110 protein-coding genes and 2 riboswitches (1 of these 112 running past the window's edge) are annotated in these 115,343 nt (G+C 44.5%); of the genes, 52 read left to right on the top strand and 58 right to left on the bottom strand.

Translation table 11 applies throughout. The features are described 5' to 3' along the window. A protein-coding gene (locus IRQ95_RS11305; RefSeq protein WP_194437030.1) for a hypothetical protein crosses the window boundary here: on the top strand, nucleotides 1-448 show its 3' end. Its footprint begins 3,143 nt before the window's first position; the window shows 448 of its 3,591 coding nt (coding positions 3,144-3,591); the start codon falls outside the window, past its left edge; its stop codon occupies nucleotides 446-448. A 127-nt stretch (nucleotides 449-575) separates the two neighbouring features. Here IRQ95_RS11305 and IRQ95_RS11300 read toward each other — a convergent pair whose 3' ends face one another. From IRQ95_RS11300 to IRQ95_RS11260, 9 genes are all read right to left on the bottom strand, one after another. After that, nucleotides 576-971, bottom strand: coding sequence for a GNAT family N-acetyltransferase (locus IRQ95_RS11300; RefSeq protein ID WP_194437029.1), 396 nt, complete (start codon nucleotides 969-971; stop codon nucleotides 576-578). Between the two features lie 225 nt (nucleotides 972-1,196). Beyond that, a complete protein-coding gene (locus tag IRQ95_RS11295; protein ID WP_228481382.1) occupies nucleotides 1,197-1,796 on the bottom strand; it encodes a GNAT family N-acetyltransferase in 600 nt (199 codons plus the stop codon). A 107-nt stretch (nucleotides 1,797-1,903) separates the two neighbouring features. Further along, a complete protein-coding gene (locus tag IRQ95_RS11290) occupies nucleotides 1,904-2,737 on the bottom strand; it encodes an AraC family transcriptional regulator (protein WP_194437028.1) in 834 nt (277 codons plus the stop codon). Nucleotides 2,738-2,740: 3 nt separating this feature from the next. Beyond that, nucleotides 2,741-3,679: a LysR substrate-binding domain-containing protein gene (locus IRQ95_RS11285; protein ID WP_194437027.1), complete on the bottom strand. Its 939-nt coding sequence runs from the start codon at nucleotides 3,677-3,679 to the stop codon at nucleotides 2,741-2,743. Between the two features lie 96 nt (nucleotides 3,680-3,775). Continuing rightward, nucleotides 3,776-4,099: a hypothetical protein gene (locus tag IRQ95_RS11280; protein WP_194437026.1), complete on the bottom strand. Its 324-nt coding sequence runs from the start codon at nucleotides 4,097-4,099 to the stop codon at nucleotides 3,776-3,778. Next, a complete protein-coding gene (locus IRQ95_RS11275; protein WP_194437025.1) occupies nucleotides 4,089-4,592 on the bottom strand; it encodes a DMT family transporter in 504 nt (167 codons plus the stop codon). The genes IRQ95_RS11280 and IRQ95_RS11275 overlap by 11 nt, the downstream gene beginning before the upstream one ends. Next, a complete protein-coding gene (locus IRQ95_RS11270) occupies nucleotides 4,589-5,029 on the bottom strand; it encodes a DMT family transporter (protein ID WP_194437024.1) in 441 nt (146 codons plus the stop codon). Before IRQ95_RS11270 ends, IRQ95_RS11275 begins: the two co-directional genes overlap by 4 nt. Continuing rightward, complete coding sequence (locus tag IRQ95_RS11265) at nucleotides 5,026-5,541, bottom strand: VOC family protein (protein ID WP_194437023.1); 516 nt, start codon at nucleotides 5,539-5,541, stop codon at nucleotides 5,026-5,028. Before IRQ95_RS11265 ends, IRQ95_RS11270 begins: the two co-directional genes overlap by 4 nt. Continuing rightward, nucleotides 5,541-5,900, bottom strand: coding sequence for a carboxymuconolactone decarboxylase family protein (locus tag IRQ95_RS11260; protein WP_194437022.1), 360 nt, complete (start codon nucleotides 5,898-5,900; stop codon nucleotides 5,541-5,543). The genes IRQ95_RS11265 and IRQ95_RS11260 overlap by 1 nt, the downstream gene beginning before the upstream one ends. Before the next feature lie 232 nt (nucleotides 5,901-6,132). Continuing rightward, nucleotides 6,133-6,273, top strand: a riboswitch (FMN riboswitch). 108 nt (nucleotides 6,274-6,381) lie between these two features. On the opposite strand from IRQ95_RS11260, the gene ribB reads away from it, so the two are divergent. Further along, the gene (gene ribB, locus IRQ95_RS11255) at nucleotides 6,382-7,038 is read left to right on the top strand and encodes a 3,4-dihydroxy-2-butanone-4-phosphate synthase (RefSeq protein ID WP_194437021.1); all 657 of its coding nucleotides are present in this window, start codon (nucleotides 6,382-6,384) and stop codon (nucleotides 7,036-7,038) included. A gap of 83 nt (nucleotides 7,039-7,121) precedes the next feature. Here the strand turns inward: ribB and IRQ95_RS11250 are convergent, their stop codons facing one another. Both IRQ95_RS11250 and IRQ95_RS11245 read right to left on the bottom strand, forming a co-directional pair. Then, nucleotides 7,122-7,553, bottom strand: a complete 432-nt coding sequence (locus IRQ95_RS11250; RefSeq protein ID WP_194437020.1) for a hypothetical protein — start codon at nucleotides 7,551-7,553, stop codon at nucleotides 7,122-7,124. Between the two features lie 1,463 nt (nucleotides 7,554-9,016). After that, nucleotides 9,017-10,273, bottom strand: a complete 1,257-nt coding sequence (locus IRQ95_RS11245; RefSeq protein ID WP_194437019.1) for an adenylosuccinate synthetase — start codon at nucleotides 10,271-10,273, stop codon at nucleotides 9,017-9,019. A 145-nt stretch (nucleotides 10,274-10,418) separates the two neighbouring features. Here IRQ95_RS11245 and IRQ95_RS11240 point away from each other — a divergent pair, with 145 nt between their 5' ends. Further along, entirely contained in the window at nucleotides 10,419-11,306 is an 888-nt protein-coding gene (locus IRQ95_RS11240) for a LysR family transcriptional regulator (protein ID WP_194437018.1), read from the top strand. 99 nt (nucleotides 11,307-11,405) lie between these two features. On the opposite strand, the gene fucP is transcribed toward IRQ95_RS11240, so the two are convergent. Further along, nucleotides 11,406-12,740 (bottom strand): L-fucose:H+ symporter permease, encoded by a 1,335-nt coding sequence (gene fucP / locus IRQ95_RS11235; protein ID WP_194437017.1) that lies wholly within the window; start codon nucleotides 12,738-12,740, stop codon nucleotides 11,406-11,408. A gap of 351 nt (nucleotides 12,741-13,091) precedes the next feature. Here fucP and IRQ95_RS11230 point away from each other — a divergent pair, with 351 nt between their 5' ends. From IRQ95_RS11230 to IRQ95_RS11210, 5 genes are all read left to right on the top strand, one after another. Beyond that, entirely contained in the window at nucleotides 13,092-14,075 is a 984-nt protein-coding gene (locus IRQ95_RS11230) for an aldo/keto reductase (protein ID WP_194437016.1), read from the top strand. Nucleotides 14,076-14,328: 253 nt separating this feature from the next. Continuing rightward, nucleotides 14,329-15,039 (top strand): deoxyribose-phosphate aldolase, encoded by a 711-nt coding sequence (gene deoC, locus IRQ95_RS11225; protein WP_194437015.1) that lies wholly within the window; start codon nucleotides 14,329-14,331, stop codon nucleotides 15,037-15,039. A 50-nt stretch (nucleotides 15,040-15,089) separates the two neighbouring features. Further along, the gene (locus IRQ95_RS11220) at nucleotides 15,090-16,583 is read left to right on the top strand and encodes a xylulokinase (RefSeq protein ID WP_194437014.1); all 1,494 of its coding nucleotides are present in this window, start codon (nucleotides 15,090-15,092) and stop codon (nucleotides 16,581-16,583) included. Between the two features lie 19 nt (nucleotides 16,584-16,602). Next, nucleotides 16,603-16,998 carry a VOC family protein gene (locus IRQ95_RS11215; RefSeq protein ID WP_194437013.1) on the top strand — a complete coding sequence of 132 codons (396 nt, stop codon included), beginning with the start codon at nucleotides 16,603-16,605 and terminating at the stop codon, nucleotides 16,996-16,998. Nucleotides 16,999-17,037: 39 nt separating this feature from the next. Then, complete coding sequence (locus IRQ95_RS11210; protein ID WP_194437012.1) at nucleotides 17,038-17,787, top strand: DeoR/GlpR family DNA-binding transcription regulator; 750 nt, start codon at nucleotides 17,038-17,040, stop codon at nucleotides 17,785-17,787. A gap of 80 nt (nucleotides 17,788-17,867) precedes the next feature. Here the strand turns inward: IRQ95_RS11210 and IRQ95_RS11205 are convergent, their stop codons facing one another. Further along, nucleotides 17,868-18,599 (bottom strand): nucleoside phosphorylase, encoded by a 732-nt coding sequence (locus IRQ95_RS11205; RefSeq protein ID WP_194437011.1) that lies wholly within the window; start codon nucleotides 18,597-18,599, stop codon nucleotides 17,868-17,870. A gap of 326 nt (nucleotides 18,600-18,925) precedes the next feature. On the opposite strand from IRQ95_RS11205, the gene IRQ95_RS11200 reads away from it, so the two are divergent. After that, nucleotides 18,926-19,606 carry a Crp/Fnr family transcriptional regulator gene (locus IRQ95_RS11200; RefSeq protein WP_194437010.1) on the top strand — a complete coding sequence of 227 codons (681 nt, stop codon included), beginning with the start codon at nucleotides 18,926-18,928 and terminating at the stop codon, nucleotides 19,604-19,606. A gap of 129 nt (nucleotides 19,607-19,735) precedes the next feature. On the opposite strand, the gene IRQ95_RS11195 is transcribed toward IRQ95_RS11200, so the two are convergent. The 6 genes from IRQ95_RS11195 to IRQ95_RS11170 all read right to left on the bottom strand — a co-directional run bounded on the left by IRQ95_RS11195 (nucleotide 19,736) and on the right by IRQ95_RS11170 (nucleotide 24,156). Beyond that, nucleotides 19,736-20,941, bottom strand: a complete 1,206-nt coding sequence (locus tag IRQ95_RS11195) for a NupC/NupG family nucleoside CNT transporter (protein ID WP_194437009.1) — start codon at nucleotides 20,939-20,941, stop codon at nucleotides 19,736-19,738. Between the two features lie 6 nt (nucleotides 20,942-20,947). Further along, complete coding sequence (locus tag IRQ95_RS11190) at nucleotides 20,948-21,502, bottom strand: NAD(P)H-dependent oxidoreductase (RefSeq protein ID WP_194437008.1); 555 nt, start codon at nucleotides 21,500-21,502, stop codon at nucleotides 20,948-20,950. A gap of 231 nt (nucleotides 21,503-21,733) precedes the next feature. After that, nucleotides 21,734-22,024, bottom strand: a complete 291-nt coding sequence (locus tag IRQ95_RS11185; RefSeq protein WP_194437007.1) for a hypothetical protein — start codon at nucleotides 22,022-22,024, stop codon at nucleotides 21,734-21,736. A gap of 203 nt (nucleotides 22,025-22,227) precedes the next feature. Further along, nucleotides 22,228-22,497, bottom strand: coding sequence for a DksA/TraR family C4-type zinc finger protein (locus IRQ95_RS11180; protein ID WP_194437006.1), 270 nt, complete (start codon nucleotides 22,495-22,497; stop codon nucleotides 22,228-22,230). A gap of 123 nt (nucleotides 22,498-22,620) precedes the next feature. Next, nucleotides 22,621-23,373 carry a phosphatase PAP2 family protein gene (locus IRQ95_RS11175; protein WP_194437005.1) on the bottom strand — a complete coding sequence of 251 codons (753 nt, stop codon included), beginning with the start codon at nucleotides 23,371-23,373 and terminating at the stop codon, nucleotides 22,621-22,623. A gap of 279 nt (nucleotides 23,374-23,652) precedes the next feature. Further along, entirely contained in the window at nucleotides 23,653-24,156 is a 504-nt protein-coding gene (locus IRQ95_RS11170) for a lactoylglutathione lyase family protein (protein WP_194437037.1), read from the bottom strand. A 125-nt stretch (nucleotides 24,157-24,281) separates the two neighbouring features. Between IRQ95_RS11170 and IRQ95_RS11165 the strand changes: the two genes are divergently transcribed. Beyond that, nucleotides 24,282-25,172 (top strand): LysR family transcriptional regulator, encoded by an 891-nt coding sequence (locus tag IRQ95_RS11165; protein WP_194437004.1) that lies wholly within the window; start codon nucleotides 24,282-24,284, stop codon nucleotides 25,170-25,172. Nucleotides 25,173-25,236: 64 nt separating this feature from the next. On the opposite strand, the gene IRQ95_RS11160 is transcribed toward IRQ95_RS11165, so the two are convergent. The 4 genes from IRQ95_RS11160 to IRQ95_RS11145 all read right to left on the bottom strand — a co-directional run bounded on the left by IRQ95_RS11160 (nucleotide 25,237) and on the right by IRQ95_RS11145 (nucleotide 29,770). After that, nucleotides 25,237-25,389: a hypothetical protein gene (locus tag IRQ95_RS11160; RefSeq protein WP_194437003.1), complete on the bottom strand. Its 153-nt coding sequence runs from the start codon at nucleotides 25,387-25,389 to the stop codon at nucleotides 25,237-25,239. A gap of 753 nt (nucleotides 25,390-26,142) precedes the next feature. Then, nucleotides 26,143-26,976 (bottom strand): arginase family protein, encoded by an 834-nt coding sequence (locus IRQ95_RS11155; protein WP_194437002.1) that lies wholly within the window; start codon nucleotides 26,974-26,976, stop codon nucleotides 26,143-26,145. A gap of 5 nt (nucleotides 26,977-26,981) precedes the next feature. Further along, nucleotides 26,982-27,707, bottom strand: coding sequence for an IclR family transcriptional regulator (locus IRQ95_RS11150; RefSeq protein WP_164675310.1), 726 nt, complete (start codon nucleotides 27,705-27,707; stop codon nucleotides 26,982-26,984). 386 nt (nucleotides 27,708-28,093) lie between these two features. After that, entirely contained in the window at nucleotides 28,094-29,770 is a 1,677-nt protein-coding gene (locus tag IRQ95_RS11145; RefSeq protein WP_194437001.1) for a flagellar assembly protein A, read from the bottom strand. Between the two features lie 399 nt (nucleotides 29,771-30,169). On the opposite strand from IRQ95_RS11145, the gene IRQ95_RS11140 reads away from it, so the two are divergent. Beyond that, entirely contained in the window at nucleotides 30,170-33,445 is a 3,276-nt protein-coding gene (locus IRQ95_RS11140; protein ID WP_228481380.1) for a mechanosensitive ion channel domain-containing protein, read from the top strand. Nucleotides 33,446-33,528: 83 nt separating this feature from the next. On the opposite strand, the gene IRQ95_RS11135 is transcribed toward IRQ95_RS11140, so the two are convergent. The 3 genes from IRQ95_RS11135 to IRQ95_RS11125 all read right to left on the bottom strand — a co-directional run bounded on the left by IRQ95_RS11135 (nucleotide 33,529) and on the right by IRQ95_RS11125 (nucleotide 35,987). Continuing rightward, nucleotides 33,529-34,575 carry an alcohol dehydrogenase family protein gene (locus IRQ95_RS11135; RefSeq protein WP_194436999.1) on the bottom strand — a complete coding sequence of 349 codons (1,047 nt, stop codon included), beginning with the start codon at nucleotides 34,573-34,575 and terminating at the stop codon, nucleotides 33,529-33,531. Continuing rightward, on the bottom strand, nucleotides 34,575-35,096 hold the full coding sequence (locus IRQ95_RS11130; RefSeq protein WP_194436998.1) for a TetR/AcrR family transcriptional regulator: 522 nt from the start codon (nucleotides 35,094-35,096) through the stop codon (nucleotides 34,575-34,577). The genes IRQ95_RS11135 and IRQ95_RS11130 overlap by 1 nt, the downstream gene beginning before the upstream one ends. 309 nt (nucleotides 35,097-35,405) lie before the next feature. After that, nucleotides 35,406-35,987, bottom strand: a complete 582-nt coding sequence (locus tag IRQ95_RS11125) for a TetR/AcrR family transcriptional regulator (RefSeq protein ID WP_194436997.1) — start codon at nucleotides 35,985-35,987, stop codon at nucleotides 35,406-35,408. A 121-nt stretch (nucleotides 35,988-36,108) separates the two neighbouring features. On the opposite strand from IRQ95_RS11125, the gene IRQ95_RS11120 reads away from it, so the two are divergent. Next, nucleotides 36,109-36,990, top strand: a complete 882-nt coding sequence (locus tag IRQ95_RS11120; protein WP_194436996.1) for a DMT family transporter — start codon at nucleotides 36,109-36,111, stop codon at nucleotides 36,988-36,990. A 4-nt stretch (nucleotides 36,991-36,994) separates the two neighbouring features. Next, entirely contained in the window at nucleotides 36,995-37,393 is a 399-nt protein-coding gene (locus IRQ95_RS11115) for an SAM-dependent methyltransferase (RefSeq protein ID WP_194436995.1), read from the top strand. 131 nt (nucleotides 37,394-37,524) lie between these two features. On the opposite strand, the gene IRQ95_RS11110 is transcribed toward IRQ95_RS11115, so the two are convergent. Together IRQ95_RS11110 and IRQ95_RS11105 are read right to left on the bottom strand one after the other, a co-directional pair. Continuing rightward, nucleotides 37,525-38,736, bottom strand: coding sequence for an acetyl-CoA C-acetyltransferase (locus IRQ95_RS11110; RefSeq protein WP_194436994.1), 1,212 nt, complete (start codon nucleotides 38,734-38,736; stop codon nucleotides 37,525-37,527). Between the two features lie 12 nt (nucleotides 38,737-38,748). Beyond that, entirely contained in the window at nucleotides 38,749-39,483 is a 735-nt protein-coding gene (locus IRQ95_RS11105) for a beta-ketoacyl-ACP reductase (RefSeq protein ID WP_194436993.1), read from the bottom strand. A gap of 304 nt (nucleotides 39,484-39,787) precedes the next feature. On the opposite strand from IRQ95_RS11105, the gene IRQ95_RS11100 reads away from it, so the two are divergent. The 7 genes from IRQ95_RS11100 to IRQ95_RS11070 all read left to right on the top strand — a co-directional run bounded on the left by IRQ95_RS11100 (nucleotide 39,788) and on the right by IRQ95_RS11070 (nucleotide 47,907). After that, nucleotides 39,788-40,696 carry a LysR family transcriptional regulator gene (locus tag IRQ95_RS11100; protein ID WP_123783499.1) on the top strand — a complete coding sequence of 303 codons (909 nt, stop codon included), beginning with the start codon at nucleotides 39,788-39,790 and terminating at the stop codon, nucleotides 40,694-40,696. 189 nt (nucleotides 40,697-40,885) lie between these two features. Next, a complete protein-coding gene (locus tag IRQ95_RS11095; RefSeq protein WP_194436992.1) occupies nucleotides 40,886-42,502 on the top strand; it encodes an acyl CoA:acetate/3-ketoacid CoA transferase in 1,617 nt (538 codons plus the stop codon). A gap of 88 nt (nucleotides 42,503-42,590) precedes the next feature. Beyond that, nucleotides 42,591-43,007, top strand: coding sequence for a MaoC family dehydratase (locus tag IRQ95_RS11090; protein ID WP_194436991.1), 417 nt, complete (start codon nucleotides 42,591-42,593; stop codon nucleotides 43,005-43,007). Nucleotides 43,008-43,023: 16 nt separating this feature from the next. Next, nucleotides 43,024-44,220, top strand: coding sequence for an enoyl-ACP reductase FabV (gene fabV, locus IRQ95_RS11085; protein ID WP_194436990.1), 1,197 nt, complete (start codon nucleotides 43,024-43,026; stop codon nucleotides 44,218-44,220). A 200-nt stretch (nucleotides 44,221-44,420) separates the two neighbouring features. After that, a complete protein-coding gene (locus IRQ95_RS11080) occupies nucleotides 44,421-45,620 on the top strand; it encodes an MFS transporter (protein ID WP_194436989.1) in 1,200 nt (399 codons plus the stop codon). 9 nt (nucleotides 45,621-45,629) lie between these two features. Beyond that, nucleotides 45,630-46,565: an alpha/beta hydrolase gene (locus IRQ95_RS11075; protein WP_194436988.1), complete on the top strand. Its 936-nt coding sequence runs from the start codon at nucleotides 45,630-45,632 to the stop codon at nucleotides 46,563-46,565. 79 nt (nucleotides 46,566-46,644) lie between these two features. After that, nucleotides 46,645-47,907 carry a hypothetical protein gene (locus tag IRQ95_RS11070; protein WP_194436987.1) on the top strand — a complete coding sequence of 421 codons (1,263 nt, stop codon included), beginning with the start codon at nucleotides 46,645-46,647 and terminating at the stop codon, nucleotides 47,905-47,907. Between the two features lie 112 nt (nucleotides 47,908-48,019). Here the strand turns inward: IRQ95_RS11070 and IRQ95_RS11065 are convergent, their stop codons facing one another. After that, entirely contained in the window at nucleotides 48,020-49,207 is a 1,188-nt protein-coding gene (locus tag IRQ95_RS11065) for a multidrug effflux MFS transporter (protein ID WP_228481379.1), read from the bottom strand. A gap of 9 nt (nucleotides 49,208-49,216) precedes the next feature. Continuing rightward, nucleotides 49,217-49,894 (bottom strand): glutaredoxin 2, encoded by a 678-nt coding sequence (grxB, locus tag IRQ95_RS11060; protein WP_194436986.1) that lies wholly within the window; start codon nucleotides 49,892-49,894, stop codon nucleotides 49,217-49,219. A gap of 132 nt (nucleotides 49,895-50,026) precedes the next feature. Between grxB and IRQ95_RS11055 the strand changes: the two genes are divergently transcribed. Next, a complete protein-coding gene (locus tag IRQ95_RS11055) occupies nucleotides 50,027-50,932 on the top strand; it encodes a LysR family transcriptional regulator (RefSeq protein WP_194436985.1) in 906 nt (301 codons plus the stop codon). Nucleotides 50,933-50,956: 24 nt separating this feature from the next. On the opposite strand, the gene IRQ95_RS11050 is transcribed toward IRQ95_RS11055, so the two are convergent. Continuing rightward, nucleotides 50,957-51,496, bottom strand: coding sequence for a dihydrofolate reductase family protein (locus IRQ95_RS11050; RefSeq protein WP_194436984.1), 540 nt, complete (start codon nucleotides 51,494-51,496; stop codon nucleotides 50,957-50,959). Nucleotides 51,497-51,584: 88 nt separating this feature from the next. On the opposite strand from IRQ95_RS11050, the gene IRQ95_RS11045 reads away from it, so the two are divergent. Next, nucleotides 51,585-52,151 carry a TetR/AcrR family transcriptional regulator gene (locus IRQ95_RS11045; RefSeq protein ID WP_194436983.1) on the top strand — a complete coding sequence of 189 codons (567 nt, stop codon included), beginning with the start codon at nucleotides 51,585-51,587 and terminating at the stop codon, nucleotides 52,149-52,151. Nucleotides 52,152-52,228: 77 nt separating this feature from the next. Here the strand turns inward: IRQ95_RS11045 and IRQ95_RS11040 are convergent, their stop codons facing one another. After that, on the bottom strand, nucleotides 52,229-52,654 hold the full coding sequence (locus IRQ95_RS11040; RefSeq protein ID WP_194436982.1) for a MarR family winged helix-turn-helix transcriptional regulator: 426 nt from the start codon (nucleotides 52,652-52,654) through the stop codon (nucleotides 52,229-52,231). Nucleotides 52,655-52,810: 156 nt separating this feature from the next. On the opposite strand from IRQ95_RS11040, the gene IRQ95_RS11035 reads away from it, so the two are divergent. Further along, nucleotides 52,811-53,131, top strand: coding sequence for a DUF3861 domain-containing protein (locus IRQ95_RS11035; protein WP_194436981.1), 321 nt, complete (start codon nucleotides 52,811-52,813; stop codon nucleotides 53,129-53,131). A gap of 32 nt (nucleotides 53,132-53,163) precedes the next feature. Here the strand turns inward: IRQ95_RS11035 and IRQ95_RS11030 are convergent, their stop codons facing one another. From IRQ95_RS11030 to IRQ95_RS11000, 7 genes are all read right to left on the bottom strand, one after another. After that, nucleotides 53,164-53,460, bottom strand: a complete 297-nt coding sequence (locus IRQ95_RS11030) for an antibiotic biosynthesis monooxygenase family protein (protein WP_194436980.1) — start codon at nucleotides 53,458-53,460, stop codon at nucleotides 53,164-53,166. 176 nt (nucleotides 53,461-53,636) lie between these two features. Further along, nucleotides 53,637-54,176, bottom strand: coding sequence for a GNAT family N-acetyltransferase (locus IRQ95_RS11025; RefSeq protein ID WP_194436979.1), 540 nt, complete (start codon nucleotides 54,174-54,176; stop codon nucleotides 53,637-53,639). A gap of 232 nt (nucleotides 54,177-54,408) precedes the next feature. Then, the gene (locus tag IRQ95_RS11020; RefSeq protein WP_194436978.1) at nucleotides 54,409-56,106 is read right to left on the bottom strand and encodes an ATP-binding SpoIIE family protein phosphatase; all 1,698 of its coding nucleotides are present in this window, start codon (nucleotides 56,104-56,106) and stop codon (nucleotides 54,409-54,411) included. A gap of 9 nt (nucleotides 56,107-56,115) precedes the next feature. Next, the gene (locus IRQ95_RS11015; RefSeq protein WP_194436977.1) at nucleotides 56,116-56,415 is read right to left on the bottom strand and encodes an STAS domain-containing protein; all 300 of its coding nucleotides are present in this window, start codon (nucleotides 56,413-56,415) and stop codon (nucleotides 56,116-56,118) included. Nucleotides 56,416-56,858: 443 nt separating this feature from the next. Further along, on the bottom strand, nucleotides 56,859-58,865 hold the full coding sequence (locus IRQ95_RS11010) for a tRNA(Met) cytidine acetyltransferase TmcA (protein WP_194436976.1): 2,007 nt from the start codon (nucleotides 58,863-58,865) through the stop codon (nucleotides 56,859-56,861). Nucleotides 58,866-59,048: 183 nt separating this feature from the next. After that, on the bottom strand, nucleotides 59,049-60,020 hold the full coding sequence (locus IRQ95_RS11005) for a ParB/RepB/Spo0J family partition protein (RefSeq protein WP_194436975.1): 972 nt from the start codon (nucleotides 60,018-60,020) through the stop codon (nucleotides 59,049-59,051). 6 nt (nucleotides 60,021-60,026) lie between these two features. After that, a complete protein-coding gene (locus tag IRQ95_RS11000; protein ID WP_194436974.1) occupies nucleotides 60,027-61,244 on the bottom strand; it encodes a ParA family protein in 1,218 nt (405 codons plus the stop codon). Between the two features lie 1,253 nt (nucleotides 61,245-62,497). On the opposite strand from IRQ95_RS11000, the gene IRQ95_RS10995 reads away from it, so the two are divergent. After that, a complete protein-coding gene (locus tag IRQ95_RS10995) occupies nucleotides 62,498-64,468 on the top strand; it encodes a replication initiator protein RctB domain-containing protein (protein ID WP_194436973.1) in 1,971 nt (656 codons plus the stop codon). A 247-nt stretch (nucleotides 64,469-64,715) separates the two neighbouring features. Here the strand turns inward: IRQ95_RS10995 and thiE are convergent, their stop codons facing one another. From thiE to IRQ95_RS10945, 10 genes are all read right to left on the bottom strand, one after another. Beyond that, entirely contained in the window at nucleotides 64,716-65,327 is a 612-nt protein-coding gene (gene thiE, locus IRQ95_RS10990; protein WP_194436972.1) for a thiamine phosphate synthase, read from the bottom strand. A gap of 55 nt (nucleotides 65,328-65,382) precedes the next feature. Beyond that, nucleotides 65,383-66,183 (bottom strand): hydroxyethylthiazole kinase, encoded by an 801-nt coding sequence (gene thiM / locus IRQ95_RS10985; RefSeq protein ID WP_194436971.1) that lies wholly within the window; start codon nucleotides 66,181-66,183, stop codon nucleotides 65,383-65,385. Nucleotides 66,184-66,192: 9 nt separating this feature from the next. After that, the gene (gene tenA / locus IRQ95_RS10980) at nucleotides 66,193-66,864 is read right to left on the bottom strand and encodes a thiaminase II (RefSeq protein WP_194436970.1); all 672 of its coding nucleotides are present in this window, start codon (nucleotides 66,862-66,864) and stop codon (nucleotides 66,193-66,195) included. A gap of 16 nt (nucleotides 66,865-66,880) precedes the next feature. Beyond that, the gene (locus IRQ95_RS10975) at nucleotides 66,881-67,834 is read right to left on the bottom strand and encodes an ABC transporter substrate-binding protein (protein WP_194436969.1); all 954 of its coding nucleotides are present in this window, start codon (nucleotides 67,832-67,834) and stop codon (nucleotides 66,881-66,883) included. Nucleotides 67,835-67,855: 21 nt separating this feature from the next. Continuing rightward, nucleotides 67,856-68,656, bottom strand: a complete 801-nt coding sequence (locus tag IRQ95_RS10970) for an ABC transporter permease (RefSeq protein ID WP_194436968.1) — start codon at nucleotides 68,654-68,656, stop codon at nucleotides 67,856-67,858. Further along, nucleotides 68,649-69,395, bottom strand: a complete 747-nt coding sequence (locus IRQ95_RS10965) for an ABC transporter ATP-binding protein (protein ID WP_194436967.1) — start codon at nucleotides 69,393-69,395, stop codon at nucleotides 68,649-68,651. Before IRQ95_RS10965 ends, IRQ95_RS10970 begins: the two co-directional genes overlap by 8 nt. Nucleotides 69,396-69,400: 5 nt before the next feature. Beyond that, a complete protein-coding gene (gene thiD / locus IRQ95_RS10960) occupies nucleotides 69,401-70,252 on the bottom strand; it encodes a bifunctional hydroxymethylpyrimidine kinase/phosphomethylpyrimidine kinase (protein WP_194436966.1) in 852 nt (283 codons plus the stop codon). Between the two features lie 98 nt (nucleotides 70,253-70,350). Then, a riboswitch (TPP riboswitch) is annotated at nucleotides 70,351-70,460 on the bottom strand. 254 nt (nucleotides 70,461-70,714) lie between these two features. Next, nucleotides 70,715-71,188 carry a transcriptional regulator gene (locus tag IRQ95_RS10955; RefSeq protein WP_194436965.1) on the bottom strand — a complete coding sequence of 158 codons (474 nt, stop codon included), beginning with the start codon at nucleotides 71,186-71,188 and terminating at the stop codon, nucleotides 70,715-70,717. Next, nucleotides 71,185-72,117, bottom strand: a complete 933-nt coding sequence (locus IRQ95_RS10950) for an ATP-binding cassette domain-containing protein (protein WP_194436964.1) — start codon at nucleotides 72,115-72,117, stop codon at nucleotides 71,185-71,187. The genes IRQ95_RS10955 and IRQ95_RS10950 overlap by 4 nt, the downstream gene beginning before the upstream one ends. Next, nucleotides 72,114-72,962, bottom strand: a complete 849-nt coding sequence (locus IRQ95_RS10945; RefSeq protein ID WP_194436963.1) for an ABC transporter ATP-binding protein — start codon at nucleotides 72,960-72,962, stop codon at nucleotides 72,114-72,116. Before IRQ95_RS10945 ends, IRQ95_RS10950 begins: the two co-directional genes overlap by 4 nt. A gap of 371 nt (nucleotides 72,963-73,333) precedes the next feature. On the opposite strand from IRQ95_RS10945, the gene IRQ95_RS10940 reads away from it, so the two are divergent. The 3 genes from IRQ95_RS10940 (at nucleotide 73,334) to IRQ95_RS10930 (ending at nucleotide 74,703) form a co-directional block, all read left to right on the top strand. Continuing rightward, nucleotides 73,334-73,531 (top strand): PA3496 family putative envelope integrity protein, encoded by a 198-nt coding sequence (locus IRQ95_RS10940; RefSeq protein WP_075648073.1) that lies wholly within the window; start codon nucleotides 73,334-73,336, stop codon nucleotides 73,529-73,531. A 144-nt stretch (nucleotides 73,532-73,675) separates the two neighbouring features. Continuing rightward, nucleotides 73,676-73,885, top strand: a complete 210-nt coding sequence (locus tag IRQ95_RS10935) for a DUF3283 family protein (RefSeq protein WP_194436962.1) — start codon at nucleotides 73,676-73,678, stop codon at nucleotides 73,883-73,885. Nucleotides 73,886-73,986: 101 nt separating this feature from the next. After that, entirely contained in the window at nucleotides 73,987-74,703 is a 717-nt protein-coding gene (locus IRQ95_RS10930; RefSeq protein ID WP_194436961.1) for a YebC/PmpR family DNA-binding transcriptional regulator, read from the top strand. A gap of 63 nt (nucleotides 74,704-74,766) precedes the next feature. Here the strand turns inward: IRQ95_RS10930 and IRQ95_RS10925 are convergent, their stop codons facing one another. The 3 genes from IRQ95_RS10925 to IRQ95_RS10915 form a co-directional block, all read right to left on the bottom strand. Continuing rightward, nucleotides 74,767-75,777: a DUF2955 domain-containing protein gene (locus tag IRQ95_RS10925; RefSeq protein WP_194436960.1), complete on the bottom strand. Its 1,011-nt coding sequence runs from the start codon at nucleotides 75,775-75,777 to the stop codon at nucleotides 74,767-74,769. A gap of 22 nt (nucleotides 75,778-75,799) precedes the next feature. Continuing rightward, entirely contained in the window at nucleotides 75,800-76,861 is a 1,062-nt protein-coding gene (locus IRQ95_RS10920) for an HlyD family secretion protein (protein WP_194436959.1), read from the bottom strand. A 70-nt stretch (nucleotides 76,862-76,931) separates the two neighbouring features. Further along, nucleotides 76,932-77,147, bottom strand: a complete 216-nt coding sequence (locus tag IRQ95_RS10915) for a DUF2798 domain-containing protein (protein WP_194436958.1) — start codon at nucleotides 77,145-77,147, stop codon at nucleotides 76,932-76,934. 83 nt (nucleotides 77,148-77,230) lie between these two features. Here IRQ95_RS10915 and IRQ95_RS10910 point away from each other — a divergent pair, with 83 nt between their 5' ends. Beyond that, the gene (locus IRQ95_RS10910) at nucleotides 77,231-78,121 is read left to right on the top strand and encodes a LysR family transcriptional regulator (RefSeq protein WP_194436957.1); all 891 of its coding nucleotides are present in this window, start codon (nucleotides 77,231-77,233) and stop codon (nucleotides 78,119-78,121) included. Between the two features lie 239 nt (nucleotides 78,122-78,360). Then, nucleotides 78,361-78,948 carry a copper resistance protein NlpE gene (locus tag IRQ95_RS10905; RefSeq protein WP_194436956.1) on the top strand — a complete coding sequence of 196 codons (588 nt, stop codon included), beginning with the start codon at nucleotides 78,361-78,363 and terminating at the stop codon, nucleotides 78,946-78,948. A 75-nt stretch (nucleotides 78,949-79,023) separates the two neighbouring features. Here the strand turns inward: IRQ95_RS10905 and IRQ95_RS10900 are convergent, their stop codons facing one another. Together IRQ95_RS10900 and IRQ95_RS10895 are read right to left on the bottom strand one after the other, a co-directional pair. Next, the gene (locus tag IRQ95_RS10900) at nucleotides 79,024-80,685 is read right to left on the bottom strand and encodes a methyl-accepting chemotaxis protein (RefSeq protein WP_194436955.1); all 1,662 of its coding nucleotides are present in this window, start codon (nucleotides 80,683-80,685) and stop codon (nucleotides 79,024-79,026) included. 207 nt (nucleotides 80,686-80,892) lie between these two features. Further along, nucleotides 80,893-81,678 carry a DUF4344 domain-containing metallopeptidase gene (locus IRQ95_RS10895; protein WP_194436954.1) on the bottom strand — a complete coding sequence of 262 codons (786 nt, stop codon included), beginning with the start codon at nucleotides 81,676-81,678 and terminating at the stop codon, nucleotides 80,893-80,895. Nucleotides 81,679-81,848: 170 nt separating this feature from the next. On the opposite strand from IRQ95_RS10895, the gene IRQ95_RS10890 reads away from it, so the two are divergent. Beyond that, complete coding sequence (locus IRQ95_RS10890; RefSeq protein WP_194437035.1) at nucleotides 81,849-82,205, top strand: YibL family ribosome-associated protein; 357 nt, start codon at nucleotides 81,849-81,851, stop codon at nucleotides 82,203-82,205. Between the two features lie 64 nt (nucleotides 82,206-82,269). Here the strand turns inward: IRQ95_RS10890 and IRQ95_RS10885 are convergent, their stop codons facing one another. Further along, nucleotides 82,270-82,953, bottom strand: a complete 684-nt coding sequence (locus IRQ95_RS10885; protein WP_228481378.1) for a helix-turn-helix transcriptional regulator — start codon at nucleotides 82,951-82,953, stop codon at nucleotides 82,270-82,272. Between the two features lie 508 nt (nucleotides 82,954-83,461). On the opposite strand from IRQ95_RS10885, the gene IRQ95_RS10880 reads away from it, so the two are divergent. The 4 genes from IRQ95_RS10880 to IRQ95_RS10865 are packed head-to-tail and all read left to right on the top strand — an operon-like array spanning nucleotide 83,462 to nucleotide 86,012. Continuing rightward, entirely contained in the window at nucleotides 83,462-84,373 is a 912-nt protein-coding gene (locus tag IRQ95_RS10880) for a hypothetical protein (protein WP_194436953.1), read from the top strand. 14 nt (nucleotides 84,374-84,387) lie between these two features. Then, nucleotides 84,388-84,738: a carbon storage regulator gene (locus tag IRQ95_RS10875; protein ID WP_194436952.1), complete on the top strand. Its 351-nt coding sequence runs from the start codon at nucleotides 84,388-84,390 to the stop codon at nucleotides 84,736-84,738. A gap of 1 nt (nucleotide 84,739) precedes the next feature. Then, nucleotides 84,740-85,417 (top strand): C39 family peptidase, encoded by a 678-nt coding sequence (locus tag IRQ95_RS10870; protein WP_228481377.1) that lies wholly within the window; start codon nucleotides 84,740-84,742, stop codon nucleotides 85,415-85,417. A gap of 1 nt (nucleotide 85,418) precedes the next feature. Continuing rightward, on the top strand, nucleotides 85,419-86,012 hold the full coding sequence (locus IRQ95_RS10865) for a hypothetical protein (RefSeq protein WP_194436951.1): 594 nt from the start codon (nucleotides 85,419-85,421) through the stop codon (nucleotides 86,010-86,012). 62 nt (nucleotides 86,013-86,074) lie between these two features. Here IRQ95_RS10865 and IRQ95_RS10860 read toward each other — a convergent pair whose 3' ends face one another. Then, complete coding sequence (locus IRQ95_RS10860; RefSeq protein ID WP_194436950.1) at nucleotides 86,075-87,064, bottom strand: transporter; 990 nt, start codon at nucleotides 87,062-87,064, stop codon at nucleotides 86,075-86,077. A gap of 278 nt (nucleotides 87,065-87,342) precedes the next feature. Then, nucleotides 87,343-88,506, bottom strand: coding sequence for an amino acid permease (locus IRQ95_RS10855; RefSeq protein WP_194437032.1), 1,164 nt, complete (start codon nucleotides 88,504-88,506; stop codon nucleotides 87,343-87,345). 466 nt (nucleotides 88,507-88,972) lie between these two features. Here IRQ95_RS10855 and katE2 point away from each other — a divergent pair, with 466 nt between their 5' ends. Then, entirely contained in the window at nucleotides 88,973-90,406 is a 1,434-nt protein-coding gene (gene katE2 / locus IRQ95_RS10850; protein ID WP_194436949.1) for a catalase KatE2, read from the top strand. Between the two features lie 54 nt (nucleotides 90,407-90,460). Here the strand turns inward: katE2 and IRQ95_RS10845 are convergent, their stop codons facing one another. Next, nucleotides 90,461-91,351, bottom strand: a complete 891-nt coding sequence (locus IRQ95_RS10845; protein ID WP_194436948.1) for a LysR family transcriptional regulator — start codon at nucleotides 91,349-91,351, stop codon at nucleotides 90,461-90,463. A gap of 140 nt (nucleotides 91,352-91,491) precedes the next feature. Here IRQ95_RS10845 and IRQ95_RS10840 point away from each other — a divergent pair, with 140 nt between their 5' ends. The 17 genes from IRQ95_RS10840 (at nucleotide 91,492) to IRQ95_RS10760 (ending at nucleotide 115,169) form a co-directional block, all read left to right on the top strand. After that, nucleotides 91,492-91,794 carry a monooxygenase gene (locus IRQ95_RS10840; protein WP_228481383.1) on the top strand — a complete coding sequence of 101 codons (303 nt, stop codon included), beginning with the start codon at nucleotides 91,492-91,494 and terminating at the stop codon, nucleotides 91,792-91,794. Between the two features lie 57 nt (nucleotides 91,795-91,851). After that, a complete protein-coding gene (locus IRQ95_RS10835; RefSeq protein ID WP_194436946.1) occupies nucleotides 91,852-92,223 on the top strand; it encodes a hypothetical protein in 372 nt (123 codons plus the stop codon). A gap of 597 nt (nucleotides 92,224-92,820) precedes the next feature. Further along, complete coding sequence (locus IRQ95_RS10830) at nucleotides 92,821-93,525, top strand: GntR family transcriptional regulator (protein ID WP_194436945.1); 705 nt, start codon at nucleotides 92,821-92,823, stop codon at nucleotides 93,523-93,525. A gap of 29 nt (nucleotides 93,526-93,554) precedes the next feature. After that, nucleotides 93,555-94,451 carry a methylisocitrate lyase gene (prpB, locus tag IRQ95_RS10825; RefSeq protein WP_194436944.1) on the top strand — a complete coding sequence of 299 codons (897 nt, stop codon included), beginning with the start codon at nucleotides 93,555-93,557 and terminating at the stop codon, nucleotides 94,449-94,451. 136 nt (nucleotides 94,452-94,587) lie between these two features. Then, nucleotides 94,588-95,715 carry a bifunctional 2-methylcitrate synthase/citrate synthase gene (prpC, locus tag IRQ95_RS10820; RefSeq protein WP_075648051.1) on the top strand — a complete coding sequence of 376 codons (1,128 nt, stop codon included), beginning with the start codon at nucleotides 94,588-94,590 and terminating at the stop codon, nucleotides 95,713-95,715. A gap of 132 nt (nucleotides 95,716-95,847) precedes the next feature. After that, nucleotides 95,848-98,445, top strand: a complete 2,598-nt coding sequence (gene acnD / locus IRQ95_RS10815) for a Fe/S-dependent 2-methylisocitrate dehydratase AcnD (RefSeq protein WP_194436943.1) — start codon at nucleotides 95,848-95,850, stop codon at nucleotides 98,443-98,445. Between the two features lie 9 nt (nucleotides 98,446-98,454). Then, nucleotides 98,455-99,639: a 2-methylaconitate cis-trans isomerase PrpF gene (gene prpF / locus IRQ95_RS10810; protein ID WP_194436942.1), complete on the top strand. Its 1,185-nt coding sequence runs from the start codon at nucleotides 98,455-98,457 to the stop codon at nucleotides 99,637-99,639. A gap of 201 nt (nucleotides 99,640-99,840) precedes the next feature. Beyond that, nucleotides 99,841-101,718, top strand: coding sequence for a propionyl-CoA synthetase (locus IRQ95_RS10805; RefSeq protein WP_194436941.1), 1,878 nt, complete (start codon nucleotides 99,841-99,843; stop codon nucleotides 101,716-101,718). A gap of 390 nt (nucleotides 101,719-102,108) precedes the next feature. Beyond that, nucleotides 102,109-102,804 (top strand): FadR/GntR family transcriptional regulator, encoded by a 696-nt coding sequence (locus IRQ95_RS10800; protein WP_194436940.1) that lies wholly within the window; start codon nucleotides 102,109-102,111, stop codon nucleotides 102,802-102,804. A gap of 50 nt (nucleotides 102,805-102,854) precedes the next feature. Beyond that, the gene (locus tag IRQ95_RS10795) at nucleotides 102,855-103,823 is read left to right on the top strand and encodes a C4-dicarboxylate TRAP transporter substrate-binding protein (RefSeq protein WP_194436939.1); all 969 of its coding nucleotides are present in this window, start codon (nucleotides 102,855-102,857) and stop codon (nucleotides 103,821-103,823) included. A 24-nt stretch (nucleotides 103,824-103,847) separates the two neighbouring features. Further along, nucleotides 103,848-104,498, top strand: coding sequence for a TRAP transporter small permease (locus IRQ95_RS10790; RefSeq protein ID WP_194436938.1), 651 nt, complete (start codon nucleotides 103,848-103,850; stop codon nucleotides 104,496-104,498). Next, a complete protein-coding gene (locus IRQ95_RS10785; RefSeq protein WP_228481376.1) occupies nucleotides 104,491-105,804 on the top strand; it encodes a TRAP transporter large permease in 1,314 nt (437 codons plus the stop codon). The genes IRQ95_RS10790 and IRQ95_RS10785 overlap by 8 nt, the downstream gene beginning before the upstream one ends. Before the next feature lie 79 nt (nucleotides 105,805-105,883). Next, entirely contained in the window at nucleotides 105,884-107,098 is a 1,215-nt protein-coding gene (gene manD / locus IRQ95_RS10780; protein WP_194436937.1) for a D-mannonate dehydratase ManD, read from the top strand. Nucleotides 107,099-107,161: 63 nt separating this feature from the next. Continuing rightward, entirely contained in the window at nucleotides 107,162-108,634 is a 1,473-nt protein-coding gene (locus IRQ95_RS10775; RefSeq protein WP_194436936.1) for a mannitol dehydrogenase family protein, read from the top strand. Nucleotides 108,635-108,638: 4 nt separating this feature from the next. After that, complete coding sequence (gene uxaC / locus IRQ95_RS10770) at nucleotides 108,639-110,045, top strand: glucuronate isomerase (RefSeq protein ID WP_194436935.1); 1,407 nt, start codon at nucleotides 108,639-108,641, stop codon at nucleotides 110,043-110,045. An 816-nt stretch (nucleotides 110,046-110,861) separates the two neighbouring features. Continuing rightward, complete coding sequence (locus tag IRQ95_RS10765) at nucleotides 110,862-112,007, top strand: efflux RND transporter periplasmic adaptor subunit (RefSeq protein ID WP_194436934.1); 1,146 nt, start codon at nucleotides 110,862-110,864, stop codon at nucleotides 112,005-112,007. 12 nt (nucleotides 112,008-112,019) lie between these two features. Beyond that, the gene (locus IRQ95_RS10760; protein WP_194436933.1) at nucleotides 112,020-115,169 is read left to right on the top strand and encodes an efflux RND transporter permease subunit; all 3,150 of its coding nucleotides are present in this window, start codon (nucleotides 112,020-112,022) and stop codon (nucleotides 115,167-115,169) included. Nucleotides 115,170-115,343: the final 174 nt, after the last annotated feature.

The raw sequence follows: 115,343 nt of genomic DNA, 5'->3' as shown, positions 1-115,343 counted from the left end.
GGCTAAACTGCTATTTAACCACGATTATCGCGGCTTTAAATTCATCGAGCGACAACACGAGAAAGCTTGGCTAATCCATCAACTTGCCGAAGGTGAGATTGATTTCGATAGCTATTTGGAGCAAGAGCGTGAAGAAGACGTCTCGGAAGAAGGCATGCTGTTTTTACTTAACTGGATGCGGCAATTGGAGATCGATGCTGCGCACATGACTTTATTCTGCATCAAGCATGCGGAATTTGAAGCCTGTGGCGAGTTTATTCAAGTCCATGCTCGTGGGCAATATGGTGATTTTGAACACACGCTAAACTACCTGCACGCAGGCAGACGCGCACAACTGCCAGAAATCTTAAGCCAAGCAGATGATGCGACGCAGTTGATGGAACCGCTCACCAAAGATCGTTCACGCGTAGTCAAAGAAGCGTTAGCTAAGTGCGTACTGTTAGCCTAAGCCCTCAACCCTAACCTTGCGAAATAATAAAACCCCCTTGGAATACCAAAGGGGTTTTTAATTGCATTTCGTTAATTACACCAAGTCACGCAAGTAACCAACACACGCTTCTTTGGCATAACGAGGCTTACTCTAAGGTCTTTCTCAAACCAATACGGCTATGACCTGCAGGGAAGTTGTCAAAAGTCGTGAACTCTTCAAAGCCAAGGCGTTTATAGAATACCGGGGCTTGCCAGCTTTGGGTCCATAGCCATAAACCAGACAGGTTGTGCGCGATAGCATGCTGTTCTGCTTGCTGCATCAATTGACTGCCCATGCCAGTGCCTCGACAACTTTCATCCACCCAAAGTTCACTAATGTAGAGCCAATCCCAAAGCAAGTCAGCGGTGAGCGCAGCGACTAATTTGCCCTGCTCATTTTTCACCGTCCAATTGAAATGTTGTTTATCGTAAGTCGGTGCTGCTAAGTTTTGACTGTGCGCTTCAAGACCTGTCGTCAGTTCTAAATGGGTTTGTGCATCCATTGCGCCAGTAGCGAATTCAATCTTAGATTGCGCAAGAAAAATCGCTTAGAACTAGGCGCAGATTGCCGCTAACTAGTTATTCTAATTACAAAATCTGCAACAACGTTATCAGCGATTTTAATCAGCAAGAATGATCAAAGACTTATGCTGATTGGTATTAGCAAGGAGCTCGTATTTTAACTCAATCTTAGAACTGCGAAACGACAATTGATCGTAGGTATGCGTCTAAATTTGACTAAACTCTGCTTGAGTCATTCCGTAATACAACTTGTCATCAAACCCATGCTGCGTTTTGTAGTAATCCTGTTGACGACCTTCTTGTTTAAAGCCACATTTCTCAAGCGTCTTGTATGATCCTACATTGGCAGCGTAACAATCAGCTGAAATCTTATGTGCACCTAACTGGTTAAAACCAATTTCCGTCATCAGTTGGCAAGCACGAGTCGCAATGCCTTGTCCCCAAGCGTGGAAAGGCAATTGATACCCAACTTCATAGTTACCCGCAAGAAACATCACTGCTGTCACCGCAGTCATGCCCATATACCTGCCCTCTAGATCGCGCATGACAAATACCAACGAGTCACCCCATTCACCTGTCGAGATTGCTTGCTGAGTGCTTTCAATCAGAGGGTTAAAGTATCCCTCATATAAGCTATTGTCAGCAGGTGCAAAATAGAGATATGGGTTTACTCGGTCATCGTTTAACATCTCGATGATCTCGGCTAAGTCTGACGGCTTAATAAGCTCAATCGTCAATGTTTCACTGAGGGCGACAGCTTTGCCTTGTTTAAGCTCTAAAAAATTGATTTTCTTTTGATTAGTCATTATTACCTTTCCTAGCGCTCATTTTATTGCGCCTTGTTCTGCACCAATAGTAACAAAGCCTTTGGGCGACAAATTGGATTTTTGCGACAACTTTTCACATCACGTGACTATTCAAAATCTCCGTAGATATCGATGGTTAAATCCCGCTTCTTAAGGTATTTCGAGGGTGTTTTACCCAATTGCTGCTTCAGAGTACGAATCAAATGAGATTGATCACTAAAACCAAATTGCTGGGAAAACTCAGTCCAATCAATGTCTCTCTGTTGCCGATAAATAGATAGAATCATCAGCTCTAAACGCATCATCTGTAGATACTGTTTCACGCTCAAACCCACCACAAGCTTAAAGCTACGCTCAAGGGTTCGACGCGAACAAGCGCATTCGTTAGCCAACCATGCCACATCCACCCCATCGGGCGATTCTATGTGGTGCTCAATCAAAGCCACTGCTTTCTGTACCAGTAAAAATGCCTTATCTGGGTTTGGAGAAATCGAGAGCGAGTCAAAATGCTGCTTTACCGTATTGAGTAACTGCGTCGCATCGTCTGAAGATTGCCAAAGTACTCGCTGAAATTGTTTATCAAACAGCGATGTTAGCCAATCAAACCATTGGCACTGATTGATGTGTTGCACAGCTTCTTGATTCAAACAATAAAGCGCTTCAGGGCGAAACGTAATGCCGATACGTTTTAGTGGAGGGTGATCATCCAGCAATAGCAGTTTATCGGTCGCAGTCAGCAGATGATTTCCTCGCCCCGAGAGTATCAACTCACCATTGTCGTAGCTGTAAGCCTGCATCTCAGGCGTAAACAACAAGTGCGCACGCATATTAGGAATCAAGTATGGTTTAGGCTCTATCACCTCACCATCCTCGACTTCCAAGTACCACACTTGATGGATAAGCCATTCATAGCCCGGTAAAGGCTGCTTCCACGCTTTCATAAATTAAACAATATCCCAGTAGCAAAGCTCTTTATTGCGTGGATGTGCAAACTTCTCAGCCAAAAAGTCAATGACAACCCTAACCTTGGCGGCAAGTTTATCAGTATCAAGATATAGCGCGCTTATCACTTGTTGTTCATAACTGGTAGAGACTTGGTAGTCACTCATCACTACAACCAACTTACCCGTTTTAAGCTCATCACCTATTAACCAAGTAGGAAACACCACCAGCCCTGAACCACCAACCGCGGCAGACACCAGCGTTTCTGCATTGTTGCTATAAAGCGAACCAGAAACTTCAAACGATTCTAATTGTTCTTTACCAATAAACCAGCGCTGCAATCCATTGGTTCCTTTGAACACCAAGCAGTTATGCTGCTTTAATTCTTCTGCTGTTGCAGGAACACCATAAGCCTTTAAATATCCCGCACTGGCTGCCATCACATAACGTTGCTTACCTAAACGCTTCATGCGTAATGATGAATCTTGCGGGACGCCGATTCGAATCATCAGGTCAATGCCATCAGCGGCGGGGTCAATAATAGCATCTGTTTGCTGAATCTCGATCTTAAGCAATGGATATTGTTCCAACAATTCGGAGAGATAAGGCGCTATATGCTGACGGCCGAAAGCGACCGGAGCACTTATTTTGACTGTCCCTCGGGGGGTGTCCGCTCGCTGTTCAATACGCTCAACGACCAACTCATATTGTTCAATAATTTCCGCGCAATGTTTACTAAACGCCGCACCCTCATCAGTCAACGATAATGAGCGGGTGTGTCGGTGCAACAATTTGGTGCCCACCTTCTCTTCTAATTGCGACATTTTTCGTGAGACTGAAGAAGGTGTCATATCTTGACGACGAGCAACCTCAGAAAAACTCCCCAATTGAGTGGTCAACAAAAAAAGTTTTATTTCCAGCAAAGACACATCATAGTTCACAGCTGTTCTCCTCGGTCAATTCACTAAGCCTACTGTCGAAACATAAAAAAAGGCAAGCTAATAAATAGCTTGCCTATAACGTGTTTATGTAAGGGATTAAGCCGCAATAATATTTTCGGTCACTATAAAATGCGCGTCTTCAGTAAACGCTTGAAATTGAGCGACAATATTTTGCATTTCAGTGGTCCCAATATCGACAAGAAAATCTTGCTCTGAGTTGATTTGAATCACCTCAAAATATTGCCATGGCGATGACTTATCGGAACCAAACATACTGATTCCCTTAAACACATCAAAAGCTTTGACGCTGCTAAGTCCACGTACTGTTGGTAAATCTGCGTTTCTAGCCCATTCAAGGTAATCACCTTCATGAGTTGTCGACTTTAAGTTAAAAAAAACGATCAGTGTTTTAGCTGACATTAGATATTTCCTTTTGATGAATATCTTGTTGTGAGTTAAGTGAAGCTTGACTGTTTTGGTGATTGGCACAATAGATACAGATCAGCGCCAAACCGATCGAAATCATTGCAGACACTCGCCAATAGTTAAGCTCAATAGGGTCATTCCCCAGCCAACCTTGAGTATCTATGACCAAACTCATAACCATTTGACCAAAAATAGTTGCGATAGTGGCTATCGCGACTCCCACTTTTGGCACCGCTGCAACCATGACAATCATGTAGACAATGCCAAACAAAGCCCCTGACAATTGCCACTTTGGTACGGTCAACAATGTCGCTTGATAAGTGGGCTCAAAAAAGAAGATCAGCAGAGTAGTCACCACAGTACCGATAGAAAATGTCAGTAGTGAGCTTTCAATAATGCCAACCTTCGCACCCAAACGACCATTGATCGCAGCTTGAGAACTTAGTGCCATTCCGGCGGCAATAGTGAGTAAAATAATCAATGTCATGCGGCCCCCAAATAGACAAAACACAAAGCTAAGAAAATAAATCCAAGACCCATAGTACGTAACGGGTTGCTTTTCTGCTTGGGCATACCGAACCACCCAAAATAGTCAATGGCAAAACTCTTTGTCACTTGTCCAAACAGGATACAAATCATTGTCATTGCGACACCAAGAATTGGCGTAGCCATGGTCAGAACCACAACATAAAGAGGACCTAATAATCCACCAACCAATTGCCATTTAGGAATCGTGTTCCAGTCATTAAACTTACCATTAGGAGTGAAATGACGAATCAGCCAAAGTAACGCAGTGCCAACCGCAAAAATACTTAATGTGGCCCATAGATGGCCAACTTGTTCGCCAAGAGGCCCAAGCAAACCAGCTTCGAATGAGAGCCCCATTCCAGCCACAATAATTAGCGCAATAAAAACAATATTCATCTTGGATCAAACAACGCTACAGATGATTGGTTCGCATATGCTTTACCATTAGGGTATGAAACCAACTCTAACTGCATTCCCCAAGGAGCCATAAAATACACCCATGATTCTCCGGCTGAAGGGCCATCGGTCATAACAGTTGGCTCACCCAATACTTGGATATTGTGTTGAGTCAGGTAGGCCACTGCCACATCAATGTCTTCGACATAAAATGCAAGGTGGTGTCCGCCTATATCAGCGTTATTGGGCGTTACTGTTTGGCGCTCAACAGTATCTGCATATTCAAAAATTTCTAAGTTAATACCTTTAGCGTTCAATACAGCTATCTTATTGATAACTGATCGAGGATTAACATTAAGGTGATCCGCCATCCAGCCATCTTCAGCGGAAAATGGACCAAATTCGTAAGCTAACTCGAAATCAAAGTGCTCACGGAAAAATTCAATCGCCTCAGCCAAATCTGGCACCGTAAAACCAATATGATCCGGCTTTGATAGTCCTGGAATAGCCATTAATTATCTCCTCGTTCATGACGAATTTTGTTCAATGCACCCATCGCTGTTGCACCCTTATTGAAGCCTGTGTATACCGAGGTAAAAACAATCAATTCTTCAATTTCAGCGTATGTTGTACCTTGTTTAATCGCCATATCGATATGCGCGGCAAATGGGCTACCTTCACCAGCAACATTCAAAGCCATTTGATCAAGGGCAAGTGTGATTAGTGCTTTCGTTTTTTGGTCAATTAACGGCATACCCCAGGCTTCACCTGCTACACGGACGGTCATGTCTCCCCATACTGGATTAATCGACTTAAGCCCCTCAATCAATGCATGATCATCAAGCACTGCGTTGTGATATTGACTAGTCATAGTTCGAAACTCCCATTAGTCATAATGTTACGCCTTAGCGAATGGGGGGCATTATAGGCCGCGCATCATTTTGAAAAACTAGCAAGTCGGAACAGCACTTATGCTGTTTTTGCACAAATCAAATCGCTATTATTTGTGTTTCTCACCGCTCTTTTCTCACTTTTTCTTTCCATCACAACCCTTTCTGTAATACCCTTTAACCGCCTAATCTATTGGGCAAACAAATTAAAACTGTAATTCTCAGGGCAGGGTGAAAGTCCCTACCGGCGGTATATCTTTTTAGATGAGCCCGCGAGCGCTCGATTCGTCGAGGTCAGCAGATCTGGTGAGATGCCAGAGCCGACGGTTATAGTCCGGATGAGAGAGAATGAGTAACACACCAGATCAAAGGCAGATTTTGCCTGCCGTGAGCTGGTGCATTTTGCATTGTGTTCTATCCCTCCCAATGAGCCCTGATTCTGGTAATGAATAGGAGTTAACCATGAATCAGACATCACTACTTGCCGAATTTGGCGACCCAATCACACGTGTAACCAACGCTATCGAAGCGCTTAAAAACGGCCAAGGCGTTATGCTGCTAGACGATGAAGATCGTGAAAACGAAGGCGATATCATCTATTCAGCTGAGCATCTAACGGCTGCGCAAATGGCACTGATGATTCGCGAATGTAGCGGCATTGTGTGCCTATGTTTGACCGAAGAGCATGCTAACCAACTTGAGCTACCACCAATGGTAGAAAATAACGACAGCGCTAACCAAACGGCGTTTACGGTATCCATTGAGGCAAAAGAAGGGGTAACAACCGGTGTGTCAGCGCAAGATCGCGTGACCACAGTAAAAACGGCTGTTGCTGCGAATGCCAAACCAAGCGATCTCGCTCGTCCTGGCCATGTATTCCCACTGCGCGCTCGTGCTGGCGGCGTTTTAACTCGTCGTGGTCATACTGAAGGCACCATTGATTTAGTAACACTAGCAGGGTTGCAACCTGCCGGTTTGTTGTGTGAACTGACTAATCCAGACGGCACAATGGCAAAAACACCTGAGATTGTAACGTTTGCAAAAGCGCACAATATGCCAGTATTGACGATTGAAGATATCGTCCAGTACCGCACGCAAAGTATGCAGAAAAGTGCTTAGTTGAGTACGCAGAAATCATTAGGGCGTCCCATTAACTGGGATGCCCTGTTATGCGTTTCTATCAGTAAAAGGTAAGCCGTGACCTACTTAACGGTAAAGTATTGTCTGGTCACCACACCCCATTTCTCATCCTGATACTGATCTTCGCTCCATTCTCCTTGAATACAGCCAGCTAGCGCGTAGTCACCCACTACATCGCGCCAAAACTTCACAGCATGATCAGCACCTTTTACCTGCTTGATCTCCCAAGATCCTCGCAAGTTATCGAACATTTTCGAGATAAACTGTTTACCGACTTTATTCTTACGGAAATACGGCACCACATAGAAATCACAGATATCGAACTGCTGTGGCGCTTTTTCAGCAATTGAGGTCAAAGCTGCAGGTACACCATCAATATAAAGCAAATAACCAGTGACGTTGTCACCTAGTTGAGGGTAGATTTCAAACAGACCATTTTCATCGGGTTTATCATCAATAATTCGAGAAAACTCGGCAGCGTAACCTTGATACAAGTTGGCAAAAACGTGCGCATTTGCTGATTAAAATCGCTGATAACGTTGTTGCAGATTTTGTAATTAGAATAACTAGTTAGCGGCAATCTGCGCCTAGTTCTAAGCGATTTTCCTTGCGCAATTTTCTGACCACTTACTTATCCTGATTGGTATTAGCCGCACAATTGGAAAAGTTTTAATAGAAAATTTTAAAAAATAATACTAGTAATTCAGTTTAAAAGGTGTATATTGCGCTCTTGCTCTGACAATCGAATTGTTAAAGTATAGTAAGTCTTCCAGTGACATCCCTAGCAAGATTCTCCCTGTAATACCCTCAAATCTATATTGAAGAATGAATTCCAAGTTCAGTGCATTAAGAGAAATTCCGAAACAATAGTGTGTTTTTTTGCAGTAACTTCTTGATAGCATGAAATGATATCAATAACGTTTATCAGCCAATGACTATTGTTTGCGAAGGTTAGAAGGTCTAATGAGAGACCAAGAGCATCTTTTACCTCACAACGACTAACGTGCAAAGTAACAGATACTGACGATGCGCCCCCTAATGACGTCGAAGGGGCAATACAACCTTCCCTAATTTCTTATATACCAAAACCTAGTTGCAGCCTTGTGCTTAGCACTCGTTGCTTTGGCGCTGTCGATCTGTTTCCTCGCAGTATATCTGTGCTGGGAAGCTATTGCTTGCCGTTCGCAAAACTGTAATCAAGCGTTGCTAAGGTATAACTCTAGCCCTTAAAAACTCAGACTAGCGCTGTTTAACACCGTTATTAGTACGAGTCGAAAAGGGAAATTTAAACTTCCACAAATAGGTAAATAATATGGCTCGTTCTATCGGTCGAAAAAGATTTTGGTTCCAACAAAAACGTGATAATTCAACATTTAAAAAATAGGTACGCTATTGCTAATTACATTTAATATATTCAAAAACAAAACAACTTGGAGTGCGAACATTCATCAACTTAATAGTGACATTTTAAAGCGTCTTGTGCTGGCAAATAGTCCTTTAAGTGAATTAGATTTAGACTTCTCTTTCTGTGAAGAAACATCGATGGGCAGTATTACTGGCAAAGATAATTCTCAGGTAGGTGAGTTCATTGTATTTTTTTGATGATTTTGAAGCTTACGCTTCATTCGTCACCCCATTCTTCAGACAATCCTCTCGTCTGTCGAATCGCAGCGACAACAACAGCTGAACAAATGCTTTTCTAGAATAGAAAGTGCACTCAGAGAACAAGGGCAAAGCCAAACGCTTTAACCGCTATAAATGAGAAAGACACAGCGCCACCTGTGGATTTATATGGCTTAGCCCTTACCCTTAACTCTCAACCACCCAGTGTTAAAACTGAATGAGTCCGATCAGTTAAGAAATACAAAGCAAGTATTTCAGTTTTTTAAATCCCAAATAGAAAGAAAGCCAACCTTCCATGGTCAGCCTTCCTATTCTGTGTAATTTAAATCACTGATTATCGAACGATCATTTGCTCACGACCAGGACCAACTGAAACCATCTTCACTGGTACGCCCATTAGCTCTTCAATACGCAATACGTATTTTTGCGCCGCTAGTGGCAGCTCTTCAAACTGACGACAACCTGTGATGTCTTCGCTCCAGCTTTCCATCTTCTCATAGATTGGTGCGAGTGCAGCCGTTTGTGGCCAAATTGGGTTCTCGCTGTGCTCACCTTCGTAGCCAACACAAATCTTCAGATCTTTCAGACCAGTTAGGCAGTCAACTTTAGTTAGCGTGATTTCCGTTGCCGCTTGTAGCTCAACACCGTTCTTAGTTGCAACTGCATCGAAGTAACCCATATCACGAGGACGACCAGTAGTTGCACCAAACTCGCCTGCTAGTTCACGGAATGCATCTTGCTCTTCCATCGCTGTAATTAGCGTGCCCGTACCAACCGATGAGCTGAATGCCTTCGCGACTGCAATAACACGTTCAGGGCGAAGTGCTGGTAGACCACTACCAATACCTGCGTACATAGAAACTACGTTAGAAGAAGTCGTCCATGGGTACTCACCGTACACAAGATCACGGCCCGCACCTAGCTGAGCTTCAAATAGCAGTGTTTGTTGATTTGCTTGTAGCTCTTTTAGAGGAAGCGTTACGTTGCAGATCGCATCACGCCAAGGCGCTGATACTTCGAGTAGCCAATCCGCCATCTCTTGTGCAGTTTGCTCAAATTCAAATGTTGGGTATAACGCACGCAGTTGCGGCAGTTTCCAGTCCATCCAGAATTTGATGCGCTCAACCAACACTTCAGGCTGTTTTAGCCAGCCAACCAGAATGCCTTTCTTCATTACACGGTCACCGTACGCAGGTGCAATACCTTGGCGCGTTGAACCGTACGCTTTGTCGCCTAAGCGCACTTCTTCTAGCGTATCTTCTAGAGCGTGTAGAGGCAGACATAGCGTTGCGCGGTCAGAAATACAAAGTTTTACTTTTACGCCTGACTCTTCCACTTCAGCAATCTCTTGCGATAGTGATGCTGGACTAATTACCATGCCTGGGCCAAGAACTGCGATACAGTCTGGGTTAAATACGCCGCTTGGTAGTTGGTGTAGTTTGAATGTACCAAAGTCATTTACAACAGTGTGACCTGCGTTATTACCACCTTGGAAACGGATACTTGCTGATGCTTGGTCTGCCAAATAATCAACGATTCGACCTTTACCTTCATCACCCCAGTTTGCACCAACAACAACAATAGACGACATAATTAACTCTCCTCAAAAGCGATGGACTTATCCTAAACATCCGCTCAAAATAAGAAAAATTAATAATCGTTATAACCCTAATAAGGATTCCATATGGGATTATAATGATTTTTGCGATCGGCATAGAACCCTAACGAGGACAATTATGATAGACCTCAACTGGCTCAATACCTTTGTTGTTTTGGCTCGTTTGGAGCACTTTGGCAAGACCGCCAATGAACTGCATATGACGCAGCCCAATGTGAGTCTGCACATCAAACAGCTTGAACAAGCCACTCGAGTTAAACTGATTGAACGCAATCCATTTCGCCTCACTCAAGCGGGAGAGCGACTGCTAAAAAGTGCCAAAAGCACCCTGATGGAGCTGCAAGTTTGCCAAGCAGATATCAATGCTATCAATGATTTAGACCAAGGTACCTTGACCATCGCCGCAAGCGATATCATCTCGCGCTTACTGCTTATCTCACCTTTCCAGTCGTTCAAAAAACAGTTCCCTGGGATTGATCTATCGCTGCTTAATACCACCTCTTCACAAGCGGCAGAATTGGTTAAAAGTGCCAAAGCGGATCTCGGCTTTGTGATGGCGCAAAAAGAGAGCCAACCACTGCATTTCACTGAGTTACAACAAGTAAAGTGGTGCGCGTTAGGGGATGGGCTGCAAGCGTGGCAGCAAGGCCAGTGGGACAATATGCAAGAAGAACCGACGCTGATCTTACTTGGTCATGATACTCGCACCCGCGACCTACTTGATATCGCTCTGCCTACGCTTAATTTGCCTAAATATCGCGTGATGGAAGTCGGCAGTGTCGATGCGCAAATTGACTGGGCAGAAGCGGGATTTGGCGTTGCCATCGTGCCAGAGTTTTCCCTGCATCCTAAACTCAATTTAAAAACTGCGATTACGCCTTTGCCTGAGTTTCCTACCACCAGCCTAGGTTACATAGTGCGGCAAAATCAGGTGCTTTCTCGCGCGATTAAACAGCTATTAAATTGGGTAAATGAAGAGATTGTGCGCTCGCACTCACGTCAATAATGTTGGCAGAAATAAGAGATAAAAAACAGCAACTCAATAGAGTTGCTGTTTGATAATGCTAGTTACCTAACTATTCGCTACCTAGCTATTAGCCCCAAGCTATAATCCACGCTTATTGCAGTACATGCCGTAGTAGCCGATATAAGCAAAGCATAGTGCCGGAAGTAAGAATGCTAACTGCATATTGCCACCTAGCGCATCAGACATCATCCCCATTAGAGGTGGAACCACTGCACCACCACCGATAGTCATAACCACCAATGAACCAGCGAAAGATGTATCTTTACCTAGACCTTTAATACACAAGCCATAAGTAGTTGGGAACATTGGCGACATAAACAAGTTAGATGCAATCACCGCAAACAGAGACAATTCCGATGGATTGAGTGCCGCGAAGGTAATTAACGCAAAGTTAATTACACCATAAATACCAAGTAGTTTTGATGGCTCAATACGTTTCATCATCGCAGTTGCAATCGCTTTACCTACCGCGTAAATCACTAGGCCAGCCATAAGATAGTTTGCCGCAGTGTGCTCTGTTAAACCTTGGTAAATCATCTGAGCAAAGCGAATCGTGAAAGACCAAATACCCACTTGTGCTCCCACATAAAGAAACTGAGTCATCAATCCTTTACGGAAGTGCGGGATCTGTAACAGGCGTCCAATCGCCGCTTTAACGTCAACTTTTTCTTCTACTTGAGTTTCTTGTGGTCGACAAGCTGGAAATTTAACGAAAGCAAAGATCGCCGCCAACACGAGTAGAAAAACACCCATGTAAATGTATGGAGAGACAACCTGCCCTACCATTTCCGCACGAATGATGTCCGCGGCCTCTGGAGCCATCGCTAATAGCTCTTCGTGAGATGCGTCTCCCTTACTGAATACCAGTTGTTGGCCGATGAATATACCTAGAAAAACACCAACAGAGTTAAACACTTGCGAAAAATTGAGTCGTTGAGTTGAGGTGTCAATATTCCCCATCAACGTAGAGTAGGTATTACAAGATGTCTCTAGAAATGCTAGCCCGGAAGATATAACCAACAAACAACCAAGGAACGCAGCATAAGTCATCATGTTTGCTGCAGGGATAAACATAAAGCAGCCCAGAGCATATAAACTTAAACCTACGACAATTGCTGTTTTGTACGAGTATTTTTTTACCACCGCTGCTGCTGGCAACGCAAAGGCAAAATAACCAAAGAAAAATACTGACTGGACCAATGCAGATTGCGTATCTGACAGCTCAAACCCCTTACGGAATTGGGGAATCAAAACGTCATTCAAACTTGCTGCAATCCCCCAAACGGAAAAGACTAAGCAAACTAAAATGAATTTTACCCAAGGTGTTTTCGGTAAGTAACAGCTCGTATCTAGCTCGGCTGCGACGTTTTCCACTCCATTAGCGTCAGTGTTATTTATTGAAACAGAAGCCATATTCAACCCTTATTTATGAATTAATTTTTTATGATTCTTGAACAAGGAGGCCCGCAAAGAAACTCAGGTCAATGTTGAACGTGACCCGTTTCATCCAAATGCAAAGCAAAAAAAATCAAACGTGATCTTGCACACGTCAATTTTGCATTTTCTTTCTCTAATAGGAAAAAAGTCGCACTAAAAGGCACTAATTTCGAAAAAAAGAGAAAACAAAGTGATAAGCATCACCTTATTTATTCATGCTAAATCCGGCTTGTGATTGACGTCAATTTGTCCATTTCACCCCATTTTTATTTATGAGCAAGAGACTTAACTTCTCTACTAACTTAAATAATGACCTTGGTGAAAACGATGAAATACAAAAACATAAAAGATCTTAAAGCCTCTGCTATGGGGTTTGGCTGCTGGGCAATTGGAGGCACTTGGAACAATGTAACCGAAGAACAATCGATAAGAACCATCAAAGAAGCAATAAACGTAGGCATCAACTTTTTCGATATTGCTCCTATTTATGGCTTTGGTAATGCTGAAAAAGTGCTTGGTAAAGCGATTCAAAGTGAGCAAAGAGATAAGATTATTATCGCGACTAAATGTGGCCTACTCTGGGATGACAACGATCTGTCCAAAAAGCCGCAAAATAACCTCAGTGCACAAAGCATTATTAAAGAAGTTGAAGATTCTCTAAGCCGATTAGGCACTGATTATGTCGATCTCTATCAAGTACACTGGCCAGATCCTACAACCCCGATTGAAGAAACGGCTTTGGCACTGCTGGAGCTAAAGAAATCAGGGAAAATTCGTCACATCGGTGTCTCTAACTATTCGTTAGATATGACGCGAGAAATGCAGCAGTATGTTGAAATAGCGACATTCCAGGGCCTATATAACTTACTAGAACAGAACCCTCGTCACTATCACAATATCCCTCTCGAGTACCGAGCTCGCGATGAAGCGCTACCATTTTGTCATCAACACGACATTAAGTACCTACCTTACTCACCTTTGATGCAAGGCTTACTCATTGGATCGCTCAAACGAGAAGGAAACTGGGACAGCAATGACTCACGCGCAGCAAACCCAAAACTAAATGGGATTGGATTTGAGCCCTACTTCAATTGCGTTGAAGAATTGAAAGTACTGGCTAACGAAGCCAATATTCCACTGGCACACCTCGCCTTACATTGGTTGGTGGGGCAGCAAGAGATAGGTTCAATTATCGCGGGAGCACATACAGAACAACAAGTAAAAGACAATGCCGATTTTTTAAATTCTCCTTGCTCTAAAGAAATCCTATCTCAAGCAGAGGCCATCGTTAAAAAATGGAATCTTGAATAACACTCTCATCCGACAAGGCCGCTATTTAAGCGGCCTTTCTTTTCGTTTGGCTGCTATTTTTTGCCATTTCGTTTGCGAATCAAACAAAAACAAATTTAATTACGCAATTTTGAGTGACACAAATCACTAAAAACCTTACTTCAATCACTGTTTTTACGCGGCTATCACGAAGAATATTTTCGTCAGTTTTCACACCAGAACACATGTTTTCTAATGGTTCCATCAGTTAATTGAACATAACAGGAAAATTCCAATGAACAACGTTTGTCGTAACCTAGCAAGAATGATTGACCTAAGCGCAGTGCAAGCACAAAGCACCAAAGCGGACATTATTGAATGCGCCGAGCTTGCTAAAAAATACAACATCATATCTCTACATGTGTTGCCGAACTGGGTTCCAATGCTGCGTGAAGAGCTAGTAGGTTACCCAGAAGTTTTAATCGGAGCGCCAATTGGTTACCCATCAGGCGGTGTTGCAACAAGTACAAAAATCGCAGAAATTCATCAAACGATTGCGAATGGCGCAAGTGAAATTGATATGGTGTGCAATGTCGGCCGTGTTCTTTCAGGGGACTATGACTACGTAGAGCAAGAGCTAAACGCAGCAGTGAAAGCGGCTTACCCGACACCAATCAAAACAATTCTTGAAACTCACTATCTAAACGAAGAGCAAATTCGTAAAGTATCTGAAATTGCTGTCAATGCTGGTATGGCATGGGTTAAGACCGCTACTGGTTGGACGGCAACAGGGGCAACAGTAGAAAACTGTGCAATGATCGTCGATCAAATAAATGGTCGAGCAACGCAAGTAAAAGCTTCCGGTGGTATTCGCTCGCTTGAACTTGTACAACAACTTTACGCGGTCGGAGTGCGACGCTTTGGCCTTAGCCTAAAAACAGCTAAAGAGGTTTTAGAGCAACTTGAAGCAAACCCTGAGCTATTCCCAGAGTTAGATTACCAATAACAAATAAGGGTGCGAGCAATCGCACCTTTTCATAATTAAGGTAGGTCAATATGAAAGATATCGTTCTAGCGATAGATGTCGGCACTGGAAGTGTTCGCGCTGCACTAGTCGAACAAAACGGGCATATCATCGATATCGTCCAAAAAGAGCACGACCAAATTACCCCACATATCGGCTGGTCAGAACAAAGCCCATCCTCTTGGTGGTTTGGTGCGAAAAGCTGTACTAGCGAATTATTAACGAAACATTCTGATAAGCTCTCCCGTATCGCCTCTGTGGCAACATGCGGGCAGATGCATGGCACAGTGTTAATCAACCAAGAAGGTGAACTCGCAATCGACAGCGCCATTCTTTGGAATGACAAGCGTACCGAAAGCATTGTCCAAGAATTCAAAGAGCGCACTCAACCAGACGAATTGGCAAAAATCGTCAACAATCCGCCGACCACGGCTTGGTCTGGATTTAAATTGATGTGGGTGAAAGAAAATTTACCGGATGTTTGGGCGAACATATACAAAGTCGTCATGCCAAAAGACTTTATTAACTTTAAACTTAGCAGCAGCTTAACCACAGACTATAGTGAAGCGTCATGTTTCTACTTAATGGATCATGCAACGCGCAACTACAATGACTCTGTACTTGAGTTAATGGGAATACCTCGTGACATTCTGCCCTCTGTTCACTTGGCATCAGACGTTATCGGTTATGTCACTGACGATGCATCTAAAGAGACTTTAATTCCCGAAGGCACGCCCGTTGTAGCTGGTACCTCTGACTTTGCTGCAACACTGTTGGGCTCTGGTGTTTATAAAGTCGGCCAAGCATCAGACAGTACAGGAACCTCAACGCTCATTACTGTAGTGACAGATAACCCATCGGAAAACTTACTGCTAAACAACCTTCACTTAGCTAACCCTGCGTGGGGAATGTTCAGTATTCTTGATGCCGGTGGCGATGCGATGCGATGGGCTCGCTTGGCTTTACAAGATAACACTATCTCTTACGCTGAACTTGTTGAATTAGCAAAACAATCACCAGTAGGTGCAAACTCATTGATATTTCTGCCTTACTTGACAGGTGAACGCAACTCAAACAAAACCAACTCTCGAGCACAGTTCTTCGGTCTTGCACGCAAACATAGAGCGAAAGATCTATACCGAGCGGTAATGGAAGGTGTCGCTTTTGCGGCTAAGCGCAATATTGATTTGATGGACAGCAAAATCGATTACTTCATTGCATCTGGTGGTGGAGCCAAAGATGACTTCTGGCTTGAGATTAAAGCATCTATTTACAACAAACCCATCATTAAGACTACCGCGGATGAAAATGGCGTTCTGGGCTGCGCAATGATCGGAGGCGTTGGCGTCGGTCTCTACGATTCCATCGAACAGGCTGTAGAAACTACCGTTCGATTTGAACGAGAAATATTGCCAAATCCCGAATGGGTTCAATTCTATGCCAAAGAGTATGAACTGTTTAATGCCCTCTATGACAGTTCACAGTGCTTCTATGATGCACTCGACAATTTAGATGCTATCGCATAACAGAATATGGAGCACAACTATGCAGCTAACCGATTTTTCAGGACATATTGGTATTCCCGTTTCAAATATCGCAACCAGCGAGACATTTTATCGCGAGGTTGGTTTTGAGGTTATCGAACGTCATAGCTTAGATTCGGGTAAAGGCGGAAACAACCATATTACCTTTTTAGCTTTTGGTCGAACTCTGGTAGAGCTCTATCAGTTAGATCAAGAGCCCGTCGCTGGACAAGCTGGCGCGATTCATCACTTTGCGATAACAGTAGATGATCTAAAGAGTATTAAATCAAATCTAGCGGAGAAAGGCATTCCTCTCACCGTCCCTGATACCGAGTTACCTTTTGGAAAAGATGGAGTGACCTACATTATGATTGAAGGTCCAAATGGCGAAATGATAGAATTTGATCAATTCAAATAATAAGAAGTGGGTTCGCCCACTTTTTTTGTAGGGAACGCAATGTTTGCAGAAGAAAGGCATTTACATATCATTGAGGCTCTTGAGCATTTTGGTAAAGTGACTGTAGATGATTTGGCTAATCAGTTCTCAGTCACCAAAGCGACGATTCGCAATGACTTGAAAAGGCTTGAGGCTAAAGATCTTTTAGACAGAACCTATGGTGGCGCAATGTCTAAAAGCAAAATCCAGGTCGAAGTAAATTCTGACTCTCGCAGCGATACCAACAAAGTCGAAAAAATTAAGATTGGCAAAAAATGCGCCACGCTAATTCAAGATAATCAAGTCGTACTGCTCGATACTGGCACCACTACGATTCACATAGCCAACAGTTTAAAAGACAAAAAAAATCTCACTGTCATAACTAACGACTTTGAAATTGCCAAAATACTCGAATTATTCGACGGCATTAAACTCTTTATGTTAGGTGGCTTTGTAAAAAACCAATATCACTGCACCTACCACGACTACTATGATGCGGTTCTAAGAACGCTCAATGTGGACATTGCGTTTATCGGCATCAATGCTATCAATCCGCAAGGCGCATTTGCCGCGGATATCTCTTTAGGCAAAACCAAGCGCTTAATGTGTGAGCAGGCGAGCCGTGTCGTTGTATGTTGTGATAGTGAAAAATTCAACAAAAAGTCACTCTCTTGTTTTGCTGATCTCAAAAGCATCGACTCCATTGTCACCAGTCGCCTACCCAATAATTACTTTGAGTATAGTGACATCGAATTTGTCATTACTGACTAAATTCATTTGTTCATTTAAAAAAGCGCCCCAAAAGCCTAAATAGCGTTTGGGGCGTGATTGAATTAAAGGGCTTACAAACCTTATGCTTGAGCGATAAGTGCCTCTAAGGCGGCTAGAGAGGCTTGTTTTTCGCCCTGCATCATCACTTCTGCTTCATTGACGTACTGATCGACACCTTCTTTGACATCTTGCTGGTAAAGCACCACGTTATTCAAAATAGACGCCACTTCAAGACCACGTAAGCGACCCACCGCAAACAATGCTGAGGTTTCCATATCCGCGCCTAAAATGCCCTTTTTATTCCAATAATGGCAAATAGCGTCCTCATCATCGGTATAAAAACTATCGTGTGAGCGCACCACACCAAAGTGATAAGACGTCGCTTGGTTGGTGAGATAGTTATCCAGCGCTTTTAACAATGAGAAACTCGCGTAAGCTGGGTAAGAAGCTTCAACATAAGACTTTGAGCCACCCTCATCACGGACCGCACCCTCTGCCACAATCAGCTCACCTAAGCCAATACCTGCCTGCATTGCGCCTGCTGAGCCAACGCGTACGATATGAGTCACGCCACATTGCTTAAGCTCTTCAATCGCAATAATCATCGAGGGCGCACCAATGCCGGTACTGCACACTGACACCGGCACACCTTTATATTCACCAGTAAACAAGCGGTACTCGCGATTTTCCGAGACCAACTCAGCGTGATCAAACCGAGCGGCAATACGGTTTGCGCGGTCCGGCTCACCACAGACAATCACCAAGGGGGCGACTTGCGTTGCATCAACACCAATATGAGGCTGTTTCAGCATGGATTGCTCCTTTTACTTCTTATACGTCAGACCGTTAGATTGCGCAGGATATAGTTGAGTGATGAGAAACCCACCATTTCAACCATGCGCATATCGAAGTCCGATAATAATGTGTTTAAACTACGCCAATCTTAGGCGAGTTACTCCTCAACGCAGGAGGACTTTTGTCCCGCACAAACCTATTTAAATCGTAGCCATTGTCACCATGTGACAATCATCAAATAGAAGGTGCTCTTGAGCAAGATTGCGACCTTTACCCATAAATAGAGCTGCGATAATTGCACCGAAAACACTTTGCGGTGCCAACAGTAAAAACGTGAGAAAAGATGAGAATTAAACCCTACGCCAATGGCCGCTTTAGTGACCTTTTACAACAAAAGAGTGCTGCATTTCGCCAGTTTATCTATCAATGCCAAGTGGGCAGCCGCTACTTTGGTGCTGGTGAAGCAATTCTGACCCAAGGCGAGCCATTGAATTACATCTATGTCGTGCCCGCAGGTCGGGTTTCTATGAGTATTCTCGCCGCTAACGGACGCCGTTTTCAGCTTGGTGAAGCCAACTGTGACGATCATATTTTTGGCGAAATGGAATTTTTTACTCAAACGCCTTGCCAGTGGAATGTCGTCGCCGATGAACATATGCAGGTCGATATTATCTGCTTGAAAAAGCTGGCTGAACTCCTGCAGCAGCAACCAGAGATGCTATTTTTCTTCGCCTCAGCACTGGCTGATGACTACCTAGATTCACTGGATATTTACACCAGTCGCTTATTGCACCCAATCACCTACAACATTGCTTATGATTTATTGATGCAGCAGAAGACCAGCCCATCACTAACAGGCTTTGACAAAGTGAATCAAGAAGCCGAACGTTTTGGCACTTCCGGACGCGTCTATCGCCGTGCGGTCAAAACACTGATGGATAAAGAGCTTATCCGTAAAGGGGAACAAGGATTAGAAATCGTTGATGAGCAAGCTTTACGTATCTTCCTTGATACCTATGAATAATCGCTGCTATTTTCTTAAATAAAAAAACGCCACTGGCAAAATGCGAGTGGCGCTATCTCTATCCCGGCTGGTTAGGAGATAAGTTTCTATCAGCAACTGAGGGCAGCCACGAGTGACTGCTCCGAAAAATTAAACGAACAAACCTACGATCGCCGCGTTCATCAAGTTTGCTAATGTTGCCGCAAGCAGCACTTTCATACCTAATTTACCAATTAAGCCAGAGCGTTCTGGGATCATGCTACTTAACGCACCAACCACCATGGCTACTGAGCCAATGTTAGCGAAACCACACAGCGCAATCGTCATAATCGCAGTTGTACGGTCACTGAGCTCTACCGCGCCCATACTTGCAAAAGCAACGAACTCGTTTAGGGCAATTTTCTGACCTAAGAACGAACCTGCCGACATCGCTTCATCCCAAGGCACACCGATTAGCCAAGCAACAGGTGAGAAGAAAAAGCCTAAAATCACGTCAACGGTTAAGCCTTCAAAGCCGAAGTAAGCACCAATGGCACCTAGACCACCGTTTAGCAGCGCCATCAAACCAATACATGAGATGATAATTGCGCCAACGATAGCGGCGATAGAAGTACCCGCAATGGCACCTTTTGCTACCGCATCAATAAAACTGGTTGGCTTTTCGTTATCTGGTAATTCTGGTACTTCATCGATGGTTGCTTCTGTTTCTGGAATGATCAGTTTCGCAAACATCAATCCAGCAGGTGCAGACATGAAACACGCCATGATCAGGTAGTTCAAATCTACCCCCATGCCTGCAAGACCTGCCAGAATTGAACCTGCAATAGAAGATAAACCACCAACCATGATGGCAAAAATCTGTGAACGAGTAAGAACTCGATGATAAGGCTTAACCAAGAGCGGCGCTTCAGTTTGGCCAAGCACGATGTTACCTGCCGCATTCATTGATTCTGCACGAGAAGTGCCGAGAACGCGTTGTAGACCACCGCCAATGATGCGTACAAACCACTGCATAATACCCAAGTAGTAAAGCAGTGAGGTTAGCGATGCCGTAAAGATGATTTGCGGCAATACTTGTAGAGCCCAAACAAAGCCAATGCCATCAACACTGAAGTTAACCAAGCTACCAAAAGCGAATTTAATCCCTTCTGCGCCGTAACTAAATACCTGTCCAACGGTATTTGAAACGGCCAGAAGAACATCGGCACCCACGTCGGTCGCCAATACAAAACCAGCCACCACGAGAATAATGCCAAAGGCACCTGCTACAGCGCGCCAGCTAATTTGACTTCTATTTTCAGAACATAAGAAGCCCACGCCAAGAAGTACGGCGATACCAATTAATGATTGAAACATAATGATTTATCCGATGTGAGCGTTTACTGCATTCTTGACTGCGAAAATAATTTGGTTCGCATGTTGATGAGCTAGTGCGATCGTCTTTTCCACATCGCCCCCTTCCTCTGGAATCGCGTTCATTTCAAACGTGACAACCGTGTCAAGAATATCCATTTCAGCAGCTTTAAATGCATGCTCAAAAGAACGTTGATAGTTCTCAAGCGGCATAAAGTTAAAGCCTGTTTCAGAGTAAGACTCAGCCGTCGCGCCTGCGGTAATTGAGAACAGCAGCTTTTTGCCTTTTAGCTGACTGCCATCCGGACCAAACGCAAAACCATAAGTGAACACTTGATCAATCCACTCTTTCATCACCGCAGGAAAAGTGCTCCAGTACAAAGGGAACTGTACGATAACCAGCTCAGCGTCCAACAGACGTTGCTGCTCGGTTTTGATATCACCGGCAAAATCTGCTGCATGCGCCACGTTCCAATCAGTGCGCTGTTCGAGCAATTTTAAAATCTCAGCATTGGCAAAAGATTTGTCTAGGTTCGGGTGACCATTAATAACAAGTACGTTCATAGAGTTGACCTATCGTGATCGTGCTTTCGTTTCTCTCAAAAGATGCAAAGCATCTAAAGATAAAAGTCGAATCGTTTGGTGTGTTGATATTTCTTGCGCCAAGCATAACGCTGGCTTGATAAGAACAAGAGGACAAAAGTCCCTCTAGTTCGGTCTCAGGTCAAAAGTTTCTATATTGGTCGTTGGTTGGCAGATGAATTTGAAAGGATAAAACTGGAGAAGCGAGACCGATTAGCCGATAGGCTTGCATGTCCCTAAAAATGTACTTTGATATTTGTAATTGATAATCTCACCTGAAGCATCAGTATAAAAAACATAAGTGCAGCTATCATCGAATAATTTGTAGATCAGTTCCTGACCACCATTTTCTAGATCAGTTGTACTCTCAGGCTCTCCCCAGTGTCCCGTCAACTGTTCGACAGATTCGCCTTTCCAACCTTCACCAAAGTAATCTTCACCCACAAGTAGCGAGCAGCCACTCAGCAAGGCAGAAACGGACAATCCCAACAAAAATTTCTTCATCAAATCACCTCAATATCAATCCTGATAATCATATCAAGCATGCAAGATTAATGCGAAACAGTATCGAGCATTTGCAGCGGAATAAGACTGACAGTTGATATCCAAAGTAGCGATGACTCAACACAGAACCTAAAGCACTTTACCTAACAAACACAGCACCTAGCAGGGAGAATCTGGTATCTCGCACCTTGGATATCACACGATTAACGTAATTGACTGTCTTTACTTGCGCGACGATTAAAGCCCGAGGTTGCTCTCTGGCGCACGTCTTGTTGTTGCTGGCACTCAACACACAATTCTACGCCAGGCATAATTTTGCGACGGGCTAAGGGAATGATTTCACCACACTCCAAACAATATTCTGTATCGTTGTGCTCACGATGCAGATTGGCACGAGCACGGTGAATTGCATCGACAATAGTGGCATCGATTTGTTCTTGAACGCCACCATCTCTGGTAAATCCATTGGCCATAATGGTCTCCAAATTAAATGAATGACTGGAGACTCATTATTATTTATTGATGGTTATTTGATAATAGGCAGAAAAATGAATCACTATTACTTCAGCGTAATAATGCAGACACGTTTAGATAATTTAGTGTGTGCAGCGCTTAGCTAGGTTTAGTTGCTGACTCAGCTTACTCGCTAAACCATCAAAGTGAGGCAATAAAGCATAAGCGGCCATCACAAACAGAATTGAGCCAATCAAATCTATTGGTCTATGCATTCCTAACCACAATCGGCTATAAGCCACACTCACCGCCCAAAGCATTAAGCCAGCTGTTAGCATATAGCGTTTATGTTCCATAAACAGGCCACCGAAAAACGCCACGCAAATCGCAACAAAAATAGTATGCCCAGAAGGAAATGAATAGTCTGTTTCGCCCATCCAATGTTGGGTACGCCAATGGCTGACATTTTCCGTCACTTTAGTGATGACTTTTTCTTGTTGCGTTGCCGAGAGATGATAAAAATGATCAGGATTGGGCACCAACAGTTGATGGGACAAAAGCTCAGTATAAGGTCGAGGACTCTCTGTGACTTGTTTCAAACCCGTTTTGGCCGCAAAGCCTATCAGTAAAATCAACACAAGTTGCATCGCTTTTGCCAAATGCTCTTTGCGTGAGAGCTTAAGGGTCAAAACGCCACCGACAAGCACCGCGAGTGTAATAAGAAAGCCACCGCTACCCGCAGAGTTCGTCACTAGGGTAAAAAACATCCCTTGCAGATCACTCACTGGTGCTAACAGCTCAATGTGACTCACCAAGAGTTTCATCGGCGCAATTAGCATCAATAGTAATACAAGTAAGAACAAGCCATTACGCTTGCCTAAAAGGATATTTTTCATAACCAGCAACTCATCTTATTGTAGTCTTTTGTACGAGAGGGAAATTCCTAGAATTTTGAAAGACGTACGTAAACCAGTAGCTACCGTAAAAACGGGTAACTCACCAAAAAAGAAGTGTCGGCAAAGAGCGATTACTCTCTGTCACCTAATGCTTCGCATATTAGCTATCGAGCTTGGTCGAATTATCAATTTGCTGTCAATTTGCAGAAAGTTTGCGCTTATTTTAGACAAAAACACCACTTCTCTTTAATCAGTGAATAAAGAGCTCTGCTCGTAACCCTATTTGTAAGCACCCGCCGAGTAATGAAGCTCATAACTGTGTGAATATATCTCGAGAATATTTCCAAACGGATCTTCCATATAAATCATGTGAAACGGCTTTTCACCAGGGTAGTAATAACGTGGTTTTTCCATCCGCTTCTTACCTCCAGCGGCAACAATTCTTTCCGCCAAACCCTCTACATCGGGGTCTTGAACGCAAAAATGAAAGACTCCCGTCTTCCAATACTCAAAATTATCCGCTGGGTTTTGCTGATTCTTAAATTGAAACAGCTCAACACCGATACGATCCCCCGTGGAAAGGTGGGCGATACGAAAGCGCTCCCATCCTGCACCAAATACATCGGTACACATTTCTCCAATCGCCGAATCGTCTTCAAGAATTTCCGTCGGCTGCATAATGACATACCAACCAAGCACTTCGGTGTAGAATTTAACTGCGGCATCTAAATCGGGCACCGAAATCCCGATATGAGAAAAGGTTCGTGGATATGGATGCATGATTTCTCTCCTTCGAATTGCATTGCTAGACCTGTTTGCGTACGAAAAAAAGCATCAATAAGTTTTAGAATTATCTATTATGATTTAATCTTGTTTGTATAAATTATGATTATCAGAACAGTGTAACTATGCTAAATCCATTGTGGCTCAAAACCTTCGTGACTCTCATCGAGACAGGTCACTTTACTCGCACCGCTGAAAAACTGTTTATGACTCAACCCGGCGTGAGTCAGCACATTAAGAAGCTAGAAGCAGAATGCGGCTATGCTCTGATTGAGCGTAACAACAAGAGTTTTGATATCACCTCACAGGGGCAAGCGGTTTTTGATTACGCGAAAGAAATGCAGTTACGAGAATCATTACTTCTGGCGAGCTTAGAGCCTGATTCCCCCTTCAAAGGAGCGGTACGTATCGCTTGCTCAGGCTCCTTAGCGTTACTGCTCTATCCGCACCTTTTGCATCTTCAATGCCAGCACCCTGATTTGATCCCACACATTGAAGCAGCACCAAAAAGAAAAGTATTGGCTGACATTCTCTCAGGTGAAGCCGATCTGGGGATCGTTACTAGTGTACCTACAGATAAACGTTTGATGAGTAAAAAGCTTAGTGCTGAACCACTGTGCCTTATGTTACCGGTTGATTTAGCAAATCAGGATCTCGACCTCGATAAATTGAAGCAATTGGGAATGATCAACCATCCGGATGCAGAAAACTGTTTGGCGCTCTATGGTGAAAGCTGCGGAGAAAAATGGCTAAATGAATTGCGCTTTGATCAACTGCCGATCCGCGGATACGTCAACCAACTCAGTCAAATCCTACTACCGGTATCAAAAGGGCTTGGTTTTACGGTTCTACCATTAGGTGCGCTAGAGAGTTTCCCTGATAAAGACAAAATTGCTATCTATCAAGCCAAACAGGAAGTCGCTGAAGATTTATATTTGATAACCAAACAACGTGGCAACATGCCGCTTCGCTTCAACACTGTCATTGAACAAATCGAAGCCATTCTCTCCCGTTAATCTGTTTTCACATCCTTAGAAACTGAAAAAGAGCCATTAGGCTCTCTTTTCACACTCAGCGATTTTATGCTTCTAGCACGTCTTGTCCTGTCATTTCACAAATAAGTAAAGCATCAGAGGTATCCACATGCAGCCCCATCATGGGTAATCCGTGGTGGCATACCCAAGAGCCAAAAAATACGCCTATAGCGATTGCTAGAAATGCTAAAACTAACATAGCGTTACCTCTCATTGGTTTAACAGATACTTACAATCTACGCCTTGAAAATTGCTTAGTCAATCAAGTGAATAACAAAAGCGATACAAGGTCACAAAATTTATGCCAACAAAAAAGTCGCACTGAGGTTGTTTTTTGTTCAATTCTATAGGGTTAGAAACCTGTCACATTTCCATCATTAAACATGATTAAAATCACACTCGAATTCAGGCTACATATGACATGAGCACTGAAAAATCTTGGCATCAAACATGCTTGAAATAAATAAGCGGCAATTTAATGGTTAAATAATTGTTTTATTTAAATTTAATTTAAGTGGCATTTTTATGACTTTTTATTGTCACGGAGATTATAGTGAGATGTCAGCCATATTAAGAGTTAAAGACAACAGGATTTCGGCACAAAAATGTGATCAAAATCCTAGCTATAGAAACCGAACACAGCTACATTCAAAGAGTTCATGAGGAACTGTATTCACACATGCGCATATCGCAGCAAGAATTAAGTGAGGAAATTTCATGAAGAAAATGAGAAAAGCACAATTACATCGAATTCGCATTCAATACTGGAAAGAAGTTAATAAACCAGCAACGAAATCGTAAAATTGTAGATAAAAAGCAACGTCTAAGCTGGCTCTTTAGCCAGCTTTTGTATTTTTAGCAGACGTGAAATTCGCTTGATACACCTATCGTGAAACTGCTCAAAGAACACCATCTAGAGTGTCAGCACAAGCTTTAGTCGATAAATTACTGGTTACGCAACTTTATCGGTCGTTGGTACCATTCCGGCCAACTCTTGTAATATCGCTAATGTTGATTTTGCGAAAATATGCTTGTCTTTCCAACCAACCAGCTGAACCATCTTCACCTTGCCAGAAACTAAGCACTGACGAATGATGCGGTTAATCATCTGTATGTCTAACTGGCGATCTGTCCCGCCAAATGATTGAGAACACAATGAAGCAAGATCAATATTCAATACGACTTGATCACAATGAGCTAAGTAGCTTGCAAGTTGCTCTTTCATATGGAAACGGTGCGTAAACTGGCACTCTGACAACGTCATCCAATCACAACCAAGATCTTCTGCGTATTCAAACGTTTTTTCACTTTGCCGTGAGCTATCAATTCCCATGCAAAATAGGCGTAGTTCACTAAAACGCGCCAGTGCGAAATGATAGGCCGAACCCAATTCGGGTTCGAGACTGGGTTTTATCTCAAATTGATTACCAATATGAATAATCCCAAGCTCTTTTTGATGACTGTTGATCAATGGTAGTGCATGAAGCACTCCCTCAGTGCAATTGCTAAACACGACGGGAAGGGTATGTGAGCCTAAATAACGGCTTAAATTAAGTTGATAGCGGCCAATCATCTGTTCAGACAGTGTATAGTGGCCGCCATTTAACCAGCGACTGTTCTCTTGCTCAGCTAGCCAATCAAAAACGTCCTGCAAACTCTGATCGGCCATTTCGAACTCAACGGCTTTCATCGGTTTTATGGATTGAGAAATACTCATCAACACCATTGAGAAAGCGGAAACACCAGTAATACTGTGAGTTTTATTGCGTCGAAATAAGCCGAACATATGCGTTACCTTTCTGGGGGCAGAGCCCTCGCTGCTTGAAGTACGTGAAGGATGATCCTTTGCTGATTTTGTTGAACTCGATGTGCAGGAGCCATAACTGAAATCGCACCCACTAGCTTCGATCCCTTCATTACTGGCGCACTGATACCGGACACACCAGGATCGATCTCAGAAGTACTGAATGCGTAACCTTGTGCACGAATCGCGTCAAGATCCTGCTGCCACTCATTAATACGGTGAGCTTCACCAAAGTAACGTAAAATCTTTTCACGGCGCTGTGCCGGCATAAACGCAAGCATTACCTTCGATGATGCACCGCGCAATAGTGGTTGGCTCTGTCCTTGAACGTAACTACAGCGCAGGGCTTGCATACTCTCTTTGCGGCTCACGCACAGTGCGCGATATCCAACCGGCACCATGTAAGCAGCCATTTCACCAGTTTGCTTTTGCAAGCGGTTGAGAACGGCATCAACCGCATCCAAATCATGTTGACTGGTTTCATAGCTACGCATTAAAAGTAGTGCCGCCGGACCTATGATCAAGGTTTTGTCACTTGGACTTTCCTCAATTAGGTTCCACTCTTTGAGTAATTTTAAATGACGGTAAAGACTACTAATTGGCGTACCTAAAAGATCACTAAGAGTCTTGGCAGTCACAGGCTCGTCGTTAACTGCAACTTGCATTAATAGCTGCAGCAGTTTTTCGTTGACCTGACCAGAATTTTGCTTCATCGAATTCATACTAATGTTGTAACGTTTCGGATTGGATTGACCAAATGGTATTCCTAGGATATGAGAATTTATAAAGACAAAGAATAACGAATTCTCATCAAGTAAGAATGTGTGTTTTTTTATTATCTGACAATAATGACGAGGGCAAACGTTTCTCTAAATTGCCGCCAATTCTATGCATGCCAGCATAATTAATCGCGTTCCACATGAGGAATTGTGCCAGCAAAGGAAAATATAGATAGTGAGCAAATCCGCAAAACAAAAATCTAGCAATTCTTGCTATACGAGAAATATAATTTGCGAAATTCGCGTTATTTCACCGTGCGCTCACTACTGTTAAAAAAAGGATGTTCCAACAATGTTTCACCGTACTGAAGGTTTGGCGCCTATAACTCTTCTTGCAACAACTCTTCGTCGATCATCGAGCTACACTCAATTTTAAAATGGTTATAGGAAAATACCGCAGCACCATGCACTCGCTTAGTGGTCACTTTATCCTCCCCAAACTGAACAATCACGCGAGTAAAGACCTTCTTGGTTGCTTGCACAGTATTTTCTGTCAGCAAGCGATCAAATTCTTCTTGGTGCGTTTCTTTCGCCCTTTTGATTTTTTCTAGCTGGGCATTGGCCGCTATTTTGCTTGCTTCAATTTGTTCCGCTTCTTCTTCACTCCGTTCAGCTTTAGGCCGCTTTTTGAACTCTAGCTCCTTACGCACGATATCCATAGTAGACTCCTGCGAAACTTGATAGTGATCGCGGAACTTACTCTGACGATCTTTATGCATCTTATAGCGCGCAAAACCATGAACAAATGTTGCGGTGTCGCCTTCAACTCCCAAGTTCACACATAGAACCTTACCACCAACTTTAGCGCTACCTCCGCTCAGTGTACCTTGACGACCATTTTTATCGCAGACCACCAAGTTATTTCCACAGCGAATCTCATTGTTCATACAATGAATGGTAAGTTCGATATCATGCCCAGCTTGTAATTCAGAAAATTGAGCGTAATTCGCTTTTATAGTTCCACCAGCTTTTACCACACAAGATTTTTGCTGATTATCAGAAACATTATGACCAATGATGCCTTTGGCGACCTCGATATCACCTTGGGCTTGAATATCTGCAGATTCAACAAAACCACCAATGGTGATATTCCCTGTGGCTCGAACCTTCATATCTGACTCAACGTTACCTTTAACCAGTAAGTTACCTTTAAACTTAACGTGTCCAGTCGCAACTCCAATCGTATCGAGTATCAGTACGTCGTCTACGTCAACGGTCGAATCTCGAAGGATCGGCATCCCGGCAACCGCGGCGATCAATACATCTGGATCTTGATCTGAAATGAGTGATCCTTTGCCTTCCTTTAGCAACAGATCTTTCCCATCTAAAGCAGGAATAACTTTTCCTTGTACCGTTAAACCCGGAACGCCCGTAGTGAAAGCAACTCGACGCATTAAAGGTTGGTTGACGACAACACTGACTGTCTCGCCAAGATTAAGCATATCAACTTTGCCCGTCTCATCTTCAACGGGAGCAAGAACTTGTTTAGATACATCTTTTACTAAAGGGATAAACTGAGTGTCTTTACCGTTGATGGGGCTTTTGCCCGCCGCGATTGGCTGAGAGAATTGTTTGCCTGGCTGAAGTTGACGGCTAACCGCTAGTACCTTTTTTAAGGCTAACTTATTAATGCCTTTCGTTACCGAGCCACCAGCTAATGTCTGTAAGAGTGTCGGGCCATCTAGCGGTTTCCCGCCATAAGCACCAGTAATAATCATCGTAGCTAACATGCCATCATCTGAGACCGTTAGCTCAACAAAGGCATCAAGTTTTTCAGCAATGATTATTCCTTGGAAAGATTCGGCTTTTCCTTCTTTAGCCAGAGTAAGAAAACGCAACACTTCTTCATCATAAACAAAGAAATTCTGAGCTTCTAGCCCAAGTAAAGCCTGCGGCAAATTGTTTAACACCGTGTCACGAGATAGCGACAGACCGGTAGGAAGCTTTGCCACGACTCGTTTGCCATCGTCAGATAAAGAGACGATCTCTTTCCACATATTTCACCTAATTCAGTATTGATTTAAACGAATGACCGCTTGGAAACTTAATACTAAGAGATAAATGTAGGGTCCTGATAAGAACCAACTAGCCCTCTTTGAACCAAGTGTTTACTACTTTAAGTGTATATAAGTTGCTTAAATATAAGTATGAAATCGCTAACATTTTCAAACACGTGTCGTCATTTTTCTCAACAGTAAGGTTACTAATTGTGTCAGGCTGGTTCTAAATTCAATCAAAATAACTTGATAAGTGAAAATTAATATCAATCTAGTTGCACCTATTGTAAATCAGTCATCATGACTCAAGTCCAAGTAACGCAAATCTAGCTGTCAGGCTGAATGGTCATTTTGCATATACACTTATCTTTATCCCCAAGTAACCTCAAGGAGCTGGATTTGCTTGGAATAAGACCAACCTGGGTGCCTCAACTGTGCCTTGTGCTCATTTTAGTATTCGTTTGTATACCAGTTGGCGCTCAAGCGTTGCCTTCAGTAGAAAGTGTTGAAGCTGAAATTAGTAAACTAAAGACTGAGTCGCCAAAAGACGAACTGCTGATCGCGCAATACGACAAACTCCGTGTGCAGCTCAACAGTTTTGAGAAACTCAAATCCGAGCGCGATAATTTTCAGCAGATCATCAATCAATACCCAACACTGCGTGAGCGCCTCAATCAACAAATAGAAAATACCGACGATCTCAAGATTTTTGCCACCGATAATCTACGCAGTTATAACGACTTAACTCAAGCGATCGCTTCTCTTCAAGCCGCAATGAGTGAGTGGCGTAGTTCTTACCAATCCAATAGTGACCAAGCAAATAAACTCAACAGCGATCGAACAGCTCTTCCTATCAGCCTAGCTCAACAGGACAAGCAAATTGAGCAAGCATCTCTAACGACTCAATCACAAGAGAGTGAGATAGAACAGTGGTCGCAAAGTGCAAATTTGGCGGAGCTAAAGCTCAAACGCGAGGTGACCTCATTTGAACTGCAAAGTCTCGACGAGCGCACTGAACTGCTTAGACTGGAACAAAAGCTACTAGAAAAGAAAATTCAAACCGCCACGCCCTTGATCATTAATCTGCAAGAACGACTCACTCAGGTTGAACAAAAGTCAGTTCGAGCACTGATTGCCGAAGCACTCGATGTGAGCGAAAAGGTCGAGAAAGACCAGCCAGAGAGGCAAGCGGCTGTCGACCAACTTCGTCAATACGCCCAAGAGTTGGAAAAAGTGTTGGTCGATATAGACCAAGCACGAATTGAAACCCAAAAAACCGAAGCTCAGCGCCGCAGCTTGGCAGAAGAGCAACAGCTCATAAAACAGAATCTCTCTTGGCTGCGTAATAGTACCGCTTTTGGTGCTTCAATCAGAGCGCAGCTACGCCGCTTACCCAATTCCGTCAATAGCAAAGCCATTCCCGATACGATTGCGAACACGCATATTAGAAAATATGAAATTAGCCAGTTACTCAATGACTACTCGCTCACGAACGCCGTATTGGCGTCGCAGCCTCAAGCTGCCCCAAACGATCAGCTAGCAGATTTATCCAATCAACTGCTCAGTCAATTATCCCAAGATTATGAAAAATTGATCGTCGCACTAGGCAAGCTTCAATTATCACTCAATCAATACGCTCTCGAAGTCGAGGACGCGCGCAGTTTCTTACGAGAACAACAATTATGGACCAGAAGCAATGTACCGTTATGGGAGCACTTAACCAGTTTTAATAAGACCGTCTGGTTTGGTTCATCCACCCCGCTAGCATCAACGATGGATCGTCTGGACACAACAAAACTGACTCAAGTTGGTGCCCTATTCATTTTCTACTCATTGGTTTTCTACTTCATATATCGCAAGCTCACTGAGCACTCGCTGTGCAAAAGAGATGAGTTTAAAGTCGTGTTTGGACACCCAGTAAAAGATCGCTTCCAAAATAGTGTTCTATTACTGCTCTCTACACTGATCAGAGCCGCAATTATGCCCATTTGGTATGTCATCACCGCGGCTCTTTTGTTCTGGCTCCTCCCATCAGATAACACCAATGATTTTCGTACCCTGATAATTGGCAGTGCTGCCTCATTATTTGTGCTTGAGTTTAGCCACACCATCAGCAGCAAAAAGGGATTACTTGAACTCCACTTAAACTGGCCCGAATCCGTTTGTGATTACTTACATAAACACAGCAAGCGCGTTCGTTGGCCATTTACTCTGTTTCTGTTTGTAATTTTTTGTGTGGAGCTAGTGGCTCAAGAGCAGGAAGCCGAAGCATCAAGGGTATGCTTTCTGATCTTTATTTTAAGCTTAACGGCTGTCTATTCGGCATTGCTCAAACATCACCGCGTGCCCACAGCCTTACCCAACTCACTGGGGCAAAGAGTGGGGTTAATGTTCTTACGAAGTTTGATTATGGGCTCAATGCTCGCAATAGCCATTATGGCCATACTCGGGCTCTATATCGCCGCATGGATGTTACTGGTTTACCAACAAGCCACCATTTTTGTCGCGTTAACCATTCTATTTATTTACCAACTTGGTCAACGTTGGTTAAAGCTCGAACACCGTCAACTCAACTATCAACGCCTACTTGCACGGCGAGAAGAACTGATAGCCCAGCAACAAAAACAAGCCGATGAACCACCAGAGATTGCTGAGTTACGTGAAGATTTTCCTGAAGTTGAGGAGCAAGGGTTAGCGAGTGAACAAGTCAGTGAGCAGTCACTAACACTACTACGTGGGTTATCAGTCATTGGGTTAGTAATCGCAATCATTACGCTTTGGTCGAGCGCACTCGAAATGACCTCTCTACTTAACAATGTCGTGGTTTGGCAGGTGAGCGAAACCATCAGTGGCAGTGCCACACTGGTTGATGTCACCCTGCAATCCCTCATCTACGCTCTAATCACCTTGCTCGTCACCTTTGTGGGTGTCAGGAACTTACCCGGCATTCTCGAGCTACTGGTACTACGCCGCTTAGAGCTAGCACCGGGTACCGGTTATGCAGTCACAACTTTACTGCGTTATCTGATCCTCATGACTGGGGTATTATCTGCCTTTGCATTACTTGGCTTTCAATGGTCTCGTCTACAATGGTTAGTCGCTGCGTTCGGCGTTGGGCTGGGGTTTGGTCTGCAAGAGATTTTTGCCAATTTCATCTCGGGATTAATCTTATTGTTTGAGCGACCGATTAGAATCGGTGACATTGTCACAATCAACGATCTATCGGGCACGGTGAGTAAGATTGAAACCCGGGCGACAACCATCATTGATTGGGATAACAAAGAGATCGTAGTGCCAAATAAGACCTTTATTACTGAAAAGCTGATCAACTGGTCGCTGACCGATTCGATTACCCGTATCGTGATCCCGATTGGCGTCGCTTATGGATCGGATGTGGAGAAAGTAGAGGATCTCCTCTATCAATCAGCGCAAGAGCATCCGTTGATTCTTAATGATCCTGCACCTTCAGTATTTTTCTTGGCATTTGGAGCCAGCAGTTTAGACTTTGAATTGCGTATCCACATCAATTCGATCGATCACCGCTTATCAACCATTCATCTGGTTAACAAGAAGATCGATCAACTGTTTAAACAGCATGGTATCGAGATTGCGTTTCCACAGATGGATGTGCACGTGCGCGACTGGCCGGATGCGCCCGATGCCGATACAAAATAATAGGATAAACACCCAAGTAACCGCAGGTTGCTTGGGCATAGACAACCAAATAAAGATCGAAAACCGTGCAGCTTAAACAGGCGTTAAGCCACCGATAATACGATTTTACCGACATGACGTTTTTGTTCAAACGTATCCTGAGCCTGATTGATATCTTTCAAATCAAACACTTGAGCAAGAATTGGTTGAATTTTCCCTGATTCAATCACTTTAACAAGGTTATGAAACACTTGCGGCTCTAGCACTGTACAACCAAAAAAGCTTAAATCCTTTAGGTAGAGCGTTCGCACATCAAGTTCAACCATCGCTCCACCAATAGCCCCTGATACTGCATAACGCCCTTTGGGTTTCAGTACTTTAAGTAATTCAGGCCATTGCTGACCAGCAACGAGATCGATCACCACATCAACGCTGTTCTGACCCAACACTTCAACCAGATCGTCACTGCGATCCACAATCACATCTGCACCAAGATCCAACAACTGCTGTTTTTTACCCGCACTGGTGATCGCGATCACGCGAGCGCCACGCGCCTTAGCCAATTGCACAGCCGCCGATCCAACGCCCCCTGATGCGCCTGTTACCAATACCGTATCTTGATCGATAACTTGAGAGCGGGTGAGCATATTTTCTGCCGTGGAATAGGAACAAGGAAAAGTTGCCAACTCAACAGAAGAAAGCGGGCTATCAATAGGATAAGCATGTTTCACCGATACAACCGTGTATTCCGCGAAACCACCATTACATTCTGAGCCAAAATACCAAGGAGATGTTAATTGCTCACCATTGATTTCCTGCAAGCTTGGCTCTATCAGCACGCGTTCACCAATACGTGCAGAGTCGACACACTCGCCCACCGCCACTATCACTCCACACACGTCCGCACCTTGGATAAGCGGAAGTTCAAGCGCTTTCCCAGACCAACTCGCGTCTGCACTATCGTTATCGCCTTTCGAATACCAAGCGGTGCGTGTATTAATATCTGTGTTATTCACCCCCGCGGCTAACACTTGCACGAGCACTTCGTACTCTTTCGGCTTAGGCACTTCAATATCTTCTCGATAACGAAGCATCTCAGGACCACCATGACCGATTAGTTCGACGCCTCTCATCTGCTTTGGAATATTCATTATTGTACTTCTCCATGTAATAACGTAGTCGCCAATTGTTTTGCACTGACTATTGATTGCTCACCCAACACAGTCCATGAGTTTGAAATACCTTCATGGATTAGCAACAAGTGAGTTGCAACTTGAGGCTGCTGGCTTTTTTCACTCAATAATTCCAGCACGTCGAGTTTATGCCTTGTGACAGCTTGTCGGATTTCACTATTGTCAGGAAAAGCCGCCACAGCATTGCTCGACATGCAGCCATTAGGGGCAAATTCACGCATCCAAACCGCCAATTTATCGAAAATAATCAACACGCCTTCTAACCCTGTTGCGCGGTTGTCTTCGAGCAAAAACTGAATATAGCGCTGATGACGGTGCTCTAAAGCCGCAGCAATCATCTGCTCTTTTGAGGAATAGTATTTGTAGAGCGTTCTTAAGCTGACATTACAGGCATCTTTTAGCTGTGACACGCTCGGTTCTGCAAAACCGAATTGGCTGAAGGCTTTCTCCAGATCCGCTGCAATTTGATGTTTAAGCATAAATTTAACCTCAGGTAGAACGTTTACTCTACCTTTAAAGTAAAGCGTTCATTCTACCTTGTCAATGAATTGCTCAATTAAACGCCAAATCTCATGCGACAAGTCTGACAAAAAATATTCAATTTACATTGTAAACATCGACATATAATTTACCGACAGAAGACAAATTTACGCCGATACAGTAAACAAAAATCGGTGGTAACGGTTTAATTAACCGCTATAAGAGTCAGCCACTCGCTCTCAAAACCTAGGATTGAGAGCGCAGGGCTCTTTGAATCAGTATCTTGTCCCAACTAAGGGCATCATCGTTTAAGCTGACAAAGCCGCTAAGAAAAAGTCCGTCGCTTTTTCGGCATGTTGCTTAATCTGTTGCTCATTTAAGTTTTGCATCCCAAGCAAAGCACCATTTCTCGGCGCGAGTAACATTGCTAGCCAAAGTTCGGTTTTATCAACGTGCTGCGGGAAATGCTGCTGCATAAAATCCGCTAATACTTGCTCTGTCGAGTCAGGTCCCACTTCAAAGAAGCTTTGCACCATTTCGGGCGCTTGGACACTTTCGTTTACTAGTAATCGATAGGTTGCCAGGTGCTCGGTTGAAAGGTGAAATTGTACAAAGCCTTCAGCGAAACTAACCAGCGCCATACGAACATCATTTTGTTGCAATGCTTCTACATATGACTGGTCGTGCTGGCTCGCAATATCATGCAGTGTCGCCTCAAACAATTCTTGTTTGGAAGCAAAATAGCGATACAACGTCTGCTTAGTGATCTGTGCTCGACTCGCAATTTCATCCACGCTAGTCGCGACATATCCTTCCAAAAGAAAACTCTCTCTCGCTGAGCTTAATATCGCCTGCTTTTTTCTTTGTCTATTCTGTTCAATCTTACTCATCAACTCGACTTGCTCAGTTTACTGCCAAATAACAATCATACTATACGGTATGATTTCTCTTGACTCAAGCGAGACACAAAATCATACTCATCGGTATGATTTATTAATAAGAGTAATTCTCATGAACTTAACTAGCGACATAACCCAGCCAAACCCAACCCGCCGTCATGGTTTTTTGCTCGCGATTGGTGGCGCAATGCTAATGAGCCTAGATCCGATATTTATTCGCTACGCCAACGTCAGTGGCTTCGATACCGCTTTTTTATTTGGCTTATTCAGTGCTATCTCAATGCCGATCTTGCTTAAAATCAATGATAAACGCGGAATCAGACAAGCCGTTAAACAGAGCGGTTGGCCATTGCTGATTGCGGGGATACTTATGGTGGGGAGCGCTTCCGGCTTGGTATTTAGTCTCAAAAATACCTCGGTCGCGAACACATTTATCATCTTAAGTGCCACGCCTGCCATCGCCGCGATGTTCAGTTGGCTAATGTTGAAAGAAAAGATCAACCGTTCAACCGTAGTAGCGATCATCGCAGTGATGATCGGTATTAGTGTGGTGGTTTCAGGATCATTTGGTTCCGGCTACTGGCTTGGTGATCTACTTGCCCTGTTCTCCGTGATCTGTGTTTCGCTAATGTTTACCTTACTACGCAAATTTCATCACGTTAGTCGCTTAGCTGCTGTTGGCTTAGGTGGATTGCTACTGGCAATCGTGATGTTTTCCTTTGCCGCTCCCAGCGAATATAGCTTAGAGACTTGGCTGATCATGGCAGCAATGGGATTGCTTACAGCACCGCTAGGGCGCGTATTTTCAATGGTTGCCACGCGCTACATTACCTCTGCTGAAGTCTCAATGACATTAATGCTAGAAACGGTTCTCGCTCCAATTTGGGCACTAATTTTCTTCGCTGAAATACCAGCCAACGCAAGCTTAATTGGCGGAGCCATCATCTTAATCACTCTGTTTTTCTATAGCTTAATTTCAATGCGTGAGGAATAACGCCATGAATAATGTTTTAAACTACATCGGCACCATCCAAACTCCTTTTGCAACCCTTGATGCATGTCCACATAACATCCATCAACATCAAAGCCCTTGCCGCATTCAGCTAGATGATCAATACCAAAGTGCTCTAACCGGTCTCGCGAAAGGGCAGCCCATTCTTATTCTTTACTGGCTTGAGCAGGCGAAGCGCGATCTCATGCTGCAAAGTAGACAAGGACAACCAGTAGGCACGTTTGCACTCCGCTCACCACACCGTCCTAATCCTATTGGTGCGGCTATTCTTCCGATTGAGGAGATTGGTGAAGACTATCTGATTGTCAGAGGGTTAGATTGCTTAAACGGCACGCCTTTACTCGATATAAAACCAGCAATTTATCAAGAGAGAAATGAGATATGAGAGTTATAGATCTGAGAGTTTGAAGCTAAAGATGTGAGAATAGATGATTAGAGATGTGAGAGGTCTTAAGAGTACAGAAAAAGCGGTGATTTAAACTCACCGCTTTTTGGCAAATCAATATTTACGTTGAATTACGCCGATAGTTTTTTGATCACTATCGCAGTGCCCATGCCGCCACCAATACACAATGACGCTAAACCATACTCCAGTTGACGCTTATCCATCTCATAAAGCAAGGTCGTCAAAATACGGCCACCAGATGCACCTAACGGATGCCCAAGCGCAATTGCGCCACCATTAACGTTGGTTTTGTCATCGAACCATGTCATAGGCAATTGATACTTTTCACTCAAACCGTGCATTACGCCAAGTGCTTGCGCTGCAAACGCCTCATTTAATTCAAGTAACTGCATATCTGCCAAGGTCATTTGTGCGCGGTCCAAAGCTTGCTCTACCGCAGGCACAGGGCCTAACCCCATATACGCCGGATCAAGCCCACCTTGACCGTAACTTACGATCTCAGCCAACGGCTTAAGCTGATGAATAGCGACTGCATCAGCCGAAGCAAGCACAAATGCGACACCGCCATCATTGATGCCCGATGCATTCCCTGCCGTCACACTGCCCTCTTTCCTAAACGCCGGTCTAAGCTTTCCTAGGCTCTCAATAGAAGCATCATGACGCGGATATTCATCTTGAGCAAAGCTGATCATTTGGCGTCGCTGCATAACCTCAATAGGAACAATTTCATCATTGAATCGACCCGCATTGATCGCTTCTACCGCTCGCTGTTGGCTACATAAGGCAAACTCATCTTGAGTCTGGCGGCTAATCTGGTACTTATCGGCAATGTTTTCTGCCGTCATCCCCATATGGTACTGATTAAACGCATCGGTCAGACCATCGTTAATCATGGTATCAAGCAGTTGTTGATGACCCATTTTACTGCCAAAGCGGTTTTTACCATCCAGCACATAAGGAGCGCTCGACATATTCTCCATCCCGGCAGCAACGACCAAATCGGCATCCCCAGCTTTGATCTTACTCGCCGCTTCCATTACGGTTTTCATCCCACTGCCGCAAATCATATTCAACGTATAAGCGGGTACTGAATCAGGCACCCCCGCAAACTTGGCGGCTTGACGACCTGGTCCCATTCCTTGCCCTGCGCCAAGTACATTACCAACAATAACTTCATCGACTAATTCAGGTACTACGTTCGCTTGTTGCAACGCCGCGCGAATTGCATGTCCACCAAGCTTACAAGCAGGGATAGCCGCGAGGCTGCCGCCAAAACTACCTAACGCAGTGCGCTTAGCAGCAACGATATAAACTTTTCTCATCTTACTGCCCTCTTAAATCACCAAACCGCCATCAATTTTCAACGTCTGACCGGTAATAAAACTTGCACTATCGCTGGCTAGAAACGCCACGCCATTGGCAATATCTTCGGGTTTACCCATACGACCCAGCGGCGTTTTTGATTTCATGTAATCCAACACTTTCTCTGGCAAATCCACTGTCATTGGCGTTTCAATAAACCCAGGCGCTACGCAGTTCGCACGTACTTGTGCACCTTTGCGAGAAAATTCTTTTGCCCAGCCTTTGGTCATCGCAATAACACCACCTTTAGTTGCGCCGTAATTACTTTGACCGATGTTGCCATCTGTACCCACAACCGAAGACATCGTAATGATCGATCCAGCACCGTTTTCGATCATCACTGGGGCAACAGCTTGAGTCATATTAAACACACCCTTTAGGTTAACGTTGATCACCAGATCCCAATCATCTTCTGTCATACGATCAAGCAAGTTATCGCGAGTGATCCCTGCGTTATTGACCAGCACATCGACTTTGCCATGCGCAGCTTGGATCTCCTCCACTAAACCTTGTATCGCGGCACGATCACAAACATTCAATTGTTTCACTTTGACATTGTCATACTGCTCTTCTAACTCTTGAGCGACTTGCGTGTTCATGTCGCATGCATAGACCATGGCAGCATGTTGCTTCGCGAATGTTTCAACGATACAGCGACCAATTCCTTGAGCGCCTCCAGTTACGATACAGATTTTATTGGTAAGCATAATTTCACCTTATTTTGATAGGGTGCGAGGCTATGTCTTGGCATAGTTTTATTCGCAGTAGGTGAACCTATTCTATGAAGTGAATGGCGCTTTGTTGACTGATTCCAATTCAAAACACTATTGCAAAAAAGGGATAATTTAATATTGAAAACCAAGCATAACTTTGTTTGTACTAAACGAGACTGACATGATTAAACAAGAAATTTTGACCTAGTTAGCTAATATTAACTAAGGAGATGTTCTCGAATTCTTAGCTGAGCTATAAATTTATTGCGCTGTAAATGCAATAATTAAGGTCGCTACTATGCTCGATAAAATCGTCTATTTCCTCCATGTTGTCCGTACAGGTTCATTTAGCCTTGCGGCGAAGCACTATGGCATATCTGCATCAGCGGGAAGCCGTTGGATCATCGAACTCGAAGAGAGTATGGGGATCAGCTTGCTCAAGCGTTCAACGCGCAAAGTGGTGCCAACACAAGCGGGATTACGTTTGTTTGAACGCTTTAATCGCGTAAATAGTGAAATAGATGAGATATTTACTGAAATACAAAACCTCGGAAATGACGATCGAGGCATCATTCGTATCGCCTCTACCCCACTTTTTGCCCGTGATTTTCTCGGTACCATCGTCGGTGAATATCTGCAACAACACCCGCATGTCACCTTTCGTATCCTAGAAACGGCCTTCGATATGGATCATATCGATGAGATTGATTTTGCTATTCGAGCCAGTGCCATCTATCAAGGTTTTCAAGAAAAAGACAGCTTGTTGGTCAAGCGTTCACTGCTGAAATACCCGCTGATGGCATGTTGCTCACCGCAATACGTTGAAAAATATGGTGAGCCTGAGCAACCAGAAGATTTGCGCCGTCACAACTGCCTGTATGCCTCGACCTTGGTTGGTGGCAGTAAGTGGGTCTTTGAACGAGATGGTGAGATGACCACGGTAAATATCTCACAAACCGTCGAAGTGGAAGACAGCCAATTTATCAAAACCGTAGCACTCAATGGCGGAGGTATTGGCTATCTGCCAGTGCGCTTAATTGAGAATGAGCTTAACGATGGTTCATTAATGCCTGTACTTCGTGAGTACACCAACAGTGAGTTCGAATTTAGCCTCTACTATCGTCCAAGAAAGCAGATGCCCGTGCGCTGCGTCAACTTTAAGGATTACCTAATTAGGCGCGTCAGAGAAATCTCTGAAGCGGAATAACTCACACATCAAGAGTAACCTAGGTTGCTCTTTTTATTTGCCTTTCTCTTAACTCATATTATCCCTTATACGCAATTATCTTTCCTTTTATTGTCTATTTTTTCATTAATCAGAAGCCAATACACTTTTTCCATCAGCTAAGCAGCATCTGCTCAAAGCAATAATATTTTTCCAGAAGGAAAACTAATAATGAAAATAAAAGTGTTAACAGCCCTACAAGCTTCTAACTTAATTAATGATGGTGACAGAGTGATTCTCGGCGGCTTTATTGGCGCTGTGGTTCCTGAAGCGATCGAAAAAGCGGTTGGTGAGCGCTATTTAAACACCGGCCACCCTAACAACCTCGAACTCTATTTCACTGCCGGCCAGGGCAATGGCGTCGATAAAGCGACCAATCACCTCTCCTACCCTGGCATGGTCAGTATGGCTTGTGGTGGGCATTGGGGGCTGATCCCAAGATTGCAGCAACTCGCCAATCAAGATCAAATTCAAGGCTACAACTTCCCGCAGGGTGTCATTGCTCAGCTTTTACGCGACTCCGCGGCAGGCAAACCTGGCACCTTATCTCACGTTGGTTTGGGCACCTTTGTTGATCCTCGCCTTGGCGGCGGCAAGATCAACCAAGTCACCACAGAAGATCGCGTTTCTGTCATGAATATTGATGGTGAAGAATTTCTCTTCTACAAACGGATCAACCCAAATGTGGCGTTACTTCGTGGCACAACCGCAGATGAAAACGGCAACATCACCATGGAAGATGAGTGCCTGTTTTTAGAAAACCTCGCCGCAGCTCAGTTAGTGACCAACTTGGGTGGCACCGTTATTGTACAAGTTAAGCAGTTGGTCAAAGCAGGTACGCTCGATCCGCAACAAGTGCGCATTCCGGGTATCTTTGTTAATGCGGTAGTGATCGCAGAGCCTGAAGAGCACATGCAGACTTTCGCAGAGGCAATGAACCCAGCCTATTGCGGACGAGGCCAAGCCACGGAGAAAGCTTCATCAATTCGCTGTTTGGATGCGAAAAAAATCATTGCTCGACGCGCCGCTATGGAGCTTAAACAAGGTGCGATCCTAAATTACGGTATCGGCGTGCCGGAAGTCATTGCCGAAGTAACTGATGAAGAAGGGATTACCGATCAAATGATTGCGACTGTCGAACCCGGCGCCATTGGGGGCACGCCTGCTGGTGGATTGAGTTTTGGCGCCTCAGCGTTTCCTGAAGCAGTCATCACTCAAGATCAAATGTTTGATTTTTATGACGGCGGCGGCATCGATCAGGCCTTCCTTGGTTTAGCAGAATGCGACCAATTCGGTAACCTTAACGTCTCTAAGTTTGGCAGCAAAATCGCGGGCTGCGGTGGCTTTATCAATATTACGCAAAATGCCAAGCAAGTATTTTTCTGCGGCACTTTTACCGCAGGCAAGCTTGAAATTGAAACTGGCAATGGTGAGCTAAAAATCATCAACGATGGTCATATCCAAAAGCTTATCAACCAAGTGCAACAAATTACGTTTTCCGCCGATATCGCCAGACGTAACCATAAACCCGTGCTCTACATTACCGAGCGCGCAGTGTTCAGATTGGGCGAAACCACCTTAGAGCTGATTGAAATCGCGCCTGGGGTAGATTTGGAAAAAGATGTCTTACAACAAATGGCATTCAAACCGCTCATCAGCCCTGATCTTAAGCTAATGGATGCACGCATTTTTAATGACCAACCGATGGGATTAACGCTCACGGCAGGGCTGCAGAGTGAGCCACATAACGAGCAAAGCGAAATCAACACTCAATATGTCGCGGCGTAAAACGACTCTCCCTCTTCACAGAGGGAGATAGTCTTGCCATAAGAATCACGGTTTTTATCGCAAAACTATTTCCATGAGAAACACCACTATGAGTTATTCCATTGACCAGTTAGAACTGGGCCAAAGTGCCCACTTTGAAAAAACCATTAGCGAATCTGATATCCAGATGTTCTGCGGCATCAGCGGTGATATCAATCCCGTCCATGTCAGCCAAATTGCTGGGCAGAAGAGTATTTTCGGCAATCGCGTGGCGCACGGCATCATGGTATCGGGCTTAACCTCTGCGGTACTCGGCATGCAGCTGCCTGGACCCGGCACCATCTACTTAGGACAAGAGCTGAAATTCACCGCGCCGGTTTATATCGGCGACACCATTCGCGCTGAAGTGGAAGTAATTGAGATCAATCGAGCGAAGAACATCGTCAAACTCGCAACGCGCAGTATTAATCAAAATAACAAAGTCGTTATTGAAGGTATGGCGACAGTTATGCCTCCAAAGCATTAAAATTTAAGGATTTACCATGATTATTAAACCTCAAATTCAAGGTGTAGTCGCACGCTCTGCTCACCCTGTAGGCTGCCATCAAGCGGTACTGAACCAAATCAATTACGTCCAAAATGCGCAGCAGATTGCTCAAGGACCAAAAAAGGTGCTGGTTCTTGGCGCGTCTTCAGGCTTTGGGTTAGCGTCACGTATCAGCCTCGCTTTTGGTGGCGCCCAAGCTGATACGATTGGCGTCTCATTTGAGCGTGGTCCTAGCGACAAAGGCGTCGGTACTGCCGGATGGTACAACAACATCTATTTTCGCCAAGAAGCAGAAAAACACGGACTGATTGCTAAGAATTTCGTCGGCGACGCCTTCTCTGCTGACATGCGCCAACAAGTGGTCGACTACATCAAAAATGAATTTGGTGGTCAGGTCGATTTAGTGGTCTACAGCTTGGCAACGGGTGTAAGACCGAACCCTGAGACGGGTGAGCTTTGGCGCTCGGCAATCAAAACCTCTGGCGAGCCGGTTGTCGGGCCAACCATTAATATTGAAAAAGACTGCCTAGAATCCATGGAAGTGGGTACAGCTTCCGCAGAAGAGATGGAATCAACCATCAAAGTGATGGGTGGTGAAGATTGGCAAAGCTGGATCGAAATGTTGGCAGACGCCCAAGTACTGGCACAAGGTTGCAAGACGGTTGCTTACTCTTACGTCGGTCCTGAAGTCACCTACCCAATCTACCATAAAGGGACGTTAGGCAGCGCCAAAGCGCACCTGCATCGTACAGCGGACACATTGAATCAAACCCTTAATCAACTTGGCGGCGAGGCTTACGTCTCGGTCTGTAAAGCTCTGGTGACCAAAGCGAGTGTCTTTATTCCTGCCTTTTCGCCATACATTCTTTCACTGTTTAAGGTGATGAAGCAGAAAGGAACCCATGAAGGCTGTATAGAGCAGATGCAGCGTTTATTCGCTAACCGCTTGTATCAGGAGCATGTACCGGTCGATGAAGCGCGTTTGATTCGTATTGATGACTGGGAACTTGAGCCCGAAACTCAACAACAAGTCAAAACACTTATGGCACAGATGACGGCTGATAACTTTAGCCAAATCGGCGACTACGATGGCTACAAACTCGACTTTTTGCAACTGAATGGATTTGGTTTTAATGACGTCGATTACGATGCGCCTGTCGATATTGAAAAGCTAGCATTATTACAGCCGTAATAAGCATATTAGCAACCCAAATTTCATCCCCGCCAACTCGCGGGGATTTTTTTATCTTATTGAAAAATAAAGATATAAAAACAATTTTGCTAGCAACTTCACACAATTCATTATTGCAAATTAAGGATAATACCCTGTTTTTATTGGGGTATTATTAACCTTGGAAAATAAATCTAATATCACCCTACAAGGTACACATTATGAACAAGAAACATCTTATTGAGATAACGATATTTCTCACCTATGCATTGTTCGCCATGTCTTGGGTAGCAGGTTCAATGATGACCAAAGACATCATGTCCTACTACAACATCGACGGTATGGCAGCTGCCACTTGGATGACCAATGCGATTACCATTGCCAAAATTATTGGTAACTTAGCCGCGGCTTGGTTACTGGTCAAAATGGGGCCAAAAAAAGCCTTCACAATTGCTTCTTTGCTTATCGTCGCAGGAGCAATTGGTGCCTTTGCCTCAAACTACCCGCTATACGTATTCTCACGCTTAGTCATGGGTTTTGGTGGCGCATTCGCCATTGTGTATTTTAACCCTATTGTCATCAAATACTTCTCGGCTGAAGAACGCCCATTGATCAACGGCATCAACGCTGCAGCCTTTAACATGGGTAACTTACTGGCAATCCTGTTCACGGGTTCACTGCTCGCGAGTCTCGGTAATTGGCAAAATGTTATTCTGGCTATCTCAGCGATCAGCTTAGCAATCCTTGTAGTATGGTGGTTTATCAGTGATGACTTCTCGCTATCAAGCACTGCGGATAACAAAGAACAAGCCGCATACACATTAAAAGACGGCATGAAAGAGTCGGTAAACTGGTGGCTACCCATTGCATATTCAGGCCTACTATTCTGCTACATCTCGGTTTTTGCCCTATTCCCACTGGTACCAACATTTGCCGCTGAAGCGAAATACCTTTCTTCTATCATGATCGGAGCCGGTATGGTTGGCACGATCGCGGGTATTATCGTCGCGAAACGTTACCCACTGCGCGTGCCTGTGATCCGCTACTGTGGTCTTGCCATGACAGCCTTTGCAGCACTTATGATCACCACTGGCAGCGCGACAATCGCATATATCGCGGCATTTATGGCGGGGTTCTTTATGTTCGTACCGATGACCTCACTCGTTACATTGCCACAAGAGCTACCTAATATGACGCCAGGACGCATTACAGTGATATTTGGTATGTTCTGGTCTATTTCTTACATGATCGAAACCGTATTAATGTATTTTGCCGGTGTACTTGCGGACATGACGGGTAACATCGCATACGCAGCAACCTTCGCTGTTATCTGCTCATCAACCTTCTTCCTCGCCAGTTTCTTCCTGCCTGAAACGGGCAAGAAACCTGAAGTCATCAATGCTGAAACCAAAAGCGCTTAAGGAGTCGTTATGCGTCAAATTAGTCCAAAATTAGAAGCTTGGTTAGACAATTTTAATCTCTTAGTTAATCAACTAGTAGAGAATGGCTTCAAACCAAACGCAACCAATGCTCGCGAAGGTTTAGCGAATCTAACCAAAGGGTTAGTCACTGAGATTCCGGTACTAGAATGGGTTCAAGATGATGTGGTTGAAGGCGGCGAATACCCAGTTCCCGTGCGTATCTACCACCCTCAGCCAAGCAAAGCGCTTCCAGTGCTGGTGTATTACCACGGCGGCGGTCATATGGCAGGCAGTGTGACGGTCTATGATCCGATTTGTCGTAAGCTCGCATTAGCCACCAATCATATAGTGGTTGCTGCAGAATATCGCCTTGCGCCGGAATGCCCTTACCCAGCCGGTGTTAATGACGCTTACTCGGTCGTTCAGCATCTTTGGCCAACCTTAGATCAACGCCAAGTAAATTACTTACCAAGCCTTTCGATTGCTGGGGATTCCGGTGGTGGTGCGCTAGTGGCAACGGTCAGTGCTAAAGCTCAATTTGATCCACAAGTCACGATCGCTAAGCAAGTGATGATCTACCCAAGTCTTGACTACACAATGAATAGCGATTCGATGGAAGAAAATGCGACTGGCTACTTACTGCAAAAGGGCAAAATTGCTTGGTACTTCGACAACTATTTCCAACATGGTGAAGATCGCAAGCAAGCCTCGCCACTACACCAGCCAATGACTGCGCAATTACCAGAAACCTTGCTGTTTACTGCTGAGTTCTGCCCGCTCAGAGATGAGGGCATTGCTTACTGTGAAATGGCACAAAGCGCGGGGGCAAAAGTTGAGCACTACCACTTCCCCGATATGATCCACACCTTCGTTAACATGGAAGATCTTGTTAAAGAAGAGTGTCAACTGACCTATCAAAAAATCAGCGAGTTTTTAAACCGCTAGATCTTTCTGTACGGTGCCCAACGCCCAGTACTTGCAGTTTAAGTGAGAGCTGGGCACCGGAATCAAACGGATGTAAACAATGAAAACGCACACGTTATATTTAGCGGTAGCGGGGATCTGCACGTCTTTTGCTACCCATTCTGCCATCGTAGAGCTTGGTGACGAGGCTAAATTGGATTGGGGGGTCGATGCATACGTAAGAGCGCACGCGATTGATCCATCAGATACTGAATCAGAAAATGGCTACAGCAGCCGATTTCGTCTAACGACCAATTTCATCTTACAAGATGGTTGGTCAATCAATACACGCTGGCAAGGCTATTACGATTGGTCAGGTGACCGTCGCCATAGTGGTGGCGCAGGCACCAATTACACCGATGGTAGCAATGCTGACGGTTTATCGATCGACTTAGGTTTCGTACAATACGCCAATGATGGCTTGGTGTTAAGAGCCGGTCGTCAACGCGCCGATTGGGCTTATGGTTTTAATATCGAAAATGACCGCCGCGATCGTATGCTGGCAATGCAAACTTACGGTTACGGAGAAGGCAACAACATCAGCGTACTAGGTATTTACGATCTACGCTTTGCTGAAGATGAACATCAATCTAACTTCGATGTTTATGAAGATGTGCATATGTACGCTTTAGCTGCTGTCGGTAGCCATAGCCAACTCGATTGGGGCATGTTGTGGGCTTATTTCGACGGGGGGTCGGAAAATATTGGTGATGCGAGTCAAGGCATTCCTCAACAAGGTTATGGTATTGACTACTTCCATAACATCTCACCCTTTTTTAGTCTAAATTTTGACCAATTAACATTCAAAGGAGCGGCTAACGTCATTCTATCAGACTCGACGAAAAAAAATGGCTACCACACTACTTGGGGTAATGATGGCTATGCGGGTTTCTTAGAAATGAGCTATCAGTTGACACCAAGTATTGTGCTTCAAGCGCAAGGAATTGGGTTTATTGATGGCGGTTTGGTGGGGCGTGGGTTCGATACCTATTCTGGCTTAATCAACAACAGCGATCGCAACAACCCAAGCCCAATCTCTCGTCAGTTCTTTGGTGGACTGGGCCATGAAAATAACGACGGTCAAATTTACGCAGCGCGCATCAATTGGCAAGCGAGTGATAAGTGGAACCTGCAACTTGCTGGCGGTCAGATGACTATCGACAATGAGCTGGGTAGTAACAAAAACCTTGAAGCAACATTTGCTGATATCAAAGCACAGTATCAATGGAGTAAATATACCGATTTTACGCTTCAAACCAGCTGGGCCAATGATGATATCGATGATTTAGCCGCAATGGCGCAAATCAATATTCGCTACAACTAACCACTGACCTAATCCCATACCGTGGGTTCTTGGTCTAATCAAAAGCGGTGATTTCAACTCACCGCTTTTTCCGTTTTACAGTGTAAACTCACTCAAAAGAATCAGGTTAATCTCAACTTTTTGATGGTTGCCGTTGATATTTGCCATGCAAAACAATCATCAATATCGGCAAAACTGACAATAGATAAACTATCGCTAAGCTCAATGTACTGTCAGAAGTCACCCACCCTGAGAGTGCCACAATCATCGCACCGCCAACCATACGCAGGAAACCATCCAGCGATGCTGCCAATCCTGCACAGTTTTTAAAAGGTTCTAGTGCCAATGAGATTGCCGCCCCTGACATCACACTGAAACCACCACTGGCTATCGCAGCAACAACAAAAAATCCATAAATATTAGCTGATGAAAATAAGACTAGCCCGATACCTGCCAGCGCAGTTAAACTCGAACCAACTAACACCGTGTGGTTGCGCCCCACTCGCTGGATTAATTTTGGAGCGAGCAAGCTAAACAAAATTTGCGCGCCACCAATCGCCCCAAACAGAACAGAAAACATCACTTGGCTCAAGCCAGCTTCGACCATTGCTACACTCGGTGCCACAGCGACATAAGTTAATAACCCAGCAAAGCTAAGCATGTTCGCCACAGAATAGCGAACAAACGCTTTGTTGCGGAAGATTGCTTTCACATCACAGGTCAGTATTTTGTTATTCTGAGCTAGATTTGATACTGACTTACTCGGCTTTTCCAAACTCATGCAAGCCGATATAGCGAGTAGCGCGCCAATCGCGGTCATCATATAAAAACCGCCTTGCCAACCTAGCGCTGTCGCTAAGCCACTTCCAACCAGAGGCGCGATCGTCGGAATTGCACTGGTCACGCCACCGATATAGCTGAGTAATTTCCCTGCTTGATTGCCATGATAATTATCTCGCACCCACGCCATTGCGGTGATCATTGTGAACGAAGCACCCAAACCTTGCAGAGCACGGGCAAAATATAACGTTTCAATCGTCTGCGAATAGATCGCAGTTAAGCTGCCTAATGCATAGATCAAGCTACCGATCACCGCAGAAAATCGTCGTCCAAATCGGTCTGAAAGTGGCCCCGCGATCAATTGACTGACACCCAGCACTAAAATATAGATCGAAATGGTCTGACGCATCGCGGCATCCGTGACAGAAAACACCTCGATCATCTGAGGAAACGACGGCAAATAGACGTCAATTGCCAAAGGCCCCAGAGGCACCAATGAGAAAATGATCAGCAGTGGTAACAGCTTGCTATTTGCCATCATAAAACCCTCTTATTGAGCAAAAATTGGCGTGTATAGCGCAACACCGCTAAGACGAGAAATCGTCTGCAAATAAGCAGTGATTGAGCTAGGCATCGTTAGCTCACCAATCATGGTCAAATTGCGTAACTCAGCAAATAACGCGATATCATCAATCGTCAAATCACGTGATTGTTTAGCCGCACTAGCCAAATCCCATTGTTGGCTAATCTCAAAGAGTGCCTGCTCAAGTGCTGGAAGATACGTTGAGGTTTGCGCTAACAACTGATCTAAACTAGTGCCAAACATTTCCTGACGTGATTGCGTAAACATGGTAACCGCGCTCTCAGTAGCAAGTTCAGGTAGGTTTAAATGCAGCATACGCGGGTAGCATAGCTTAGCGGTCAGAGGCTTAAGCTGCGTCAAAATTTGCTCCAGTTGCGAAGAAAGTTGATAGCTGGCTAGATAAGGCTGATAAAGTGAATCTAACCTTTGCAGAATATCTAAGCTTTCTGTCATCAGCTCAGTGCTGCTTTCAGAATTGGTATATTCGAGGATTGGAACCGTAAATTGAGTCAGTTTATCTGCGACTTGCTGCGGTAATTCACCGAGGGCAAACGGCTTTAGTTCGACATCAAGCTGCTTCAAACCAATCAATGTTTTTACGCGGACGCAGTAAGGACAGCTATCAAATACATACAACTTCATCATGATCTCTCTTTCAAAATGGGCAGTAGCGACGCTCATTAACGTCGCTATCTGTTGGCGAGAGCAAAGATAATTCCTATACTGTTTGGACACAATTAGCACAAATATCACTTAACAATATACAAATAGTATCGAATGGATAAATACCGAAACATGCAGCTGTTTTGCACCGTTGTCGATCAAGGCAGTTTTGCAAAAGCGGCAAAATCTTTGAAGCTCACACCGGCGATTGTCGGTCGCCATATCGCGGCATTAGAGAATCAACTCGGCTTTGTTCTGCTCAATCGTACAACGCGCAGTATGCAGTTAACCCCAGGAGGCAGAGGCTATTATGAAGGAGCAAGAGCGATCTTGAATGAGATCGATGCACTGGAAGATTCGCTCAGCAGCACTCACCAAGTGAATCCGACGGGGTTGATCCGTCTATCTGCGCCCGATGCGATGGGACCGATATTGATGCAAGCGATCAAATTGTTTCGTCGCGACTATCCAAACATTCGCTTTGATCTGGTACTTGCCAACCAACAACTTGATCTTATTAAACACGAAATCGATCTTACCTTTAGATTCGCCTTTGAATTACAGGACTCATCTTACATCGCGACCAAGTTAGGTCAGACAACGATGGGGCTCTATGCGTCGCCTGGTTATTTGCAATTACGCGGCACACCAACCAATCTTGCCGATCTCGAGCAACATGATTGTTTGCACATGGGAACAAATCGCTATGGTGACAACTGGATCTTAAGTGTTGATGGTAAGAACGTTACTTTTAGACAGCCGTGGATCGCTGTCATCTCAGATACTCATACCTTAATCCAAGCCGTAATTGATAAAATGGGCATCGTGATGCTGCCAAAAATATTTGTCAGCCAGCCTTTATCCAAGGGCGAATTAGTCGAAATTAAAGGGATTGCTGACTTTCCGCCTGTTGGAATTTATGGGATGTATCCTACGCGCAAACACATCCCGTATCGCCTCTCGCTGTTTTTAGATCACCTTAAACAGTGGATGCCACATAACCTGCCGAATATTGTTTAGATCGCATTTGTGTGGCGTTTTTAACTATCTCAGGCGCACGAAGTGATTTTGCACCAAACAATCTAGAAAACGTTCAGTTGCAACGTGGGTAAATTTAAGTGGGGCGGCTAACTCACCAAACAGTGGCACCCCGCCACCCAGCACCACTGGAATGGTGGTAATGATCATCTCATCAATCAAATCTTGTTCAAGGAAGCTTTGCACCGTCTTTCCACCATCAATGTAGAGACGTTGATACCCTTGCTGATTAAGCTCTGCCACCACCTGCTTTAGGTCGCCTTTGACTAAGAACACCTTGTCTTGATACTCACTTGGGATCGACGACAGTGTATTGCTGAGTACGAACACTGGTTTGCTATAAGGCCAATCACAATCGAAGCTCGCCACCATTTCAAAGGTATTTCTCCCCATCACCAGCGCATCGACCTGCTGCATAAACACTGAGAAACCAAAATCCGAGCCGTCGAGGTTAGGATTCGGGGTATCGTGTAACCAATCGACCTGATTATTCTTATCAGCGATGAAACCATCAATACTTGTGGCGATATAAACAATATTAGACACAGCAATACTCCAGTAAATGAGTTGGCAAAGAGAAGGAACTTTTCTATAATTTCTACATTGTAGAATTAAAGTGTATTAGTTGATCCCGATGAGTGTCAAGAACAAGAGTAGAGGACGACCTAGTGGCGTGACCGGTCGTTTAAACCGTGATTCGATCATGATTCAAGCCAAACGCATGATGCTTGATCAAGGTAAAGTGCCAAGTATCCGCAACTTAGCCGCTGAATTAGACGTCGATGCCATGGCGATTTATCACTATTACGCCAATAAAAATGATCTTCTTGAGTCGATCACAGTGTCACTGATCGATCAGATCTACCAACCGCAACAAGGCGCGAGTTGGCAGCAAGAACTTAATCGCCTCGCCTGGAGTTATTTAGAACTCTTACAGCGTTACTCAGGGCTATTAGATACCTTGTTGTCGATGAAGGTGGAGGGACCTGCAAACCGCTTTGAACAGCATTTTAATGCCATTGTCGATGAACTAACGTTGCCGGCAGAACATCAACAAAACGCGCTGCATTTGCTGGTGGATTATCTACATGGTGTCGCGTTGGCGATGAAGTGCAATCAAACTCAGGTCAAAATCACGCTAGAAATGATTGAGGGACCGTTAAATCTTATTTGCCACTCGATACATAGAAAGGATGTTTAAACGCTGTAGAAGGCGTTTTAGAGCGCTATACGGGCATATTAAGCCTGCATAGCCGCTACTAGAGAATTTATCGCCTATCAGTCGTTGAGATTTCGTACCATTTTCCCGGCGATTTGCTCAAACAGTTCAAGCTGTTCTGCGCTCAAGTCTGCGGTCATTTTATCATGCAGCTTAGTATCCACACTGGCTATTTGGCTCACTATCCCTTGACCACTCTCGGTTATTTTTAAGCATTGGCTGCGCTTATCTTGCGGATTCGGGCGTTTTTCAATCAACTGCTTTTCAATTAAGGTGTTAAGCAATCGCGTCACCTGCGCTTTATCACGAGACAAAAAGCCGGCGATATCCACAGCCGTGCAGTTCGGTTGATGGGTGACTATCTTCAAAACCCGGACATGCATCGGCGCGATATCCAAATCCAACTGCTCTATCTGCTCATGTAAATTCCGCTTCAAACTGTGCACTAAGTGAAACAGAGTTTCTAATGATTTTTCATCAGCCATTTTATTACCTTCAAAACATAGTTGACTTTATCAACCAAAACACTATAGTTGACATTATCAACTTAATTAACGGTTGTTGCAATCTTTCCAGTCACTGCAAACAACCAAGTTGTTGAAAATATCACCCAAAACCACTTTTAAAAATGAGAGCATAAGATGATTGATAAAATCCGTCGAGAAAAACGTTACCGCGTCACGATTGAGGAGATTTCGACTAATGAGGAATCTATTCAACGCACTGAATTTGAACACTGCGATCGAGAAGACCTGTTTAATACCATAGATAAACTCAAACAAGGCACCGACCTAGAAACTAACACCGCGACCAAAGTCGCCGTTGCATTGCGTCTCCTTGGACCAACAATGATGGCTAATCGTAAACATCCTTTGTTCGTAGAGTTAATGCCACACTTTAAAAACTTTATGCATAACCTCAAAATCACAATTAAACAAAAACTCAAAGCACAAGACGCTTAAGCGCCAATTATGATTAAGGGGCAACAATGCCCCTAATTCTCAGCATAAGCGTACCGCCGTTTAACCTCTACAACCTCGACACTGTAAGATTGATACCACTTGTCGCGCCCCAATTGTTGAGCGATTTGATGTTGGCTGTCTTGATGCCAATTGCGTATGTCCTCTTCGCTATGCCAATAGGAAATCGCAATCTCTTGCTCACCTTCTGTTACTGCAATGAAATCTTGGCAGTGATAGTGATTAAAAGCCAACTCGCGCATTAAGGCGACCATCTTGCCATACTGCTCATCTTGAACGCCTACCTTGGCTTTAAAAATTACCGCATACATTATCAATTCCCTTTTCACCTAACGTATCGCTTAGAACTGTGATACCGCAAACTTGGTACAAGCCAAAATCATTGCAAACCTAGTTCATTGAAAATCAGATTTAACGAAAATCAAATCTCATCAGCTAGCTAAGTTTACAATGTAAATTGGTTAGTCATTTATAGTAGCCGTATTGATTAGTGCCTCTCTTGCCATTCATCAACACGAATCGCATAAACCACAGTATCCCACCATTGGTGCTTAAAATAACGGTGTTCGCGGAAGTGCCCCTCTTTGACCATACCCAGTGTCTGACACAATTTAATCGCGGGGAGATTCTCACTTATCGTCTCAGCATACAGACGGTGTACACCAAGCTCGCTAAAACCGAATTCAACCAGTGCACTCATCGCTTCTTGGATGAGACCAATACCTTGACTTGAGCGTGACAAACCACAGCCAATCGATGCTTGCTGGTCCGCTTCTAAACGCAAACAGGCGGTACCAATAAACTGACCTGTCAATGTATCCTCTATCGCCAACTGGTAAGCCTTACGCGGCTGCTCTAACGCCTGGGCGATAAATAACTTGGTGAGCTGTCGATACTTCTCAGCATCGCAATCTTCTTCGCTGTAGAAGCGTTGATATTTGCTATCTTGAGAGAGTGCGATAAAAGCCGCTTCATCAGACTCCCGCATATCGCGTAAAATTAACCGACAAGTTTGCAGCTTAAACATGATGACTCCAATAACTATAGAAACGGGAACTTTCTTCAAAAGTCTGCATATTCAATATGCCGCGAGGAGAACTGCTGTTCAAGCAATGGAATTGATAGTTAGATTCAGGTCGCAGTCAGGGTAAATCGAGATAGAAGATTCATCTCAATCTATGTTGTCGTTATCTCATCAATCTTCTTAGACCAAGCACACAACAAAACGACTTCACAGATTTACAATGTAAATTGCTCCTTTAGCGCGACGTTGGAAAACTATGTTCGGCATCGAAACGATAGATTGCAGTAACTTTCGTGCCTTCCATAGAGTAGGTCAGTGAATCACAAAGTTCTGCCGCTAGAACGATACCTCTACCATGATTAAGCTGAGTAGAGTGTTGTTTCGGGTACTCCTTGTATTCAAACCCGACACCATTATGTTGTAAGTCAACCACCAAACAACGTTCGGTCGGATGATAATCAAAATTTAACTTCAGCCACGCGTCTTCACGCAACTGCGCCAATTTCTCTTCTCGCTTCTGATAGAAGAGGAAAAGACCTTCAGGAAGCTCTTTTATTGAACTGTCCATCTCGAGTAACCCATGCTCAACAGCATTGGTGACCAACTCGGATAACATTGAACAAATCAAATCAAGATGCGGGCCGCCAAATACCATTCCGGATAAGTAATGACGAATATCGCCCATTAAGGTAGCCTGCTTGATGACCGTTGAAGAAAAATGCAATTCAGACTTAACTGATAGGTTACTGTACAAGTTGCAGGTGTTAACTTCAGCAATACTCTTATCACTTGAAATAGGGAATTGCATTGAAAGAATAGAAAGGTCGTCTTCTACACTTTTATCTGCAAACTCGCGTACCGATTGATACAGGGTCGGAATGGTCATACAACCAGATTCAAGTACGCGTTCTAATCGCTCCTGTCCAAACAGCTCCCCTTCCGCGCTAACCGCTTCGATAACGCCATCAGTATAGGCAATGATTCGTTGATCAGGCTCGAGCTTTAAATGCACTAAGTTTGCTTCAAACTCTTTACTCGTCAAAACGCCTAAAGGCATATGCTTCGATTCAAGCCGAAGAACTATGTGTCCTTCGGCATCAAGAATATAGGCATCGGGTAAACCGCCCCCCCACCATGAAACCTCAAAACCGCTTGCACGCACTTCAAAGAAACTGGCGGCAAGCATCATTCCCGAAGGAAGAAAGCGCTCTAACACATCATTAATCTCACCAACAATCTCACCTAATGCCATGCCTTTCGCTGCCATAGAAAAAAATGCGCGAGTGGCGGGGATAGCCGAAATTGCAGCAGGTAAACCGTGGCCTGTTGCATCAGCAATCATCACATACACACCACCGTGAGGTCGGTTCGCGACAACAATTAGGTCTCCGTTAAAAATCGTCGAAGGCGTTGAAATGTAATCAATGCCGTAAACATGTTTTACCTGCGCACTCATTTCATCTTTTAAATGAGAGAAAATTGATTCCGCAATCGCATAATCGTATCGGATCTGTTCGTGAAAAACGCTGAGCTCGTCTCGCTGAGACATCACTTCATTGTGCATAGTGACAATGCGGTAATGGGCCTGAACTTTTGCCAACAGCACACTGCTTTCTACCGGCTTCAAAACAAAATCGTCCCCAAGTGATAAGCATCTCTCAAAGGAATCGTGATCGTCCAGAACGGTTAGAAAAATAATCGCGATATGCTGGCTGGGAAAAGCCTCCCTAATTTGTTGAGCTGTAGTAAACCCATTTTGCTCTGGCATCATTACATCAAGCAATACAATGTCAGGCGGCGTGCTCAACGCCTTAATAGCATCGACAACACCTACCCCACTCTCAAAAGTATCAATCCTTGAAGTAACGTGGCTTAGCATCATACGGCACAATTCCCGATTACTCGCTTGATCGTCAACAATCATGATTCGCATTTTTGCTCCTCACTCAATCGAGAATTTTTTATCAAATCGCGATATAGCCAAGACTTTTCGCACTTGAGGCAATGTATTCGTTAGCCTAATTTGACCGTCACTTTTCTCTAGGTAGTTTTGCATGTTGATCAAAATGCCCAGACCCGCACTATCTATGTAATCGACCATTCTTAGATCGATGACGAAATTAAAATCGCGCTTATCTGCATAACAGCGTTTAAAATCTTGAATTAAGTTGAAGCCAAATGGCCCTTTGACAAATATGACCACTCGCTTAGCCGCTGTATCAATTTCAGCTCTAACAGACATGAGCCCTCCCTCTCAATCGCTCTAATGGCGATACATACCTAGTTTGTCTCTTACCCAGTTAGTCGTGTAGACAACGAATACTTCAAACATGGCAACGTTTCAGTTTAGTAACCGATAGCGTCAAGAATTGATAATGTTGAATGGGAAAGAGACACCTAGCCAAGTAAAACTAATTGCTTATTGTTGAGTGTAGGAAGGATTGCTCATTACGCAAATGCTCGGAACGGCACAGCGGTATATGACAAGAGTGGTGAGCACATATTCTGTCGGGAGATCAGCTAAATAGACAAATTGGTTATAACGAGACAACCGCATTAATAATCAATCTATCATTAGGGTGATTTACACTGTAAATACGACAATCACTTTACAGTGTAAATCCGCAATAGTGTCTATTTACAATGTAAATCAGTTTGGTCTTTACACTGTAAATAACGAGGGCACTACTTGAGAATGGCTTGCAGATAATGCCTGATGTGCTCTTCGACTTGCTTTCGTCCAGACAAGCTGAATTCACGAGCACAGTCGGACCAAGACCATTGTTGAAGCACCTTACGTATCAACAGTGCACTTGAGGTGTCCATCGGATTAGCCCAAATATATTTCGCAAGTATCATCGCTACATTCTCATAACTCGAACCGCCTTGCGCATATCCTTGTAAAATATCTATCTCTAAACGATTCAGCTTTTCAACTCGATTCGAAAAAGAGTTAGCAAGAACGCAAATTAACGGAATATCGAGATGCTTGTAGAGATCGGTCAATTGATAACGGAAACTTTGCGTCAGCAATTCTTGAGCGGGTTCAATCCAACTACTCTCACCATGAACCATAATCAAAGAATGGCAACCACTCGCCTGGTCGCGTTGAATACCAAGCTTGATTGGACGGTAACCATTAGCAAACCAAAATCTAAATAATTCAGCAGTCACACCAAAACTGGTTGAGTAAAAATCATAGTCCGTTTGCAAGTAAAGTTGTTTGAGAACATCGCCACCAATTCCGTGGCTCTGAAAACGAGGATGAACTGCGATGCGCATAATACGTAAACTCTTCTCTACTGACGGTGCCACCAATGCCAGTTGAGACGCAAGCGAAGATGCCACTAAATGGCCTTTTGGTCGACGTTTACCAATTAAAACTTGTTGTGCAAGTTCTTCATCAAACTGCCCTTCTTCCACCCCCACGATACAAGCAATACAGATATCGTCTCTGAAACAAGCAAACAACCGCATTGCAGGATCGCTCAATAGCAGCATCAAGTCGTTTGGGGTAGTTTGATAATGAGCGTTAACCAATAAGGCGAAACACTGCTGAAGCTTGTCAGGTGCATTGAACAGTTGCTCTTTACTATAGTGAGCGAGCTTTAGCGACGGCTTCACTAGCTCAGCGCTCTCATCTAACTCACCGAGCTCGGCATCGAGTAAGAAGGTCTGATACTGCCAAATCTCAAGCGGATCGTTACTTGCCCAGCGGATTGGCGTATCCATGTGATAAAAGCGAGTACCAGGTCGATTGTCAGTTAGCCAAGTTTGGAACTTCAACGTAAAACCACGTCCGCACCCCTCATAACCATGAATCGTCGTAGCAAATACTGTTCGATGATACTGCTCAACCATACTTCTCAACATAGGCAATGGTATCGCAGAAGCTTCATCCACTAACAACAAGTCACATTGAAAGTTGCCTCTCACCACTTCATCTGGCGCGACAAATTCAATCGATGAACCTTGCCACTCTAATTTAAACTTACTTCTGGTCGCTGAGCCTAACTGCTTTTCTGCATGCTCAAACAAAGGGGAAACATTGCCGATAGTTGGTGAGGTAACGATAATTTTAATCTTGCGCTCCAACATCAACTGCGCCGAAGCAATACCTAGTGCACTGGTTTTACCTCGACCTCGGTCAGCAGTGAGCACCAACGGACGACGACGATGCCCGGTAACAACTTTCTTGATCAACTCTACCGCCTGAGACTGCATCTCGAATGCATCGTGTGGTGATTCTAATCGATTGTCGTTGTGGGGAATTGACGGTAGCAGATTGCCCTGCTCCACTACCAATAATTGTTTGAGCGATCTCTGCAACCATTGTCTAGCGAAGTCTTCTGACGAGTAGTCGGCATTACAAAAAATAGCAATGCCACCACCACGTAGAGTTCCTAGCACAGAGGCAATACTGTTCGCATCGAACTCTCCACTCAAATCAATAACCAGTAACTCACATTCATGACCCAGTAGCTGCTGCCCTTTATTCATTGGCCGTGATTGAGTAGCAAACAGCAATGGCTCGCCACCTAGCTGAAAACAGGACCCTTGGATCAACTGCGCAGCGTGTTGACAAAAATCATTACACCAGGCGTCATCACCTCTTAGCACAACACCAAAGCGGTGGTTATTTACTTTTGCTGCTTGTAGCAGCTCAGCGAGAAATGGTTGTTCAGATAACATAACTTAGAAATACGATTATATTTCTCGCTAGTATATACCCAACCTATATAGAGAGGCACAATTCTCATGCCTTTATGACTCATAACGCAAAAACTTAGACAAGTACTAAACCGGCTAACAATCAAATCTCAGCCAATAAAAAAGCCGCTAAAAAGCGGCTTAATAAACGTAGTAAAAGTAACATTACTTAAGTTTGTCTTCTAAGAATGCGAAAATATCTTGCATTGTTTTTTCGTCAATTTTCTTTAGATTCAACGCAAGGTTGGCCCCTTTGCGACTGTAACTTACACGACCTTTAATCAAATCAACTTTATTACTTACGGCGCGTTTGCTTGGCGATAACTCTTCAATCCATGCTTCAATCATTTCAGAAACATCTTTAGTAATACGCGCTACGCCTTGTGCTTCGCTGCGTTGCCACGCAAAACCATCTTTGTCACGACACTTTTTCAGCAAGATGCCTTTGTCAGCATGACTAAGTTGGCTAAATTGCTTATGCAGCTTAACGATAGTTGGACGTCCAAGATCCGCTACATTAGGATATGCTTGCAACAACTCTAACGGTAAATCTGCCGCTTTAAGCGCGCCACTCACTAATGCTTCGCTGCACTGGAACATCTTTGCCAATGCTTTCTGATCTTCCGCTTCACCACTAGCAAGCTTAGCCTGCATCTCTTTACCTTTTTCGTATAGTGACAGCGGTTTATGCGCGTTCGCAACGTCAGAAAGAAACTTAGCGTGCTCTGAATTAATATTTTGAGCCACGTAAACTAAGAATGGTTTACCCGCCAAAATACACGACATACGACGACGACTACCATCGAGAACCTCGATTTTGCCATCTTCACGCATACGACCAACAGCTGGGTATTGTTGACCACGCTCGCGTAATGTCACTAACACGTCAGATAGTGCGTGCTCATTCAGAAATGATTGTTCACGAGCGTTATCAGCAAATACTACCGTTTGCTTTTCTACTTGATCCGCTTCGATGCGAGTCAACTTAAACTCAACCATCTCCTCGCCTGCAACTGAAAGTTCAATTACATGAGCTTGCTCTTTCGCAGCTTGATGAGCTTCTTGTGGCGTCGTGGCAACGCGTTTATTGGTCTTGCCAAATAATCTAGCGTTTAAATCTGAAGTTTTAATTGCCATGAGTAATTACCCTTGGTTTAGTGAATTCCAATGACTGTGCAGCACACGCTCAAGTTCCAATGCGCTTTTTTGTACCGCATCTTGCGCTGTTGCTAGGGTTTTTTTACCCCCTTCAAAGTCACCGGTTGTTAAATCAAAAACAGTGCTGTACGTATCGGCACAGGTTTCAAATGCGCGACTACGTGGGATTGTCGCCATCATAACTTGGTCACCAAGCAGATAGTTCATTTCTGTTAATACCGACACCTGTTTCTTATTATCGTCTTCAAACATCGTTGGCATTAGACGCACGAATTCCAACCCTTTCCAATCTTCTGGGAACATTTCGTAAACTGTCGGAAGATGTTGGAAGAAGTTTACCGTTGATGCCCAGTCAAGACGCTTAGCAGCACATGGGATCAGCAGAGCGTTAGACGCATACATCGCATTCCATACCAGAGGATCTACGTGCGGACCGGTATCAATCATAATCACATCGAAATCGTCAGCAATTTTATCGATCAATTTTTCTTTAAGAAGCTTAACAATATCTAATGATTGGTTCTGCGATAGATTTTGCCACGCTTCTGCGTTAAACATCGCATCTTCTGGGAATGCAGAAACCGTTTTAAGGTTCGGGTATTGCGTTGGCAAAAGCACATTTTTGTGCAAGAAATCCTTCGTGATCTCCACTCCTTCCGGAACGTTTTCTAACATCACGTCAACCGCTGAATAGATGTTGTCATGGTCCGTCACGCTAATTTGTGGATTCAAGAATAGACGCAATGAACCTTGCGGGTCTAAGTCAATAAGGCAGATACGGTAACGCTTATCTAAATTTAGTGCTAGGCAAGCCGCTAAATGTACTGCCGTCATAGATTTACCAGTACCACCTTTTTGGTTCTGTACGTTGATAATCCATGGTTTATTCACTGCATGCTTTTTACGTTCATAAAACTTTGGTACGCCAGCTGCGTCCATCAACATATGCGCTTCTTGCAGTGAAATTGAATAGTGGTTGGCATTGTTTTTAGTAAATTGGTGACCTTCTGCTTCCAACTTACTGATCGCTTCATCCAATTTACGACGAGTCAAACCAGAACGGGTTTCCATCAAAGCTTTTGACATTGGTGGAAAATGTTCATCACTTCGTTCTTCCAACACAATCTCAATACGGTCTGCTTGAACCTGCGCTGTTTGTTCTGCTAGCTGAATGAGATTCTCAATAGTTTGTTCTCTTTTCATCGCCAAATTCCGTTATTAATAACCTACCGCTATTGTACAGCACTTAATGCTTTTTACAATAAAAAGGTGAACAAGCTCCTATCGACAAGCATCACATTAATTTGAGACAAATATAGCCTTTAAATGATTTTTGAGACAAATTAGTCAAAATTTCGCCAATTATTCTGTGGTTAATTCCTCGAAAAGTTGAATAGAATTCAAGTGTTACAGCGTCACTAATTTACAATGTAAAATATGACCATTTGGATATGTTTTATCCAATCTCACCGGAACGATTAGAATATCGTTGTAATTTACGGTCAGTGTCAAATCAATTTATCAAATTTCATGCGGAAATTAAGGTTTTACAATAGAGTTTAAGAAAACGATGGCGACATTAAGGAAATCGAACGATATATCATATTTATAACTCTGAAAGCATGATCAAGGTGAGCTACATGATCATGCTTTCGGGGTAAAAACACGTTTATGGAAAAATGATCAAGGCAAATTATCCATTAAACAGCGATTTACCATGCGAAGGGATAGGCGATCAACGGTTGGATCAATGATCAAGGAAGTCATCGCTCCGGAAGCATGTAAATTCGAGCTTAATTTACGGTGAAATGTAGATGAACACTAGCTTTGCGGATAATAGAGTCCAGAACGGGTGTAAATCGGTGAGACAGTGGTAATAACGCGGATAAACACAAAATTCCTTGATCATGCTTTCATTATTCCTTTCCCATCACCGAAAACATGCTTTTTTCTATTCAAATTGAATTTTTAATAGGAAAATCAATGAAGCTCGCTCGAGAAATCAGTAGAATGCGAGCTTACCTTGATCATTGTTACGGGAATTTCCTCTTCCAAATAAGGTAAGGCAACCATTTCGCAGCGAAGTACAACGATCCCCCTGTGGATAAGGTGTGCAACTTTGATGATCATGCTTCGAGAGCATCGTTGATCATTGTTTCTTAGTTTTCATGATCATCGTTTCTTATCTTTTTGATCATGCTTTCATTCAAACGATGATCATGTTTTCGTTAAAGTCATGATCATGCTTTCACAAGCCAAAAAAAATACAACTTTACTTTCAGTTAGTTACGAGCAAAATCTCAATCAGATCAATAGATCATATAATCAATTTAGATCAATATAATCAGAAAGATCAGTTTAAAAGAACAATAAGTTTTTTCTTTATTTATGATCTTTTTTTCTTTATTCTTCGGGAACAATATCGATATTACGGCTTATGTGACACGGATCCAAGAATGAGTTCTGAAGAAAAAATACTGATCAAAGCGCCACGCAGTCATAAAGATGGACATCTCTTTGAAGTGTCTGAAGCAGCCGTAGACTGGATCGAGCAATACCAGCATTTCAAAGGCGTAACCAAAAGCATCGTTGAATTACTCAACTTAATCTCTTTACGAGGTTTTCGCAGTAAAGATGGACTTGTCTCAACCACAGAATTGATTGAAGCGACGGATGGACAAATTACTCGAGCTGCTATTCAGCAACGTTTGCGTGCCGCTGTAAATGTCGGTTTGTTTGACCAAATCCCCGTAAAGTTCGAAGAAGGTTTAGCTGGTAAAACCATGCTGCATAAGTTTGTAAACCCTAATAAACTTATCTCAGCATTAGGTGCAACGAGCTTGGTAACTGAAAGCGTTAAACAAACCGAGAAGAAGAAGCGCTCGAAAGCACTGGCTCAGACTCAAGTTAATAAACGACTTTTAAATGAATATGGCTTGAATACGCCACCAGCGATGAAAGATGAAGCGGATCAGTTTGTCGTCTCTCCTACAAATTGGGCGGGTATTATCGATCAAGCGTTGGCACCCCCAAGAACCCGTAAAAACTATCAAAAGTCGATGGTTTCGATCTCTGGAACGCGTGCAGTGATCGAAACACGATCATCTAAAAATATTATGACCGTTGATGATCTGATGACTCTGTTTGCATTGTTTACTCTAACTGTGCAGTACCATGATCACCATCAACACCAGTATCAGCTGGATGCTAAGCAAACGCCAAACAAGACGCCACTCTACATCACGGACATTCTGTCGTTACGCGGCAAAAAGGACAGTGGACCGGCACGAGACTCGATTCGTGACAGTATCGATCGTATCGAATTTACCGATTTTCAACTTCATGAATTGACCGGGCGTTGGTTGAGTGAAAATATGCCTGAAGGCTTTAAAAGCGATCGTTTCCGTTTTATCGCTCGAACCATTACGGCATCGGAAGAGGCGCCTACTGAGGGGGCTGACGGCGAGATTCGTATCAAACCAAATTTGTATATTCTGGTTTGGGAACCATCGTTTTATGAAGAGCTGCTGACAAGAGATTATTTCTTCTTGTTTCCACCTGAAATCTTGAAACAGCATACATTGGTATTCCAACTTTACAGCTACTTCCGTAGCCGTATGTCACGTCGTCATACGGACGTCATGCTTTTGAGCGAATTAAATCAGAAGTTAGCTCGTAATATCGAATGGCGACGTTTTTCGATGGATCTGATCCGAGAACTAAAGCGTCTGTCTGATGGTAAAGGGGCGGATGATCTTTTTGTCGTGAACCTATGGGGTTACCATTTGACGATCTCGGCCATTGCTGAGAAAAACAAGATCACGGATTATCAAGTCGACATTAAATGCGACGTCGAGGAGGTTCTGCGTTATTCGCGAGCTCGTACTACCAACGCTGGTAAACGGAACATGGCGCCAACACTGCCTAACCCATTGCGTAATGAGATGGTGACGAGACAACAGCTGGATGAGCTTTCGCAAATCATTGACGGTGAGTTTGAACCTATTCAGCGCAAAGAGCGCTCACCAAAGGGCAATTTAGGCCGTCGAGTGAAGCAAAAAAAGCACTTAGTCGAGATTAACGCAGACGAAATTACGATAACCCTATCGAAGTATACCTCTGAGGAGGCCCTAGAGCGCAGTATAGCGGCTTTAGCAGCTATGACAGGGCATTCCCAAGGATCTATCCGTGAAGAGTGTCTAGAGCTCGTTGACAAGCTTGACTGGTTGAGAGTGGGAGAAGATCCGATCCCATATGAGACGCTGAGTAAGATGGTTGAGTTGTACAATACGCAAAGTAGCAATAAACATTTATCGATCGAGCGTTTGATTGCCGGGTTAGCGGTAAGGCGTAAAGTGTGTAAACAAGTGATGGATGGTCATCTTGATGAGTCGGTATTCCGAGCGCTTGATGAGGTCGCGATCTGATTGAGAAGTTGAGTGGTAAATGAACAATTTTACTACACTACGCTGACAGAGTACTGACAATGGAAATGAGCCAAACGCTATGATTAATCACGAATAGACAACACCTTTTGTCCTTTCTGATGAAATTTAAGGATAGTTCCTATCCTATAGATTGGCTCATATTGTTACATTCATTCTGAATTGTTCGCGAGTTCTTATGAACTCGCTTTTTTTTGTCCAAATTTTGCTGATTGTTTTTCCGTTATCATCACATTAACGCCAACAGCTCCTGAGCGGCTAACTTTGGATCTTCTGCGTGACTTATGGCTGAAACCAGCGCAAGTCCATCAACACCTGTTGCACTAAGTTGAGGAATATTGGCGCGATTAATTCCCCCAATAGCCACGATAGGCAATCGCGTTTTGCTAAGTGCAAGCTCCAAACCCGCGAGCCCCCAATGTTTCTGGGTATTCGTCTTGGTTGGTGTCGCAAAGATCGCACTTAAGCCGATATAGTCAATGGGGAGTTGATCGGCGACATTGAGTTGATCTTCATTTTCGATCGACAAGCCTAAGATCTTATCCGGTCCAATCAGTTTACGCGCGATCCTTGCGGGGAGATCGCTTTGTCCTAGGTGAACGCCATCGGCATCAACGGCCAATGCGACATCAACTCGGTCATTAATGATCAGCGGCACGCCAGTGCCTTGCAGTATTTGCTTTACTGCCATGGCTCGTTCGATAAAGGCACGTACATCACCATGTTTTTCGCGCACTTGAACCATAGTCACGCCGCCTTCGACGGCTTGCTCTACGACACGTAAGAGCGTGGCTAAGTCCTGTTGATCATCGGTAACTAGATATAAACGATAAGGATTCATTAGGCTTCCTATTGTTCCCCTGCTCAGGTTGAACAGGGGAGTTGTGTATCATGAATTAAGCGTGTTCACTTACTTGCAGTTTTAGGCGCGCAACTAAGCGAGCTTCATCAAGTTGATAAAGTGTATCGAGCAGCGTCACTTGTAGACTTCCTGGTCCCGTTGCTTGTTCTGCGGCGATTTCACCCGCGACCCCTAGCACTGCCGCCGCGGCTAATCCTGTAGTATCACCAATCGCCGCAAATGCACCTGTAAGCGCGGTTAGCGTGCAACCCATCCCAGTGACATATGGCATGATTTCATGCCCGTTAGAGAGCTTTACAGTGCGCTTATCGCTAACGATGTAATCCGTCTCACCTGAAATTACTACGTTGGCTCCATATTCTTTGACTAAGAAGTGGGCAGCGCCGAGCGCGGCGTCGCTACTATCGAGTGCATCTACCCCTTTGCTTTGTGCTTGTTCGCCGGCTAGAGCGATAATTTCCGATGCGTTACCACGAATGATCAGACGATCCGCTAAGCGAGCAATTTGACGTGATGTTTCCGTTCTTAAGCTACTGGCACCACAGCCCACAGGGTCGAGTACGACGATTTTGTTGTTGGCATTGGCTTGCTCAACCGCAAACGCCATTCTTGGTGTCCAAATACTGTCGAGAGTGCCGATATTGATCACCAATGCACCAGCGAAAGAGAGCATTTCTGCCATCTCCTGTTTTGAATGCGCCATTATCGGAGAAGCGCCTATCGCCAGTAATGCATTGGCCGTGTTGTTCATTACTACGTAATTGGTGATATTGACCACCAGCGGTTTTTGCTGGCGAACGGCATTGAGTGCTTGCGAGATTTGTTCGATTAACATGGCTGCTTCCTATTTTACTAAATGGGCATCAAGCCCTTGTTGCCAAAAGGCAATTTCCATACGAGTCGCGGTTTTAAATACATGGATGAGGTTTTGCCCACGGGTGCTATCAATGTCTATTTCGGCGAGTAGCTGGTTGAAGTGTTCAGCTCCTGAGGCAACTCCGGTTTGGAATTCATCCCTTCCGTATAGCAAGATCCAACTGGCGTAAGGGTTCCCTTCGATTAGAGTGTTTGGATCGTCCAATAAAAGTTTGCCAATAGTCGCATAACCAATTGAGCAAGGCGCGAGTGCGGCGTAGAGATCGACTAGGTCCCCACTCATTCCAGCATCGAGCACATAACGTGTGTAGGCAACGGTGCCAAAATCTTCAGCTTCGTTTTCAAGATCTGCTTCCGTTAACCCCCATTGTTCGCAATAACTTACATGGTGAGCGATTTCTGAGTCGAGTAGGGCATGGACACTTGGCAGTGCGCGACGCATGTCATCCAAGGTACGAGCTTTGTAAATTGCCAGCGCGTAGGCGCGAGCATACTGTTTGAGGAATAAGAAGTCCTGTTTGAGATAGTGAAGAAAGCAGGCCTGATCTAAGTTTCCACGCGCTAGCTGTTGGACAAAATCATGTTCGGTGTATTGCTGCCAATCTTGTCGACAAGCGTTAATTAAATCTTGGTAATGCATGATGAATGAGCCTCTATTAGTTAAAATTAGGCACGTAATCTTGTGCTTTAGGTAGGGTAGTGATGATTTTCTGTGCATACATAAATTGGGCGTAATCGTCATAGCGTTTTAGATCAACTGCCGATGGACGCAGCGCAAAGCGCGTGAGGGTGTCGTTCCATGCGCGTTGATTCAGCTCATTGCTAAGAGTGTCCGGCGCGTAAGCGACAAACTCTTGCCAAGATTGCTTAGGGTGATTGACGATGTAGGTTGTTGCTTGCTCTAAGGCTTGGTTGAAGGCTTGAATTGCTTGCTTGTCGTAGGTGTTGGCATTGGCGACAAACACTAATTCATCATAGGCAGGTACGCCGTGCTCTTCAGGGAAGAATGCTTTTGCTTGATAGCCCTCTAATGCTAGTTGGTTGGTTTCAAAGTTACGTAAACCACCCCAGATAGCGTCCACTTTGCCAGAGGCGAGTGATGAAGAGAGAGCCCAGCCTACGTTAATAATTTCCACGTCAGAATAAGCGACGTTGGCTTGCGCGAGCATTGTCCCGATGGTGGCCTCTTCGTTGCCGGCAATCGCAATGCCGATCTTTTTGCCTTTTAGATCGGCCAGTTCACTATTTTTGCCATTGTCTAGCACCATTAACGTATTGAGCGGCGTCGCGATGAGGGTGGCAGAGCGGATCAAAGGCAGCCCAGCCGCCACATCAATGGTCAAATTTGGTTGGTATGAAATCGCCATATCGACTTTGCCAGCAGCAACGAGCTTAGGGGGCATGGTGGGATCCGCTGGCTCTAAGATATTGACTTGTATACCTTGTTGTTTGAAATAGCCTTTTTGATGAGCGATCACGATTGGGCCATGGTTTGGGTTTACAAACCAATCCAGCATCAAGCTGATTTCTTTATCCTGAGCCAGCGCATGATGGCTGCTAGCAAGTGTTGTGAGTAGAACCGTGATACGAACGAGCGTGTTTTTAAGCATGATTTTTCCTTTTGAATTCGCCTATTTGTTTTCCCAAGGGATGGCGGTTTTTAGTAATTTATCGGTGGTGAAATAGAGTGCGATGGATAGGGCGGCCAAAATGAATAAAGCAGCGAACATCTCATCGATGATCATCCGCGCATTGGCTTGCAACATCAGATAGCCTAGCCCTTCACTTGAGCCAACCCACTCCCCAACCACAGCTCCAATGGGGGCGATGACCACTGCAACGCGAATGCCTGAGGCTAATGTCGGCAAAGCGGCTGGCAATTGAATATGACGCAGCAATTGCCACTTAGACGCCCCCATGGTTTTACCAAGGTCAAGGTAACCCGTTGGTGTATTGCGCAGGCCGTCGTAACAGCAAGTTGTCACTGGGAAGAAGATAATGATCGCCGCCATGACGACTTTGGAGGCAATGCCATAGCCGAGCCAGAGCATCAATATAGGGGCAATAGCAAAAACAGGAATTGCTTGGCTGGCGATAAGAATTGGCAGTAACCAGCGTCTTAAGGGCTCAAATAACAACATTTGTAGGGCAAACAGTAAGCCCATCATTAGACCAAGCCCAAGGCCGAGCAAGATTTCTTGTGCTGTCACCCAAGTGTGTTTGAGCAATACCGGATAGCGCGTGATCATGGTGTGTAAGACATCGATAGGGGCTGGTAAGATAAAGCTCGGCATATCAAACGCCACGACGATGAATTGCCATAATCCCAGTATTATCAAGGTGCTAAGGGATAGTCTTAGCGCAGGTCGGTCAAGTTGCTCTCGTTTACTCTTTGGCTTTACTGGAGCAGTATGTTGGGTCGCATCAGTCATAGTCATGCTCCAACTGTTGCAAAATAGCTTGCTGTAACGCAGCACATTCAGCATCTAGATTTCTTGGTGGTAGAGTATTGGGCACGTTGAGTTTTATCGCGTGTGCAGGCGTTCCCTGCAAGACATAAAGCTGTTCGGCTAGACGGACAGCTTCTTGCGGATCATGGGTGATTAGAATCACGGTCTTGTTGGCGAGTAAGTTTGCCGCCAGCCCTTGAAGCTTGTGTCTAGTCACCGCATCGAGCGCAGAAAATGGCTCATCCATTAGCACTAAAGGTTTGTCTTGCATTAAAGTACGCGCCAATGCGACTCGCTGGCGCATTCCTCCAGACAATTGATCGGGCATAGCGTTGGCATATTGACCAAGACCAACTTGATCAAGCAGTGCTTGCGCTTGCATCTTCGGTTGAGCAGTGGAACCAAATTTGGCGCTGAGACAGACGTTATCCAGCACGTTGAGCCAAGGTAGCAATAAGTCTTGTTGTGCCATGTAGGCAATGCGTTGAGCAAAAGGTTGACCATCACTCGAACGTATTTCACCTTTAATTGTGACGCTGTCACCTAGCAGCCCAGCAAGATAGCGTAAAAGTGTGGTCTTGCCGCTACCGCTGCGACCCAGTAGCACCGTCCAACATCCAGCAGGAACCGACATATTAACGTTCGCTAGCGTGGCTATTGTGTTGGTTTGGTATTGTAAGTAGGCGTGATTGATTTCCACGCCCAATGTTTGTGTCACCATTGGCTTTACTGCTCTGCAGCGAAAGCAAAGAAATGGTGTACCGGTCCATGACCTTGTCCCACTTGCAATTGATCGGCATGCGCAATCGCTTGTGAAATATAGTGTTTAGCCAGTTTCACCGCGTCCGTTAACTCATTACCTTGCGCAAGATATGAGGCGATGGCAGAAGAAAGGGTACAGCCAGTGCCGTGGGTATTTTTTGTCTGATGACGTTTAGCACTGATCAGTTCGGCATTGTTCATGGTGATCAGTAGATCGTTGCTATTGTGATCTTTTTCTAGATGCCCGCCCTTTAGCAGCACCGCTTTGGCGCCAAGCTGACGAAGATCGTTGATCATGTCGTTCATCTCCGCTTGAGACTGGGGTATGGCAAGGGAAGTCAGTGCGGCGCCTTCAGGAAGGTTAGGGGTGATAATATCAGCCAAGGGCAGTAATTCAGTTTTCAAGGTACTGATGGCCGATTGCTCAAGCAGCAAGTCACCGCTGGTGGCAACCATCACAGGATCCACCACCAAAAATCTTGGCTGATATTGCTTAATTTTATTCGCAACGACCCTGATTATATTTGCGTCTGCCAACATACCTATTTTTACCGCAACGATATTGAGATCGGTAAATACGGCGTCTAACTGACTCTCTACGTGCTCCAATGGAATTGGGAAAATGGCAGAAACGCCTTGAGTGTTTTGTGATGTGATGGCGGTAATCACCGAACAGGCAAAGCTGCCCGTTGCCGATATGGCTTTAATATCGGCTTGGATTCCTGCGCCGCCGCCACTGTCTGAGCCAGCAATAGTCAACACAATCGGTGTGTGTGAAGAAGAGTTTGCAGCAGTGGTATGGCGAGTTTGCGTCATGGTCGCTCCTATTGTCTGACGAATAGGAACTGACTTTGACCTGAAGCATTAACGCGATCGTGAAATGGATCGGCGCTAGGGTTCTGTGTGTAAGCGGTAGCAAAGTGATGATAGTTCCCTACGTCAGTGTTAACTGAATCAGGTTCTACGGGTCTCGAAATTCGATCTCAGCCTTTGCACAATGGCAGCGGCACCCCGACTATTAAAACGATAGTATCAGCTCTCTTGTATTAAGCATATTGATAATAGAAAGATATTTGCCTTGATCACACTTCCGGTACGTTAGCGTGTTGAGAGAGTTTGCGCGTTAAGCTTCGCATTTTAGGCCGTTGTTCGTTATTGAAGATTTATCTTACATAGCGAAAGGTAAGAAAAAGGGCGCTAAGCCCTTTAAACAATCGGAAGCATGATTTAAATAACGGAAAGATGATCAAGGGGAGAAAGAACAAATTGCGCATCAGATCAATGAAAAGTAGGGTTTCCTTGATCATGCTTTCGAGATTCGTTCCAATTGTACGCCGCCATAAACTGCACATGTGACTCGATCAATTTGTCTGATTCTTGCTGCCATTGATCATGCGTCTGTTGATTGCAAAACTCGAGAGCCAGTACCGTTAAGTGCTGCAAACGCTTCATTGACCAATCCCTTAGTTCAATATCGGCTAAAGGTTGGCTTGCCGTTGCTTGTAATTTGCTGCTGGCGAGTTGGAGGTATTGATAGGCTTTGGCTGGGTTGCTATATCGCAACCCGTGAAAAACTCGCAAACACCCATCTAACCAGCAGGCGATGGCTTTGCTTTGCAGTTCGGTGACTTGTGGCCCCCAAACAGAATCAGGGACAGACAGGATTAATGAACATAAAGATTCATCTTGATCATGTTTCCGGTTTTGATACCAATCACTGATCGCCGCTACCCAAGATTCTAGTTTGATCATGCCGCATCATCCCATTGTTTAACAAAGTGATTTGGGCCAATTTGTTGTACGCCATGTTGCAATGTGGCACTGGTGGCGCGAATTTGATCAGCCTCTAAAGAGTAGTTTGGTTCAGTTTCGACCAAATGACCAAATGGTAGATCGGGATCCGGCACTGCAGAGATGAGTAACTTAGTATAAGGGTGCTGAGGATTATTCAAAATTGATTGGGTATCCCCCCACTCAACAATCTGTCCTTTATACATAACCGCGGTTTCTTCCGCGATATAATGGGCAGTGGCAAGATCATGAGTAATATACAAAAAGCCAATGCCGAGCTCTTTTTTCATGCGCTGCATAAGGTTTAACACCCCAAGACGAATTGAAACGTCAAGCATTGAGGTGGGTTCGTCGGCCAGTATTACTTCAGCGCCAACCGCTAATGCTCGCGCAAGGTTAACCCGTTGACGTTGACCTCCGCTTAGCTCGTGTGGGTACTTATCGAGCGTATCGGGCGCTAACTCGACCAGTTGGATCAATTCATCCAGTTTGGCGGTGAGTTCTGCATTGTTTTCGACTTGTTTGTGGATCTTGAGTGGGCGAGTTAAGTGATGTCGTATGGTATGAGTCGGATTGAGCGAACCAAAGGGATCTTGGAAGACCATTTGTACTTTACTGCGGTAATCGAGGAGATCTTTGCGGCCATTGATCTCATCGATATTGCGACCTTTAAATAAGATCTCTCCGCTGGTGGTAGGGTAGACCTTAGTGATCAAGCGAGCGCAGGTACTTTTCCCACAGCCAGACTCTCCAACGAGGGCAAGCGTACGTCCCTTATGCAGATTGAAGCTAACGCCTTGCAATGCTTTAAAGCGTTCAACGGAAGAAAAACCGCCGCCGACATTAAACTCTTTCACAATATCATTAACTTGGATGATAGGTTCGCTCATGCTGGAACTCCTTGCTGTTGATGTTTTCCTTCGTGAATATTCGGGAACGATGCCCAGAGCTTTTGTGTGTAAGCGTGTTGAGGGTTGACGCGGATCTCTTTGGCCGTGTTGACTTCGACGATTTCGCCATGCCGCATGATCGCGATACGATCACAGAGTTGAGTCATCAGCGCGAGATCGTGGGTGATAAATAGAATGGAAAAACCAAACTCTTCACGCAACTGATAGATCTGTTGCAAGATCTCTCGTTGCACCACCACATCAAGTGCAGTTGTCGGTTCATCCATGATGATCATTTTAGGGTTGAGCGCGAGGGCGATCGCTATCACTAAGCGTTGGCGCATACCGCCACTGAACTGGTGCGGATATTCGGTGAGACGCTCTCGAGGAATATTGACCAAATCTAATAGTTGCTCGGCGCGCTTCTTCGCTTGTTCTTCACTTAGACCTTGATGGTGACGTAACACGTCTGCAAATTGTTCTTGAACAGGCAAAACGGGGTTGAGTGAGTTCATTGCGCTTTGAAATACCATCGCAATTTCACTCCAGCGGATGGTATTAAACTCACTTTCTGGCAGCTTAAGAAGGTCACGACTTTCAAAGTTGATTTGTCCACCAGAGATAAACGCAGGCGGCTTATGCAAGCGGTTAATGGCAAATGCGATAGTACTTTTGCCACAGCCTGACTCTCCGGCAAGGCCGAAGATCTCACCTTTGCCGATATCAAAACTGACCGACTTAACGGCGTTAAAATCACCATTGTCGGTAATATAGTCAACGCATAAATTGCGCACTTGTATGATTGGTTCTGCATGAAAAGCATGCTTTAAAAAATGTTCACTCATAACGAAACCTGATTGATAAGGATAATGATTATCATTAACTCTTATTTCGATTGAGAAAAGAAGTCTGGGATAAAAGGGTGAAGTCGATCTAAAAATAGTCAGGATGAGTCGAGGAAAACGTTAGGTACGACAGTGAAATGGCTGATGAAAAATTGTGCTTGGCGTGATCTAAAGCAAGGTAGGTTTTCGCAGGGGAATTCTTTAAATGTACAGCGCAATTTTAGTCGGTGCAAAGCAATTTGTGGCGATTTTTATTATCGCTTTATGAACTATTATCGAAGTCACATTCTCGACCGATTGTACTTAACAAGCTAGGGTCGCGTTTGCTAAAGATTAGCCCGTCCCTTGCATGGTTTTTCTCGGAGGTTTTTATGTCCATCAATTCTTTAGACCATGATGAAATGACAAGTATTGCAAGTAAGTGGGACTTCACGGAAGAAGTTGAATCACACAAACCTACTTCGATGGTTAAATCAGCTGAAGCTCGTCGCCGTATTGAGGCATTACGCGAGATTCGTGAAAGCGGTTTAACAATTGAAGAAGCTCGAGAGCTAGGTTTGCTCCACTAAGCCAAATTAAGGCAATACTTCCCATTAGGGTGGCTATTCTGTAAGCCACCCTTTATTGTTTTTGATCTCACCCCATTTTCTTTTCTCAACATTTACTTCTGTTGTGGTATATTTCCGCCTCGTATTTTTAATCGAGATCTGACTATGTCGGTAAATTTGTCGTTGTTACCTGCAGATGAAAAGAACAAAGTGGAGCTGGATAAGCAAGCTGCGTTTCTTGTGTGGAAGCTGAAAGAAGCCAAAACAGGGCCTGATGAGATTGATCAACAAGCAGGAAAGATCGTCGATGATACTGAGCGCACTTGGTTTACTGAGTGTGTGGTAAAATACAAACGACTTATGGGTGTCGCGTAAGCCCGAGCTTACCTATATCAGGTATTAGAGGCGAAATTGAAAAGCCTCGAATTTTTGCTAAAATCCTTCGCGTTAAATTTAAATTAAGAGAGATCATCCCGATGGGAAGAAGTTTTGAAGTGCGCAAAGCCTCTATGGCGAAAACTGCAGGCGCAAAAATTAAAGTTTATTCCAAGTACGGTAAAGAAATTTACATGTCAGCTAAAAATGGCGGCGCAGATCCAGACATGAACTTGTCTCTACGTCACCTAATCGCTAAAGCTAAAAAAGACCAAGTGCCAGCACACGTTATTGAAAAAGCACTAGACAAAGCTAACGGCGGCGGCGGTGAAGATTACGTACCAGCGCGCTACGAAGGTTTCTCTCCAGGTGGTGCTAGCGTAATCGTTGACTGTCTAACAGACAACGGTAACCGTACTTTCCAAGATGTACGTCAATGCTTTGTTAAGACAGGCGCGAAAATTGGTGTTGAAGGTACTGTATCTCACATGTTCGCTCACCAAGCTGTATTCCAGTTCAAAGGTGACGATGAAGAGTCAGTACTAGAAGCGCTAATGATGGCTGACTGTGATGTTACTGATATCGAGCTTGAAGACGGTGTGATCACTGTTTACGCGCCAAACACTGAGTTCTTCAAAGTGAAAACGGCTCTAAACTCTGAGTACCCAGAACTTACTCTTGACGTTGAAGAGATCACTTTTGTTCCTCAGGCTTACCACGCAATTGGTGCTGACGATCAAGAGAAATTCCAGAAGTTCCTAGACCTTCTAGAAGACTGTGACGACGTACAACAAGTTTACCACAACGCTGAAATCTAATTTGAGCGGGTGACAAACGATAAAGGCTTCGCAATTGCGAAGCCTTTTTTTTATATCGAAATATCATGCTGGTTTACGTGAGCGCGTGACCAGTGTGTAGAGCGTAAACAAAATCCCGAGCGTGACTGCCAGTTGCCAGCCGCGCAGGAAGGTACGCTCTAAGCCCATCTCACTCGCGCCAATATAGAGTTGAATTGGCAACATAGTCGCGAGTAGTGCGTCGCCATGGAGGTCACGCAGTTTGAAATCTGCTTTAGCCATCATGCTGGCAAGCAGAAAGATCAAGCCGCCAAGTAAGATTACGTAAAGCCCAATGTTGGTCTGGTGACCAGAAAGCACTAAGGTAAAAATAAACGCCAGTGCACAGCCGCCCACTTGGGTGATAAACCGTCTTTCCACCACTTGGCGAAACGCATCGGCTTGGCTTTGGGTAGCTGCGGCAATCACCGGAACCAGACAGAAAGTGGCGGATAACATTTCCACTTGCAGTAAAAAACCAACGCCAATACCAATTAGCGCAAGCGACAATAGCCGCTGCTCGGCGTTAACCGGTGTTTCTTCAAACACTGGCGGTTTTCCTTTGCTGGCAACTGGAAACAGTGCCACAGCGGCTTTGCACACCAGTGTGGTGATCACCATAGCAATCAAGATTTCATGGATGCGCGTGGTCATATCGGCGCTGGTGTGCTGAGCAAAGACGATCACCAAAATCCAGTTGAAAGTTGGCATCAACATGGCGCCCATTTTGGCGGGTGTTGTTGCTCTGCGGCGCATCCAATCGAAAAAGATCAGGCTAATGGTCCAAATAATAAATGGATGTTGTGAGAAGGTGTTGCTCACCACTAAAGCGCAGCTTGCCGCGAGTAGTGTTGGCGCAAAGGTTTTGCCTAAACCGAACCAAGAATAGTCTTTCGCCTTGGTCATGATAATGGTTGGATAGAGCGCTAAATAGACTGGAGAACCAAGATTAAGCAGCTTACCCAGCACCATACACACCGTAATCGCCAGCGTGATACGCAGCGCCTCATTGCGCTGCGATACATGATCAAATTTGAATAGGGCAGGGAATGTCATACTCATCGCCTTTGTCAGTCAATTAGTAGATATAACGGAACAGTGATACTAGCTGGATCCAGCTGTAGCTGATGGCATCAATGATGGTTGAACCGTTTTGTACCGACACGGATGCTCTTGAGCCGGAAATTAAGCGCTGCGCCATTTCTGGTTGCATATCGTCTAGCACAATACGCACGCGTACTTTTTGCTGCTCACGGATCCAACGAGTATCGTTTACCACATCAACTAGTTGACCATTACTGTTATCACTATCGCGAATGGCACGCTCTTGGCTTTCAATATGTCCAGTGAACACTTGGCCTGGAATCGCGTCAAACGCGATATAAGCGTGATTGTTGGTGTTTAAGTGAGTAATGCCTTTTTCATTGAAATCGGCGCTTAGCCACGCTTGAGATTCGTTTATTAGTAGCAAAGCGGTAGTGCCTTGGCTGATGTAGCTGCCTGGTTGTAATTGCAAGTTGGTGACTGTGCCGCTCGTTTGCGCCGTAATATGAGTGTGCTGCTCATCGAGCTCGGCACTGGCTAACTTCGCTTTAGCCAGTTGGATGGCGGCATTGCTGTCACTGTCTGCCAATTGCGCTTCGATGCGCATAATGTCGGCTTGCGCGGCAAGCAAAGCACTTTTGGCGACTTTCACACTCAATTCGCTGTCTTCAATCGCTTGTGTGGTGGTGAGCCCTTTCTTGTACAAGGCTTTATTACGCGCCAGCTTGGCGATGGCATTGTGTTCTTGCTCTTGTTTTTGTAGCAGCGTTTGTTTGGCGACATTAAGCTGTTGTGTACTGGCTAGAAACGCTTGTTGTGCTTGCGCCAATTCCGCTTTGGCTTGGTCAACTTTGAGCTGATAGCCTTGATCATCTAAGCGGAATAGCGTCTCGCCCGCTTGTACGTGTTGACCATTTTTCACCGCGACTTGTTCAATTACCCCAGAGGTTTCGGGCGCAATGGTTGCGATGGTGCGATGTAACGACGCTTGAGTGGTAAAAGGGGCGATATTGTCAGCGGCCACCAAGAAGAGTGAGAAAAAGATGGTGATGCTGAGCACGGTGTAAAGCAGGTATTGGTAGAATTTTTCTGTCATTAGGCTTCTCTTCATATTGGATTATTGTTCACCTCCTTGTTTGTTGTTTTATTTGAATTGTGATTTTTGGTTAAGCTGTTATCCATGCAGCGAAACGGCGGACTTGTGGCAATACGGTTAGGTTTAGAAATAGCGCGCACGGCCAGGCTAAACTGAAACTTTCTAACCAGATCAAAGGCCAATCACTGTTAAAGCCAAGCTTATAGCCTGACAGTACGCCAGACATCATTAGCGCCATCGTGAAAGAGGACATTAGTGCGGTGAGCCAAAATTGTTTTGTGTTCATGCTTTTCTCCTGTCTTGCTTGGCTTTGGTGTAAATAGACTATATAACCATTCAATTAATGGAAAAATAAGCAGGATTAGAAGTATGAATTCCATATTTGGAAACATTGACGATCTCTATCTGTTTTGTGCTGTCGTAGAGTTCGGCTCGCTGCAAGAAGCCTCACGTCAGTTACGTCTACCGATTTCCACCATGTCACGCCGTTTAAACGCACTAGAAGAGCGGCTTAATGTGAGATTATTGGAGAAGCAAGGTCGGGAACTGGCGGCGACAGAATCTGGCATGCATGCCTTTAATCTTTTTAAAAGTGGTATGGAAAGTATCGAAACCGCGTTTGAACAGTTGAGTGAAGATCGCCAAGATGTAGAGGGCAAAATTAAACTGGCTTTACCTTACAATTTCTACCGTGGTTTTGCTGAAGATGTGGTTGAGGAATTTCTTCAGCGTTATCCGAAGGTACAGCTTGATCTGGTGTTAAGCCAAGAACAGCTTGTCCCGCAAACCGACCGTGATTTGTTGATGACCTTTGACTTGCGCGAGATGGAAGGGATGATTGCCAGACCACTGTTTGAAGCCAAGCACGGCTTTTTTGCCAGCCCAGAATATTTGGCGAGAGTGGCACCAATCACCAACTTAGAGCAGCTGCGTGAACAAGAGTGGGTGTCGGTCGATAATATTATCGACTTGCCGATTTATCGCGGAGATGAGCTGGTGGAGGTGATGTCGATTCAGCCCAAACTGGTCGTGAATGATATCTTGGCGGTGATTCAAGCGGTTGAAAAAGGGATTGGCGTTGCCTCATTGCCCTTGCGTCACGTTAAGCCAGTAGCAAAACAAAATTTGCAGCAAGTGTTACCTGAGTATAACCGTAGCAATCGCAAAGCGTATTTGGTCTATAAGCAGCGTCGTTATCAGCCGCGTGCACTGTCATTATTTATTGAAGCATTGCTGCAAGGGGTGAAAAAGATCTGGTGATTATTCTGATGCTAATTTAGGTTGCACGAGAAAAGCTGAGATACTCAGTAGGTGGGGTTGTCATTTCACCAAGTTTAAGATGATTCATCATACGTAAGTAATCAAATGAGCTGATATTTCTTATTTATCAAAGATTCCTGACAATAGCGGATCATTAATTTGCGTTTATTCTGACGTAAGTAACATAAACGATTCTATGATTACTGAGGTATATCGCGTTTGTTGAATAAGGAAAGAAGATGAAAAAAGCACTATTGATATTGGCGAGCTCTGCCTTTGTATTAGCAGGTTGCCAAGACGAAGCTCCAAGTGAACCGATTGGTAAAGCGCCACAAGAGCAAGCTGCACAACAAGCTGACGGGCAGCCATTAGATAGTATGACTGAAACTGTTACAGAAGGCATTCAAACCATTCAATCAGCAGCAGAATCGACGATTTCAGCAGCAAGCAGTACTTTAAGACCTGAAACCGACCAGGTTGATGAACCACGATTAACACATAGCGCACGTAATTCACTGGATTGGGAAGGTGCCTATTTAGGTACACTACCTTGTGCGGATTGTTCTGGTATTGCAACTTCATTAACGCTCAATTTTGATGGTACCTACTCTTATGACCAAGTTTACTTAGGCAAAGGAGAAGAAGGGGAGTACAAATCAACGGGTGAATTTGTATGGAACAGTAAAGGCGATACGATTACTTTGTCTGACAAAGATGACTCTCAGCAATTTTTTGTTGGTGAAAATGTACTGATGATGCTGGATGTTGATGGCAACAAAGTTGAAGGTGAGATGGCAGATAATTACACCTTAGTTCAGCAAAAATAGCGTTAAATTGGCCAATAAAAAAGTGACCGAGAGGTCACTTTTTTATTGCATAGTTTGTACAATTGGTGGGCAGTTTTACACTGTAAAGCGATTTACCAAATCGTATAACTCATTGGCTCGGCTATTGAGATTCTGGCTGCCAGCACGGTTTTCATTCGCAAGCTGAGCTGACTGCGAACTTTGGTCAGAGATTATCACGATGCGTTCAGAAATCTCTTGCCCTACAAGGCTTTGCTGTTCTGTTGCCGTTGCGATTAAAGAGTTCATATCCATGATTGTCGCAATAGAGTGCTGTATCTTCACTAACGCTTCTGCCGCTGCATTTGCTTCATTTACCGTGTCTGAGCTTCTCGTTTGGCTACTCTCCATCGCTTTAACCGCATCATCTGAAGCCGATTTTAGCTGCTGAATCATTTTATGTATTTCACCAGTGCTCTCTTGAGTTCGACTTGCCAGCTTGCGAACTTCGTCCGCGACGACTGCAAAACCACGTCCTTGTTCCCCAGCTCGAGCTGCTTCGATGGCCGCATTAAGCGCGAGTAAGTTGGTTTGCTCGGCGATATCTTGGATAACTTCTAGAGACGATGAAATATTCTGCACATCACCCTCTAGGCGAGAGATGACTTCGGTTGCGTGATGTACTTCATCAGCAAGAGCACCTACAGAACTCGCTGCCGCATTGACCACTTGTTGTGCTTCGAGCGCACTAGTATCAGCTTCTCGTGCAGAATCTGCCGCTTGGTTGGCGTTGTTAGAAATTTCTTGAGCCGTTGTGGTCATCTCTGTCATCGCTGTAGCGACTTGTTCCGTCTCTTCTCGTTGCCCTGTTGCTAAGTCATCTACTTGAGCTGCACGAGAAGACATGCTGGTGGTCTCAGATACGACTTGCTGGCCTACATCACTTACGTTACGGATAATATTTTGTAAGCTTTCAACGAAAATATTGAAATTTTGACTTAGACGCGCGTATTCTGGGGCTTTGAATGACTCCATACGAGCAGTTAAGTCGGCATCACCATTAGCAAATGACTGAATAGAATCATCGAATTGCTCAAGTGGTTTCATTATCGAACGGTTAATTGCGATGGCCGCAATGGCGACAATGACTGATATGCCTAAACAGAACAGAACAATCATTAACAATGTATTTTCAAGGGCTTGGTTGGCATTGTTGTTCATGTCTGCAATGACAACATCAATGTCGTCAGTATAAAAACCTGTGCCCATCATTAGATCCCATTCAGGGATATAGATTGAGTAGCTAAGTTTTGGCAAAGCGACAGTCTCGCCCAATTTAGGGAAGTAATACGTCGTAAAATCACCCGTTTTAGCGTTTTTGAGCAAGTCTTGGATGAGATAATTTCCTTGCTTATCTTGTAGGTTGAGGAAGTTATCGCCGATGCCTTTCGTACTGTTACCGTTAAATAAGCGCACACCTTTTGAGTCGTAGCCAAAAATATAACCACTTTCACCGTATTCGAGCGTTCTTAGAGTAGGCAGTGCTTCTTGTAATGATGCGCCACGGTCTAGGAAGGGTTGAATTGCTGATCTTGCCATTTGTACGTAGGTTTTTAATTCGCCTTTTTTTTGGCTCATCATGGTGCTACTGGTGGAGTCGACTTGTTGGGCTGTTAAGCCAGTGGTTTTAACATAGGTTACTCCCATGACCCCGATAGTGATCAGTAGCAAAGGTAAAAAGGACATCAAATATAGACGTGTTCTTATAGTTAGATTCATAAATTTTTCCCGCACTCGTTATTCTGTTTTGTTCAAACGACAGGCGTTTGTGTTACAAGCGTATAAAGTATGTTAACAACTGTGTCGGCAGATTACTGTGAACCTGAAGAGGATAAATTTTAATTATTGGTGCGAAAGAACTAGTTGCAGCTTGGTGTGGCTGCAACTTTTTATTCAATCTTAGCGGTATTTGGTGGGATGAACGTGTTAAAAGTATGTGTTGTCTTTGTTTTTTAGATAAATATGCCAGTTATGGCTAATGGTTTGGTATTGAGAAATACAATTTTCTTTTCTCTCTTCAAGGAGGTCTTTGTCGATTTCGTTAAGTAGCTCATTATGCTTTTGTGGATCACTGCCAAAAATTAGACATAAGGTGGAAAAATAGCGTTGTAAATCAAAGCTGTGCTCACCGATGTATTCATCAGCTTGGTAGTACTCGGGTCTATCTTGAGATTCGAAAGCAAACATATCTGCCGCGCTAATCGCCGCATTATCGCCATCTTCCACATACTCCAACATGATGACTGCGGCAAAATTATCTACCGCATCTTCTTCTTTGCCCAAAATCGGAATCGATTGATCTTCAATGTAGGCATGGCCAGCCTCATGCAGCAAAGTGTGTAAGATCGTGTCTATGGCACCTAATTGTGCAGATCGGCCAAATTTTTCCTCATATTGGTTTTGTTTGAAGTATTGCAATGCTTCGTTGTAGAAACTGTATGGCATCAACATGGTGTGTTCTTGAGGGTCATACAGTGGCCCTTCGTTGCCACCATATCGGACAGTTAGCTTGTTTTTAAACGGAAAGTGTTGTTTGGATAGTTCCACCAGCAGGAGGTTTACGTCGCTATCAACAATGGCTTGTTTGGCCTCCGTTTCTAGCTTGGAATCTGGAGTGAGATAAATGATTTGCACATCAGCATTGGCGCTAGAGGTACTCCAAAGCAGCCCTAAACAAAGTAAATGCAGACGTTTGGTCAAATAGCTAAACATGGCCATCCTTAGGTTTTAGATATTTTACATAATATTAAGGGCTGACGTTTTAGGGTGCCAGTTTTTGTCTGATGATATGCGACTTTAGCTTTGAATCGATTATAATTAGGGCTCTAGATATGAGTATGATAAACTCGCCGCCCTTCATTATTCGAGAGAGACAAATTGCCATGAGCTTAAAGCAAGATCTTCAAAAACTTCACAACCGCCTAGATAGTGCGCAGCGTAAACTGGATGCAGCGAAAACCCGCAATGATCAGGCGATGATCTCTAAGTTTACGGATGAGGTTGAGGATCTGACGAAGAAAGTGAATTCGCTACGTGGTAAGCAAGACTACGATTTAAATAAAGAGCGTAAGACTCTGTTGGATATGCCATTCTCTCGTGAAATTACTAAAGAAGAACAAGCGGACCTAGGTAAGCTTAAAAAGTCGGTTAAAGGTCTGGTTGTTGTTCATCCTATGACAAAAATGGGCAAACAGCTTCGTCTAGATGCTATGACTGGTTTTGCGCCGAAGAAATTTTAATCTCTTCTCGTTGAGCAAAGCGAAAACCTCGTTTTGCTCTTCTCTAACTCTTTCCATCCCCCAATTACTCAAACCGCGCATGATTGTTGTGCATTGCTTTAGTAATGTGCATAGCGTCTCTGCGTTTGTGTACATCCAGTTTTTTGAAAATCTTATACACATGCGATTTTACCGTGCTTTCAGACAAGAAAAGGGTATTAGCGATCTGTTTGTTGGATTTTCCTGAAGCAACGTGGTCGAGAATTTGTCGCTCTCGCGTTGTCAGATTAGTGTAGAGTTGGCAACGTTCCAAGTTCGGGTTGCGTCTTAGCTGCACTAAGCTTTCTAAACACTTTCTTGGAAGCCATAAACCGCCTTTTAAAACATAGGAAACACTTTTGCATAAGTGATCGATTGGCGCGTTACTGAGTAAAATACCTTTGAGAGATTGCCAATATACGTACTCACAGTGGATTTCGTCCTGAGGCATATTGTAGATAAGGACATCGAGTTTAAGCAGATCAAAGTTAGGAAGAATCTCAGTGGCGATCATAGTTTTGAGTTGCTCGAAATCGACCAATATCAAATCAATAGGTTTAGGAACTATTTCATTATCTAACTGAGTGGCTGAAAGAACCTCTATTTCAACATCGAGCTTCTCGGTGAGTTGTTTTTCCATCAAACTTGTCTGCAACGATTTCTCAGACAAAATGATCACTTGCTTGGCTGTCATCTCCACTGTCTCTGACCTCTTTCTTATTGGTTTCATCTTGTCTCACGCCCCTGTATTGACGCGGGTCACATAAAGTATATTCAAGAAATCTTCGATGGTGATTCATTTCATTACAACTAATTACTTTATTATCAGTAATAGATAGTTATTTAGTTTAGTCGAAAACGGCGGCCTTAAGCAGCCTTTCATACTAGTGCCTTTAAGTCTCTGATCTCTTGTTCTATTTGGCTTTTGACTCTAAAAGTCGTAAATCTACCGCCTGTGAAAAGTAGGAGTTGTGCACGCCAAAGTATGGTACGTACCGTCAGTCGAATCCCGACTCAATCTTCATACTTCACTCAGTCGAAGAGATTTTTCACTTCGTAACTCTATGTTTATTCAGAAGATGCATATTCAACCATTTTTGTTCAACTGCGCATATCAATCTCGCCTCCATTTGCAGTCTCAAGTTTGAGACTTGTGCTTCCAGATGCCTACCTATAATCGAGTTGCTCAAGGGCATAAACCAACAATTCAGACATGGATACACAACGGAGTGAAGGTTATGAATCTTAAAAAAACTGGCGTAGCAATCGCAATGGCAGCAATGGTAATGAGTGGTGCAGCTTTAGCGGGCGGTGGCGGCCACGGCGGCGGTCATGGTCATGGTGGTGGAGACGATATTGATTTGTTGAGCCATAACGGTAACGGTCCGGGTAATGATAACAACCACGTGACTAATACTGGTGGCGGTAATGATGGTAATACCTCCAACAATGGCAACGATGGTAATACCTCGAACAATGGTAATGATGGTAATACGTCTAACAATGGTCATGACAATAACGACAATAACTACAATGGTGCTGGTGACGACAACAACACCGTAACCACGAATAACGGTAACGATGGTAATACATCAAATAACGGTCATGACAATAATGACAACAACTACAACGGTGCTGGTGATGACAACAATACCTATACCAAAGGTGGTGGTGACGACAACAACAAAGAGTGGAATGACAGTGCTAACGTAGGCAATGGCGACGACAACAACAAAGAGTGGAACGACAGTGCTAACGTAGGCAATGGTGATGACAACAACAAAGAGTGGAATGATAGTGCTAATACCACTAACACTATGGAACACAGTCAAAACCAAATCATGAGTCAGAGCCAAAACAAAATCGATGCTAGCCACAATTTGAGCTTTGAAGTAGATATGGTTGTCGCTAAATCTGATCTTGACGGTCAAATTACGCACGCGAAAGTTGAGTACGGTGAAGCAGCAGGTATGGGATATCGCCATAGAGGCTGTGGTAAGTGTGCCGGTGCTGGTGTTGAAGTTCGTAACACGAACAACATGACTGGCTTCAATAATGCAGCTGGTATTACTACAGTGGGTCAATCAGCAGGCGCGAACTCAATGGTTCAACAATCTGTTGTGACTAACGCTACCGTTAAAACTAACTAAGTTTGGAGATTGTCATGCGCTTAGCACTATTCGCAATAAGCAGTGTTCTCGTTGTTAACGCTTATGCTGAAGATTTGGTGCTGGCAGACGGCTTGGAGCTATCCATGGACACCATGGATAGCTCAAGAGGCGGACAGTACATACTTGAAGGTGATGAGTACAACATCGATATCGATAGTATTTCAGCGTCTTCAGATGTGAATGGATACAGTCAAGGTAATGTTGCTTCCAATACCATTAATGGCAGTAACTATATCGGAGCCGGAGCACTCGAGTCGGCTTCTGGTATTACCAACGTGATCCAAAACACCGGTAACAATGTACTGATTCAAAACTCAACAGTCGTTAACCTGACACTGAAATGATATGGTTTTTTGGCGAATCTTAACCTTATGGATGCTGATCTTTTCAGCATCCTCTTATGCATTAACTTACTTGCCTCATCGTGGGGCGTTTAATGTTCCGGTAAAGAGCTATAAAGAAATACTGTTTGGTGATGTTATTCGCCAAGAGTATGACTTTAGCTGCGGTTCGGCTGCGTTAGCGTCACTTCTTACCTATCACTATGAGTATTCTGTCAATGAAAACTCGATTTTCAAAGTTATGTTCGAACAAGGTGATCAAGATAAGATCAGAGAAAGCGGTTTCTCGCTGCTTGATATGCGAAATTACTTACAAAATCTAGGCTATGACGCTGACGGATTTAAAATCCCGTTAGGTAAGATGCAGGATATCGGAGTGCCGGGCATTACTTTAGTTAACTTTGATGGCTATATGCATTTTGTAGTCATTAAAGGTATGAATAGCCATTCGGTAATTCTTGGTGACCCATCTAGGGGAACCATTCAAATGAAATTTGCCGATTTTGAGCAGTATTATTCAGGCATTGTGTTGTTGATTCGCAATCATGTCAACATTGCCAGAAATAGCTACATCTCTGACGACAACTACACACTTTATGCGCCTGCTCCGGTCGATTCTGGTGTTTCTCGGAACTCTTTAGGTGTATTTAGTATCACGCTACCCGAAAGTGGGGAGTATTAAAATGTTCAGAAAAATAGGGTTGATAAGCGCGGTATGCGCCTGTTTAAGTGCACCTGTGGCAGCATCTTATCAACTGAATCACCTTGAACCACTCGATAGCCAAGAATTGGCAAGTTATCGAGGTGGTTTTTTTGGTGATGACTTTATGGTCAACATAGGGGTGGATATTGCAACTTCGATAAATGGTGAAACGTTATTTAATAATCGAATCGCCAATCTATTTTTTCAAAATGGTCGTTTAGTGGCAAGCCAGCCAGAAGTCATCCCAGCAACAACCGTGGTTCAGGTGGGAAGTGGCAATGCTACATCTTTGGTGCCTAGCGTGGAAACGCTACCAAACGTTGACTCTGTACCAACAGAGACAACGCCTTCAACGCCAGTCGTTGAGACACCTCAGATTACAGTAAGTCAAATTAGTGCCCCATTACCAAGCATTACGCAATCTGCCATTAATCGTGTTATTCAAAATTCGTTGGATGATACGGTCATTGGTTTTGAGACTGCAATCAATATTGATGCTCAGGTTAATGGTGCGCTAAAACGATTAGAGCGCAGTAATAAGATTCAGCAGTCACTGCAATTTAATTTCAATTAATGTTTTTATGAAAAAGAGCCAGCGACATAGTCGCTGGCTCTTACTATGTGTGCTTTATATAGTTAGAAGGTAAAAGGTACACGAACGGTGAGTTGGAAGTCAGGTGTATCTTCCGTTAAACCTGCCTGCGCGCTGATGTTTAATGATGTTGTAGGTGACAACGCGTAGTTGATACCGAAATTGAGCGAATCGAGTTGCAATAGTTTCGCTTCGTCATCTTTTCGGCCATTCACTTTACTTTCTAAGATAGTTTGATGGCTCAAACCGATCGATAATGATAAATCGCGGTTAATCGCAAAGCCTAATCCTGCGCCTAACGAAATAGTATCTCCCAAATCAATTTCAGCGTTTTGACCACTGATATCGAAGTCCTCTTTGAAGTTGTATATATACGAAACACTTGCGAATAGTACGGCTGGGTCGGTTGGGTATATCATCGAAATGCCGGGTTCTACACTCCAAAAGCCAGACCCTGTCGGCGCATCGTCTAAGACGTTGGTCAGTGGATCAGTATCAATCTCATAGGGAGACTTACCCGTATCAGATTTAATACGTAAACTACCAACCCAGTATGGAGCAGTGTCAAAGTTGAATTGGTGTCGCACGGCAAACTCGATATCACCTAAGCCACCCCCATCTAAGTCTTTGTTGATGGTTTCGTCAGAGGCTCCATCACTGATTGGGCGGGCTGATATTTGGTCGTTACGGTAAACATAGGGCAGTCTAATTTCTAATTCTGTCGCGTTCGTTAAGCCGTAGCGCCCTGTTAAACCTGCGGTGATAGTCGTACGGTCAGAGTCGCTGACTTCAATCAGGCCCACTACAAGCGCTGGCAAAACCGTATAGCCTACAACGCTGACTCGATTTGAGGAGTTTTGCGAATAATTCAATGAAGCTTCTAAACCAAATTGACCTTTGGGTGTAAGTACCCCAGGTCGGTCAATGACATCCGCAACAGTTTGCGCGCGTTTTGCCTCGGTTGCAGGATCTTCTGCGAAAACAGTTGGAGCAAGTAAGAGAAGCGGAAGAGAATAGAGTAGAGGTTTTGCCATTTTATCGTCCCTTTTTTATTTGGCCCTCCTTTTAATTAGCTCAGAAATCATACTCTTGCCACTATGTATTTAACTCAATTTATACTATTTGCTGTGCGTATTTTTGCTTAGTGCGTGGTTGTTGTTGATAAGAAAGGAGATTGTTGTTGAGGGACTCGGAAAGCAATAAAAAAATAATATTGGCAACAAATGGTTATTCATTTTTCGTCTTATTTATGAGACAAAAAAGAGAGCCCAAAGGCTCTCTAAACACTAGAGTGAATGGACCTAGTTTGAAATTAGCCCATAAACCAAGAGATAAAGATTAGTACGCCAAACATAAAGGTCGCGATCAGTGCTGGCTGACCACCACTAACCGTGTAGGTTTCAGTGCGACCTTCCAGGACGAAATCAGGCTTACGAACTTTAATCGCCATTGCTAGCGGGCCCCAAATCGCAAGGAATACCAATACCATACCGGCGTAATCCAACATACTGATGAACTGATTAGCGAATAGTGTAGCCAGTACCAGTGGCAGAATAAAGGTCAGCGAGTAAGCGATGGCTGGATTTTTTGAAATCGCATCTTTGTTTTGGTCATACAGAGCCATCGATACGCCAAGGTATGAAGTGATCAGAGCAAGCGCTGAGAAAATCGCCACGACGCTTTTCAATACACTAGTTTCACCATCAAATGCAGCAATCAGTTGTGAGATGTTATCGAACTGGCTCACTGTTTCTACGCCCAAGTTCCCAATTACGGCAAATAGCCAAGTTAGGTAACAAACCAAGGGAATGACACAGCCTAACAGCACCATGTTGCGAATTTGCGCGATAGTTGCATCTTGGTTGTAGCTCACCAGTGAAGGGATCACGATTATCGCGGCAAAGCTGGTAAAGATAACCGCGCTGTACTGAACTACGTCGCTGGTGGTAAATGAACTTTCTTGGCTCAAATTGGCGATTTCAATGTTGTTGATTAGCGAGAAAATCACCACAAACAGCATCGCGATCATCAGGATGAAAAGACCACGGTTAAGTTTGTCGATATAAGATTTACCAGCTACGACAACTAGGCCCATGATCAAGCTAAAAATGGTGTAGCCAACAACCGGTGAAAGGTCAACGCCGACTTCAAGCAGCATGCTGTGCAGCAAGTCACCAATGCCGATGGTGTAGGCAATCATTAGGCAAGCAAGCAATAGGTAAAAAAGAATGTTGGTAAAGTGCATACCCTTGCGACCCAGCGTGAAGTAAGCCGTACTGCTCATACTAGTGCTTTGTTGAGTCTTGGTGCATGCCTCAGCAAGTAACAAGGTCGCGTAAGTAGTGCCAATAAAGATCACGAACATCAAGCCTGCACTAACAAAAAAACCAAACTGCGCTAGCACCATTGGAATCGCCAACATACCTGCACCCAATGCGGTTCCCGCTAAAATGAGGGAACTACCAAACAACTTCATGTTCAAAAGAAAAGACCCTTACTGAAAATAATTTCAGAACAATGTGTAAATTTTATTTGCCAAGACTAACAAGAAATACTGCAAATTACGCATAAAATATTTTTATCTATTGGGATACTTTTTCTAATAACACGATGAATTAAGGCGATTTCAATCTCAAAAACGCAATTGTTAAATATTAGTGTTGTCAACAAAGGGGGAAATCGATTGGTGATTTAAATTTGTTCGGAATAATCGTTGGTTTGGGTTATAATTTGTCGAAATTTAATACTATAACGAATAGTTATAATGAATCTGGTTAACTTTGTTTATTTTGTTATTTAACAAATGGTTAAACCATAGTTATTGCCTATCGCACTAATAAGTATAATTGCTTTTGCTATCCGGCAATTGAGGACTAATCTTCTTTCTTAGAAATCGGTTGAGACCGAAAACAAATAAAACTATTTCTGGAAGGAAGATGAACATGAGTAAAAAACTCACCACTGCTGCTGGCTGCCCTGTCGCACATAACCAAAATGTAATGACTGCGGGGCCTCGTGGTCCACAATTGCTACAAGATGTATGGTTTCTTGAAAAACTTGCGCATTTTGACCGCGAAGTGATCCCTGAGCGTCGTATGCACGCTAAAGGCTCTGGTGCGTACGGTACTTTCACCGTAACACACGATATTACTCAATATTCTCGCGCAAAAATCTTCTCTGAAATTGGTAAGAAAACCGATCTATTTGCTCGTTTTACCACCGTTGCGGGTGAACGTGGCGCAGCAGACGCAGAGCGCGATATCCGCGGTTTTGCCCTTAAGTTCTACACTGAAGAAGGTAACTGGGACTTGGTTGGTAACAACACACCAGTATTCTTCCTGCGTGACCCGCTAAAATTCCCAGATCTAAACCACGCAGTGAAACGTGACCCACGCACTAACATGCGTAGCTCAACCAACAACTGGGATTTTTGGACTTCACTTCCAGAAGCATTCCACCAAGTCACTATCGTGATGAGTGATCGTGGTATCCCTGCTTCTTACCGCCATATGCATGGTTTTGGTAGCCACACTTTCAGCTTTATCAACGCAGAAAACGAGCGTTACTGGGTGAAATTCCACTTTAAGACTCAGCAAGGCATCAAAAACCTAACAGACCAAGAAGCAGAAGCAATTGTCGGTAAAGACCGCGAAAGCCACCACCGTGACCTTTACGAAGCGATTGAGCGTCAAGACTTCCCTAAATGGAAGATGTACGTACAGATCATGCCTGAACTAGAAGCGGATGAAGTTAATTTCAACCCATTCGACCTAACCAAAGTATGGTCTCAAAAAGATTACCCACTGATCCCTGTTGGTGAGTTTGAGCTGAACCGTAACCCGGAAAACTTCTACGCTGAAGTTGAACAATCAGCGTTTAACCCAGCGGCAGTTGTCCCAGGTATCGGCTTCTCACCAGATAAGATGCTGCAAGGCCGTCTGTTTGCTTATGGTGATGCACAGCGTTACCGCTTGGGCGTTAACCACCACCAGATCCCTGTGAACGCACCTCGTTGCCCAGTTCACAGCTACCACCGTGATGGCGCAATGCGCGTAGACAGCAACTACGGCTCAACCATTGGTTACGAGCCAAACTACAAGCAAGAGTGGGCAGAGCAACCAGATTACTCTGAGCCACCGCTACGCATCAATGGCAACGGTGATAACTTCGACCATCGCGTTGATGAAGATTACTTTAGCCAAGCGGGTGACCTATTCCGTCTAATGAGCGAAGCGCAGCGTCAAACTCTGTTCGACAATACGGCTCGTGCAATGGATGGTGTACCTGAGTTCATCAAACAGCGTCATGTAGAGCATGCTTACCAAGCGGATGAAGCATACGGCCGCGGCTTAGAGTTGGCTCTAAACTTAAAGTAAGTTGATACACTCTTCATAATCAAAAAGGCGCATTTAGCGCCTTTTTTGTATAATTTATATTCGCGTTTGCGCACTTTTAAGCAACTGTTGATACAGGAAAAGCGCAGCAGGACCGGTGTTAGCGCCCTTGGGCAGAGTAATGTGCAGCGCGACTTGATAACGCTGTGAGTGCTCAATATTAAGCACAGTGATTGTTTGCTGGTGGGACTGCTTGACCATATGCAGCGGCAATCGACAATAACCTACGCCTTGTTCCACTGCGCGCAGCGCATGGTCGAAATTGTCGACCGTAATCCGCTGTCTTGATTTAAGCCAACCCACATCTCGTTTCGTGTTGCTGTTCTCACCTAAATCCCTCACGACGATTTGGCAGGTGGTAGCAAAATCAGCCAACTGGAGATTGTCTTTGTTTGTCAGTGGGTGATCATGAGCGACGACCGGAACCATGGTGGTGGTGCCAAACGCTTGTGCTGGGTAGTTGGTGATAGGTAAGTTAATGATCGCGATATCCGCTTGCTCACTTGTCACCATTTCGGTGGTTTTACTTAATGATGTTTCAATCACTTGGATTGACGTTGCACTGTTGTCTGCGAGAAAAGCCTGCATTGGTGCATAGAGCCAAGTTGGGTCGCAGAGGTGGTCAAGAGAGACCGTGATTTGCGACTCGACACCACTGTTGAGTTGTTTGCTGATCATCTCTAACTCATGGGCTTGCTCGAGCATCGAATCGGCGCGTCGCAGCAATGTTTTTCCGTGCTCAGTTAATACCGCTCTGCGACCTTGTACCGTCAGCAATTCAACCCCAAGTTGCTGCTCAAGCTTTCTTACCGAATAGATCAGCGTCGTGTGGCTTTTATTTAAAGCCTGCGCGGCCGCCTGAATGCTGCCCGCTTGCTCGATGTGGTGCAAAGTCTGCCACTGTTCTAGGGTTGTTTTTAAACGCATTGGTCAAGTTTTTAGACAGTTAATGGCAATATTATGAACTTTTTTGTCGAATTCATAAAGGTAATAATCTTCTCATCAACAGCGAGCAGTCAGGTGACATCTCGCTTAGGTTAAACAACATGTGAGGAATAGCTGCGATGATGAAGTTACTGCAAGTCGATTTTGATTTTCATGGTCCTTTTGGTGAAGAGATGGTTCAAGCGATGACAGGTTTGGCTGAGTCCATTAATCATGAACCCGGTTTGATTTGGAAAATTTGGACGCAAAGCGAAAAGGACCAACTCGGCGGTGGCGTGTACTTGTTCGCTGATGAAACGTCGGCACAAGCTTATTTAACCATGCACAGTGAGCGCTTGACTCAAATGGGGATAAACAACATCCGTGGTGTCATTTTCGATATTAATCAACCGCTCAGCGCGATTAACCATGCGCCAATTAACTAACGCACCAATTAACTAACTGCGCGCCAAGCAACCATTTAACTTATTAAAGATAGATCAATGAACAACAAAACATTCCTAACCATTCACGGCACTATTTATACTCTATTTGCCTTGGCATTGTTTTTCGTACCGAGCTTAATGTGGCCAATGTATGGGGTAGAAATTAATGATCAATATGCGTATTTCTTATCACAGCACACCTCAACTTTTCTTGGAGGCGTTGCGGCGGTAAGTTGGTTGATGCGAGATATTGAATCGGGTCTTGCTATGACACAGCTACTTAAAGCGCTGCTGATTGGTAATTTGCTTGGTGTCATTATTACGGCTTACGCAGGCGTTACAGGGATTTTTGTTGGTTTCGGTTGGAGTGATCCGGCGTTCTTTGCTCTATTGAGCGTCATGAACTGGCGACAACTTAAAAAGCAATAAAGTGCCTAACACTGCGCTATCTGTGTATGGCTCGTTAATCTTCCTAAAGCCTCAATAGTGAGGCTTTTTCATTTTTGTCGACAATCAGTTCAGACCATGTCCCTTTATTTATGAGGGGAATTATTGTCGACACTCACCATTTAGTGACCTTAACCAGTGCTGCCAATCCTCAATGGATTGAACATCACCATCGGATGTCTTTTCTTGTTGCTAAGATGGGCATTGAACCGTAGCCTTTTCTCCTCGCCAGTTAGGCAGCAGCTTAACTCTTTTCTGTGTATCAAATCCTTTTTAAATAAGGCTTCGTCACGCTACTGACTAAGATGCTTTCAGTCGAATTTTAATATTACAGCATCATCAACGAGTCGACCTTAGAGAGTGACTTTATCTCGATCGCTTACTCTCGCTCTTCGCCAATCACTCGATACTATACCTTAGTCTAAATTGTCGACAATTAGCTTGATTGTCGACAATGTCATGGTCTATTTTATAATCAAGTTAAATAAATGTTGCCACTTTGAGTGTTTGTTGATGCGGTTTTCTTTTTCGCTAGGCGCACACAAGTTCAAAGCACAGTGACAGACAAAGAGCCTTGATATGAATAGCGAGTTAAATCCTGAATTAAGAGATAAGCTGACAGGCAAGGATAACACCAAATCGGTGACCTTGACTGAGGTGCTCATTGAGGCAATTGTCAGTGGTGAGTTTCCTTCCGGAAGCAAGATTTCCGAACCCGAGTTAGCCAAACATTATCAAGTTAGCCGTGGACCACTACGTGAAGCCATCATGCGTTTAGAAGGCTTAGGTTTAATCGAACGCGTTGCTCATGTGGGAGCGCGGGTGATCACTTTATCTCCTGAAAAGCTAGTTGAATTGTATGCCGTACGTGAAGCGCTGGAAGGCATGGCCGCGCGTCTAGCGGCAAGACATATTCGCCAAGAAGAAATCCTCGCTTTAGAAATGCTGTTGTCACAGCACTCTGCGCACATTGATGAAGTCGCTGGTGCCTCTTATTTTCACCAAGAGGGCGATTTTGACTTCCACTATCGCATTATCAAAGCGAGCCGTAACCAAAAGCTGATCTCCCTATTGTGTGATGAACTCTATCACCTGCTGCGCATGTATCGCTACCAATCTCCGCGCGCTCAATCGCGTCCTAAAGAGGCGCTGGATGAACACAAATTTATTCTTCAAGCGATCCGTAATCGCGATGAAGAACTCGCTGAAATGTTAATGCGTCGCCACATATCAGGCAGTCGCAAATTGATCGAACAACAAATTTCTCTTGCTGAAAATAATTAGGACCACAGAACTGATAAGGATAACAACGGATGAGCTTATCTCCTGGCGCGAAGTTTCGACTCGCGGTAAAAAATAATAATCCCCTACAAATCGTAGGAACCGTGAACCCATATTGCGCCATGATGGCGAAGAATGTTGGGCATCAAGCGATTTATCTATCGGGCGGCGGTATCGCCAATGCCTCTTATGGCTTGCCTGATTTAGGTATTACGACGCTCAATGATGTGTTGGTCGATGTTGACCGCATCACCAATGCTTGTGATCTCCCTCTGCTGGTGGATATCGATACTGGCTTTGGCGGCGCTTTCAATATCGCTCGCACCATTAAAGCCATGGAAAAAGCCGGCGCAGCGGCGGTACACCTTGAGGACCAAGTGGCGCAGAAACGTTGTGGTCATCGCCCAAATAAAGCCATCGTCAGCCAACAAGAGATGGTTGATCGTGTTAAAGCAGCGGTTGATGCGCGTAACAACGATGAGTTTGTCATCATGGCTCGTACTGATGCGTTAGCGGTAGAAGGCATCGAAAGTGCCATTGAGCGTGCGATTGCCTGCGTTGAAGCAGGCGCAGATATGATCTTCCCAGAAGCGATCAACGAGCTTGGTCAATACAACCTGTTTTCTAACGCCCTAGCGAAAGCAACCGGTAAGCATGTGCCAATTTTGGCCAACATTACTGAGTTTGGTCAAACGCCACTCTATGGCTGTGAAGAATTAGCCGAATCGAATGTAGATATGGTGCTCTACCCACTTAGCGCATTCCGCGCGATGAATAAAGCGGCTGAAAACGTTTATCAGCATCTACTTCAAGAGGGCAACCAAGAAGCTTTAATTGGTGAGATGCAAACGCGTAAAGAGCTTTATGCCCACCTTAACTATCACGACTACGAAGATAAGCTGGATAAGCTTTTCTCCGAAGGAAAATAGCTTACTGGGAAGCCCAAGAAAATCATTACTTAATCATCCAATAACGTGAAACCGTCTGACTCAGATAAAAACAGAGATAACCCGACCTAGTAGAGGTTCCATCAGGAAGGGGAGTCAGACTGAAAAGGAGTTCAACATGCCTACTAATGAATTAGGTGGCGCAGGTCTACGTGGCCAAAGCGCTGGTAGCACTGCACTATGTACTGTCGGTAAATCGGGGACAGGTCTAACGTATCGCGGTTACGATATTACAGACCTAGCAAATAACGCTCAATTTGAAGAAGTGGCGCATCTTTTGTTACGTGGTCACTTACCCAATCAACAAGAGCTGGATACTTACAAGACCCATCTACTTAGCTTGCGTGGTTTACCGCAAGCACTTAAGCATGCGTTGGAGCTCATTCCGGCAGATGCACACCCAATGGATGTGATGCGCACAGGTTGTTCGGTACTCGGTAATCTTGAACAAGAAAAAGATTTCTCTGAGCAATTGCACGCCACAGAGCGCTTGCTATCACTATTCCCTGCGATGATCTGTTACTGGTATCGCTTTAGCCATGATGGCGTGCGAATTGATACCGAAGACCAATCTCAAGACTCCATCGGTGGTTACTTCCTCAAGCTGCTAACAGATAAAGAGCCGAGCGAGCTACATAAGCAAGTGATGCACTGTTCATTGATTTTGTATGCGGAGCATGAGTTTAACGCATCGACGTTTGCGGCGCGCGTGTGCGCATCGACACTGTCTGATTTGCACTCATGCATCACAGGCGCAATTGGTACCTTACGTGGGCCTTTACACGGCGGTGCCAACGAAGCGGCAATGGAAATGATCGAGAACTGGCAAACGCCAGAAGAAGCAGAAGACAACATCATGCGCATGCTGGAGAACAAAGACAAGATCATGGGCTTTGGTCATGCGATTTATCGTGAAAGCGATCCGCGCAATGCGCTGATTAAACGCTGGTCGAAAGAGCTTTCGGAAGCGGTGGGTGACACTCATCTCTACGCGGTCTCGGAGCGTGTTGAATCTGTCATGAAGCGCGAAAAAGGTCTGTTCTGTAATGCCGATTTTTTCCACGCTTCGGCTTACCATTTTATGGATATTCCAACCAAACTGTTTACCCCTATTTTTGTAATGAGTCGTCTGACTGGCTGGGCTGCGCACGTCTATGAGCAGCGCGCGAATAACCGCATCATTCGCCCAAGTGCCGATTACACAGGTCCTGAGCATCAAGAATGGGTACCAATCGAGCAACGCTAACTATACCGATGGGTATCTGTTACTCGCACGATTTTGAAGATTGGAGTGACTCAAACCACATAGTGTTTATCAGCGCAGTTAGCAACCTGACAAACGCTATGTGGCAAGAGTAAAAAGACTGGAAGTAACCCTATGACAATAAACACCCAATACCGCAAGCCTCTGCCGGGCAGTCAACTCGACTACTTTGATGCCCGTGAAGCGGTGGATGCGATTGCCCCAAATTCTTATAGCAAACTGCCTTACACATCACGCGTACTAGCTGAGCAACTGGTGCGTCGTTGTGATCCAAGCATGCTTGAAGCAAGCTTAAAGCAGCTTATTGAGCGTAAGCGTGACCTTGATTTTCCTTGGTACCCGGCCCGCGTGGTTTGCCATGACATTCTTGGTCAAACGGCTTTGGTCGATCTAGCCGGTTTGCGTGATGCGATAGCCGAGCAAGGTGGCGATCCTGCCAAAGTAAACCCGGTGGTTGAAACGCAGTTGATCGTTGATCATTCGCTAGCGGTTGAACATGGCGGCTTTGATCCGGATGCATTTGATAAAAACCGTGCGATTGAAGATCGTCGCAACGAAGACCGTTTCCACTTTATCGAATGGTGTAAAACTGCGTTTGAAAACGTCAGTGTGATCCCTGCTGGTAACGGGATTATGCATCAGATCAATCTAGAAAAGATGTCACCTGTAGTACAAGCCAAACAAGGCATTGCTTACCCTGATACCTGCGTTGGCACTGACAGCCATACTCCCCATGTCGACGCGCTAGGCGTGATTGCGATTGGTGTAGGTGGTCTGGAAGCGGAGACGGTAATGCTGGGTCGTCCATCGATGATGCGCTTACCGGACATTGTTGGCGTGAAGCTAACCGGTAAACGTCAACCGGGCATAACCGCGACTGATATCGTACTGGCGATCACCGAGTTTCTGCGTAACGAACGTGTGGTTTCAAGCTACCTTGAGTTCTTTGGTGAAGGCGCGCGTGACTTAACCATTGGTGACCGCGCAACCATTTCCAACATGACACCGGAATATGGTGCGACGGCGGGGATGTTCTACATTGATGAACAAACCATTAATTACCTCAAGCTGACTGGTCGTGATGATGAGCAAGTCGCTTTGGTAGAGAATTATGCCAAACAGACCGGCTTATGGGCGGATGATTTAGATAGTGCGGAATATGAACGCGTACTGGAATTCGATCTCTCAAGCGTAACGCGCAACATGGCCGGGCCATCTAACCCACATCGCCGTTTACCAACCTCTGAGCTTGCGGCTCGTGGGATTGCCAGTGAATGGCAACAAGAAGAGGGATTACTGCCGGATGGTGCAGTGATCATCGCAGCGATTACCTCTTGTACCAACACCAGCAACCCACGCAACGTGGTGGCGGCAGGCTTAGTGGCGAAAAAAGCCAATCAACTGGGTTTAGTGCGTAAGCCTTGGGTTAAGTCCTCGTTCGCCCCGGGCTCTAAAGTGGCGCAGCTTTATCTTCAAGAAGCGGGTCTGCTGGAAGAAATGGAAAAGCTCGGTTTTGGCATCGTTGCTTACGCTTGTACCACCTGTAATGGTATGAGTGGTGCGCTGGACCTTGAGATTCAACAAGAGATCATTGACCGTGATCTCTATTCAACGGCGGTGTTATCGGGTAACCGTAACTTTGACGGTCGAATCCACCCTTATGCCAAACAGGCATTTCTTGCATCACCACCGCTGGTGGTTGCATACGCGCTGGCGGGCACGATTCGTTTTGATATTGAGCGTGATGCATTGGGTTCGGATGCTCAAGGTAAACCTATTTACCTTAATGATCTGTGGCCAAGTGATGAAGAGATTGATGCGGTGGTGGGTAAATACGTTAAGCCTGAACAGTTTAATCAAGTTTATATCCAAATGTTTAAACTTGATGATGCCGAGCGCAGCCCAAGCCCACTGTACGATTGGCGCGAAATGAGTACTTATATTCGTCGTCCACCTTATTGGCAGAAAGAAGGCGAGGGGGCACAGGCTGGCGAGCGAACGCTTTCAGGCATGCGTCCACTGGCTATCTTGGGTGACAACATCACCACTGATCACCTCTCGCCATCGAATGCCATTTTGGCCAGCAGTGCCGCTGGTGAATATCTGGCGAAAATGGGGCTGCCGGAAGAGGACTTTAACTCTTATGCCACCCACCGAGGGGATCATTTAACTGCGCAGCGTGCCACTTTTGCCAACCCGAAACTGTTCAATGAAATGGTTAAAGAAGACGGAGAAGTGGTGCAGGGCTCACTGGCTCGCATTGAGCCAGAGGGCAAAGTTACCCGTATGTGGGAAGCGATTGAAACCTACATGAAGCGCAAACAACCATTGATAGTGGTGGCAGGGGCAGACTACGGGCAAGGATCATCGCGCGATTGGGCAGCCAAAGGCGTGCGTTTAGCTGGCGTTGAAGCCATCGTTGCTGAAGGTTTTGAGCGTATCCACCGCACCAACTTAGTCGGTATGGGCGTGTTGCCATTGCAGTTTAAGCCAGGTGTGAACCGCAATAGCTTAAACCTTGATGGCACCGAGACTTACGACGTAGTAGGCGATATAGCCCCGGGTACTGACCTAGCTTTGGTGATCACCCGCGCGAATGGCGAAAAGCTTGATGTGGCAGTGACGTGTCGTCTGGATACCGCTGATGAAGTCAGTGTTTACCAAGCGGGCGGCGTATTGCAGCGCTTTGCGCAAGACTTCCTAGCGCAGTAAGAGGTGAACATGATCCGAACCAAACCTCAAATTCGCGTACCCGCAACCTACATGCGTGGCGGCACCAGTAAAGGGGTGTTCTTTAGCCTTAATGACTTGCCGCCAGAAGCGCAGCATCCGGGTGAAGCGCGTGACAAGTTACTGATGCGCGTGATTGGTAGCCCCGATCCTTATGCCAAACAAATCGACGGCATGGGCGGCGCGACCTCAAGCACCAGTAAAACCGTGATTGTGTCTGCCAGCGAGCAACCCGATCACGATGTTGATTATTTGTTTGGGCAAGTTTCTATCGACAAGCCATTTGTTGATTGGAGTGGTAACTGCGGCAATCTCTCCGCCGCAGTCGGACCATTTGCAATTCAAGCGGGCTTAGTCAGCTCAGAGCGATTGCCTCGCAATGGCATTGCCGAGGTGCGGGTATGGCAGGCTAACATCAACAAAACCATTATCGTCCACGTGCCAATGATTGACGGTCGGGTGCAAGAAACCGGTGATTTTGAACTCGATGGTGTGACTTTCCCTGCCGCAGAAATCCAAGTGGATTTTCTTGACCCGGCAGCAGGAGACAGCAGCTTGTTTCCTACCGGAAATCTGATTGACCGCTTAGATGTACCGGGGATCGGCACTTTTAACGCTACCTTAATTACCGCAGGGATTCCCACCATCTTCATTGATGCGGAATCACTTGGCTATCAAGGCACTGAGCTACAAGAAGAGATCAACAACGATGAAAAAGCGTTAGCGATGTTTGAAACCATCCGCAGCTACGGCGCACTCAAAATGGGGATGATTGCTGACTTAGAGGAAGCGAAAAGCCGCCAACATACGCCCAAAATTGCGTTTGTTTCACCCGCGCAAACTTGTCTCTCATCGAGTGGTAAAACCATCACTGCCGACGAGATTGACTTGCATGTTAGAGCGTTATCAATGGGCAAGCTGCACCATGCCATGATGGGTACTGCAGCGGTGGCGATTGCGTCTGCTGCCAGTGTTCCGGGTACCTTGGTTAACTTAGCCGCTGGTGGCGGTGAGAAGAGTAGCGTCACCTTTGGTCACCCATCGGGCACGCTAAAAGTGGGTGCACAGGCGAGCCTGATGAGTGGTGAATGGACAATCAATAAGGTGTCGATGAGCCGCAGTGCCAGAGTGCTCATGGAGGGGTTCGTGCGTGTACCCTTCAACGTGTTCGAGTAAATACGAGCAGCTAATAACTAAAAAAGAATTTGAGATATCGCTTTAACCGCAAGGAGCGATCGAAGACTAATATACTCAAGTAACCTCAAGGTACTTGATTATACCCCAATGATTTGACGTAGCCGTGGTGGTGGCTGAGCAACACCACATAAAGCTTATTACTTTATCGCTAAGTCATAGGGGGATACTGGAGGAAGCAAAATGTCTGCATATCTAGAACAATATCAATGGGCGAAAGAGCAACCCGAGCAATTTTGGCAGCAGCAAGCGAAACAGATTGATTGGTTTGAAGCGCCAAAGACGATCTTAGCTAATGATGAAAATAGCATCGAAAGGTGGTTTGCTGATGGTGTATTAAACACCTGTTGGTTGGCGCTGGATTACCATTGTGAGCAAGGGCGAGGTGAAAATACGGCGTTGATTTATGACTCGCCAGTGACGGGAGCTAAACAAAGTTACACTTACCAAGGAATGCGCGATCAAGTGGCACGAATCGCGGGCATGCTGGCGAACCAAGGCGTGACAAAGGGCGACCGTGTGGTGATCTATATGCCGATGATCCCGGAAGCGGCGATGGCAATGCTGGCCTGTGCACGCCTTGGCGCTATTCATTCGGTGGTATTTGGTGGTTTTGCCCCAAATGAACTGGCCGTACGTATTGAAGATGCCGAACCAAAAGTCGTGTTAACCGCATCGTGCGGGATTGAAGTCAATAAAGTGATCCCCTACAAACCGATGGTCGATAAAGCGATCATGGATAGCCGCTGGAAACCAGAGAAAGTGTTTGTTTTACAGCGCCCTCAGTGCCCAGCAGAATTGACTCAAGAGCGAGATATCGATTGGCAGCAAGCATTTCAAGCCGCGCTTCCTCACGCTTGTGTCCCTGTGCTTGCTATTGATCCGCTTTATATCCTTTATACCTCGGGCACCACGGGTAAGCCGAAAGGGGTTGTACGTGATAATGGTGGTCATGCCGTTGCGATGAAGTATTCAATGTCTACTATCTACAATATTCCGCAAGATGGTGTCTTCTGGGCGGCGTCGGACGTGGGCTGGGTTGTGGGTCACTCTTATATTGTCTACGCACCACTGATCCATGGTTGCACAACGATTTTGTATGAGGGTAAACCAGTACGTACGCCAGATCCTGGTGCATTTTGGCGAGTGTGCGAAGAGTACCAGGTTGATGCTTTGTTTTCAGCACCAACCGCATTTCGCGCAATCAAGAAAGAAGATCCCGATGGCGATTGCCTCAAGCAGTATGACCTATCATCACTCAAGGCGATCTTTATGGCGGGTGAACGTCTTGATCCGCCAACATTAGAATGGGTCGAGAGTAAAGCGAACAAGCCGGTGATTGACCACTGGTGGCAAACGGAAACTGGCTGGGCAATTGCGGGCAACCCGACCGGTGTCGAGCTCATGCCAGTTAAAGCAGGCTCGGCGACTAAGCCAATTCCAGGTTATCAGGTTGAAATCCTCAACGAGTTAGGTGAGCCTGTGGCGGCGAATCAACAAGGCTTTGTGGCACTCAAGCGTCCATTGCCACCAAGCTGCCTACCTACGGTATGGCGCAACCACGATCGCTTTGAAACCGGTTATCTCAGTCAGTTCCCAGGTTATTATGTTTCTGGAGACGGTGGCTATTTTGATCAAGAGGGTTACCTATTTATCATGGGGCGCATTGATGACGTAATCAATGTTGCCGGTCACCGTCTATCTACCGGTGAAATGGAAGAGATTGTTGGCGGTCATCCTGCAATTGCAGAGTGTGCGGTCGTGGGTATCCATGACGAGCTTAAAGGGCAACTTCCACTTGGTTTCGTGGTGCTCAAAGATGGCGTGAGCATTGACTCGTTAGAGCTGGAAGGTGAGTTAGTCAGTAAAGTACGCGATTCGATTGGCGCAGTAGCCTGCTTTAAGCATGCCTTAGTGGTCGAGCGTCTACCCAAGACTCGTTCCGGTAAGATTTTGCGTCGCACGATTCGTCAAATCGCTGATGGCGAATCCTACACCGTACCATCAACTATTGATGACCCAACCAGCATCAGTGAAATTGAACGCGTGCTGAGAAGCTAGTTGTTCGTCTTAATATGCCAAAGGAGCGTTGTTTTAGCGCTCCTTTTTTCACTTTTCAACTGCCTTCTCCATATCTCTATTCCTTAATTCAACTTCGTTACTCCTAACTATTACCACCACTCCTTTGATGACTCTGTTTACTTTAATTGGTCTGTACAATTTTGTGCTTTCGATCACTATTGATGAAATTATTTTTAGTTTAGCTATGGGCAAACACAGCTATAAACCAAATTAACCCATTGTTATTTTTGGTTTATTAGTGATTCTATGTTCGTTGTTATTAAAATTGGTCTGTACAATTTTGATAATTGTAATGAGATCTTGATCTGAGTATTAGACCAATATTTACACTACTATCGCTTTGAAAATAACCAAAGTGATAAAAGAGCCATGGCTGAAAATTCTAAACGTCTGTATGTCAAAGTCGCGAATGACATCATTGAACAAGTTAAACAAGGTATCTATCAGGTTGGAGATTGTATTCCGCCAGAAAGAAAGCTTGCCGAACAGTTGGGAGTGAGCCGCACTGTTGTCCGAGAGGCAATGGTTTATCTAGAAATGCAAGGTATTGCAGATATTCGCAAAGGTGCTGGGGTTTTTATTGTCAATGACACCAGAAGCCTAACGGTTAAGAACAACCAGCCTGAAGTAACACCATTTGAGATTCTTCAAGCTCGGCTAATGATCGAGCCGCAACTCGCTCGATTTGCGGCTGAGAATAAGACGCCTGAGTTAATTGAAGAACTGTCGAATTGCATCAAGATGATGGAATCCTCGATGTTCTTTTCTGAAGCAACGCTTCGTCATCAAGCCTCGGTTGATGCTGATCGCCAGTTCCATAAAGCCATTAACCGAGTTTCGGATAACCCACTAGTGATTAACTTCTATGAGGAGTTGATGACGTTACATATGGCGGGAGACATGTGGAAACGCATGGATGAACTTGCTGATGAGCCGGCTTCTAGAGGCCAGTGGATCGCTGACCATAAATTAATTTTTTCTGCAATTGAACAGGGAGATGGGGACAAAGCTTATCAATGTATTCACGATCATATTATGAATGTCATCGTTGAAATTACAGAATAAAGCAGAGCTCCTACCTGAATAAATAAACATAAAAACAAAAGGTATTAACTATGAACATCAACATGAAACTCTCTACCCTACTACTAGCTGCTGCGTTGCCATTTTCCGCAGTTGCAAAAGACTACACGTTAAAGATTTCAATGTCAGTGGGTGAGAAAGACCCTATGTATGCTGGCAGTATGGTGATGAAAGAAGCCGTCGAATCACGTACAGACGGTAAGCTGAAAATTGAGGTTTATCCAAGTGGACAACTAGGCTCGATGGAAGATATCCAAGAGCAAGCAATGTTTGGTGAAAACGTAGCAGCGTTAACGGATAGTGGACGTTTGAGTGTGTTTTCAAAAGAGATTGGTGTCATCGGCGTTGCTTATGCAGCGAAAGATTACCAAGAGATGAAACGTATTGTTGAGACCGATGTGTTTAAAGGCTGGGAGCAAAAACTTGAAAAAGAAGGTCTACACGTTTTGTCATTTAACTGGTTCCAAGGCAGCCGTAGCTTCTTCACCAATAAAGAAGTGAATAAGCCAGAAGATCTTAGCGGGTTGCTGATTCGCACGCCAGGTGCGGCGGTATGGTCTGAGTCCGTCCGTTCACTAGGTGCGACGCCAACAGCATTGCCATGGGCAGAGACGTATCCAGCGATGCAACAAGGTACGGTAGATGGATTCGAAGCTCAGTTGCCAGCCGTAATTTCAGGTAGCTTACAAGAAACGGTGAAATTTGTAGCAGAAACAGAGCACTTCCAATTGATGACGGCTTTGGTGGTCAGTGAAGACTGGTTCCAATCACTACCGGAAGAGTATCAAACTATCTTAACCGAAGAGTCTTATAACGCAGGAAACTATGCGTCAGAGCAGGCGAATGCACAAATCGCTGAATACAAGCGAATCATGCAAGAAGACTATGGTGTGAAGTTTGTGCCAGTAGATAAAACACCATTTATTAAAAACGCTCAAGCTGTGTTCAAAAAGCTAGGTTATGAGCAAGAGTATCAACAACTCCAACAAGCGCTTAAATAAGCAAATTAAAGAAGGGTAGGGAGTATGTTGTACCTAAAATCGTTTAATGGAAAAGTTTTAAAGTGGGAAGAAAACATTGCGGGTATCTGCTTGTTTTTGATCTCCTTCCTAGTCTTCTTTGCTGCATTGCTGCGTGCGGTTGGACATCCTCAAGCGTGGATGTCTGACCTCAGCCAACTGCTATTTGGTTGGGTAATCTTTTTGGGCAGTGATTTAGCATTAAGCCAAAAGCGTCATATAGGAGTAGAGTTTTTCGAAGAAAAATTGCCTATGGTCTGGAGAAATAGAATTGCTGATATCTGGTCTATTTCGATAATAGGATTTTTAGGTTTTGTTGCATATTACGGATGGTTTCTTGCGACGAAAAGTCGTCGAGAGTTTGATTCTCTCGAAATAAGTGAATTCAACGTTGTTATTTTCTTATCCATTTCATTTTTATGTTTAATTGCTTTTGATTTCTATCAAAGTAATAAAAAACACATTCAAGGTTACTTAATGTCATTAGTCGTCTTGCTTGTATTTGTTGGTTACATATTAATGAATTGGGATGTTAGTAAACAAGCCGAGCCACTTAGTTATGCATTTTTAATTGCTTCAGTACCAATTGGTTGTGTATTAATGATTCGTACTGAATTAGTGAGTGTTTTAGAGAGATGGAGCAGAAAAAATGGCTGATTTTATTAACTCACTAATATCACCGATGGGTGTTTTGGTTATCAGTTTTATTGTTTTTCTGATGTTAAGAATGCCACTGGCATTTGCCATTGCCATATCAAGTGTTTTGTTTTTTGTCGTGGATGGTGCTTCATCGTTTATCATTCCTGTACAGAAGATGGTTCTGGCATCTCAAAACCCTGCGTTGCTTGCGGTACCTTTCTTTGTCTTTGCTGGTAATTTGATGAACTCTGCGGGGATTACTCAGCGTCTGATTGCTTTTTGTTCGAAAATTACTGCGCATTTAGTCGGGGGCTTAGCCCATGTTACCGTGCTGCTTAGTGCGATTATGGGCGGCGTATCTGGCTCAGCAGTTGCAGACGTTGCGATGCAATCAAAAATCCTTGGTCCGGACATGCTGAAACGCAAATACTCAAAAGGTTTTGTTGCAGCATCGATTGGCTTGAGCGGTCTAATCACAGCTACGATTCCACCAAGTATCGGCCTTATCTTATATGGCTTTGTTGGAGAGGTATCGATTGGGCGTCTGTTTTTAGCGGGTATCGTTCCTGGTTTACTGATGACGGTTTTCCTTATGGTGACAGTCAGTATCGTTGCTAACAAACGAGGCTATATTCGCGAGCAAGAACATAAGACGCCAGCTAAAGAGGTCTTCATTACACTTAAAGAGTGTTTTTGGGCATTGTTGTTCCCAATCCTGCTTATCGTGACGATTCGCTTTGGTATCTTCACGCCGTCAGAGGCAGGTTCATTCGCGGTGTTTTATGCGTTGTTTATTGGTTTGTTCGTTTATAAAGAATTAACCATAGCTAAAATTGTTGAAGTGCTTAAACAAACGGTAGTCGACAACGCTGTCATCATGTTGATTATTTCATTCTCTGGAATATTCGGTTATGTAATCGTTGATAATCAAGTGCCACAATTTTTATCGAAAGAAATATTAGATATTACTACACATAAGTATTTCCTTTTGGTGATTATTTTAGTGTTCTTAGCTATTGTCGGTATGTTTATGGAAGCGACAGTTAATGTCCTTTTATTAACGCCAATTTTCTTGCCTATAATTCAAGGTGTTGGGGTTGACCCTGTTCACTTTGGTATTTTGATGATGATAATCGTGACAATGGGTGGCATGACTCCACCAGTTGGGGTAGCAATGTTCACGGCATGTTCAATATTGGATTGTCCAACTAAAGATTACATTAAAGAATCAGTTCCATTTTTATTAGCGATATTCCTATTGTTGGTTGTTTTAATCATATTTCCTGACTTGGTGCTTTTCTTACCAAATATGGTTTACAACTAATACCAATATAAAAAGTTAAATGCATTGATATTACAGCCTTTCTTTCAGGAGGGGTTGGGGATTCTTTCGAGGTTTTAAAATGAAAATTATAAAAGCAGAAGTGTTTGTTACATGCCCAGATCGTAACTTTGTCACGCTAAAAATTACAACAGAAGACGGTATATATGGCGTTGGCGACGCGACTCTTAATGGACGTGAACTGTCAGTAGCTTCGTACTTGCAAGACCATTTGTGCCCGCAGCTAGTGGGTATGGATGCGTCAAAGATTGAAGACATTTGGCAGACATTCTACCGTGGTGCCTATTGGCGTCGTGGTCCTGTGACTATGACGGCCATTGCGGCAATTGATATGGCCCTGTGGGACATTAAAGGTAAGGCTGCTGGCATGCCGGTTTATGACCTACTGGGTGGTGCATCGCGTGAAGGTGTGATGGTTTATTGCCATGCGACAGGTCACAGCATTGATGAGCTACTTGAAGATTATGCTAAGCACCAAGAAATGGGCTTTAAAGCGATTCGAGTGCAGGCCAAGGTTCCGGGAATTGCGAGTAACTATGGTATCAGCAAGTCAAAGGGCTCGGCTTATGAACCTGCGTCCAAAGGTATTCGTCCTAACGTTGAATCATGGTCAACAGAGAAGTATCTAAACTTCGCTCCAAAGATGTTTGAAGCCGTGCGTGATAAATTCGGTTTTGATGATCATATATTGCATGATATTCACCATCGTTTGACGCCAATGGAGGCGGCTCGTTTAGGTAAGAGTATTGAGGACTACAAACTATTTTGGATGGAAGATCCAACGCCTGCAGAGAACCAAGAAGCGTTCCGTTTGATTCGTCAACATACAACAACACCGATTGCTGTAGGGGAAGTATTCAACTCTATTTGGGATTGTAAGCAGTTAATCGAAGAGCAGTTAATTGATTACATCCGTGCAACGGTAACCCATGCTGGTGGTATTACGCACATGCGCCGTATTGCTGATTTTGCGGCAATGTATCAAGTGCGTACTGGCTCTCATGGCCCTTCAGATATCTCGCCTATTGGTATGGCCGCAGGTTTGCACTTAGATATGTGGGTGCCAAACTTTGGTCTACAGGAATTTATGGGCTACTCCGAGCGCATGCAATCGGTGTTTGAGACAAATTGGACCTTTGAAAATGGTTATATGCATCCGAGTAACAAGCCTGGTTTGGGCGTTGATTTTAATGAAGAAGAAGCCAAAAAGTATCCATATCAACCAGCGAACCTACCAATAGCTCGCCTTGAAGATGGCACTTTGTGGAACTGGTAATCCATTGACAGCAGCCCTGTTCTAGGGCTGCTTTATTTATCCTGCAGAATAGAGAATAGTTTAATGAAGACGATCGCCAATCATCAATTACCCTGTGAAGTTGTTCAGTCGACCTATGCCAAGAACAAACTCAAATCCAAAATTGTTCATTTGGGCTTTGGTGCTTTTCATCGTGCCCATCAGGCGTTATATACCGATCAAACGAATCAAGTTGAAGGATCTGATTGGGGGATTTGCGAGGTCAACTTATTTGGTGGAGAGGATTTAATTGAATCTTTGCGTGCCCAAGATCACTGCTTTAGCGTTGTTCTTAAAGGTGCTGAAGGCACTCAAGCTCATATCGTACGCTCGGTTACCGAATCACTTCATCCAGAATTTGATGGTTTGCCTGCCGTTTTAGAGAAAATGGCGGAACCACAGGTGGAAATCGTTTCTCTTACTGTTACCGAGAAGGGATATTGTATTGATGCGGCTACTGGCAAGCTTGATTTAAATAATCCATTGATTGTCGCTGACCTTACGAATCCAAGTTCACCGAAAACGGCATTGGGTATTATTGTGCAAGCGCTTAAGCTGCGCCGCGAGCGTGGTCTGGATCCATTTACTGTGATGTCTTGCGATAATATTCAAGAGAATGGCGCGGTGACTAAAGGCGTCATACTTGGGTATGCAAGTTTGGTTGAGCCAGAAATGCGTGATTGGATTGAAGCGAATGTCACCTTCCCCTGCACTATGGTGGATAGAATAGTGCCAGCGGTAACTGCGGAAAGTCTAAATGAAATCGCTCAGACTCTTGGCTGTGAAGATCCTTGCGGGGTGGTATGTGAGCCTTTTCGTCAGTGGGTAATTGAAGATAACTTTGTATCAGGCAGACCTAACTGGGACATCGTCGGCGCAGAATTCGTCGATGATGTTGTGCCGTATGAAGAAATGAAATTGCGCATGCTGAATGGCAGTCACTCGTTTCTTGCTTATATGGGTTATTTAGCTGGTTATGAGCATATTTCTGACACAATGGAAGATCCTGCTTTTAAACAAGTGGCTTTAGATTTAATGCTTAAGGAGCAAGCCTCTTCATTGGTGATGCCTGAGGGGACTGATTTAGTGGCGTACGCGAATATGCTGATCGATCGCTACTCAAACCCGAACCTTAAACATCGTACCTGGCAAATAGCGATGGATGGCAGTCAAAAGATCCCACAACGTTTAGGCGGAAGCTTACACTACCATTTAAAACATCAGAGTAGTTTCAAAATTATTGCGACAGCGATTGCTGGTTGGATGCGATATGTTTCTGGTAGTGATGAACAAGGTAAGCCGATTGAAGTGAGTGACCCTATGTCACAACAGTTGCGCACAATTTGTGATGCGCATGGCTTGAATGTGTCGGTTGTACCTTCGTTACTTGCTCTTGAGTCTATATTTCCTGCTGAAATAGGCAAAGATCAGCGAGTGATTGATGCTGTAAGCAACGCTTATCAATCTTTGCTTGATAAGGGCGCTCGTCAGACCGTTGCTGACTTAGTCGTGGAGTAAGATCATGAAAATGTTTCTGTGTGAAGATTTTCTACTTGGTAATGACATTGCTCGCGAGCTATACCATGACTACGCGAAAGCTATGCCTATCTATGATTACCACTGCCACCTAAACCCTAAAGAAGTGGCGGAGAACCGTCAGTTCGATAACTTGGGGCAAATCTGGCTGGAAGGCGATCACTACAAATGGCGTGGTATGCGTTCAGCAGGAGTGCCAGAGTCACTGATCACAGGTAAAGAAACTTCGGATTATGACAAGTTTCAAGCGTGGGCGAGAACGGTTCCACAAACTCTGGGTAATCCACTTTACCACTGGACTCATCTAGAGCTGCGTCGCCCATTTGGCGTAACGGGTAAGCTATTTTGTCCTGAAACCGCCGACGAGATTTGGCACGAATGTAATGAGCTATTGGCAACCCCAGAGTTCTCAGCTCGTGGCATCATGAAGCAAATGAATGTGGTCATGGCGGGAACCACTGACGACCCCATTCATACGCTTGAACACCACAAAGCGATTGCGGAAGATGAAAGCTTTGACGTGGAAGTGGCACCAAGCTGGCGTCCTGACCGTGCGTTTAAAATCGAGCTTGAAGGCTTTGCTGAATACATGACACTGCTAGGTGAAGCGGCAGATGTGGAAATCACCCGTTTTGCTGATCTGCTTACCGCGTTAGAGTGTCGTCTTGAGCACTTTAGTGCCCACGGTTGTCGCGCGGCTGACCACGGTATCGAAATTGTGCGTTACGCAGCAGTACCAGTCGAAAGCACGCTAGATAGCATCCTTGCCCGTCGCCTATCCGGTGAAACGCTATCAGATCTAGAAATTGACCAGTTCTGTACTGCAGTACAAGTATGGCTAGGCAAGCAATACGCAAAACGCGGTTGGGTGATGCAGCTACACATTGGCGCACAGCGTAACAACAATACGCGTATGCTGCGTCAACTTGGTGTGGATTGTGGTTTTGACTCAATTGGTGACCGTCCATTTGCTCTGCAACTTGCTTGCCTAATGGATGCCATGGATGTGACCAATGAACTGCCAAAAACAATTCTGTACTGCCTAAATCCACGTGATAACGAAATGATGGCAACTATGATGGGTAACTTCCAAGGCGGTGGTATCGCGGGTAAGATCCAATTTGGTTCAGGTTGGTGGTTTAATGACCAAAAAGATGGCATGGAACGCCAAATGCAGCAACTTTCTCAATTGGGATTACTGAGCCAATTTGTCGGAATGCTAACAGACTCTCGCAGTTTCCTTTCCTATACGCGACATGAGTATTTCCGTCGAATTCTTTGTAATATGATCGGACAATGGGCAGAGAAAGGTGAAGTACCACGCGATCTGCCGATGCTAGGAAACCTGGTGCAAGATATTTGCTATAACAACGCAAAAAACTACTTTTCATGATCATGTTGAGGCAAGTTAGTATGCTTGCCTTTTTCTTCATATTAGTAAGCAACCTCAAACAATCACTCTGTGATTTGATACTTACAATAAAGGGTAAAAACTAGAACAGAAATTTTTATTCGTAAAAATGAATAATGACCCCTCCTTTCTCTGCGCATGCTCTAGTTAAATTAGCGAAAAATAATGCCAAGCAATTAACGTTTAATCTCTCCTGATTCTCACCAAAATTACTCATTCAATTGCTCACGTTTTTCCTCAAAATGCAATATCTAAATTTTCTGTCCAGTAACAAATATTTTACTCACTACGTATGTAAATTAATCTGTATTTGTTTGAATGTTGAGCTTTGGACTAGATGTTAGCAAATCCTTACTCATTGCAATATCGCCCTATATGTATGATTTTATTGATTTTATTTTAATTATTATAAAGAGGAATCCTATCAATTGAATTCATTTGGCGAAAGTGTTACCTAGATCTATTTGTTTAAATTATGTAAATAGTAATCGCCTGATGATGGATAAATTATTTTAATCAAAACAAGAAAAGTGGCTAATGGTAAGAATTGGTTACTTGTACTAGAAAAATTATTTATTAATTCGATATTTTTATCTACATTGATCCCACTATTTGTGGCATATTACATGCGTTATTTACCATCTGGATAGTAAACGCCTTTTCACTAGAAGGGTGGTTTTCAAATTTTATAAATAAAGCACTCTTACATTGGGTGTGTTTTGCCTATTTGGCGATTAGCACAATTCCATTTTGAGGGTAACGATCTGCGTTAAGTTGAAATTTTTCAATGGAGATTAAATGAACAACAAACTTAGGATTGCTTCTGCAATTTCGCTTGCATTGTGGTTGTCTGGTTGTGACATGTCGTCACATGCGGCATCTCAAGACCAAACACCACCGGCTGTTCCGGTAAATATCATCGAACTGAAAAGCCAACCACAAGCAATTACGATGGAATTGCCTGGTCGCAGCCGAGCGTATATGGAAGCTGAAGTTCGTCCACAGGTAAATGGTATCGTGCTTGCACGTAGCTTTACTGAAGGTGGTTATGTAGAACAAGGTCAATCTCTGTACCAAATTGATGATGCAACTTATGCAGCGGCACTGATTAGTACTAAAGCGGAACTAAAACGTGCAGAAGCAGCACTTGCATCAACAGGTGCAACGGCGAAGCGTTTTAAAGAGCTATTGAAAACTAAAGCAATCAGCCAACAAGATTTTGATCAAGCGGAAGCGGCATACCTTGAAGCGAAAGCAAGTGTGGCTGTGGCTAAAGCGGCGATCAACAACGCTGAAATCAACCTAGCTTACACTAAGGTTCAAGCGCCTATTTCTGGTCAAATTGGTAAATCTAGCGTAACGCCAGGTGCACTAGTTACGGCTAACCAGCCACAAGCACTAGCGAAGATTTCTCAACTTGATCCAATTAACGTTGATATCGCGCAATCGAGCACACAAATGCTTCGTCTAAAGCAACGTATTGCAAGCGGTCAGCTACAGCAGCCTGAATCTGCTCAAGTACGCTTAATCCTTGAAGATGGTAGCGTTTACCAGCATCAAGGTTCAATGAAGTTTGCTGAAGTGACAGTTAATGAAACGACTGGTGCAGTAACGCTACGTGCAGAGTTCCCTAACCCAGAAGGTACTTTGCTACCGGGTATGTTTGTTCGCACAATCATCACTGTAGGTACCGATCCTGCTGCGATTCTAGTGCCACAAAAATCAATCACTCGTAACCCTCGTGGTCAAGCTATCGCTATGGTTGTGGATGCAAACAACAAAGTTGAATCTCGCATCGTAACGACTGCGGAAGCGATTGATAACCAATGGCTAATTACTTCTGGCTTGAAAGATGGCGACAAGATCGTGGTGGAAGGATTGCAGAAAATTCGTCCGGGTGCTGCGGTTGCTCCGTCACTAATCAGTGATGAAAAAGCAAGCTAATAGGGATTAATAATGGCTCGTTATTTTATTGATCGACCGATCTTTGCATGGGTGATTGCAATCATCATCATGCTTGCAGGTGCGTTGTCGATTTTTACTCTGCCGGTGTCGCAATACCCAACGATTGCACCACCTACAGTGGTAATTAATGCTAACTATCCAGGTGCTTCGGCTAAAACGGTAGAAGACTCAGTAACACAGGTTGTTGAGCAGCGTATGACTGGTCTTGACCATTTGCGCTATATCTCCAGCCAAAGTGATAGTTTTGGTAATGCAACTATTACGCTTACGTTTAATGCGGAAGCTGATGTTGATATCGCCCAAGTACAAGTGCAGAACAAACTGCAATTGGCGATGCCTTTGCTACCTCAAGTAGTGCAGGCTCAGGGTGTTAGCGTAAACAAAGCCGGTAGTGGTTTCTTGATGGTTGTCGCCTTCGTATCCGAAGATGGCAGCATGGATAAAGCCGATATCGGGGACTATGTCGCGTCAAACATTCAAGACCCGATCAGCCGTGTGGCTGGTGTAGGTGATATTCAGTTGTTTGGTGCTCAATATGCGATGCGTATTTGGCTAGATCCACTAAAACTGAATCAATATAACCTAACAACCAATGACGTAATGAACGCGATTCGTGAGCAAAACGCTCAGGTTTCTGCGGGTCAGTTGGGTGCAGCTCCTTCGGTTCAAGGTCAGCAACTTAACGCAACAATCTCGTCTTCATCACTACTGCAAACCCCTGAAGAGTTCAGCAACATTGTGCTGAAGTCTGATACTACGGGCGCGAAAGTATTGTTAAGTGATGTTGCGAAGGTTGAGAAAGGCGCTGAGAGCTACATGATCGAAGGCCTTTACAATGGCAAACCAGCATCAGGTCTAGCTATCCAGCTAGCGAGTGGCGCGAACGCACTAGACACTAAAGACGCCGTTCTTGAACGTATGTCTGAATTGGAAGAGTTCTTCCCGCAAGGTCTGCAAATGGTTGTGCCATTTGATACCACGCCATTTGTAAGTAGCTCGATTGAAGGTGTAGTGAAGACGCTGTTAGAAGCGATTGTACTGGTATTCGTTATCATGTACCTATTCTTGCAGAACTTCCGCGCTACGCTAATTCCAATGATTGCGGTTCCAGTAGTATTGCTAGGTACGTTCGGTATCTTGGCGGCGGCTGGCTTCTCAGTGAACATGCTGACGATGTTCGCGATGGTACTCGCCATCGGTCTTCTGGTGGATGACGCCATCGTTGTAGTAGAGAACGTTGAACGTATCATGTCAGAAGAAGGCTGTACGCCGCTTGAAGCGACGCGTAAGTCTATGGACCAGATCACTGGTGCACTGATTGGTATCGGTCTAACGCTATCAGCGGTATTCGTTCCCATGGCATTTATGTCTGGCTCGACTGGTGTTATCTACCGTCAGTTCTCGATCACTATCGTATCTGCGATGGCGCTATCGGTACTGGTTGCGATGATTCTGACGCCAGCGCTCTGTGCAACGATGCTTAAGCAAGTTGAGAAAGGCCACGCGTACACAGATAAAGGTTTCTTCGGTGCATTTAACCGTTGGTTTGACGCTTGTACTAACCGTTACGAATCAGGTGTGGCAAGCATCATTAAACGTACTGGCCGTATGTTTATGGTGTTCCTTGCTATCACGATTGGTACGGGCTTCTTGTTCTTGCGTATGCCAACAGCCTTCCTTCCAGATGAAGACCAAGGCGTAATGTTTGCTCAAGCAATTTTGCCAGCAAACGCATCGCAAGAGAGCACGCTTAAAGTGCTTGATAAGATGGAAACTTACCTAAATACCGAAGAAGCAAACTCAGTTGAATCTGTGTTTACTGTAGCGGGCTTCAGTTTTGCTGGTATGGGTCAAAACATGGGTATGGCGTTCATCAACCTAAAACCATGGGATGAGCGTACCGAGCCAGGCACTGACGTTCAATCTGTAGCGGGTCGCGCAATGGGCGCATTCATGCAGATTAAAGAAGCGATGGTATTTGCGTTTGTACCGCCAGCGGTAATGGAACTAGGTACAGCAGGTGGTTTCGACTTCTACCTACAAGACCGAAGTGGTCATGGTCACGAAGCGCTAATCGCGGCTCGTAACCAAATGCTAGGTATGGCAGGACAAGATCCTAACCTTGTGGGTGTTCGTCCAAACGGTCAGGAAGATGCGCCAATTTACCAATTGCACATCGACCATTCTAAGCTGCGTGCGCTTAACCTGAACATTGCTGAAGTAAACTCTGTATTGGCTTCTGCATGGGGTGGTTCATACGTAAATGACTTTATCGACCGTGGTCGTATCAAGAAAGTAATGGTGCAAGGTGAAGACCAATACCGCATGCAACCTGACGATCTTGATAAATGGTTTGTACGTAACAGCATGGGTGAGATGGTTCCATTCTCTGCATTCGCAACGGGTTCATGGGAATACGGTCCACCACGTCTAGAGCGTTTCAACGGTCTACCAGCGGTGAACATTCAAGGTGCGCCAGTTCCGGGTTACAGTACGGGTGCGGCGATGACTGACATCGAAAACATGGCGGCGAAACTGCCAACTGGTTTTGGTATCGAATGGAATGGTCTATCTTATGAAGAACGTCTATCAGGTAACCAAGCACCAGCGCTTTACGCTCTATCAATCCTAGTTGTATTCCTAGTATTGGCGGCGCTATACGAGAGCTGGTCAGTGCCTATCGCGGTAATTCTGGTTGTGCCTCTAGGTGTAATCGGTGCAATCGTCGCGATGAACGCACGTGGTCTGCCAAACGACGTATTCTTCCAAGTAGGTCTTCTAACTACTGTTGGTCTAGCGACTAAGAACGCGATCCTAATCGTTGAATTTGCTAAAGAGTACTACGAGAAAGGTGCAAGCCTACGTGATGCAACACTGCACGCGGTTCGTGTTCGTCTGCGTCCGATCCTAATGACATCACTAGCATTCGGTCTAGGTGTTGTGCCACTAGCGATCAGCTCGGGCGTAGGTTCTGGTGCACAAAATGCTATTGGTACTGGTGTACTAGGTGGCATGGTGGGTTCTACCTTCCTAGGCATCTTCTTTGTACCGCTATTCTTCGTGGTAGTTGAACGCTTGTTTAGTAAGCGTGAGCGCGAAGAATACCGCCAAAGTAAATTGGAAAAAGCTGAAGCGAAATAATCTTTAGCTAACAGCAAAGCAAAAGGGTCGACATTGTCGACCCTCAGATTGATGACGAACCCCGCTTTTTCAAGCGGGGTTCTTTTTTGGAAGCGACCGTAGGTCGCGATCGCGATATTTTTTGTTATACCGTGCGCAGAAGCTTCCATTCATTACATAGGCATACAGAAGCAA

This window comes from Vibrio fluminensis, from assembly GCF_015278125.1.
GTDB lineage: Bacteria > Pseudomonadota > Gammaproteobacteria > Enterobacterales > Vibrionaceae > Vibrio > Vibrio fluminensis.
The sequence above is the reverse complement of the archived record's forward strand: the minus strand, read 5'-3'. Positions and strand labels throughout refer to the sequence as shown.

What these genes read in the sequence shown, in the direction of transcription:
- prpB (WP_194436944.1), top strand. Translation starts at nt 93,555, where the DNA reads ATGAGCTTATCTCCTGGCGCGAAGTTTCGACTCGCGGTAAAAAATAAT.
- ribB (WP_194437021.1), top strand. Translation starts at nt 6,382, where the DNA reads ATGAATCAGACATCACTACTTGCCGAATTTGGCGACCCAATCACACGT.
- IRQ95_RS11150 (WP_164675310.1), bottom strand. Translation starts at nt 27,707, where the DNA reads ATGAAGCAAAATTCTGGTCAGGTCAACGAAAAACTGCTGCAGCTATTA.
- IRQ95_RS11165 (WP_194437004.1), top strand. Translation starts at nt 24,282, where the DNA reads ATGCTAAATCCATTGTGGCTCAAAACCTTCGTGACTCTCATCGAGACA.
- IRQ95_RS11115 (WP_194436995.1), top strand. Translation starts at nt 36,995, where the DNA reads ATGAATAATGTTTTAAACTACATCGGCACCATCCAAACTCCTTTTGCA.
- IRQ95_RS11005 (WP_194436975.1), bottom strand. Translation starts at nt 60,020, where the DNA reads ATGGCAATTAAAACTTCAGATTTAAACGCTAGATTATTTGGCAAGACC.
- thiD (WP_194436966.1), bottom strand. Translation starts at nt 70,252, where the DNA reads ATGACGCAAACTCGCCATACCACTGCTGCAAACTCTTCTTCACACACA.
- thiE (WP_194436972.1), bottom strand. Translation starts at nt 65,327, where the DNA reads ATGAATCCTTATCGTTTATATCTAGTTACCGATGATCAACAGGACTTA.
- katE2 (WP_194436949.1), top strand. Translation starts at nt 88,973, where the DNA reads ATGAGTAAAAAACTCACCACTGCTGCTGGCTGCCCTGTCGCACATAAC.
- IRQ95_RS11155 (WP_194437002.1), bottom strand. Translation starts at nt 26,976, where the DNA reads ATGTTCGGCTTATTTCGACGCAATAAAACTCACAGTATTACTGGTGTT.
- fabV (WP_194436990.1), top strand. Translation starts at nt 43,024, where the DNA reads ATGATTATTAAACCTCAAATTCAAGGTGTAGTCGCACGCTCTGCTCAC.
- IRQ95_RS11180 (WP_194437006.1), bottom strand. Translation starts at nt 22,497, where the DNA reads ATGGCCAATGGATTTACCAGAGATGGTGGCGTTCAAGAACAAATCGAT.
- IRQ95_RS11190 (WP_194437008.1), bottom strand. Translation starts at nt 21,502, where the DNA reads ATGAACGTACTTGTTATTAATGGTCACCCGAACCTAGACAAATCTTTT.
- IRQ95_RS11120 (WP_194436996.1), top strand. Translation starts at nt 36,109, where the DNA reads ATGAACTTAACTAGCGACATAACCCAGCCAAACCCAACCCGCCGTCAT.
- IRQ95_RS11125 (WP_194436997.1), bottom strand. Translation starts at nt 35,987, where the DNA reads ATGAGTAAGATTGAACAGAATAGACAAAGAAAAAAGCAGGCGATATTA.
- IRQ95_RS10805 (WP_194436941.1), top strand. Translation starts at nt 99,841, where the DNA reads ATGTCTGCATATCTAGAACAATATCAATGGGCGAAAGAGCAACCCGAG.
- IRQ95_RS10930 (WP_194436961.1), top strand. Translation starts at nt 73,987, where the DNA reads ATGGGAAGAAGTTTTGAAGTGCGCAAAGCCTCTATGGCGAAAACTGCA.
- IRQ95_RS11210 (WP_194437012.1), top strand. Translation starts at nt 17,038, where the DNA reads ATGTTTGCAGAAGAAAGGCATTTACATATCATTGAGGCTCTTGAGCAT.
- IRQ95_RS11025 (WP_194436979.1), bottom strand. Translation starts at nt 54,176, where the DNA reads ATGTTTAAGCTGCAAACTTGTCGGTTAATTTTACGCGATATGCGGGAG.
- IRQ95_RS10775 (WP_194436936.1), top strand. Translation starts at nt 107,162, where the DNA reads ATGAAGACGATCGCCAATCATCAATTACCCTGTGAAGTTGTTCAGTCG.
- IRQ95_RS11070 (WP_194436987.1), top strand. Translation starts at nt 46,645, where the DNA reads ATGAAAACGCACACGTTATATTTAGCGGTAGCGGGGATCTGCACGTCT.
- IRQ95_RS10895 (WP_194436954.1), bottom strand. Translation starts at nt 81,678, where the DNA reads ATGTTTAGCTATTTGACCAAACGTCTGCATTTACTTTGTTTAGGGCTG.
- IRQ95_RS10910 (WP_194436957.1), top strand. Translation starts at nt 77,231, where the DNA reads ATGAATTCCATATTTGGAAACATTGACGATCTCTATCTGTTTTGTGCT.
- prpC (WP_075648051.1), top strand. Translation starts at nt 94,588, where the DNA reads ATGCCTACTAATGAATTAGGTGGCGCAGGTCTACGTGGCCAAAGCGCT.
- IRQ95_RS10940 (WP_075648073.1), top strand. Translation starts at nt 73,334, where the DNA reads ATGTCCATCAATTCTTTAGACCATGATGAAATGACAAGTATTGCAAGT.
- IRQ95_RS10855 (WP_194437032.1), bottom strand. Translation starts at nt 88,506, where the DNA reads ATGAAGTTGTTTGGTAGTTCCCTCATTTTAGCGGGAACCGCATTGGGT.
- IRQ95_RS11105 (WP_194436993.1), bottom strand. Translation starts at nt 39,483, where the DNA reads ATGCTTACCAATAAAATCTGTATCGTAACTGGAGGCGCTCAAGGAATT.
- IRQ95_RS11035 (WP_194436981.1), top strand. Translation starts at nt 52,811, where the DNA reads ATGATTGATAAAATCCGTCGAGAAAAACGTTACCGCGTCACGATTGAG.
- IRQ95_RS10835 (WP_194436946.1), top strand. Translation starts at nt 91,852, where the DNA reads ATGAACAACAAAACATTCCTAACCATTCACGGCACTATTTATACTCTA.
- IRQ95_RS11185 (WP_194437007.1), bottom strand. Translation starts at nt 22,024, where the DNA reads ATGAAGAAATTTTTGTTGGGATTGTCCGTTTCTGCCTTGCTGAGTGGC.
- thiM (WP_194436971.1), bottom strand. Translation starts at nt 66,183, where the DNA reads ATGTTAATCGAACAAATCTCGCAAGCACTCAATGCCGTTCGCCAGCAA.
- IRQ95_RS11230 (WP_194437016.1), top strand. Translation starts at nt 13,092, where the DNA reads ATGAAATACAAAAACATAAAAGATCTTAAAGCCTCTGCTATGGGGTTT.
- fucP (WP_194437017.1), bottom strand. Translation starts at nt 12,740, where the DNA reads ATGGCTTCTGTTTCAATAAATAACACTGACGCTAATGGAGTGGAAAAC.
- IRQ95_RS10865 (WP_194436951.1), top strand. Translation starts at nt 85,419, where the DNA reads ATGTTCAGAAAAATAGGGTTGATAAGCGCGGTATGCGCCTGTTTAAGT.
- IRQ95_RS11200 (WP_194437010.1), top strand. Translation starts at nt 18,926, where the DNA reads ATGAGAATTAAACCCTACGCCAATGGCCGCTTTAGTGACCTTTTACAA.
- uxaC (WP_194436935.1), top strand. Translation starts at nt 108,639, where the DNA reads ATGAAAATGTTTCTGTGTGAAGATTTTCTACTTGGTAATGACATTGCT.
- IRQ95_RS10935 (WP_194436962.1), top strand. Translation starts at nt 73,676, where the DNA reads ATGTCGGTAAATTTGTCGTTGTTACCTGCAGATGAAAAGAACAAAGTG.
- IRQ95_RS11030 (WP_194436980.1), bottom strand. Translation starts at nt 53,460, where the DNA reads ATGTATGCGGTAATTTTTAAAGCCAAGGTAGGCGTTCAAGATGAGCAG.
- IRQ95_RS11195 (WP_194437009.1), bottom strand. Translation starts at nt 20,941, where the DNA reads ATGTTTCAATCATTAATTGGTATCGCCGTACTTCTTGGCGTGGGCTTC.
- IRQ95_RS10920 (WP_194436959.1), bottom strand. Translation starts at nt 76,861, where the DNA reads ATGACAGAAAAATTCTACCAATACCTGCTTTACACCGTGCTCAGCATC.
- prpF (WP_194436942.1), top strand. Translation starts at nt 98,455, where the DNA reads ATGATCCGAACCAAACCTCAAATTCGCGTACCCGCAACCTACATGCGT.
- IRQ95_RS10860 (WP_194436950.1), bottom strand. Translation starts at nt 87,064, where the DNA reads ATGGCAAAACCTCTACTCTATTCTCTTCCGCTTCTCTTACTTGCTCCA.
- IRQ95_RS11245 (WP_194437019.1), bottom strand. Translation starts at nt 10,273, where the DNA reads ATGTCGTCTATTGTTGTTGTTGGTGCAAACTGGGGTGATGAAGGTAAA.
- IRQ95_RS11145 (WP_194437001.1), bottom strand. Translation starts at nt 29,770, where the DNA reads ATGTGGAAAGAGATCGTCTCTTTATCTGACGATGGCAAACGAGTCGTG.
- IRQ95_RS10955 (WP_194436965.1), bottom strand. Translation starts at nt 71,188, where the DNA reads ATGATCAAACTAGAATCTTGGGTAGCGGCGATCAGTGATTGGTATCAA.
- IRQ95_RS10905 (WP_194436956.1), top strand. Translation starts at nt 78,361, where the DNA reads ATGAAAAAAGCACTATTGATATTGGCGAGCTCTGCCTTTGTATTAGCA.
- IRQ95_RS11015 (WP_194436977.1), bottom strand. Translation starts at nt 56,415, where the DNA reads ATGTCTGTTAGAGCTGAAATTGATACAGCGGCTAAGCGAGTGGTCATA.
- deoC (WP_194437015.1), top strand. Translation starts at nt 14,329, where the DNA reads ATGAACAACGTTTGTCGTAACCTAGCAAGAATGATTGACCTAAGCGCA.
- IRQ95_RS10890 (WP_194437035.1), top strand. Translation starts at nt 81,849, where the DNA reads ATGAGCTTAAAGCAAGATCTTCAAAAACTTCACAACCGCCTAGATAGT.
- IRQ95_RS11100 (WP_123783499.1), top strand. Translation starts at nt 39,788, where the DNA reads ATGCTCGATAAAATCGTCTATTTCCTCCATGTTGTCCGTACAGGTTCA.
- IRQ95_RS10970 (WP_194436968.1), bottom strand. Translation starts at nt 68,656, where the DNA reads ATGACTGATGCGACCCAACATACTGCTCCAGTAAAGCCAAAGAGTAAA.
- IRQ95_RS10790 (WP_194436938.1), top strand. Translation starts at nt 103,848, where the DNA reads ATGTTGTACCTAAAATCGTTTAATGGAAAAGTTTTAAAGTGGGAAGAA.
- tenA (WP_194436970.1), bottom strand. Translation starts at nt 66,864, where the DNA reads ATGCATTACCAAGATTTAATTAACGCTTGTCGACAAGATTGGCAGCAA.
- IRQ95_RS11270 (WP_194437024.1), bottom strand. Translation starts at nt 5,029, where the DNA reads ATGAATATTGTTTTTATTGCGCTAATTATTGTGGCTGGAATGGGGCTC.
- grxB (WP_194436986.1), bottom strand. Translation starts at nt 49,894, where the DNA reads ATGATGAAGTTGTATGTATTTGATAGCTGTCCTTACTGCGTCCGCGTA.
- IRQ95_RS11075 (WP_194436988.1), top strand. Translation starts at nt 45,630, where the DNA reads ATGCGTCAAATTAGTCCAAAATTAGAAGCTTGGTTAGACAATTTTAAT.
- IRQ95_RS10880 (WP_194436953.1), top strand. Translation starts at nt 83,462, where the DNA reads ATGAATCTTAAAAAAACTGGCGTAGCAATCGCAATGGCAGCAATGGTA.
- IRQ95_RS10785 (WP_228481376.1), top strand. Translation starts at nt 104,491, where the DNA reads ATGGCTGATTTTATTAACTCACTAATATCACCGATGGGTGTTTTGGTT.
- IRQ95_RS11265 (WP_194437023.1), bottom strand. Translation starts at nt 5,541, where the DNA reads ATGGCTATTCCAGGACTATCAAAGCCGGATCATATTGGTTTTACGGTG.
- manD (WP_194436937.1), top strand. Translation starts at nt 105,884, where the DNA reads ATGAAAATTATAAAAGCAGAAGTGTTTGTTACATGCCCAGATCGTAAC.
- IRQ95_RS10845 (WP_194436948.1), bottom strand. Translation starts at nt 91,351, where the DNA reads ATGCGTTTAAAAACAACCCTAGAACAGTGGCAGACTTTGCACCACATC.
- IRQ95_RS10975 (WP_194436969.1), bottom strand. Translation starts at nt 67,834, where the DNA reads ATGCTTAAAAACACGCTCGTTCGTATCACGGTTCTACTCACAACACTT.
- IRQ95_RS10915 (WP_194436958.1), bottom strand. Translation starts at nt 77,147, where the DNA reads ATGAACACAAAACAATTTTGGCTCACCGCACTAATGTCCTCTTTCACG.
- acnD (WP_194436943.1), top strand. Translation starts at nt 95,848, where the DNA reads ATGACAATAAACACCCAATACCGCAAGCCTCTGCCGGGCAGTCAACTC.
- IRQ95_RS10950 (WP_194436964.1), bottom strand. Translation starts at nt 72,117, where the DNA reads ATGAGCGAACCTATCATCCAAGTTAATGATATTGTGAAAGAGTTTAAT.
- IRQ95_RS11280 (WP_194437026.1), bottom strand. Translation starts at nt 4,099, where the DNA reads ATGTCAGCTAAAACACTGATCGTTTTTTTTAACTTAAAGTCGACAACT.
- IRQ95_RS11290 (WP_194437028.1), bottom strand. Translation starts at nt 2,737, where the DNA reads ATGAAAGCGTGGAAGCAGCCTTTACCGGGCTATGAATGGCTTATCCAT.
- IRQ95_RS11130 (WP_194436998.1), bottom strand. Translation starts at nt 35,096, where the DNA reads ATGCTTAAACATCAAATTGCAGCGGATCTGGAGAAAGCCTTCAGCCAA.
- IRQ95_RS11240 (WP_194437018.1), top strand. Translation starts at nt 10,419, where the DNA reads ATGATAGACCTCAACTGGCTCAATACCTTTGTTGTTTTGGCTCGTTTG.
- IRQ95_RS11175 (WP_194437005.1), bottom strand. Translation starts at nt 23,373, where the DNA reads ATGAAAAATATCCTTTTAGGCAAGCGTAATGGCTTGTTCTTACTTGTA.
- IRQ95_RS11300 (WP_194437029.1), bottom strand. Translation starts at nt 971, where the DNA reads ATGGATGCACAAACCCATTTAGAACTGACGACAGGTCTTGAAGCGCAC.
- IRQ95_RS10760 (WP_194436933.1), top strand. Translation starts at nt 112,020, where the DNA reads ATGGCTCGTTATTTTATTGATCGACCGATCTTTGCATGGGTGATTGCA.
- IRQ95_RS10945 (WP_194436963.1), bottom strand. Translation starts at nt 72,962, where the DNA reads ATGAGTGAACATTTTTTAAAGCATGCTTTTCATGCAGAACCAATCATA.
- IRQ95_RS10885 (WP_228481378.1), bottom strand. Translation starts at nt 82,953, where the DNA reads ATGAAACCAATAAGAAAGAGGTCAGAGACAGTGGAGATGACAGCCAAG.
- IRQ95_RS10840 (WP_228481383.1), top strand. Translation starts at nt 91,492, where the DNA reads ATGAAGTTACTGCAAGTCGATTTTGATTTTCATGGTCCTTTTGGTGAA.
- IRQ95_RS10995 (WP_194436973.1), top strand. Translation starts at nt 62,498, where the DNA reads ATGAGTTCTGAAGAAAAAATACTGATCAAAGCGCCACGCAGTCATAAA.
- IRQ95_RS11045 (WP_194436983.1), top strand. Translation starts at nt 51,585, where the DNA reads ATGAGTGTCAAGAACAAGAGTAGAGGACGACCTAGTGGCGTGACCGGT.
- IRQ95_RS11160 (WP_194437003.1), bottom strand. Translation starts at nt 25,389, where the DNA reads ATGTTAGTTTTAGCATTTCTAGCAATCGCTATAGGCGTATTTTTTGGC.
- IRQ95_RS10830 (WP_194436945.1), top strand. Translation starts at nt 92,821, where the DNA reads ATGAATAGCGAGTTAAATCCTGAATTAAGAGATAAGCTGACAGGCAAG.
- IRQ95_RS11260 (WP_194437022.1), bottom strand. Translation starts at nt 5,900, where the DNA reads ATGACTAGTCAATATCACAACGCAGTGCTTGATGATCATGCATTGATT.
- IRQ95_RS10925 (WP_194436960.1), bottom strand. Translation starts at nt 75,777, where the DNA reads ATGACATTCCCTGCCCTATTCAAATTTGATCATGTATCGCAGCGCAAT.
- IRQ95_RS11220 (WP_194437014.1), top strand. Translation starts at nt 15,090, where the DNA reads ATGAAAGATATCGTTCTAGCGATAGATGTCGGCACTGGAAGTGTTCGC.
- IRQ95_RS11205 (WP_194437011.1), bottom strand. Translation starts at nt 18,599, where the DNA reads ATGCTGAAACAGCCTCATATTGGTGTTGATGCAACGCAAGTCGCCCCC.
- IRQ95_RS10900 (WP_194436955.1), bottom strand. Translation starts at nt 80,685, where the DNA reads ATGAATCTAACTATAAGAACACGTCTATATTTGATGTCCTTTTTACCT.
- IRQ95_RS11010 (WP_194436976.1), bottom strand. Translation starts at nt 58,865, where the DNA reads ATGTTATCTGAACAACCATTTCTCGCTGAGCTGCTACAAGCAGCAAAA.
- IRQ95_RS11135 (WP_194436999.1), bottom strand. Translation starts at nt 34,575, where the DNA reads ATGAATATTCCAAAGCAGATGAGAGGCGTCGAACTAATCGGTCATGGT.
- IRQ95_RS11110 (WP_194436994.1), bottom strand. Translation starts at nt 38,736, where the DNA reads ATGAGAAAAGTTTATATCGTTGCTGCTAAGCGCACTGCGTTAGGTAGT.
- IRQ95_RS11215 (WP_194437013.1), top strand. Translation starts at nt 16,603, where the DNA reads ATGCAGCTAACCGATTTTTCAGGACATATTGGTATTCCCGTTTCAAAT.
- IRQ95_RS11000 (WP_194436974.1), bottom strand. Translation starts at nt 61,244, where the DNA reads ATGAAAAGAGAACAAACTATTGAGAATCTCATTCAGCTAGCAGAACAA.
- IRQ95_RS11040 (WP_194436982.1), bottom strand. Translation starts at nt 52,654, where the DNA reads ATGGCTGATGAAAAATCATTAGAAACTCTGTTTCACTTAGTGCACAGT.
- IRQ95_RS10800 (WP_194436940.1), top strand. Translation starts at nt 102,109, where the DNA reads ATGGCTGAAAATTCTAAACGTCTGTATGTCAAAGTCGCGAATGACATC.
- IRQ95_RS11275 (WP_194437025.1), bottom strand. Translation starts at nt 4,592, where the DNA reads ATGACATTGATTATTTTACTCACTATTGCCGCCGGAATGGCACTAAGT.
- IRQ95_RS11080 (WP_194436989.1), top strand. Translation starts at nt 44,421, where the DNA reads ATGAACAAGAAACATCTTATTGAGATAACGATATTTCTCACCTATGCA.
- IRQ95_RS10965 (WP_194436967.1), bottom strand. Translation starts at nt 69,395, where the DNA reads ATGGTGACACAAACATTGGGCGTGGAAATCAATCACGCCTACTTACAA.
- IRQ95_RS10795 (WP_194436939.1), top strand. Translation starts at nt 102,855, where the DNA reads ATGAACATCAACATGAAACTCTCTACCCTACTACTAGCTGCTGCGTTG.
- IRQ95_RS10870 (WP_228481377.1), top strand. Translation starts at nt 84,740, where the DNA reads ATGGTTTTTTGGCGAATCTTAACCTTATGGATGCTGATCTTTTCAGCA.
- IRQ95_RS11055 (WP_194436985.1), top strand. Translation starts at nt 50,027, where the DNA reads ATGGATAAATACCGAAACATGCAGCTGTTTTGCACCGTTGTCGATCAA.
- IRQ95_RS10765 (WP_194436934.1), top strand. Translation starts at nt 110,862, where the DNA reads ATGAACAACAAACTTAGGATTGCTTCTGCAATTTCGCTTGCATTGTGG.
- IRQ95_RS11065 (WP_228481379.1), bottom strand. Translation starts at nt 49,207, where the DNA reads ATGATGGCAAATAGCAAGCTGTTACCACTGCTGATCATTTTCTCATTG.
- IRQ95_RS11095 (WP_194436992.1), top strand. Translation starts at nt 40,886, where the DNA reads ATGAAAATAAAAGTGTTAACAGCCCTACAAGCTTCTAACTTAATTAAT.
- IRQ95_RS11295 (WP_228481382.1), bottom strand. Translation starts at nt 1,796, where the DNA reads ATGACTAATCAAAAGAAAATCAATTTTTTAGAGCTTAAACAAGGCAAA.
- IRQ95_RS10875 (WP_194436952.1), top strand. Translation starts at nt 84,388, where the DNA reads ATGCGCTTAGCACTATTCGCAATAAGCAGTGTTCTCGTTGTTAACGCT.
- IRQ95_RS11090 (WP_194436991.1), top strand. Translation starts at nt 42,591, where the DNA reads ATGAGTTATTCCATTGACCAGTTAGAACTGGGCCAAAGTGCCCACTTT.
- IRQ95_RS11020 (WP_194436978.1), bottom strand. Translation starts at nt 56,106, where the DNA reads ATGCGAATCATGATTGTTGACGATCAAGCGAGTAATCGGGAATTGTGC.